This is a genomic window from Streptomyces sp. 1331.2, assembly GCF_900199205.1.
Classification (GTDB): domain Bacteria; phylum Actinomycetota; class Actinomycetes; order Streptomycetales; family Streptomycetaceae; genus Kitasatospora.
This window is the reverse complement of sequence record NZ_OBMJ01000001.1, coordinates 2,235,001-2,350,343: the sequence shown is the minus strand read 5'-3', so window position 1 is coordinate 2,350,343 and position 115,343 is coordinate 2,235,001. Positions and strand designations below refer to the sequence as shown.

The following is a 115,343-nucleotide window of genomic DNA, read 5'->3' as shown; positions in this document are numbered from 1 at the left end:
AAGGGCTCGGTGATGCGCCTCGGCGAGAAGGCCAACGAGCCCATCGAGGTGATCTCCACCGGCTCCACCGCTCTGGACGTCGCCCTCGGGGTCGGCGGCATCCCGCGGGGCCGAGTGATCGAGATCTACGGCCCCGAGTCCTCCGGCAAGACGACCCTGACCCTGCACCTGGCGGCCAACGCCCAGAAGGCCGGCGGCACGGTCGCCTTCGTCGACGCGGAGCACGCGCTCGACCCGGAGTACGCCAAGAAGCTCGGCGTGGACACCGACGCCCTGCTGGTCAGCCAGCCGGACACCGGTGAGCAGGCCCTGGAGATCACCGACATGCTGATCCGCTCCGGCGCGATCGACCTGGTGATCATCGACTCGGTCGCGGCGCTCGTCCCGCGCGCCGAGATCGAGGGCGAGATGGGCGACTCGCACGTCGGTCTGCAGGCGCGACTGATGAGCCAGGCGCTGCGCAAGATCGCCGGTGCGCTGAACCAGTCGAACACCACCGCGATCTTCATCAACCAGCTGCGCGAGAAGATCGGTGTGATGTTCGGCTCGCCGGAGACCACGACCGGTGGCCGGGCGCTGAAGTTCTACGCCTCGGTCCGGCTGGACATCCGCCGGATCGAGACCCTGAAGGACGGCACCGAGGCGGTCGGCAACCGCACCCGCGTCAAGGTGGTCAAGAACAAGGTCGCCGCGCCGTTCAAGCAGGCCGAGTTCGACATCCTCTACGGCGTGGGCATCAGCCGCGAGGGCGGCCTGATCGACATGGGCGTCGAGCACGGCTTCATCCGCAAGTCGGGCGCCTGGTACACCTACGAGGGCGACCAGCTCGGCCAGGGCAAGGAGAACGCCCGCAACTTCCTGCGGGACAACCCGCAGCTCGCCGACGAGATTGAGCGGAAGATCAAGGGCAAGCTCGGCATCGGCCCGAAGACCGAGGAGCCGGCCGAGGGCGAGCCGGCCGCCGCGGCCGCCGACGGTGCGGCGAAGCCGATCACCGCGACCGTCGCCAAGACGGCCGCGGCGAAGAAGACGGCTGCTGCCAAGGCCTGAGCCGTTGACGCAGTACGACACGGTGGGTGGCGGCCCGGCGGGCCCGGAGGACGAGGACTACGGGCCGCCGGACTGGTTCGCCGCCGTCGCGGAGGAGCCCGAGTCGGATCCGCAGCCCGACCGGCCTCCGGCCCAGGCGGTGCGCGGCGCGGCGCCCGGGCCGGCTTCGGCGGGGGAACGGCCGGCGGAGGCCTCGGTCGAGGCGCTGGGGCTGGTCTCCGCCTCCGAGCTGCCCACCGGCCGCCGTCGGCGGCGCTCGGCCGTGACGGCCGAGGAATTCGAAGCGGGCGCATCCGCCTCCGCACCGGCGTTCGCGCCGCGCCGCCGGAGTGAGGACGAGGCGGCTGGTCACGGGGGTGTGGCCGCCTCCACCCTGCGCTCCGGCGCGCGCCGGGGCCGCACCCGGCGCGGGCGCACCGCCGACGGGCCGTCCGGCGAGTCCGACGGACCCGGCGGCGGGCTGTTCGACGAGGAGCAGCCCGGCGGGGGGCCCTCCGGCGCGCGGGAGAAAGGCGGCCGCGGAGCCCGGAAGCAGGCCGAGGAGTCGGTCGATCCGGAGACCCGCGCCCGGGACGTCTGCCTGCGGCTGCTGACCGGCGCGGCCAAGACCCGCAAGCAGCTCGCCGACGCCCTGCGCAAGCGGGAGATCCCGGACGAGGTCGCCGACGAGGTGCTGACCCGGCTCGAAGAGGTCGGGCTGATCGACGACGCGGCCTTCGCCGCGGCCTGGGTGGAATCCCGGCACGCCGTCCGGGGCCTGTCCCGGCGGGCCCTGGCGCAGGAGCTGCGCACCAAGGGCGTGGCCGCCGAGCTGGTCGAGCAGGCCGTCTCCCAGGTGGACCACGACGACGAGGCGGACGCGGCCCGGGCGCTGGTGGAGCGCAAGCTGCGCTCCACCCGGGGCCTGGATCCGCAGGTCCGCACCCGGCGGCTGGTGGGGATGCTGGCCCGGCGCGGCTACTCCGAGGGGCTGGCGTTCCGGGTGGTGCGCGGTGCGTTGGAGGAAGAGGAGAGCGGGCGCTAGGCAGCCGCGGTAAGCCCAGGCCCTAGCTCGGGGAGTCCACCTGTTGTGGTGCGTGGCGGTCGGCGTGCTCGGGGGTGGGCGCCGGCTCGGGTGCGGGGTCGGGCTCGGGCTCGGATTCGTGCTCGGGGGCCGGGGCGAGCGGGGCGGGGCCGCCGCGGGCGCGGTCGGCCAGGGCGTGCAGGTCCTCGGCGACGGCGCCCTGGGTGGCCCCGACCAGGTGGCCGTCGGGGCGGATCAGCAGCACGGTGTGCGGCCCGGCGCCCGGGTACTCCTCGGTGACCAGCACCTCGGCGGGTACCGGCAGGGCGGCGGCGACCTCGGCGAGCCGTGGCATCAGGCCGGCGCCGAGCCAGTGCTCGGACGACCAGACGGCGGTGCCGGGCGCGACCAGCAGCAGCAGGAAGGTGGCGCCGAGACGGGCGTGCAGGTGGTCGGGGGAGCCGTCGGTGGCGAGCACCGGCAGGTCCGGGACGAGCACGCCGGGGGCGGTGGCGGGCAGCAGTTCGCTGAGCGAGGTGGTGCCGCGCGAGCCGCGCTGCACCGGGACGCGGCCGGGGACTCCGGAGGGCGCCGCCGGGTAGGCGGGCGCGCCGCCGAAGCGGCCGGTGCCGAGCTGGCCGTCGGCGAGCATCGGGGCGTGCTTGCGGAAGCCGCCGACCAGCAGCGAGCGCCGGGTCTGCTGCCAGCCGCGCAGCGGGCGCAGCAGTGGCATGGCCTGGTCGACGGCGCGCAGCCGGGCGCCGACCGCGCCGCGTCGCTCGGCCTCGTAGCCGTCCAGCAGCGAGCCGCCGGGCTGCGGACCGCCGGAGTGGAGGTGCCAGGCGAGGGCGAGCCGCCAGGCGAGGTTGTCGGCGTCGCGCAGCCCGTCGGCGAGGTTCTGCATGCCGAGCGCGCCGTGCAGGTGAGCCGCGTCGCCGGCCAGGAAGCAGCGGCCGACCCGGAACCGGGCGGCCAGGCGCTGCTGGGCGGTGTGGTCGGCGGCGGCGAGCAGGTCGAAGCGGGGAAGTTCGCCGCACCACCCGGTGAGGGTGGCGGTGACCCGGGTGAGCAGGGTGTCGCCGGTGACGATGCCGGGCCAGGTGGCGTGCGGGTCGACCGTCTCGGTGGGGGCGGGCCGGCCGGGGGGCAGCCGCCAGTCGAGCCGCCAGACGCCGTCCGGCAGTGGACGGGCGGAGGCTTCGCGGTCGCCGCGCCACGGGGGTTCGCGGTGCAGCCGGGCGCCGTCGAAGGGCAGGTCGACCCGGACGGTGGCGATGGCGTTTCGGTCGACCGCCGGGCGGCCGGGGAAGCGGATCTTCAGGAGCTTGCGGACGGTGGATCTCGCGCCGTCGCAGCCGACCAGGTGGCTGCCGCGCCACCAGGTGGTGGAGCCGTCCCGGGTGCCCGCGGTGCGGACGCTGACGCCGTCGCGGTCCTGTTCGAGTTCGACGACCCGGTGGAGCGGGACCAGCTTGATCAGCGGGGTGCCGGTCAGGGCGTCGCGCAGGCCGCGCTGGAGGCGGTGCTGGGGGAGGTGGAAGGTGGGCGACTCGGTGAGGTCGATCCGCAGCACCTCCTGGCGGCGCCGCCAGATGGCGAAGGAGTCCCACAGGGCGGAGTCCGAAACGGCCCGCGGGTAGCCGATCCGGGTCAGGAAGGCGGTGGCGTCGGCGCCGAGGACGAGGCTGCGCGGGCCCTCGGGGCAGAGCCCGGAGCCCTCGTCCAGGACGACGGTCGGCACCTCGTGCCGGGCCAGGGCGAGGGCCAGGGCCAGACCGACCGGTCCGGCCCCGACCACGATCACCGGGTCCATGAGGGGACCTCCGGGCACGAACCGGCCGATCGGCCGGCGTCAGTTACCGCTGCCGCATATGCCGCGTGGATGCTCCCGGGAGGTGTCACGAAGAGCAATGCAACAGTTCACCTGCGTGTCCGTCAAGCAGCAGCTGAAGTGCGCCGGTTCGCGCCGCGACGGCCGCGTGCTTCGATCCAGCGCGCGAGCGCGGTCAGCAGCAGACACATGGCGATGTAGAGCGGGCCGATCACGAGCACCACGGGGATGTAGGGGAAGCCCGCGGCGTTCAACGGCTGGCTGGCGATCTTCTTGCCCATGAACAGCAGCTCGTTGTAGGTGATGATGTAGCCGAGCGAGGTGTCCTTGAGGGTGACGACGAGCTGGCCGATCATCGTGGGCAGCATCGAGCGGACGGCCTGCGGCACCAGGATGCCGGCCATCACCTGGGTCTTGCGCATGCCGAGGGCGTACGCCGCCTCGCCCTGGCCGCGGGGCACGGCGTTGACGCCGCTGCGGATGATCTCGGCCTGGACCGCCCCGTTGTAGAGGGTGAGGCCGAGCACCAGCGCCCACATCGGCTCCTTGGCGAAGAACGCGTAGTAGAGCCCGACGATCAGGATCAGCAGCGGCATCGCCCGGAAGAACTGGGTGAAGCCCGTGCAGGCCCAGCGGACCGGCCGGTGGTCGGAGAGCTGACCGGCCGCCAGCAGGGCGCCCAGCGTCAGCGAGAACGCCGCTGCCAGGCCGAAGGCCTTCAGGGTGGCGAGCAGGCCGTCCACGATCATCTGCTGGACGTAGGTGTACTGGAACGCGTCCCACAGGTCGGCGTCGAACTGGCCGTTGTCGGCGAGCGCGGTGACGGCGTACCAGAGGAGTCCGGCGACGCCGATCAGGGAGAGGACGCCGAACAGGCGGTACCGGGTGCGGGCCTTGGGGCCGGGGGTGTCGTAGAGGACACTGGCCGTCGCAGGGCGGTTGAAAATGCTCATGCGCCCACCTCGCTGCGCTCGGCAGGGGCATTCGCCCACACGCGCCTCTTGATTGTTCGCTCGCTACGCTCGCTCATCGGGCCACCGCCAGTCGGGATTCCAGGAAGCGGAAGAACGTGGCGACCACCGCGCTGATCAGCAGGTAGGCGCAGGCCACCCAGAAGAAGATCGCGAAGATCGAGTAGCCGCGCTCGGAGAAGGTCTGCTGGGCGCTGTACAGCTCGGGGACGCTGAACGCGCCGGCGATCGCCGAGTTCCTCGGCAGGGCGATGAACACGCTGCTCATCGGGGCCAGCACGGTGCGGGCGGCCTGCGGCAGGACGACCAGGGTGAGGGTCTGGCCGAAGGTCATGCCGAGGCTGCGGGCGGCCTCCGCCTGGCCGAGCGGCACGGTGTTGATGCCGGAGCGGATCACCTCGCAGACGAACGAGGCGGTGTAGCCGCCGAGCGCCAGCACGGCGAAGGCCAGGTGGCTGAAGTGCACGCCGAGCGGCGGCAGGCCGAAGGTGACGGCGAAGAACAGCAGAGTCAGCGGGGTGTTGCGGAAGAGCGTCACCCAGCCGGTGCCGAAGGCGCGCAGGACCGGCACCGGGGAGACCCGGAAGGCCGCCAGCAGGGTGCCCAGCAGCAGGGCGAGCAGCGCGCTGAGCGCGCTCACCTCGATCGTCTGCAGGAAGCCGTCGCGGAACAACGCGAAGTTGTCGTCCTCGAACAGGAACCCCATCCGGCGGCCCTCCTCTCAATCAGGGTCGGGAATGTCGTGCGGTGGGCGGATCGGTGCCCGGGTGGATCGGTGACCGGGTGGATCGGTGACCGGGTGGATCAGTAGCGGTCGAGGGCCGGGACGTCGGGCGCCGGGGAGCCGGAGGCGCCCAGGGTCGCGTCGTAGGCCTTCTTCCAGTCGCCGTTGTCCTCGTGGGCCTTGAGGGCGTCGCTGATGGCGTTGCGCAGCACCGCGTCGTCCTTGTTGAGGCCGACGCCGTAGTTCTCCTTGGTGAAGGGCTTGCCGACGACCTTGAGCTTGCCGGCGTACTTGGAGGCGTAGCCCTTGAGGATGGCGTCGTCGGTGGTGACGGCGTCGACCTCGCCGGAGAGGAGCTTCTCGACGCAGGCCGAGTAGGTGTCGAACTGCGTGATCTTCGGGCTGTACTGCTGGACGTTCTTGATCGAGGTCGAGCCGGTGGCGGTGCAGACGTTCTTGCCGTTGACGCTCTCCGGGCCGGTGATCGTCGTGTTGTCCTGCTTCACCAGCAGGTCCTGGCCGGCGATGTAGTACGGGCCGGCGAAGGAGACGGTCTTCTTGCGCTCGTCGTTGATGCTGTAGGTGCCGACGTAGAAGTCGATCTGGCCCTTGGCGATGGCGGGCTCGCGCTGCGAGGAGACCAGGGTCTGCCACTTGATCTGCTGTGGGGTGAAGCCGAGGTCGGCGGCGATCATCTTGGCGATCTCGATGTCGAAGCCGCTGCGGTCGCCGCTGGCGACGTCCTCCCAACCGAGGTTCGGCTGGTCGGCCTTGGCGCCGATGATCAGCTGGCCGCGCTTGCGGGCCTCGGCGACGATCGGGGAGTCGACCTTGGCGTCGGTCTTGACCGTGTAGGTCGGCAGCTTCGGGGCGTCGCTCGCGCTGGCGGCGGCACCGGGCGTGCCGTCCTTGCCGCAGGCGGCGGTGGCGGTGAGCGCGACGGCACAGAGCGCGACGGCGAGGGTGCGGGAAGTCCTCATGAGGGTGTTCTCCTGGGGCTGGGCCGCGGTGTCAACCGGGCTCTGGCGTCTGGAAGTTGTGCACGGGCAGGGCCGATCGGCACCGTTGCCGGAGGCGGCCCGCGTGGTCTCGAAGCGTCAGTGGTGCAGGATCTTCGAGAGGAAGTCCTTGGCGCGGTCAGAGCGCGGCGCGGTGAAGAAGGCGTCCGGGGTGTTCTGCTCGACGATCTTCCCGTCGGCCATGAACAGCACGCGGTTGGCGGCGGAGCGGGCGAAGCCCATCTCGTGGGTGACCACGACCATGGTCATGCCGTCGGCGGCCAGTTGGCGCATGACCTCCAGCACCTCGTTGACCATCTCCGGGTCGAGTGCCGAGGTGGGCTCGTCGAAGAGCATCACCTTGGGCTTCATCGCCAGCGCCCGGGCGATCGCCACGCGCTGCTGCTGGCCGCCGGAGAGCTGGGCCGGGTACTTGTCGGCCTGCGCGCCGACGCCGACGCGCTCCAGCAGTTCGCGGGCGGTCTTCTCGGCCTCCGGGCGGGGCACCTTGCGCACCTTCACCTGGCCGATGACCACGTTCTCCAGCACGGTCTTGTGCGCGAACAGGTTGAAGCTCTGGAACACCATGCCGACCTCGGCGCGCAGCCGGGCCAGCTCCTTGCCCTCGGCGGGCAGTGGCCGGCCGTCGATGGTGATCGTGCCGGAGTCGATCGTCTCCAGCCGGTTGATCGTCCGGCAGAGCGTGGACTTGCCCGAACCGGACGGGCCGATCAGCACGACCACCTCGCCCTGGGCGATCTCCAGGTCGATGTCCTGCAGTACGTGCAGCGCGCCGTAGTGCTTGTTGACGTTGCTCAGCACGACCAGCGGGGCGGCTGCGGGGGTGGAGTCCTGGACCGGGCTCTCGGTCATCGCGCCTGCTCCCTCTGTATCGAATCGTGCCTGCCCGAGAAGTCTTCAACTCCCTTGGGAGGCAATGGTGGTGCGAATCCGGGAGCCGCGGCCGGCGGAGCCGCAGCCCCCGGTGGGCCGACCTTAGGAGCCGTGACCGCGCGCCGTCAGCCGATCTGAGCGGAACTTGAGGATCACGAAACGGCCACACGGTCCGTACGTACTGTTCGCGAGGGCGTCGGCGGGGCATGTCACAGCGGGAAGCAGCGCCGGTGCTCCCCGTCCCCCACGAGCCCGGTGCGCGGTCCAGCCTGGCGTCGGGCCGCCCGCTGGCCCATACTGCGCAAGGGTCGGGCCTGACCGATCGGTCCGCGACCACCGGTGATCACGTGGGGGAAGGAGGAGAACAGGATGCGACTGCTGCTCGTCGAGGACGACGAACGCGTGGCCGCCGCGCTCGTCGCGGTACTGGGCCGGCACGGGTTCCAGGTCCGGCACGCCCGCAGCGGGCACGAGGCACTGGACGCCCTGGTACCGGACGGCAACGAGCCGTACCGGGTGGTGCTGCTGGACCTCGGGCTGCCCGACCGTGACGGCTTCGAGGTCTGCAGCCGGATCAGGGCCGGCAGCGGGGTGCCGGTGATCATGGTCACCGCCCGCGCCGACGTCCGCTCCCGGATCCACGGCCTCAACCTGGGCGCCGACGACTACGTCACCAAGCCGTACGACATGGGCGAACTGCTCGCCCGCATCCACGCCGTCGCCCGCCGCGGCGCCGCCCCCTCCTCGGTGTCGGTGCCCGCCCCCGACACCGTCCCCCAGCAGCGCGGCCCGCTGGAGTCCCGCGGCATCCGGATCGACCGGGAGCGCCGCCGGGTCAGCGTGGACGGCCGTGACGTGCCGCTCACCCGCAAGGAGTTCGACCTGCTCGCCCTGCTCGCGCAGAGCCCGGGCGTGGTCTACCGGCGCGAGCAGATCTTCAGCGAGGTCTGGCGCAGCGGCTGGGAGGGCAACGGGCGCACCCTGGAGGTGCACATCGGCTCGCTGCGCAACAAGCTCGCGCTGCCCGGCCTGGTCGAGGCGGTGCGCGGTGTCGGCTACCGGCTGATCCCGGAGTCCCCGGCGCCCGTCGCCGCGGACCAGGCCCCGAACGCCCCCGCGGAGCACTGACCGCACGTGCGCACCCGCCTGCTCGGCATCCTGATCGCCCTCATGCTCTGCGTCCTGGCCGCCCTGGGGCTGCCGCTCGCGGCGGCGGTCGCGGCGGCCGAACAGACCAAGGTGGTCGTCGACCGGCTCGACGACGCCGCCCGCCTCGCCCAGGACCTGCCCACCTCCGGCGCCGTCGACTCGGCGCGCAAGGGCGACCCGGAGCCCGCCCCCGGCGACCTCAGCCGACAGCGCGCGATCGACGCCGAGGTCCGCCGCTACTACGACCTGTACGGCGTGCGTCTGGGCATCTTCCAGCGCGACGGCCTGCCGATCGCCGCCGCGCCCGTCGACTGGCGGGTACCGGCCGGCGGCTGGGGTGCCCAGGCCTTCCAGGAGGCGCTGGACGGGCGGCGCAGCCACAACCCGCCGCAGGTCTGGCCGTGGACCCCGGACCGGACGATCACCGTCGCCGCCCCGGTGGTGCGTGACGGTGACGTGGTCGCGGTGGTGCTCAGCGAGTCCCCGACCGGGGCGCTGCGCACCCGGGTGGTGCACAAGTGGCTGGTGCTCGGCGCGGGCGAGGCCGCCGCGATGATCGTCGCCGTGCTGCTGGCCGTCCGGCTCACCGAATGGGTGCTGCGGCCGGTGCGCACCCTGGACCGGGCCACCCACGACATCGCCACCGGCCGGATGGCCGCCAGGGTCGCCCCCGGCGGCGGCCCGCCCGAGCTCCAGCGGCTGGCACGCTCGTTCAACGAGATGGCGGACCACGTGGTGCTCGCCATGGACCAGCAGAAGGCCTTCGTCGCGGACGCCTCGCACCAGCTGCGCAACCCCCTCTCGGCGCTGCTGCTGCGGGTCGAGGTGCTCGGCCTGGAGCTGCCCGAGGGGCACGAGGAGGAGCTCAGCGGCGTCCGGGAGGAGGGCGTCCGGCTGGCCCGCGTCCTGGACGACCTCCTCGGGCTGGCCACCGCCGAGCACGCCCGCCCGGAGCCGGAGCGCACCGACCTCGCCGAACTCACCCTGGCCCGGGTGGACGCCTGGCGGCCGGTCGCCGAGCGGCGCGGGATCGCGCTGCGCTGGGACGGCCCGGCGCTGGCGATCGGCATGGCCGACCCGATCGGCTTCGGCTCCGCCCTGGACGCCGTGGTGGACAACGCGCTCAAGTTCAGCCCGGCCGGCAGCGAGGTGCGGCTGCGGGTCGCGGTGCGCCGGGACGAGGTCGCGGTGACCGTGGTCGACGCCGGGCCCGGCCTCACCGAGGACGAGCTGTCCCGGGCCGGCGACCGGTTCTGGCGCAGCCCCCGGCACCAGAACGTGGACGGCTCCGGGCTGGGCCTGTCCATCGCCCGCACCCTGCTGGCGGCCGGCGGCGGCTCGCTCGGCTTCGCGCCGGTCAAGCCGACCGGGCTCGCGGTGACGCTGACGGTGCCGCGGCCGGAGAAGTGACGGCCCGCGCTCCGGCATCGGCGGGCGATCGGCATCGGCGGGCGATCGGCGTCGGTGCCCGCGTGCGGCAGGGGCTTACGGCTTCACCGAGCGGTAGTAGCGCGCCGCGCCCGTGTGCAGCGGGAGCGGGTCGGTGTAGACGGCGGTGCGCAGGTCGACCAGCTGGGCGGCGTGCACCTGGGCGCCGATCTGGTCGCGGCTGTCGATCACCGCGCGGGTCATCCCCTCGACCAGGCCCGGGTCCGCGTCGTCCCGGGTGATCAGCAGATTGGGCACGGCCACCGTGGCGACGGCCTCCTTGGGCTCGGCGTTCGGGTAGGTGCCCTTGGGCATGGTGGCCGCCCGGTAGGCGTCGGTGCCGCCGCCCTCGGCCTTGTGCAGGGCCTCGGCGAGGTCGCTGAGCGGCACGATCCGGATCCGGACGTGGTCGGACAGGTCGGTGAGCGCGCTGGTGGGCAGCCCGCCGGACCAGAAGAAGGCGTCCAGCCTGCCCTCGCGCAGCTGGTCGGCGGCGTCGCCGACCCCGGCCGGGACCGGGACGATGTCGCGGTCCGGGTCCAGCCCGGCCGCAGCCAGCAGCCGCTTGGTCACCAGGTTCACGCCGGACTGCGGCAGGCCGACCCCGACCCGCAGGCCCTTGAGGTCGGCCGTGCGGCGCACCGGGGAGGAGACCGGGACGATCAGCTGCAGGTAGTCGTCGTACAGTCGGGCGATCGCCCGCAGCCGCTCCTTCCCGGGGCCCTGGTAGTCGGCGACCGCGTCGGCGGTGGCGATCGCGAAGGCGTCCCGGCCGGTGATCACCCGGTTGAGGTTGTCTATCGAGCCCTCGGAGCTGTCCAGGGCCAGCCGCACCCCCGGCATCGTCCCGGACACGTGCGCCTGCAGCAGCTGCCCGTACCGGTCGTAGACGCCGCGTTGCACGCCGGTGGCGAAGCGGACCTCCCCGTGCGGGTACCCGGGCGAGCGGGCCGCCGACAGCCACCAGCCGCCCAGACCGGCGACCAGCAGCACCAGCACCAGCAGCGTCCGCCACAGCGGGCTGCGGGCCGCGGTGCGGGCGGCGGCGCCGAGACGGGACGGGGTGGTGGGGGCCATGCAGGGATACTGCCAGGCGCTCCGGCCGAACGGGAGGGGACCGGGACGGGCAAAGCTCGGGGCGGAGCCGGGGGCCCTGGGCGGGGCCTCGGTCGGGGCCTCGGTCGGGACCTCGGTCGGGGCCTCGGTCGGGGCTGGGGAAGCTCCGGGAAAAGCGCTTCGCGGCTGCCCGTACCCTGGTCTGGTGAGCGGTGAGAGCGGATTGAAGAGCTACAAGGTCGTCACGCACGGCTGTCAGATGAACGTCCACGACTCCGAGCGGCTGTCCGGGCTGCTGGAGGAGGCGGGCTACGTCAAGGCCGGGCCCGAGGGCGACCCGGACCTGGTGGTGTTCAACACCTGCGCGGTGCGCGAGAACGCCGACAACAAGCTGTACGGCAACCTCGGCCAGCTAGCGCCGGTCAAGGGCCGCCACAAGGGCATGCAGATCGCCGTCGGCGGCTGCCTGGCCCAGAAGGACCGCGACACCATCGTCCAGCGTGCCCCCTGGGTCGACGTGGTGTTCGGCACGCACAACATCGGGCACCTGCCGGCGCTGCTGGAGCGGGCCGCGATCGAGCGGAAGGCCCAGGTCGAGATCCTGGAGTCGCTGGAGACCTTCCCCTCCACCCTGCCGACCCGCCGCGAGTCCGCGTACGCCGCCTGGGTCTCGATCTCGGTCGGCTGCAACAACACCTGCACCTTCTGCATCGTCCCCGCCCTGCGCGGCAAGGAGGAGGACCGCCGGCCCGGCGACGTCCTCGCCGAGATCGAGGCGCTGGTGGACGAGGGCGTCATCGAGGTGACCCTGCTCGGCCAGAACGTCAACGCCTACGGCTCCGACCTGGGCGACCGCGAGGCCTTCTCCAAGCTGCTGCGCGCCGCCGGCCAGGTCGAGGGCCTGGAGCGGATCCGCTTCACCTCGCCGCACCCACGCGACTTCACCGACGACGTGATCACCGCGATGGCCGAGACCCCCGCCGTGATGCACCAGCTGCACATGCCGCTGCAGTCCGGCTCGGACCGGGTGCTCAAGGCGATGCGCCGCTCCTACCGGCAGGAGCGTTTCCTCGGGATCATCCGCAAGGTCCGCGAGGCGATGCCGGACGCGGCGATCTCCACCGACATCATCGTGGGCTTCCCCGGCGAGACCGAGGAGGACTTCGAGGAGACGATGCACGTCGTCCGCGAGGCCCGCTTCACCAACGCCTTCACCTTCCAGTACTCCAAGCGCCCCGGCACCCCCGCCGCCGAGATGGCGGACCAGGTGCCGAAGGAGGTCGTGCAGGCCCGCTACGACCGGCTGATCGCCCTCCAGGAGGAGATCTCCTGGGAGGAGAACAAGAAGCAGGTCGGCCGCACCCTGGAGATCCTGGTCGCCGAGGGCGAGGGCAAGAAGGACGACCAGACCCGGCGCCTCTCCGGCCGCGCCCCCGACAACCGGCTGGTGCACTTCAGCAAGCCCGAGGAGCCGGTGCGCCCGGGCGACATGGTGACCGTCGAGATCACCTACGCCGCCCCGCACCACCTGCTCGCCGAGGGCCCGGTGCTCGCGGTGCGCCGCACCCGGGCCGGCGACGCCTGGGAGAAGCGCCAGGCCAAGCCCGCCGCCAAGCCGGCGGCCGGTGGCTCGACGGGCGTCATGCTCGGCCTGCCGTCCATCGGGGCCCCGGCGGCCCTGCCGCTCGCCGCGCCGGCGGGCGGGGCCTGCTGCGGGGACTGACGGCGCTGCTGAACCGCTGACGCGCTGCGTGTGACGGCGGCCCGGTGGGACTTCCCAGTCCTGCCGGGCCGCCGTTCGTGTTGGTTAGAGTGATCCACATGCTGGTAGCCGCCGCCGTGTGCCCCTGTCCGCCGCTGCTCGTCCCCGAGGTCGCCGCCGGGGCGGCCGCCGAGCTGGACGCGCTGCGCGCCGCCTGTGACGAGGCGCTGGCGGCGCTGGTCGCGGCCGGGCCGCAGCTGGTCGTGGTGGTCGGCACCGGGCCGGAGGCCGAGGTGTGGACCGAGGGCGGGGCCGGCTCCTTCCACCGCTACGGGGTGCCGCTGGTCGCCAAACTGCCCGGGGACCGGGTCGAGGGGCCGGAGCTGGCGCCCTCGCTGACCGTCGGCGCCTGGCTGCTGGAGCGCGCCGGGGTGACCCTGCCGACGCACGCCTGCGCGGTGCCCGCCGACGCCCCGGCCGACCGGATGCTCGGCCTCGGCCAGGGCCTGGCCGGCCTCGCCGACCGGGTCGCCCTGCTGGTGCTCGGCGACGGCAGCGCCTGCCGCACCGTGAAGGCGCCCGGCTACCTGGACGAGCGGGCCGAGGGCTTCGACGCCGCGCAGGCCACCGCCCTGGGCACGGCCGACCTGCCCGCCCTCGCCGCCCTGGACGCGGGCCTCGCCGCCGAGCTCAAGGCCGAGGGCCGGGCGCCCTGGCAGGTGCTGGCCGGCGCCGCGCAGGGCGCCGGTCTCACCGGGCGGCTGGGCTACCAGGACGCGCCGTACGGGGTCGGGTACTTCGTGGCGTCCTGGAGCTGACGGTCAGGACTGCGGGGCCTGGCCCCCGCCGCCGTCCGGCTTCGGCTTGTGGGCGAAGTCGTCGACCGCGCCCTTGGCCCGGTCGGTGCCGTGCTCGATCTTCTCGCTGTACTTGCCCTTGGTCGCCTTGTCGATCGCACCGCCGGCCTTGTCGACGATGTTGTCGATCTGCTCGCTGTGCTTGCCGGCGAGTTCGCTGGCCTTCTCCTTGAGCTCCTCGGCCTTGCCCTTGAGGTTGTCCATCAGACCCATGGCGGTCTCACCCTTCCCTGTCGTCCGTCGGTCCCCGTCCCCTGCACAACGTCCGCGCCCGACGAAGTGTTCGCAAAGCGGGCACCACCTGGGGAAACGGCCGGAAACGGTCCCGGGAACAGTCATATCGTCGCGCAGTGGCGGGCGAGCGGCAGCCCGGTCTCCGGTGCCGCGGGGGTTTTGCGAGACTGGAACGGTGAGCAGCCTCCGTACCCCGCGTGTCGTCTCGATCGTCGGCGCGACCGCCGCCGGCAAGTCCGACCTGGCCGTCGCCATCGCCCGCAGCCTCGACGGCGAGGTGATCAACACCGACTCGATGCAGCTGTACCGGGGCATGGACATCGGGACCGCCAAGCTCACCACGGCCGAGCGCGGCGGAGTGCCGCACCACCTGCTGGACGTGTGGGACGTCACCGAGGCCGCCAGCGTGGCCGAGTACCAGCGGCTGGCCCGGGCCGAGATCGACCGGCTGCTGGCCGCCGGGCGCACCCCCGTCCTGGTCGGCGGCTCCGGGCTGTACGTCCGGGCGGCGATCGACGAGATGGAGTTCCCCGGCACCGACCCGCAGGTGCGGGCCCGGCTGGAGGCCGAACTGGAGCAGGCCGGACCGTACGAACTGCACCGGCGGCTGGCCGCGCTGGACCCGGCGGCGGCCGAGGCGATCCTGACGAGCAACGGCCGCCGGATCGTCCGCGCGCTGGAGGTCATCGAGATCACCGGGCAGCCGTTCACCGCCAACCTGCCGAGCAACACCGCCGTGTACGAGGCCGTGCAGATCGGCGTCGCCGTGCCGCGCCCCGAGCTGGACGAGCGGATCACGCTGCGGGTCGACCGGATGTGGGAGGCCGGACTCCTCGACGAGGTGCGGGAGCTGGAGAAGGCAGGACTGCGGGAGGGCAGGACCGCCTCCCGGGCGCTCGGCTACCAGCAGGTGCTCGACCACTTCGCCGGCGAGTGCACCGAGGACGAGGCGCGGGCCGAGACCGTCCGGGCGACCAAGCGCTTCGCCCGCCGTCAGGAGTCCTGGTTCCGCCGGGACGACCGGATCCACTGGCTCTCCCGACCGGCCGGCACCGACCCCGTCGAGCTGCTGGAACGGTCCCTGGAACTGATCGACGGTCAGGGAGTTCCGGCCGCGTAGGACGGGTTCCGGCCAATTCGGCGGTGCACCTGCGCGCGCAGGCGACCGTGCAGGACGAACCGGCGGTCACGGCCCGATCACGTGATGGCCACGGATCACCCGTCGACCCCGGTCAGGCCCGGAACGCCCCTCTGGACATGCCATCATCGATGCCAGAGGGGTCGGCCGGACGGGCCGACCGCGCCCGGCCGCGAGTCCGCTCGTGTCGAACTGTCAGGGGAGGCCGCGTGTCGACGGGTACCGGCCCCGAATCCGGTCAGAGCGGGAGCGTCACCGCCCCGGCCGAGGAGTTCGACGAGTCCACGTTCGACGAGTCCACGATGGGTGACCTCCCGGTGCTGACCGGACTTGAGGCGCCGACCTCGTACGCGGTCGCGCTGCCCGCCCTGGACACCCGCACACCGCCGGGGGGTGCCGTGCACGAACGGGAGATCCGGCCGCGGCGCCGACTGCGCTGGTGGCAGACCCTGCCGATCGCCCTGCTGGGCACCCTCGGCTCACTGATGTTCGCCTTCCCGCTCGCCTTCGGCTCGGCCGGCTCGCGCGCCACCATGGTCGGCATGCTCGGGCTGCTGCTCACCGCCGCCTCCTTCGGCTGGGGCGCGATGGCCGCCCGGCACGCCGGCTACAAGTGGCCGGGGCTGCCGCGACGGGGCTCCGGGCAGCGGGCCGGCTGGAAGGCGATCGTGGTCTACACCCTGATCGCGCTGGCCGCCTGCGCGCTCGCGGTCTGGCGGGTCGCCTACCTGCGGTAGGCCCGGGCGGGCCGCCCCCGCCCCGGAGGCGAGCGGGCGAATATCAGTACCATCGGGAGGGTGAGCGCATCCTCCTTCCCGCAGGGCGGCCTTCCCTTCTTCAAGGGGCACGGCACCCAGAACGACTTCGTCATCGTCCCGGATCCGGACGGCCTGCTGGAGATCGGGCCCGAGACCGTCGCGGCGCTGTGCGACCGGCGGGCCGGGATCGGCGGGGACGGGCTGCTGCGGGTGGTGCGTTCCGCCGCCGACCCGGCCGCCGCGGGGATGGCCGACCGGGCCGAGTGGTTCATGGACTACCGCAACTCCGACGGCAGCATCGCCGAGATGTGCGGCAACGGGCTGCGGGTGTTCGCCCGCTTCCTGGTCGAGACCGGCCTGGCCAAGCCGGGGGAGCTGGCGGTCGCCACCCGTTCCGGGGTGCTCACCGCGAAGGTCGCCGAGGCTGCGGAGGACGGCACGCCCGGTGACGTCACCATCGACATGGGCCGCGCCCGGCTGCCCGGGCCGGACGGCATCGAGGTCGCGGTCGGCGAGCGGCGCTGGCCGGCCCTGAACGTCAACATGGGCAACCCGCACGCGGTGGCCTTCGTGGAGAGCCTGGACCACGCCGGCGAGCTGCGGACCGCGCCGCTCACCAGCCCCGAGGGCGTCTACCCCGAGGGCGTCAACGTCGAGTTCGTGGTGGACCGCGGACCGCGGCACGTGGCGATGCGGGTGCACGAGCGCGGCTCGGGCGAGACCCGGTCCTGCGGCACCGGCGCCTGCGCGGTCGCGGTGGCCGCGATCCGCCGGGACGGTGCCGACCCGGCCGTCACCGGCGAGGCCGTCGCGTACACCGTGGACGTGCTCGGCGGCCGACTGGTCATCACCGAGCACCCGGACGGCCGGGTGGAGATGACCGGCCCGGCGGTGATCGTGGCCGAGGGGCGGCTGGACGAGCGCTGGTGGGCGTCGCTGAGCCGGAGCTGACGGCCCGGTTTGCCCACTTCGTACCGCGACGAATCCCCCCGATCGGGTGATACCGGTCGCGGACGGGAATCACGGCGTCGCGGAACGTGCTCTGCTCGGTAGCATGGACCACCGGGTCGATCACCCCATGGGGAGGGGCAGCGCCCGGCGACCGTTGCCGGAGGTGCGCCGATGACCATCGAAGCCGGACAGCCCCTGGGCCTGGGGCAGCCGACGACCGTACGGCAGGCCGGGGCCAGGAGGCCCCTCGGAGAGCTCGGCCGGGCCGCCCTCGGCCGGGCCGGGCGGGCCGCGTTACTGGCCACCGGCCGGCCGCCCGTGCCGGACGCGCTGGAACCGCTCGTCCGGGTCCACCGCCTGCACCACCCGCAGGCCGACCTCGGCCTGCTCGCCCGGGCGTACCGGCTCGCCGAGGCCAGCCACCGCGGCCAGAAGCGCAAGAGCGGCGAGCCGTACATCACCCACCCGCTCGCCGTCACCATGATCCTGGCCCAACTCGGCGCCGGGACCACCACCTTGGTCGCCTCGCTGCTCCACGACACGGTGGAGGACACCGAGTTGACGCTGGACCAGGTGGGTGCCGGCTTCGGGCCCGAAGTCGCCTACCTGGTCGACGGGGTGACGAAGCTGGAGAAGGTCGACTTCGGCGCCGCCGCCGAGGCCGAGACCTTCCGCAAGATGCTGGTCGCCACCGGGGACGACGTCCGGGTGATGGTGATCAAGCTGGCCGACCGGCTGCACAACATGCGCACCATCCGGCACATGAAGCCGGCCAGCCGGGTGCGGATCGCCAAGGTCACCCGGGACGTGCTGATCCCGCTGGCCGAACGGCTCGGCATCCAGGTGCTCAAGGCGGAGCTGGAGGACATCGTCTTCGCCACCCTGCACCCCGAGGAGTACGCCCGCACCCGGGCCCTGATGGCCGGTCACGAGGCGGAGCCGGACGCCGTGCTGGAGCCCTTCGCCCGGCAGCTGGCCAAGCAGCTGGCCGAGGCCGGGGTGGCGGCCGAGGTGACCGTCCGCCCCCGGCACTGCGTCTCGCTGCACCGGGTGCTGCTCAAGCGCTCCGGCGGGACGGGGCCGGACGGCCGGCCGAGCGGGCCGCGGCCGGCCGACTTCGGGCGGCTGCTGGTGGTGGTCGAGGAGAACGCCGACTGCTACGCCGTGCTCGGCGAGCTGCACACCTGCTGGACGCCGCTGCCCGGGGAGTTCAAGGACTTCGTCGCCGCGCCCAAGTTCAACCTGTACCAGTCGCTGCACACCGCCGTGGCGCTGAGCGGCGGCGCGGTGGTCGAGGTGCTGGTCCGCACCCGGCGGATGCACGAGGTCGCGGAGACCGGGGTGGTCGCGCTGGGCGACCCGTCCCCGGCCGGCACCGCCCAGGACACCGACGAGCTGGACCGCACCGACCCTGCCCGGCCGGGCTGGCTCAGCCGGCTGCTGGAGTGGCAGCAGGAGACGCCCGACCCGGACGCCTTCTGGTCCGCGCTCACCGCCGACCTGGCCGGCGACCGCGAGATCACCGTCGTGACGGAGAGCGGCGAAACGCTTCAGCTGAGGGCCGGCGCGACCTGCGTCGACGCGGCCTACCTGCTCGGCGAGGAGACCGGCCACCGATGTATCGGCGTCCGGGTCAACGGGCGGCTCAGCGCGCTCTCCACCGTGCTGGAGGACGGCGACCAGATCGCGGTGCTCACCGAGACCCTTCCGGCCGGCGGCGGGCAGCCCTCCGGCCCCGCCCCCGAGTGGCTGGCCCACGCCCGTACCCCCGCCGCCCGGCTGGCCATCGAACGCTGGCTGGCCGACCCACCGGCCCGGCTGCCGGCGGTCCGGACCGGCCCGGCGGCCACTCCGCCCGGCCAGCCCGGCCAGCCCGGTCAGCCCGCCCGGACCGGTCGGCCGTCCGGGCCCGGACGGCGGGCCGCCGAGAAGCGGGCCACCCCGGTCACGGTGGCCGGCCGGCCCGGGGCGGCCGTACGGCTGGCGCGCTGCTGCACGCCGGTGCCGCCGGACGCGGTGGCGGGCTACCCGATCCGCGGCGGCGCGGTGGCCGTGCACCGCACCGGCTGCCCGGCGGGGGAGCGGATGCGGGCGGACGGCCGGGACGCGCTGGAGGTCCACTGGCAGCCGCAGGACGCCCCGGCGGACGGGCACCGGGCCACCCTGCGGGCGGAGGCGCTGAACCGGCCCCGGCTGCTCGCCGACCTCACCGCGGCGATCTCCGCCGAGGGCGTCGGCATCGTCTCGGCCGAGGTCGAGCCGCCGCAGGAGTCCAGGGTCCGGCACACCTACACCGTGGAGCTGCCCGAGCCGGGCGCGCTGCCCGGGCTGATGCGGGCGATGCTGCGGGTCTCCGGGGTGTACGACGTGAGCCGGCCGCACGCCCCGGAGGTCGGCTAGGTTCCGGCTCGGTTCCGGCCTGGTTCCGGGCGGGCTGACGTGGGCGGTCGTCCGCCGGGACGGGGGCGGCCGTCCGTCGGGACGTGGGCGGCCGGTAAATGGGGATGACCGGCCCGGGCCGGGCGTGCGACCATCATGGGGAATTCACGGCCGGTCCGCGGCGTTATCGGGGCACAGGAGCCCGGTGGCGCTTGAGGACCCGAGGGGTAGCTCACCCCGCCCGGACGATAGCCGGGTCGGCAGCTGGGCAGACTCCTTACGGGACCGCTCCGACGGTCCCCGAAGGCCACCCGTACCAGCGAGCCAAAGGACAGAATGACCTCCACGTTCGACACCCGCGACCACGCCGACGCCACGCGCCGCCTCGACGGTCTGCGGGCGGAAGCCCTCATGGACGAGGACCTCGCGGCCATCGACGAGGACCTCGACCACCATTACGACGGCGACCAGTACGACCGCAGCGAGCGAGCCGCCCTGCGCCGTGTCGTCGGCCTCTCCACCGAGCTCCAGGACGTCACCGAGGTCGAGTACCGCCAGCTCCGCCTGGAGCGCGTGGTTCTCGTCGGCGTCTGGACGGACGGCACGCTGGAGGAGGCGGAGAACTCGATGGCGGAGCTCGCCGCGCTCGCCGAGACGGCCGGCTCCGAGGTGCTGGACGGCGTCATCCAGCGCCGTGACAAGCCCGACGCGGCCACCTACATCGGCTCCGGCAAGGCGAAGGAGCTGCGCGACATCGTCGCCGCCAGCGGCGCCGACACCGTGGTCTGCGACGGTGAGCTCACCCCCGGCCAGCTGATCCAGCTGGAGGACGTGGTCAAGGTCAAGGTCGTCGACCGGACGGCCCTGATCCTGGACATCTTCGCCCAGCACGCCAAGTCCCGTGAGGGCAAGGCGCAGGTCTCGCTCGCCCAGATGCAGTACATGCTGCCGCGGCTGCGCGGCTGGGGTCAGTCGCTCTCCCGGCAGATGGGTGGTGGTGGCTCCGGCTCGTCCGGCGGCGGCATGGCCACCCGTGGTCCCGGTGAGACCAAGATCGAGACCGACCGGCGCCGGATCCGCGAGAAGATGGCGAAGCTCCGCAAGGAGATCGCCGACATGAAGAAGGGCCGCGACACCAAGCGCCAGGAGCGCAAGCGCCACCAGGTGCCGTCCGTGGCCATCGCCGGATACACCAACGCCGGCAAGTCCTCCCTGCTCAACCGGCTCACCGGCGCGGGCGTACTGGTGGAGAACGCGCTGTTCGCCACCCTGGACCCGACCGTGCGCCGGGCCCAGACCCCGAGCGGGCGGGTCTACACCCTGGCCGACACGGTCGGATTCGTCCGGCACCTGCCGCACCACCTGGTCGAGGCCTTCCGCTCGACCATGGAGGAGGTCGCCGACGCGGACCTCATCCTGCACGTGGTGGACGGCTCGCACCCCGAGCCGGAGACGCAGCTGGCCGCCGTCCGCGAGGTCATCGTCTCGGTCGACGCGCAGAACGTGCCGGAGATCGTGGTGATCAACAAGGCGGACGCCGCCGACCCGCACGTGCTGCAGCGCCTGCTGCGTCGCGAGCCGCACGCCATCGTGGTGTCGGCCCGCAGCGGCGCGGGCATCGAGGAGCTGCTGCAGCTCATCGACGACGAGCTGCCGCGTCCGGCGGTCGAGGTGCGGGCACTGGTGCCCTACACCCAGGGCGGGCTGGTCTCCCGGGTGCACGCGGAGGGCGAGCTGCTCTCCGCCGAGCACACCGGCGAGGGCACGCTGCTGCACGCCAAGGTGCCGGCCGAGTTGGCGGCGGAGCTGGAGTACTTCGCGGTGGCCCTGCAGGGCTGATCGAGAATCGACGCCGAAGGCGTGGGAAGGGCCCCCGGGAACAGTCCCGGGGGCCCTTCCTGCATGGGGGAGCTCCTGCGTAGGGGGAGCGTTGGGGAAGCTACCTGACGTTCTTGGCGAAGTAGTCGAAGGCCTGCTTCGCCTGGTCCTGCAGGGCCGGTCCGGCCTGGTAGCCGGCCGGGTTGCGGTTGCCGACCGCGCCGACGCTGATCAGGTTGGGCTTGCCGTCCTTGGTGATGAACCAGCCGCCGCCGCTGGAGCCCGCCGTCATCGAGCAGCCGATCACGTACAGCGGCGGGCGGGTCCGGTCGAAGGAGAGCCGGGCGGGTGCGACGGGCGAGTCGCAGTGGTCCAGCTCCATGCCGTCGAAGGGCCGCTCGGCCGGGTAGCCGTAGGCGGCGGCCGAGGTGATCTGGTCGCGCGGGGCGTTGAACCAGATCGGGACGGCGCCGCTGACCGTCTCCTCCAGGGACCTGCCGGAGTCGTCCTCGCCGCGCACCCGGAGGATCCCGTAGTCGAACTGGTTGTGGGCCCCGACGCCGCTCTCCTGCAGCCAGGTCGGCGACACCAGCGCGCGCACCGCCGTCCACCGGCCGTACGGGGCGGCCTGCCGGTCGGCGTACGGCTTGCCGTGGGCGGCCTGGCCGTCCCGGTTGAAGGCGGGCACGAAGACCAGGTTCTTCAGCCAGCCGCCGCCCTTGCCGTCGTGCAGGCAGTGCGCGGCGGTGTAGACGAGGTTGCTGCGGCCGGGGTTGGCCGGGTCGGAGACCACGGTGGCGGAGCAGGCCGCGTCGCCCTGCGGGGTGGTCATGAAGAGCCGGCCGACCACGGCGGCGGGCAGGCCGTACGGGTGCGGCTGCGGCTGGGCCGGGACGGCGGTGGGCGCCGGGTCCCGTTCGACGCCGGGGGCCGCCGGGCCGGTCAGGGAGTACTCCGGGGTGGGCCGCGGCTTGGCGGCGTCCATCCGGGCGGCCGACCAGGCGCCCGGGGCCGCGTCCTCGGCGAACCCGCTGTCGGCGACGTACTTCGTCCAGTCCTCCAGCTTCCAGCCCGTCAGGTCGCCCAGGCTGGTGGGCGCGGACTTGGGCAGGGCGGGGGGCGGGGCGGCCGGCCTGGCGGGGCCGTCCGGGCCGCAGGCGGTCGCGGCGAGGGCGAGCGCGGCGAGCAGTGCGGCGCCGGCCGTGCCGGTCCGGCGTCCCCGGCTGGTGGTTCTGGGCATGCTGCATCGTCCCCCGCGCTGTGCTGGTGTTCCCGTACCGCCGCCCCCCGTGGCGGCTACTGCTTCCTGGAGATCCAGTCCAGGGCCTGCCTGGCGACCGTCTCCAGGTACGGGCCGCTCAGCGAGGTGTGCTCCTGGGTGCCGATCGAGGTGTTGCTGACCAGGGCCGTCCTGCCGTCCGGCATGGTGGCGAACCAGCCGCCGCCGCTGGAGCCCTGGGTCATGTCGCAGCCGATGGTGAGCATCGAGGGGCGCTTGGCGTCGAAGGAGAGCCGGGTCGGCTTGCCGCCGTCGCACCGGTACAGCTCCTGGCCGTCGAAGGGCTTGAGCAGCGGGTAGCCGGTGGCCCACACGCCGAGCTTGTCGCGGGGGGCGTCGAACCACACCGGGACGGCCGAACCGACCGTCTCCTCAAGGGACTTGCCGGTGTCGTTCTGGTTGTGCACGCGCATGACCGCGAAGTCGTACTGGTTGGCGGCGTCGCCGGAGCTGCCGCCCTCGACCGTCCACTGCGGGGAGGTGGCGACCTGGTCGGCCCACCAGGTGCCGAACGGGGCCAGTTCGGACAGCGGGGCCCGCTTGCCGCCGCTGGACGCGCCCGAGTTGTTGTACGCGGGCACGAAGACCAGGTCCTTGTAGTAGCTGCCGCCCTTGCCCGGATGCACGCAGTGGCCCGCCGTCCACACCAGGTTGCTCTTGCCCGGGTGCTGCGGGTCGGTGATCACCGTCGCCGAGCAGTTGCCGCGGCCGCCCTGGGCGGAGAAGAACACCTTGCCGGAGGGCTGCTTGGTGTACGGACGCGGTACCGCCACGGCCTTGACCGCCGGCGGCTCCGGATCGGTCACGCCGTCGTCGGTGGCGGGTTTGGGGGTCGTGGGGGCGGGCTTGGCGGCGGGCGGAGCCGGTTCGGCGGGCTTGGAGTCGCCCATCTTGTCCGGATCCCAGAAGTCCTTCACCACCGGGTTGTTGAAGACGTGCTTGGACGCCCACGTGTCCCAGTCCTCGAACTTCCACTTCTTCAGGTCGTCCCAGCTCCTCGGCAGGCCCTCCAGCAGGCCGGTCGGCAGACCGGACGGGAGGGTGATCCCGCCGATCACGCCGCTTCCGCCGCTTCCGTCGGAACCGCTCGAACCGCCGCTCGCCGCGGCCGAGTCGGGCGGCGGCGCGGCGGTGCCCGCGCCGCTGCCCGCCGGGCCGTCAGGTCCGCAGGCGCTCACGGCGAACAGGGCTCCCGCGACCGCGGCGGCGGCCAGTGCTGACCGGTGGATCGTTGACATCTGTGCGCGTCCCCCTGTGCTCGGTCGGTTCGGTGCTCGGTCCGCCTGTGGTGCGGTGGTGCGGTGGGCCTGTGGTGCGGTGGGCCACCGTCCTGGAGTCTTCCATCGCCGACGAGGACGGCCGTGCCCACCCCCCGGGTTGCGGCCCGGACCGGAGGTCACCGATCCGCGACGCGGGCCCGGTTGATCCGTTGGTGCAGCAGGGTCCCGACCTCCGGTGGTGGACAATCTCCGATCTTCACCCGGACGAGTGAGCCGTCCTTGTGATCACCCGTCATGGATAGGTAACCCTTACCTGACGCGACGGTGCGAGCGCCCGCCGGTTCCCTTCTCCGCCCGCGCGTCGGCACCCCCACGCGCCCCAAGGAGCAGCCTTGAGCACCGCCCTCACCGGAGCCCCGCCGGAACCGCCGCTGGCCGCGCCGCGGTCGACCGTCGAGCCCGACCCGCTGCTGCACGCCGACCCCGCGGTCGCCGCCGAACAGGCCGCACTGGAAGCCCTGTTGCGCTGCTGGACCCGGGAGACCGGCGCCCGCCCCGGCCCCGACGGCCGACTCCGGATCGCCGTCCTCGGCGGCGCCGCCCTTCTCACCGCCCCGGTCCGCTACTGGTCCCCGGGCGGCTGGCACCGCTTCGGGCGCGCCACCCTCGCGGCGGGGAGCGCTCCGGTGGAGGCCTCGGCCGGCACCCCGGTGGACGCCGTCACCGCCGCCGCGCTGCTCGCCGCCGCGGCCGCCGAGCGGCCCGATCCCGGGCAGGTCGCCGACCTCGCCGGCCGGGTCGCCGACTCGGTCGTCCGCACCGCCGAGATCCTGGCCCACCGCCGCACCGCCCCCGCCCCCGGCGGACCGGAGCGCTCGCACTTCCTCGCCGCCGAACAGTCCCTGCTGCTCGGCCACCCGCTGCACCCCACCCCGAAGAGCCGCGACGGCCTCGGCCCGGCCCAGAGCGCCGCCTACTCGCCCGAACTGCACGGCTCCTTCCAGCTCCACTGGTACGCCGTGGACCGCGACCTGCTCGCCGCGGGCTCCGCCGTCGCCGAGAGCGCCGACCAGCTCACCGCCGGCCTGCTCGGCAGCCGCACCGCACTGCCGCCCGGCACCGCCGCCCTGCCGCTGCACCCCTGGCAGGCCCGCGAACTCGCCCACCGGCCGGCCGTCGCCGCACTGCTCGCCGAGGGGCTGCTGCACGACCTCGGCCCGGCCGGGGAGCCGTGGTACCCCACCTCCTCGGTGCGCACCGTCTACCGGCCCGGCACCCCGTGGATGCTCAAGCTCTCGCTCGGCCTGCGGATCACCAACTCCCGCCGGGAGAACCTGCGCAAGGAGCTCCACCGCGGCCTGGAGATGCACCGGCTGCTGGAGAGCGGGCTGGCCGCCGAGTGGCGGGCCGCCCACCCGGGCTTCGACATCGTCCGCGACCCGGCCTGGATCGGCGTCGACCACCCCGCGCTCGGCGACCCGGGCGGCCTGGACACCGTGCTGCGCGCCCAGCCCTTCGCCCCCGCCGAGCGCGTGCTCTGCGTCGCCGGGCTGGTCGCCGAACAGCCGCTCGGCACCGGCGACACCGTGCCCTCCCGGCTCGGCGACACCCTGCGGGCGCTCGCCGCCCGCTGCGGCCGCCCGCTGCCGACCGTGGCCGCCGAATGGTTCCTGCGCTACCTGGACACCGTCGTGCTGCCCGTCCTCTGGCTGGACGGCCGGGCCGGCATCGCCCTCGAAGCCCACCAGCAGAACAGCCTGGTCCTGCTGGACGCCGACGGCTGGCCGACCGGCGGGCGCTACCGCGACAACCAGGGCTACTACTACCGGGACAGCGCCGCCGAACGGCTCACCGCCCGGCTGCCCGGGCTCGGCACCGACAGCGACACCTTCCTCCCCGACCCGGTGATCGACCACCACTTCGCCTACTACCTCGGCATCAACCACGTCCTCGGCTTGATCGGAGCCCTCGGCTCCCAGCAACTGGCCGACGAGACGGTGCTGTTGGCCGCGCTGCGCCGGTTCCTGGCCGGTCCCGCGGCCGCCACCGGCTCGGCGCTGCCCGCACTGCTGCTGGACGCGCCCACGCTGCCCTGCAAGGCCAACCTGCTCACCCGGATCAACGGCCTGGACGAGCTGGTCGGCCCGGTCGCCACCCAGTCCGTGTACGTGGACATCCCCAACCCGGTGGCGGGCCCCTGATGTTCGACGACCTGCCCGGGTGGGGCGCGATCCCCACCCCGGCCGGCGAGTTCCGGCTCGGGCCCGTCCGGCTGCCCGCCGACCTGGACCTGCTCGCCGGGTGGATGAACGACCCCGAGGTCGACGCCTTCTGGGAACTCGCCGGACCACCGGAACGCACCGCCCGGCACGTCCGGGCCCAGCTGGACGGCGACGGCCGCAGCCTCCCCTGCCTCGGCCTGCTCGACGGCGAGCCGATGAGCTACTGGGAGGTCTACCGCGCCGACCTCGACCCGCTCGCCGCCCACTACCCGGCCCGGCCGTACGACACCGGCCTGCACCTGCTGCTCGGCCCCGCCGCCAGCCGCGGCCGGGGGCTGGGCGCCGTCCTGCTGGGCGTCCTCGCGGAGCGGATCCTGCGCCGCCGCCCGCACTGCGAACGGGTCGTCGCCGAACCGGACGTCCGCAACCGGCGCTCGGTCCGGGCCTTCGAACGGGCCGGGTTCCGGACGGCCGCCGAACTCGACCTGCCCGGCAAGCGCGCCGCCCTCATGGTGCGAACCCGGGCCGCCCGGCCCTGACCCGCCCGGCCCCGGCCTTCGGCCGGCAGACCCCGCCCGGCCCCGATCCCGCCTAGGACACCCCGTGGACACCGCAGCCTCCCAGCCGCCGTACGACCTGCTCGGCGTCGGCATCGGCCCGTTCAACCTCTCGCTCGCCGCGCTCGCCCAGCCCGTCCCCGGCCTGCGCACGCTCTTCTGCGACCAGCGCCCGGAGTTCCGCTGGCACCCCGGAATGCTGGTGGACGGGGCCCGGATGCAGGTGCCCTTCCTCGCCGACCTGGTCTCCCTGGTGGACCCGACCAACCCGTGGTCCTTCCTCAACTACCTGCGAGAGCAGGACCGGCTCTTCCCCTTCTACTTCGCCGAGCGCTTCCAACTGCCCCGCCGCGAGTACGACCACTACTGCCGCTGGGCCGCCGAGCGGCTGCCCAACTGCCGCTTCGGCACCGAGGTCACCGCCCTGCACTGGGCCGGCACCTCGGGGGAGGGCCCGTGGTACCGGGTGGAGCTGACCGACACCGCCACCGGGCAGCGGTCCACCGTACGGGCCCGCAACCTCGCCCTCGGGGTCGGCACCCGGCCGGTGCGCCCCGAGGCCTTCGCCGCCCTGGCTGGCCACCCCCGCGCCTTCCACTCCGCCGACTACCTGGACCGCCGCGCCGACCTGGCCGGCGCCCGGGACATCACCGTGGTCGGCAGCGGGCAGTCCGGCGCCGAGGTCTTCCTCGACCTGCTCCGCCGCCACCAGGACGACGGCGTCCGGCTGCGCTGGCTCACCCGCACCCGGGCACTCGCGCCCATGGAGTACTCCAAGCTCGGCCTGGAGCACTTCACCCCCGACTACACCCGCTACTTCCACGGCCTGCCGGCGCCCGTCCGGGACACCCTGGTCGACGCCCAGTGGCAGCTGCACAAGGCCGCCAGCGCCGAAACCCTCGCCGAGATCCACGACCACCTCTACGAGCGCACCATCGGCCGCCCGATCGACACCGCCCCGGTGGAGATCACCCCCGGCACCGGCGTCACCGACGCCCGCCCCGGCCCCTGCGGCGGCCTGGAACTGCGCTGCCGGCACACCGACTCCGGCGCCGAGCACGTGCTGCGCACCGACGCCGTGGTGCTCGCCACCGGCTACCGGGCCGCCCGCCCGGCCGCGCTCGAACCGCTCGCCCCCCTGATCGACTGGGACGAGACCGGGCGCTACCGGGTCGACCTCGACCACCGGGTCGCCACCCGGCCCGAGCTCACCGGTGGCCTCTACGTCCAGAACGCCGAACTGCACACCCACGGCGTCGGCACGCCCGACCTCGGGCTCGGCGCGCACCGGGCCGCCGTGATCCTCAACGCCGTCACCGGCCGGACCGTCCACCGGCTGCCCACCCGCACCGCCTGGACCGGCTTCGCGCCGCCCGCCCCCGCGCCCGCCCCTGCCCCTGCACCCGCCTCCGGACCCGCAGCCGTACCCGCACCCCTCGAACAGACCCCCGTCTTCCCCCGCCCCCAGGAGCTGACCCGTGCCGCAACAGCCGGCCGCTGAACCGCCGCTCTACCTGCCCCCACACCTCACCGCCGGGCACTGGCAGCGGGCCGGCCGCGCCCTGCTGGCCAAGATGCTCGGCGAGTTCGCCTACGAGGAGCTGCTCACGCCGCTGCCCGGGGCCCTCGACGGCGAGTACCTGCTGAAGCTGCCCGGCGTGGAGTACCGTTTCACCGCCCGGCGCGGCGCCTACGACGGCTGGCAGGTCGACCCGGACTCCGTCCGGTGCTCCGAGCCCGACGGGCTGGACCCGCTGCGCTTCCTCCCGTACGCCCGGGAGACCCTGGGGATGCCCGGCGACACCACCGGCCACCTGATCCGCGAACTCTCCGCCACCCTGACCGCCGACGCCCGCCAGCTCGCCACCGCGCTCACCGCCGCCGAACTCGCCGACCTCGACCACCCCGCCCTGGAGGGCCGACAGACCGGCCACCCCTGGATCGTCCCCAACAAGGGCCGGATCGGCTTCTCCGCCGTCGACGCCGCCCGCTGGGCCCCCGAGGCCCGCAGCCCGCGCCCACTGCCCTGGATCGCCGTCCACCGCCGGCTCGCCGAGTACCGCGGCGTACCCGGCCTGGAACGGCCCGAGCAGCTCTACGCCCGCGAACTCGACGACGTGGATGCGCTGCGCGCCGCGCTCGGCCCGGACGCCGACGACTACCTGCTGCTGCCCGTCCACCCCTGGCAGTGGGACGAGACGATCCTGCCGCTGTTCGCGCCCTGGATCGCGTCCGGGGAAATCGTCCCGCTGCCCTCGGACGGCGACCCACGACTGCCCCAGCAGTCCATCCGCTCCTTCTTCAACACCGCCCGCCCCGAGCGCTGCACCGTCAAGCTGCCGCTGTCGATCCTCAACACCCTGGTCTGGCGCGGCCTGCCCACCGAACGCACCCTCGCCGCGCCCGCCGTCACCGCCTGGCTGCACGGGCTGTACGAGGCCGACCCGTTCCTGCGCGACGAGTGCCGGGTCATCCTGCTCGGCGAGATCGCCTCCGTCACCGTCGACCACCCGCTGTACCGGGAGCTGCCCGAGGCGCCCTACCAGTACAAGGAGCTGCTCGGCGCGATCTGGCGCGAACCGCTCGGCCCCCGCCTGGACCCGGGCGAACGCGCCCGCACCCTGGCCGCCCTGCTGCAGACCGGCTCCGACGGGCGGGCGCTCGCCGCCGAGCTGATCACCCGCTCCGGCCGTACCCCCGCCGAGTGGACCGCCCGGCTGTTCGCCGCGATGCTGCCGCCGCTGCTGCACTTCCTCTACCGGTACGGCCTGGTCTTCTCCCCGCACGGCGAGAACGCCATCGTCGTCTTCGACGAGCGGGACACCCCGGCCCGGCTCGCGGTCAAGGACTTCGTGGACGACGTCAACCTCAGCTCGGCCGACCTGCCCGAGCTGCGCGACCTGCCCGCCGAGGTCGCCGACGTCCTGCTGCGGGAGCACCCGCAGGGGCTCTGCCAGTTCATCCACTCCGGGCTGTTCATCGGTGTCTTCCGCTACCTCGCCCCGCTGCTGGAGGCGCAGACCGGGCTGCCCGAGGCCGAGTTCTGGGCGCTGCTGCGCGCCGAGATCCTCCGCCACCAGGACCGCTTCCCCGAGCTGCGCGAGCGCTTCGAGCTGTTCGACCTGTTCCGGCCCCGGATCGACCGGCTCTGCCTCAACCGCAACCGGCTGCTCCTCGACGGCTACCAGGACCGCCCGTTCCGCCCGCACGCCGCGCGGTACGGGACGGTGCCGAACGCGCTGGTGGCCGTGGACGTACGGTTGCCCGCGCAACGGGACCGGATTGTCACCCCCGCCCCGTAGGGTGGGAGGGTCATGACGAACGACTCCGAATCCCACGACTCCGAATCCCAGCGGGCGGCGGACCTCGGCGACGAGGCCGAGGAAGCAGTGCCCGTCCCGCGCTCGCGGATCCCCGAACTGCTGCACGCCGCGGTGGCGGCCGTCGGCGGCGTCGAGCGCCCCGGACAGGTCCGGATGGCCGAGGCCGTCGCCGACGCCGTCGACCACGGCGAGCACCTGCTCGTCCAGGCCGGCACCGGCACCGGGAAGTCCCTGGCCTACCTGGTGCCCGCGCTCGCCCACGGCGACCGCGTGGTCGTCGCGACCGCCACCCTGGCGCTCCAACGCCAGCTGGTGGAACGGGACTTGCCGCGCACCGTCGACGCGCTGCACCCGGTGCTGCGCCGCCGCCCGCTGTACGCGATGCTCAAGGGCCGCTCCAACTACCTGTGCCTGCACCGGGCCAACGAGGGCACCCCGAGCGACGAGGGCGAGGGCCTGTTCGACCCGGTGGACGCCCTCGGCGGGCCCACCGGCAAGCTCGGGCAGGACGTGCTGCGGCTGCGCGACTGGGCCGACGAGACCGAGACCGGGGACCGGGACGACATGAGCCCCGGCGTCTCCGACAAGGCCTGGGCGCAGCTCTCGGTCACCTCCAAGGAGTGCCTGGGCGCCACCCGCTGCCCGTACGGGCAGGAGTGCTTCGCCGAGAAGGCGCGGGAGCGGGCCAAGCTCGCGGACGTCGTGGTCACCAACCACGCGATGCTCGCCATCGACGCGATCGAGGGCGCGCCGGTGCTGCCCGAGCACGGGCTGCTGATCGTGGACGAGGCGCACGAGCTGGTCAACCGGGTCACCGGCGCGGCCACCGCCGAGCTGACCGTCGGCGCGGTCAACCGGGCGGTGAAGCGGGCCGCCCGGCTCGCCAACGAGAAGGCCGTCGACGCCCTGCAGGCCGCCGCCGAGAACTACCACGGCCTGATGGAGACCGCCCAGCCCGGCCGGGTCGAGGAACTGCCGGAGTACCTGGCGTACGCGGTCACCGCGATCCGGGACGCCGCCCGCCAGGTGATCACCTCGCTGGGGGAGACCAGGGACAAGGGGCTCAGCGACGAGGACGCCGTCCGCAAGCAGGCGATGGCCTCGGCCGAGACGCTGCACGAGACCGCCGACCGGCTGCTGGAGGGCTCCGAGTACGACGTGGTCTGGATCGAGCGCAGCGACCGCTACGGGCTGGGCACCGCCTCGCTGCGGGTCGCCCCGCTGAGCGTGTCCGGGCTGCTGCGCGAGGGGCTGTACAAGGAGCGCTCGGTCGTCCTCACCTCCGCCACCCTCAAGCTCGGCGGGGACTTCAACGGCGTCGCCGCCTCGGTCGGCCTGCCCGCCGAGACGCGGCTGCCGGACGTCCGCACGGCCGGGGACAATCCGGAGCAGGGCCCGGCGTTCGGCGAGGACGCGGTGCCGCACTGGCGCGGCATCGACGTCGGCTCGCCGTTCAAGTACCCCAAGCAGGGCATCCTGTACGTCGCCAAGCACCTGGCCGATCCCGGGCGCGACCCCGAACGGCCGGACATGCTCGACGAGTTGGCCGAGCTGATCGGCGCGGCCGGCGGGCGGACGCTGGGCCTGTTCTCCTCGATGCGCGGCGCCCAGGCAGCCGCCGAGGCGATGCGCGAGCGGCTGGACCACCGGATCCTGCTCCAGGGGGAGGACACCCTGGGCGAGTTGATCCGCGAGTTCGCCTCGGACGCGAGCACCTGCCTGTTCGGCACGCTCTCGCTCTGGCAGGGCGTGGACGTGCCGGGCTCGGCCTGTCAGCTGGTCGTGATGGACCGGATCCCGTTCCCGCGGCCGGACGACCCGCTGATGAGCGCCCGCCAGCGGGACGTCGAACAGCGCGGGGGGAACGGCTTCATGGCGGTCGCGGCCACGCACGCGGCGCTGCTGATGGCGCAGGGCGCGGGCCGGCTGGTCCGCGCGGCGGAGGACCGGGGTGTGGTGGCGGTGCTGGACCCACGGGTGGAGACCAAGCGGTACGGGGGCTTCTTCCGGTCCTCGATGCCCGGGTTCTGGTACACCACGGACCGCAACCAGGTGCGGCGCTCGCTGGCGGCGATCGACGCCTCGGCGGCGCCGGTGCGGCCGGTGGTGAAGCGGGGCTGAGCGGGCCTCGGCAGGTCCTCGGAACGCCGGAGGGGCTCCCCGCACGCTGCGGTGGAGCCCCTTCCCGGTGTCTGATGGTGGTGGTGCGGGCGCGCCCGAGGGGACGCGCAGCCCGCTCAGAGGCGGCGCAGGACCGCGACGACCTTGCCCAGGATGGTCGCGTTGTCGCCGTTGATCGGCTCGTACGCCGGGTTGTGCGGCATCAGCCAGATCCGGCCGTCCTCGCGCTTGAGCCGCTTGACGGTGGCCTCGCCGTCGATCATGGCGGCCACGATGTCGCCGTTCTCGGCGACCGGCTGGCGGCGGACGGTGACCCAGTCGCCGTCGCAGATGGCGGCCTCGATCATCGAGTCGCCGCGCACGGTGAGCGCGAACAGCTCGCCCTCGCCGACCAGTTGGCGGGGCAGCGGGAAGACGTCCTCGACCGTCTGCTCGGCCAGGATCGGCCCGCCGGCGGCGATCCGGCCCACCAGCGGCACGTAGGAGGTGGAGGGGCGGCCGGCCGTCTCGGCGGTGTTCGGACGGGCCACCTCGACGCCGCGGACCTCGTAGGCGCGCGGCCGGTGCGGGTCGCGGCGCAGGAAGCCCTTGCGCTCCAGGGCCATCAGCTGGTGGGCGACCGAGGAGGTGCTGGAGAGGCCGACGGCCTGGCCGATCTCGCGCATGGACGGCGGGTAGCCCCGGCGCTGGACGGAGTCCCGGATGACCTCGATCACCCGGCGCTGGCGCTCGGTGAGCCCGGCCTCGTCGGTGCGGATGCCGGGGGGGCGCCCGGGCATGGCCCGGGCGGGGGAGGCATGGGCGTCATCAACCATGGCGGAGGAGTGTTCGACCGGCTGGTCGGGCACCCGGTTCGCGCCGGAAAGGGCCGTACCGGGGAGACGGTGGTCTTCGCTGCGGTCCATGCTGATGTCCACACCCTGCTGATTGTTGGTGCGCTGCCCGAGCTTGAACTGGGCGTGTTCCTGCACCGGGATGGTGTTGCTTTCGATCGTGTTCACGGCGGCCCCTCTCGACGGCTGTCCTCTCCCTTTTCCAGCCCAACGCACCTCCTATCGAAAGGTTGCGCCAAACACACGTTCGAGTGAATTATTCGGGAGTTGGCTGACTCGATCAAGGCTTTGTTGTACATCGAGTAAATGTTCGACTCGAACGCGACTCCGGCAGTCTAATCGGCGCCGACACGCCAGGGTGCCGCTTCCCCCAGAGACCTAGATGTAGTGGCTAGAGTCCTCTCCGTGCCCAGTACTAGTGGTCGCCTCGCATGATCAGCTTGCCGAGGCCGGGGGCACATCGCATAGACTCGACTGGTCCGCACGTTCTGCCAGGGAGGGATCCCGAGGTGCACTGCCCCTTCTGCCGGCACTCCGACAGCCGCGTTGTCGACAGCCGGACCACCGAGGACGGCAGCTGCATCCGCCGTCGTCGGCAGTGCCCGGACTGCGGTCGCCGCTTCACCACGGTGGAGACGGCGGCGCTGATGGTCATCAAGCGCAGCGGCGTCACCGAGCCGTTCTCCCGGCAGAAGGTCATCACCGGCGTCCGCAAGGCCTGCCAGGGCCGCCCGGTCACCGAGGACGCGCTGGCCCAGCTCGGCCAGCGGGTCGAGGAGTGCGTGCGCGCCAGCGGCAACGCCGAGCTGACCACCCACGACGTCGGGCTGGCCATACTCGGCCCGCTCAAGGAACTCGACGTGGTCGCCTACCTGCGCTTCGCCAGCGTGTACCAGGCCTACGACGGACTGGAAGACTTCGAGGCCGCCATCGCGCAACTGCGCGCCGAGCAGCCTCTCACCCCGGAGACGGACGACGCCTGCGTCTCCGTCGCCGCCGCCGCGCCCTAGGAGGCGCCGGCACCAGGCCCCAGGCGGGCCCAGCCGCACCACGACGGCCCCGCGGGGCCCCCGCGCGCCCGGAAACGGGGCGCAGAACACTACAAACCGTGCGAGAACAGGCAGGGTCTCCGCCTGCCCGCACACCGGAAGAACGAACCAGCAGTGCCCGGACTTTTCAGGGCACTCCGGGCGTTTGCCCAGGAGGAGGAGCGAGAAGTGACAGACACCACGAGCGGTTCCGCACGCGGGTCGAAGTCCGAGAAGGCGGCCAAGGGCGCCAAGGCCCCCAAGGGCGGTCTCCGGATGGAGCGCATCCACACCACTCCTGGCGTGCACCCGTACGACGCGGTCCGCTGGGAGCGGCGCGACGTCGTCATGACCAACTGGCGCGACGGCTCGATCAACTTCGAGCAGCGCGGCGTCGAGTTCCCGGACTTCTGGTCGGTCAACGCCGTCAACATCGTCACGTCCAAGTACTTCCGCGGCGCGGTCGGCAGCCCGCAGCGCGAGTGGAGCCTCAAGCAGATCATCGACCGCGTGGTGCTCACCTACCGCGCCGCCGGCGAGAAGCACGGCTACTTCGCCTCCAAGGACGACGCCGAGATCTTCGAGCACGAGCTGACCCACGCCCTCCTCCACCAGGTGTTCAGCTTCAACTCGCCGGTCTGGTTCAACGTCGGCACCAAGCAGCCCCAGCAGGTCAGCGCCTGCTTCATCCTGTCCGTCGACGACTCCATGGAGTCGATCCTCGACTGGTACAAGGAAGAGGGCATGATCTTCAAGGGCGGCTCCGGCGCCGGCCTCAACCTCTCCCGCATCCGCTCCTCCAAGGAACTGCTCTCCTCCGGCGGCAACGCCTCCGGCCCGGTCTCCTTCATGCGCGGCGCCGACGCCTCGGCCGGCACCATCAAGTCCGGTGGCGCCACCCGCCGCGCGGCCAAGATGGTCGTGCTCGACGTCGACCACCCGGACGTCGAGGCCTTCATCGAGACCAAGGTGAAGGAGGAGGAGAAGATCCGCGCCCTGCGCGACGCCGGCTTCGACATGGACCTCGGCGGGGACGACATCACCTCCGTCCAGTACCAGAACGCCAACAACTCGGTCCGCGTCTCCGACGAATTCATGACCGCCGTCGAGAACGGCACCGAATTCGGCCTGCGCGCCCGGATGACCGGCGAGGTCATCGAGACCGTCGACGCCAAGAAGCTGTTCCGCAAGATGGCCGAGGCCGCCTGGGCCTGCGCCGACCCCGGAATCCAGTACGACTCCACCATCAACCACTGGCACACCTGCCCGGAGTCCGGCCGCATCAACGCGTCCAACCCCTGCTCCGAGTACATGCACCTGGACAACTCCAGCTGCAACCTCGCCTCGCTCAACCTGATGAAGTTCCTGCGCGACGACGACAGCTTCGACGCCGAGCGCTTCGCCAAGGTCGTCGAGCTGGTCATCACCGCGATGGACATCTCCATCTGCTTCGCCGACTTCCCGACCGAGAAGATCGGCGAGACCACCCGCGCCTACCGCCAGCTCGGCATCGGCTACGCCAACCTCGGCGCCCTGCTGATGGCCACCGGCCACGCCTACGACAGCGAGGGCGGCCGCGCCCTGGCCGGCGCCATCACCTCGCTGATGACCGGCACCGCCTACCGCCGCGGCGCCGAACTCGCCGGTGTCGTCGGCCCGTACGACGGCTACGCCCGCAACGCGACCGCCCACCAGCAGGTCATGAAGCAGCACGCGGACGCCTCGCTCGACGCCGTCTCGGTGGACGAACTGGACGCCCCGGTCTGGCTGGCCGCCAACCGGACCTGGCAGGACGTGGTGCGCCTCGGTGCGCAGAACGGCTTCCGCAACGCCCAGGCCTCGGTGCTCGCCCCGACCGGCACCATCGGCCTGATGATGGACTGCGACACCACCGGCGTCGAGCCCGACCTGGCCCTGGTCAAGTTCAAGAAGCTCGTCGGCGGCGGCTCGATGCAGATCGTCAACGGCACCGTCCCGCGGGCGCTCAAGCGCCTCGGCTACCAGGACGAGCAGATCGAGGCGATCGTCGCCCACATCGCCGAGCACGGCAACGTCGTCGACGCGCCGGGCCTGAAGGCCGAGCACTACGAGGTGTTCGACTGCGCGATGGGCGAGCGCGTCATTTCGGCCATGGGCCACGTGCGGATGATGGCCGCGATCCAGCCGTGGATCTCCGGCGCCATCTCCAAGACGGTGAACATGCCCGAGAGTGCCACGGTCGAGGAGATCGAGGAGATCTACTTCGAGGCGTGGAAGATGGGCGTCAAGGCGCTCGCGATCTACCGCGACAACTGCAAGGTCGGCCAGCCGCTCTCGGCGAAGAAGAAGGACTCCGAGGACAAGGCCGAGACGGCGCAGGCTCCTGCCGCGGTCGAGAAGGTGGTCGAGTACCGCCCCGTCCGCAATCGCCTCCCCAAGGGCCGCCCGGGCATCACCACCTCCTTCACGGTCGGTGGCGCCGAGGGCTACATGACCGCCAACTCCTACCCGGACGACGGCCTCGGCGAGGTCTTCCTCAAGATGTCCAAGCAGGGCTCGACCCTCGCGGGCATGATGGACGCCTTCTCCATCGCCGTCTCGGTCGGCCTGCAGTACGGCGTCCCGCTGGAGACGTACGTCTCGAAGTTCACCAACATGCGCTTCGAGCCGGCCGGCCTGACCGACGACCCGGACGTGCGGATGGCCCAGTCGATCGTCGACTACATCTTCCGCCGCCTGGCGCTGGACTTCCTGCCCTTCGAGACCCGCTCGGCGCTCGGCATCCACTCCGTCGAGGAGCGCCAGCGCCACCTGGAGACCGGCTCCTACGAGCCGCTGGACGCCGACGAGCTCGACACCGAGTCGCTCGCCCAGTCCGCCCCGGTGGCGCCGGTGACCCCGGTGGTCGCCGCCACCCCGGCCCCGGCCGTCGAGGCGCCCAAGGCGGCCCCGAAGCAGGCCCACAACTCCACGGAGCTGATGGAGATCCAGCTCGGCCTCAACGCCGACGCGCCGCTCTGCTTCTCCTGCGGCACCAAGATGCGCCGCGCCGGCAGCTGCTACCTCTGCGAGGGCTGCGGCTCCACCAGCGGCTGCAGCTGACCAGCCCGGTGTTCACCCCCTGAGGTGAACTCCTGAAGCGGGGCGAGGACTTCACGGTCCTCGCCCCGCTTTCGGCGTTCCCGGGGGCTGCCGATGTCACGGATCGGGGCGGTGGTCGGTCCGTAGGGAGGACAAGGCAGTCGACGAGAGGAGTGGTGTGGTGGACGGGACGGTGCTGGTGACCGGGGCGACGGGGACCTTGGGACGGGAGGTGGTGCGGCTGCTGGTGGCGCGCGGGGTGGCGGTGCGGGCCCTGAGCCGGCGGGCGCGGGGCGGGGGCGACGGGGTCGAGTGGGTGGTCGGGGACCTGGTGAGCGGGGCCGGGATCGCGGAGGCGATGGCCGGGGTCGAGGTGGTGGTGGACTGCGCGACCACGCAGCGGAAGGCGGACGTGGCGGCGGTCCGGACGCTGGTGGCGCGGGCTCGCGGGGCGGGCGTGCGGCACCTGGTGTACGTGTCGATCGTGGGGATCGACCGGGTGCCGCTCGCGTACTACCGGACGAAGCTGGCCTGTGAGCGGGTGGTGCGGGAGTCGGGGCTGGGGTGGACGGTGCTGCGGGCCACGCAGTTCCACGACCTGCTGCTGAGGTTCTTCGACGCCTCGGTGAAGCTGCCGGTGTTCCCGGTGGTCGGCGGGGCGCGGTTCCAGCCGGTGGACGTCCGGGAGGTGGCAGTGGCGGTGGCGGATCTGGCGGGGGAGGAGCCCACCGGGTTCGCGCCCGAGGTGGGCGGGCCGCAGGTGCGGTCGTACCGGGAGCTGGCCGAGGCGTACCTGCGGGCGGCGGGCAGGCGGCGGGTGCTGCTGCCGGTGCGGGTGCCGGGGGCCGTGGGGCGGGGGCTGCGCGCCGGCGGGAACCTGACGCCGGAGCGGGCGGTGGGGCGGGGGACCTTCGAGGAGGCGCTGGAACGGCGGTTCGGCGGCCGCTGACCCCCGAGATTGTCAACCGGGGTTGACACCCGCGCGAGTGTCAACCAGGGGGTGCGGGTGGTCGCCGATCACGGGCTGGACCCGAAGGCCGTCCGGGCGGCGGTCGAGCGGAAGCTGGGCTGAGCCCGACTGTGAACCGGGCCACTCGGTCGTGCGGCGGTTGCGTCACCGATCGGTGGACGGGACGTGCATGAATCGGTGCACGGGACGCGGAGGAATCGGCGTACGGGACGTGGATGAAGGAGACTGCCCGTCAACTGGCCACTTGAGGCCAATGTCTGAATCGATATGATCGGCGCATAAGCGTGAACCGATCAGCCGCCCGGAGACGTTTTCGCAACGTCACCGGGCGGTCTCGTATCTGCGCCCGACCAGCTGTCGGCGGTCGCGACCGTCGTCGACCCGCCGCCCGTGCCGCCGCCCGCCGACGTTGCCGAGGACCGCACCGATGAGAGAAGCCCCCAGCCCCGACGGCCGGCCGCGCCGACGGCCCGAGCCGCGCACCGTCGCCCTGACGGCGGCCGCCGTCCTGCTGGCGCTGGCCGCCGCACCCGTCGGCGTCAGCCGGGCCCTGGGCGCGCACCAGCCGCTGACTGCCCTCGCGGTGGGCGCCGTGACGGTGCTATGGCTGATCGCCGTCGGCCTGGCGGCGCTCGGCGCCGAGCGCTCCCGCGCACTGGCCGAGGACCTGGCCGCGCAGCACCAGGAGACGATGACCGCGCTGGTTGCCGTCGGCTCCGCCCGGCAGGCCGAGGCGGCGGCCAGGGAGCTGGTCGGCGCCGCGCAGACCGAGCGGGACGCCGCCCGTGCGGAGCGGGCCCGCACGGAGGCGGAGGTCGCGGCCATGCACACCGAGCTGGCCCGGCTGCGGGCCCAGTGGGACGCCGAGCGGGCCGAGGCGGAGGCGGGCCGGGCGCAGGCCGAGGCCGAGCGGGCCGAGCTGGACGGGATCGCCGAGGGCGTCCTGCCCGAGGTGGTGAAGAAGCTGCGGGGCGGCGCGGCCGTGGACAGTGCGCTGGCCGCCTACCGCAAGCACCCCCAGTACGCGCTGCTGCGCGCCGTCGGCGAGGAGATCGGCCGGGGCGAGCGGCTGCGGGCCGCCGCGCTCGCCGTCTGCGCGACCGCCGCCGGGCGCGTGCAGGCGCTGGCCACGAGCATGCACGCCGAGCTGCGCGAGATGCAGCACCGGCATGACGAGGAGGTCCTGGGCGACCTGCTGCGCCTGGACCACTCGACCGCCCAGGCGGGCCGGATGGCCGACAGCATCGCGGTGCTCACCGGCGCCCGTTCGGGCCGCCGCTGGGCCAAGCCGATCGCGGTGGAGTCGGTGCTGCGCGGCGCGCTCGGCCGGATCGGCGCCTACCAGCGGGTGCGGCTGCACAACGCCAGCACGGCCGCGGTGGCCGGGTTCGCGGCCGAGGGCATCATGCACGCACTGGCCGAGCTGCTGGACAACGCCACCAACTTCTCCGCCCCACCGGCCGAGGTGCACGTCTACGTCGAGGAGGTGCCGGCCGGGCTGGCGGTCACCGTCGAGGACAGCGGCCTGGGCCTGGGCGAGAGCTGGCTGCGCCGGGCCGAACGGGCCGTCTCCGCCGAGCCGCTGGACCTCACCACGCTCTCCGCCGGCACCCGGCTGGGCCTCGCGGTGGTCGGCGTGCTGGCCCGCAAGCACGGGCTGCAGATCTCCTTCCGGCCGTCGGCGCGCGGCGGTACGGGGGTGGTGATGCTGATCCCGCAGCAGCTGGTCTCGCACCCGGCTCCGGAGACCGCTCCGGCGCCCGTCTCGACCCAGGCGCCGGCCGCGGAGTCCGCGCGCCCCGCGCTGACTTCCGCCTTGGCACCCGCGCTGAGCTCCGCACGCCCGGCGCCCGCACGTTCGGCGCGCGCTCCCCTGCCGCCGGCGCCCCAGGCACCCGCCGTGCCGGCCGTTACCGGGGCACCCGCTGCGCCCGCCGTCACGGCGGCACCTGCCGTCCCAGCCCAGCTGCCGCCCGCACCCGCCCAGCTGCCGCCCGCGCCCGCCCGGATGACCGACAGCGGCCTGCCGCAGCGCCGTCGCGGGCAGACGCTGGCCGTCACCGCCCCGGCGGCGGCCCCGGCAGCGAAGCCCGTACGCAGCGACGCGGTGAGCGCGGCCGCCCGGTTCGGCGCGTTCCGCCGGGCCGCCGCCCGCCCCCCGGAGGCCGAGCAGCACGCCGCCGGGGCGCCGACCACGGACACCGACACCACGCCCGACGCTTCCCCCGTCACCGAGAAGGACTCCCCATGAGCAGCGCCACCGACCGCGACCTCGACTGGCTGTTGGAAAACCTGCTGGCGGCAACCCCCGGCACCCGGCACGCCCTGGTTCTCTCTGCCGACGGCCTCAAGCTCTGCCACACCGCCGGGCTGGGCACCGACCAGGCCGACCAGCTGGCCGCGATCGCCTCCGGTCTGCAGAGCCTGGCCCACGGCGCCTCGATCGAGTTCGGCGACGGCAGCGGCGGCGTCCGCCAGTCGATGACCGAGTTCCACGGCGGCATCCTGTGCATCGTGGCGGCCGGCGAGGGTGCCCACCTGGCGGTGGTCACGGACGACGACGCGGACGTGGGCGTGGTCGGCCACAACATGCACGGCCTGATCGAGCAGATCGGCGTCCACCTCAGCGCGCCGGCCCGGGGCGGGGAGGGCGAAGCCGAGGGGGCCGCCACACGAGAGAGCGCCGGGATATGACCGCGGGGCCGGTGCTGCCGGGCCGCGACGACGACCCGGACCGCCTCTACACCATCACCAAGGGCCGCAGCCGGTCCCCGGAGAACGCCTTCGACCTGGTCACCCTGATCGTCGCCGAACGGCAGCCGGCACCCGGGATGCAGTCGGAGCACGTCCGGATCCTGCGGCTGTGCGAGGCCCCGACCGCGGTGGTGGAGGTGGCGGCGGAGCTGGCGCTGCCCGTCTCGGTGGTGAAGATCCTGCTCGGTGACCTGCTGGAGTCCGGGGCGGTCACCGCCCGCCACCCCCGGTTCGCGCCGAACAAGGCCCGGCTGCCCGACCTCGACACGCTGAAGCAGGTGCTGCATGGCCTCCAACGGCTCTGACGTCCGGCCCGCCGCCGAGCGCACCCCGCTACGGGCGACCGCCGACAACGCGCTGAAGATCGTCGTGGTCGGCGGCTTCGGCGTGGGCAAGACCACCCTGGTCGGCTCGGTCAGCGAGATCCGCCCGCTGAACACCGAGGAGGTGATGACCCGGGCGGGGGAGGGCATCGACCCGGCCGGCACCTGGGGCAAGCGCTCCACCACGGTCGCCTTCGACTTCGGCCGGATCACCCTCTCCGAGCGCCAGGTGCTGTACCTGTTCGGTGCGCCCGGGCAGGAACGTTTCTGGTTCCTCTGGGACCGCCTGTTCAGCGGCGCCCTGGGCGCGGTCGTCCTGGTGGACACCCGGCGGCTGGAGGAGTCCTGGTACGCGATCGACCGGCTGGAGCACCACGGCACCCCGTTCATCGTGGCCCGCAACAACTTCGGCGAGCCGACGCACACCCTGGAGCAGGTACGCGAGGCGCTGGACCTGCCGGACTCGGTGCCGCTGGTGGACTGCGACGCGCGCGACCGCGAGTCCGGCAAGCGGGTGCTGATCGACCTGGTCCACCACCTGACCGAGCTCGCCGAGGCCGAACTGGCCGCCGCCGAATCGGCGATGGAACCGGCCGCCCCCGCACCGGCGATGGAACCGGTCGCCGCGGCACCGTCCACGGAGACGGCCGCCGCCGCACCGTCCATGTACGAGGAGAGCACGCCGTGACCGAGTCCGAGTCCGCGTACGAGGAGAGCACCCCGTGACCGAGCCCGCCGCCACCCCGCCCCCGGGCTGCCCGGCGCATGCCGGCGCCACGCCGCTGTACGGGCCGCGCTTCCAGACCGACCCGGCCCAGCTCTACCGCGAGCTGCGGGCCGCGCACGGACCGGTCGCCCCGGTCGAGCTGGCCGGCGGCGTGCCCGCCTGGCTGGTCATCGGCTACCGCGAACTGCAGCAGGTGACCGGTCAGCCGCAGCTGTTCGGCCGCGATTCCAGCCGCTGGCACGCCTGGGAGACGCTGCCCGCCGACTGGCCGCTGAAGCCGATGATGGCGCCCGTCCCCTCGATCCTCTACGCCGAGGGCGAGGAGCACGTCCGGCGCTCCCGCGCGGTCACCGACGCGCTGGCCGGGATCGACCCGTACGAGCTGCGCAAGCACGCGGAGGAGATCGCCGACGGGCTGATCGACGAGTTCGCCGGGCGCGGCGAGGCCGACCTGGTCGCCGAGTACGCGCACCGGATGCCGCTGCTGGTGCTGTGCCGGGTGCTCGGCCTGGACGAGGAGCAGGCGCCGCAGCTGATCACGGCGCTGCTGGCCATGCTGGACGGCGGCCCGGACGCGCCGGCCGGCGCCCAGCGGCTGCTGGAGCTGATGCTCGCGCTGGTGGAGGAGAAGGCCGAGTACCCGGGGGCCGACGTGGCCTCGCGGATGCTGGCGCACGAGGCCGGGCTGACCCACGACGAGGTGATGCGCGACCTGCGGGTGCTGCTGATCGCCGGCCACCAGCCGTCCTCGTACTGGATCTCCAACGCGCTGCGGCTGATGCTCACCGACGAGCGGTTCGCCGCCTCGCTGGCGGGCGGTCGGCGCAGCATCAGCCAGGCGCTGAACGAGGCGCTCTGGGAGGACACCCCGACGCAGATCTTCGCCGGGCGCTGGGCGGTCCGGGACACCCAGCTGGGCGGTCAGCGGATCGGTGCGGGCGACATGGTGCTGCTGGGCTTCGCCGGGGCCAACGCGGACCCGTCGGTGCGCCAGCCCGACGGCCGTCCGGCCGAGGGCAACCGGGCGCACATGAGCTACTCGTACGGCGAGCACGGCTGCCCGTTCCCGGCCCAGGAGGCGGCCGAGGTGATCGCCACCACGGCGATCGAGGTGCTGCTGGACCGGCTGCCGGACCTGCGGCTGGCGGTGGCCGAGCACGCGCTGGTGTGGCGGCCGTCGGCCTGGGTGCGGGGGCTGGTGGCGCTGCCGGTCTCGTTCACCCCGGGCCACCCGGTCTGATCCGTCGCCGTCCTCCGACCCGCGTCGCGCTACAGATCCGCGTCGCGCTACAGATCCGCGTCGATATCCGTCGTCCGAAAGAGAGTTGTCGATGACCGCTGCCCCGGCCCCGATCGTCCTCGACCCGCTGGCCCGCGACAACGCGGCCGAGGGTGCCCTGCTGCGGGCCGCCGGCCCGGTGGTGCCGATCGAGCTGCCCGGTGGTGTGGCCGCCTGGGCGGTGACCCGGCACGGGGCCGCGCGCGAGCTGCTGACGGACGCCCGGCTGGTGAAGGACGCCGCGCACTGGGGGGCGTACCAGCGCGGTGAGGTGCCGAAGACCTGGCCGCTGATCGGCCTGGCGGTGCCGGGACCGAGCATGGTGACCACGGACGGTGCCGAGCACCGTCGGCTGCGGGCGCTGGTCGCGCAGGCCTTCACCCCGCGCCGGGTGGAGCTGATGCGTCCGCGGGTCGAGGAGATCACCCACGCGCTGCTGGACGCCCTGGCGGCGGGGGAGCCGGTGGTCGACCTGAAGACGGCCTTCGCCTTCCCGCTGCCGATGACGGTGATCTGCTCGCTGCTGGGCGTTCCGGAGTCGGACCACGCCGTTCTGCGCGACCTGTACGAGCGGTTCTTCGGCGTCAAGCCGGACCCGGCGGGCATCCAGGCGACCATCGCCGGGCTGAACGCCTTCGTCAACGAGCTGGTGGCGCAGCGCCGTTCGGCCCCCGGTGAGGACCTGGCGAGCGCGCTGCTGGCGGCCGACACCGAGGGCGGGGCGCTGACCGACGCGGAGGCCGCGGCCACCCTGCGGGTGATCATCGCGGCGGGTCACGAGACCACGGTGAACCTGATCGGCAACGCGGTGCGGGCGCTGCTGGCGCACCCGGACCAGCTGGAGCTGGTGCGTTCGGGGAAGGTGTCCTGGGAGGCGGTGGTTGAGGAGTCGCTCCGCTGGACGCCGCCGACCAGCAACTTCCTGTTCCGCTTCACGGCCGAGCCGATCCCGGTCGGCGACGTGGTGATCCCGGCGGGTGAGCCGGTGCTGGTCTCGTACAACGCGATCGGCCGGGATCCGCTGCAGCACGGGGTGACGGCGGAGCTGTTCGACGTCACCCGGGATCCGAGCCGCCACCTGTCCTTCGGGCACGGCCCGCACGTCTGCCCGGGTTCGCCGCTGGCCCGGCTGGAGGCGGGGGTCGCGCTGCCGGCGTTGTTCGCGCGGTTCCCGGAGCTGTCGCTCGCGGTGCCGGACGCCGAGCTGCGGTCGAGCGGGTCGCTGGTGGTGAACAGTCTGCTGGAGCTGCCGATCCGGCTGTTCTGACGGTTACCGACCCGGTGCCAGGGGGAGGCCCTGTTCGGATATTCCGGGCGGGGCCTTCGACTTGTGGTGGCGGCGATCCGGGAATCGCCTGGTGGTGGGTCACGGTCGGGACACCGACCGGTGAAAGTCGAACGCGGACCTTGGCGGAGGAGGGCTGCTGCGTTAACGTCTTGGATCAGTCCGGCCGTCCTCCGTCCGTGCCCCTGTGGGCCCATCTCCGGTACAGCGCAATGTCGTTCAGCCACCGTCGGCAGCCACGCCCTGGCGAGGAGAACCGCATTGACCCCCAATCCGACCGCGCCGCAATCGACTTCCCGTACCTTCCGCCGTCGTGCGGTCGCCGTGCCCGCCCTGCTGGCGGCGCTGGCGCTGACCGCGGCCTGCTCCAACAGCTCCGGCGGTTCGGGGGGCGGCGGAGGCGGCGCGGCTCAGTCGCTGTCCGGCGACTGCGCCAAGTACCAGCCGTACGCCGGGCATTCGGGCACGACGGTGACGATGTTCGCGTCCATCCTGAGCCCGGAGTCTGACAACCTGGAGAAGTCCTGGGCCGAGTTCGCCAAGTGCACCGGGATCAAGATCAGTTACGAGGGTTCGAACGACTTCGAGTCCCAGCTGCCGGTCCGGGTGACCGGCGGCAACGCGCCGGACTTCGCGATCATCCCGCAGCCGGGCCTGCTGGCGCAGATGGTGAAGAGCGGCAAGGTGGCGAAGCCGCCCGCCCAGACCGTCGCCAACCAGGACAAGTGGAGCCCGGTCTGGAAGACCTACGGCTCGGTCAACGGAACCTTCTACGCGGCGCCGATGAGCGCCAACATGAAGTCGCTGGTCTGGTACTCGCCGAAGGCCTTCAAGGCGGCCGGCTACGAGGTGCCGAAGACCTGGGCGGACCTGATGGCGCTCAGCGACCGGATCGCCAAGGCGGGCGGCCCCAAGCCGTGGTGCGGCGGCATCGCCTCCGGTACGGCCACCGGCTGGCCGGCCACCGACTGGCTGGAGGAGGTCGTGCTGGGCTCGTACGGCGGTGAGGTGTACGACCAGTGGGTCGGCCACCAGGTGAAGTTCTCCGACCCCAAGATCACCACGGCGATGAAGACCGTCGCCGACTGGATGCAGAACCCGGCCTGGACGAACGCGGGCTTCGGCGACGTGAAGTCGATCGCCACCACCACCTTCCAGGACGCGGGCACGCCGATCCTGGGCGGCAAGTGCCTGATGCTGCAGCAGGCCTCCTTCTACGAGGCGCAGTGGCCCAAGGGCACCAAGGTCGGTCCGGACGGGGACGTGTTCGCCTTCCACCTGCCGGCGGTGAACCCGTCGGTCGCCAACCCGGTCGAGGGCGGCGGCGAGTTCCTGGCCGCCTTCTCCGACCGGCCCGAGGTGCAGGCGGTGCAGAACTACCTGTCCAGCTCGGACTGGGCGAGCAGCCGGGTGAAGACCGCGAGCGGCTGGGTCTCGGCCAACCAGGGCGTGGACAAGAGCCTGTACACCGACCCGATCGACAAGCTGTCGGCCGAGGCGCTGACCGACCCGGCGGCCACCTTCCGCTTCGACGGCTCCGACCTGATGCCGGCCGCGATCGGCGCCGGGCAGGAGTGGAAGTCGCTGACCGCCTGGTTCGCCGAAGGGCAGTCGATCCAGAAGACCGCCGCCGACATCGACGCCGCCTGGCCGCAGTAGGCGTCGGCGGTCGGCGGTCGTAGCTTCTGACGCCGGCCGCTGGGTGCCGGCTGCCGGTCGCCGGTCGCCGACTGCTGGTCGTCTGTTGCCGCTGGCTGCTGGTCGTCGGTCGCCGGCCGCCGGTCGCCGTCCGCCGGTCGCCGTCCGCCGGGCCGGCGAGTCACCGGGACCACCTGTCGAGGGCGGTGCGGGGCCACCCACCCGCACCGCCCGCCCCCTTCCCACCGCACCCGAAGGGACGTACAGCCATGTCCGTACCCGGATCCCCGTCCTCCTCCGCCGTCCTGGCCACCGCGAGACTGGCGGCCGGCACCTGGGGTGATGCCGCCGTCAAGTTCGGCAACACCTTCGGCGCCGTCGCCGGTTTCCTCGGCATCCTGCTGGTGGTCTTCCTGGTCGCCGGCCGGGCGCGGGGCCGGCTGGCCCGCCCGCTGGCGGTCGCGGTGTTCCTCGGCCCGGCGGTGCTGCTGCTGGCCGTCGGCCTGGTGGTGCCGCTGGTCCGCACGGTCTACCTGAGCCTGCAGAACGACGACGGCAGCCGGTTCGTCGGCGGCGAGAACTTCGGCTGGGCGCTCACCACCGACTCGGTGCAGAAGGTGCTGCTGAACACCCTGCTGTGGCTGGTGGTCGCGCCGCTGGTGGCGACCGGGCTGGGCCTGGTGCTCGCGCTGCTGGTGGACCGGATGCGCGGGCAGGCGGTCTACAAGTCGCTGATCTTCATGCCGATGGCGATCTCGCTGGTCGGCGCCTCGATCATCTTCAAGTTCGTCTACGAGTCGCGCGGGCCGGGGCAGCCGCAGATCGGCCTGCTCAGCCAGCTCGCCGTCGCGGTGGGCTGGGACGACCCGCCGAACTGGATGCTCTCGCAGCCGCTGAACACCTTCCTGCTGATGGCGGTGCTGGTCTGGGTGCAGACCGGCTTCGCGATGGTGGTGCTGTCGGCGGCGATCAAGGCGATCCCGAACGAGGTCGTGGAGGCGGCCCGGCTGGACGGCGCGAGCGGGGTGCGGCTGTTCTGGTACGTCACCGTGCCGATGATCCGCACCACGGTGATGGTGGTGCTGACCACCGTCATGATCATCACGCTCAAGGCCTTCGACATCGTCCGCACCATGACCGGCGGCAACTTCGGCACCCAGGTGCTGGCCAACGAGATGTACTCGCAGTCCTTCGTGCAGTTCAACGCCGGGCGGGGCAGCGCCCTCGCGGTGATCCTCTTCCTCGCGGTGCTGCCGCTGGTGGCCTACAACATCGTCCAGCTGCGGAAGGAGCGTGAGGTGCGGTGACCTCGCTGCGCAAGGAGCGCGACCCGAAGGCCCGTGTCCCGAAGGCCCGTGTCCGGAAGGGGGCCGGTCCGAAGGCGTCCGTCCCGAAGGCCCGTGTCCCGGAGGCGTCCGTCGGGGTGGCCGGGGCCCCCGGTCCGGTCCGCAGGGCCTTCGGCAGCCCGCTGGCCTCGGTGTTCGTGATCGCGATGACGGTGCTCTGGACGATCCCGACGCTGGGCCTGCTGGTGACCTCGCTGCGGCCCAAGCAGGACGTGACGGCCAGCGGCTGGTGGAACGCCTTCCTCCACCCGGACTTCGGCCTCGGCAACTACCACTCGGTGCTGTTCGAGGGAGGCGCCGGCGTCTCCACCGGACTGATGCCGTTCCTGGTCAACTCGCTGGCGATCAGCATCCCGGCGACCGTCTTCCCGCTGGTGCTCGCCGCGATGGCGGCCTACGCGCTGGCCTGGGTGCGGTTCCGGGGGAGCGACGCGGTGTTCTTCACCGTGTTCGCGCTGCAGGTGGTCCCGCTGCAGATGGCGCTGATCCCGCTGCTGCGGCTGTTCGCCTCCGGCGCGCACCTGGGCTCGCTGACGCTGGTCCCGGCGGTGGACCTGAAGGGCAGCTACGCGCCGGTCTGGCTGGCGCACACCATGTTCGCGATGCCGCTGGCGGTGTTCCTGCTGCACAACTTCATCGCCCAGCTGCCGCGGGACCTGATGGAGGCGGCGGTGGTGGACGGCGCCTCGCACTTCAAGATCTTCCGCTCGATCGTGCTGCCGTTGAGCGCCCCGGCGCTGGCCTCGTTCGCGATCTTCCAGTTCCTGTGGGTCTGGAACGACCTGCTGGTGGCGCTGACCTTCGCCGGCGGCACACCGGAGGTGGCGCCGATGACGGTACGGCTGGCGCAGCTGTCCGGCTCGCTCGGGGGGCGCTGGGAGCTGCTGACGGCCGGGGCGTTCCTGTCGATCGTCGTGCCGCTGATCGTCTTCTTCAGCCTGCAGCGGTACTTCGTGCGGGGGCTGCTGGCCGGGTCGGTGAAGGGGTAGCGGGCCGGGGTGTCCGGATTCCATTCTGAACGCGTTCAGAACCAACTTTTGAACCTGTTCAGAATGGTCTACAGTCGGCTGCGGCGGCGCCGAGCGCGCCCGTCGGCGGACCGCCGTGAGGGCGGTCCCCGCATACCCGCCGACCACTGAGGGGGACTCATGTCCGGCCTGTCCACGCCCGCCTCGGCCGATCCGCCCCCCGCGCCGGAGCGCCCGTCGTACGGACCGCCCGGACCGTACGGGCCGTACGGGCCGTACGGGTCCTCCGGGCCGTACGGGCCGTACGCCCCCTACCGGGCGCCCGGCGGGCCCGTCCCCCCGAACCCCGTCACCGCCTGGCTGCGCCTCAGCGCCCCCGACCGCCGGGGCGGTGCCACTCCCCGGGTCGTCCTGCTCGCCCTGCTCACCGGCCTGCTGACGGCCTGGCTGCTGTACGACGGACTCGGCGCCAACCTGCTGATCTGCGGCACCGCCACCGCCGTCGGGGCCGGCTGCGCCGCCCGGGCGGCGGGCCGGAGGATCCGGCCCTGGACGGTCGTCTGGAGCGTGCTCGCCCTCGTCCTGCTCGCCGTCCCGGTCCGGTGGGAAGCTGGCTGGCCCACCCTGCTCGCCGTCCTGGGGGCGCTCGGGCTGGCCTCACTGGCCCTGCACGGCGGCCGCCGCTGGCCCGGCGTCCTGCTCGCGCTGCCCGGTCTGCCCGAGCAGCTGCTGCCGGCCGTGCGGTGGGCCTGGACCGGCATGGCAGGGCGCTCGCTGCCCGGCCGCGGCCGGATCGTCCCGGTGCTCAAGGCGCTCGCGGTCGCCGTCGCCCTGCTGACCGTCTTCGGCCTGCTGTTCGCCAGCGCCGACGCCGCCATGGCGGACCTGCTGGGCGGGCTCAGCCCGGACCTCGACCTCGACCAGCTCCCGACGCGCGGGCTGCTGTTCGTGCTGGGGACGCTCACCGCGCTGGGCTTCGCACGGATCGCGGCCGGCCCGCGCCGCTGGGACCGGACGGTGATCCGGCCGGGCCGGGAGCGCCGGCGGCTGGAGTGGGCGTTGCCGCTGGTCGCGCTCAACCTGATGTTCGGCGTCTTCGTGGCGCTCCAGGCCGTCGTCGTGCTCGGCGGCGCGGACGCCGTGCTGAGCAACACCGGGATGAGCCGCTCCGCCTACGCCCGGCAAGGCTTCTGGCAGTTGAGCGTGATCACCGTGCTCACCCTGGTCGTGGTGGCGGTCGCCAAGCGCTGGGCGCCGCGCACCACCGCCGCCGACCACCGGGTGGCGCGGATCCTGCTCGGACTGCTCTGCGTGCTCGCGCTGGCCGTGGTCGCCTCGGCACTCGGCCGGATGTGGTTCTACGTGGACGCCTCCGGGCTCACCCGGCTGCGGCTGTGGGTGCTCGTGGTCGAGGTGTGGCTCGGCGTCGTCTTCCTGCTGCTGATCACCGCCGGGCTGACCCGCCGCACCGGCTGGCTGCCGCGCGTCGTCGTCCTCAGCGGGATGCTCACCGTAGCGGTGTACGGACTGATGGGGCCGGACACGATCGTCGCCGAGCAGAACGTCAGCCGGTACGAGCAGGCCCTGCGGACCGACCCGCACGGCGCGGCGATCGACCTGCGCAACGTCCGCGACCTCTCGGCGGACGCGGTGCCCGCCCTGGACCGGCTGCCCGAACCGCAGCGCAGCTGCGCCCTGGAGCTGATCGACCAGGACCTGGGCGCGGAGGCGAACCCCTGGTACGCGACGGGCGCCTCGGTCGCCCGGGCCCGGAGGATCCTGGCGGAGCGGCCGCCGGTCGACTCGCCGGTGTTCGGCCGCCGGCCCTGCGACCGGGCGGGGCTGGGGTACGAGGGCTGGTAGCCGGGCGTGCCGGAAGGCGGCAGGGCTGGAAGGCGGCAGGGCTGGAAGGCGGCAGGGCTGGAAGGCGGGCGTGCCGGAAGGTGGCAGGGCTGGAAGGCGAAAGGGCCGGCCGGGAGCGTGCTGCTCCCGGCCGGCCCTGGGCGTTGTGGCGTTGGACAGGCCTCGGCCGTTCCGGTGTCGGGTCGTTCCGGCGCCCGGACGTTCCGGTGTCAGTGCATCGCGACGGCGGAGGAGTCGCCGCTCGGCAGGTCGCTGGCCTTGGCCTTGATCACGAAGACCGCGATCAGCAGGGCGACCGCCGCGAGCGCGGCGCCCACGATGAAGCCGTGCGAAATGCCCTGGGTGAGGACGGAGTTGGCGGCGTCCGTCCCCGGCGGGAACTCGTGGTGCTGCTGGAGGTAGGCCAGCTGGTCCGGGGTCGCGCTCTTCATGAACCCGGGCAGCTGCGCGGTGGCCTCGGCCGTGGCGTAGTGCGCGAAGACCGTGGTCAGGATCGAGAGGCCGAGCGAACCGCCGATCTGCTGCATCGAGTTGAGCAGGCCCGAGGCGGCGCCGGTCTCCTCGCCCGGGACGCCGGCGACGGCGAGCAGCATCACCGGGACGAAGATCAGGCCCATGCCGAAGCCGAACACCACCGTGGGGCCGAGCACCCCGTCCAGGTAGCCGCTGTCCCCGCTCATCTGGGTCAGCCAGGTGAGGCCCGCGGTGACCAGCAGCGCGCCGCCCGCCATGAACGGCTTCGGGCCGTACTTGGCCTGGAGGTTGGAGGCGATCTGCGCGGCGATGATGATCGAGACGCTGATCGGCAGGAACGACACGCCGGCCTTCAGCGGGCTGTAGCCGAGCGGGCCCTGCACGAACAGCACCACGTAGAAGAAGATGCCGAACATGGCCGCGGCCAGGCAGAGCATCATCACCAGGCCACCGGTGCGGTTGCGGTTGGCGAACAGGTGCAGCGGGGTGATCGGCTGGTCGGTGCGGTTCTCGATCACGAAGAACGCGGCGAGCAGGATCGCGCCGGCCGCGAAGGAGCCGAGCGTGATGCTGTCCGACCAGCCGTCCGAGGCGGCCCGGATGAACCCGTAGACCAGGCCGACCAGGCCGAGGGTCGAGGCGAGTGCGCCGGGCAGGTCGAAGCGGCCCGGGTGGCGCTCGGACTCCGCGATGTAACGCGGCGCGGCGACGGCGATCAGGATCGCGATCGGCACGTTGACGAAGAACACCCAGCGCCAGTCCAGGTACTCGGTGAGCAGACCGCCGGCCAGCAGGCCGATCGCGGCACCCGATCCGGCCACCGCCGAGAAGACGCCGAACGCCTTGTTGCGTTCCGGCCCCTCCTCGAAGTTGGTGGCGATCAGGGCGAAGGCCGTCGGGGAGCAGATCGCGCCACCGATGCCCTGGAGCGCGCGGGCGGCCAGGAGCAGGCTGCTGTCCTGCGCGAAGCCGCCGAGCAGCGAGGCCAGGCCGAACAGCAGGGTGCCGAAGATGAACACCCGGCGGCGGCCGAGGATGTCGCCCGCGCGGCCGCCGAGCAGCAGGAGCCCGCCGAAGGTCAGCGTGTAGGCGTTGATGACCCACGACAGGTCGGTGGTCGAGAAGTTCAGGGCGTCCTTGATGTGCGGTAACGCGATGTTCACGATCGTCGCGTCGAGGACCACCATGAGCTGGGTGGCCGCGATGACGGCCAGGGTGATGCCCTTGCCCCGACCCTTTCCGGCCTGCGGTGGTGCGTTCTTGCTGAGCGTGTCGGAGATAGCCACGAATGTGCCCCCTGCTGGCCATGTGCTCGGTGCTGTGGACCCGGCGGACCGCCGGTGTCCGGATGTGGCGCTGCGCGGCCTTGCGCAGGCCGGGAAGGAACGGGATCGTTCACTAATCGGGACGATATCCTGGTCGTGATTGTGAACGCAAGCGTTCCTTAAGGGTGGTGGTGATGGAGCGGTTGGTACGGCGCCTGGTGGCGGACCGGACCGGTCGGTCGTCCGGGCGGACGGCCGGACCGGCGGCGGACGCGACGCCCCCGCCCGGGAGTTCACCGGACACCTTGCGGGCCCCGGACACCTTGCAGGCCTCGGACGCCGTGCGGATTCCGGGTGCCCCGCGGCCTTCGGGCGCCTCGCATGCCACGGGCGTCGAATCGGTCGCGGGGGCGGCCCTCTGCCCGGTGCGGGCCGCCCACCAGGCCCTGGCGCGACCCGGACGGCGCCGTGGCAAGGAACTGGAGAACGCGATCTTCGAGGCCGCGCTCGACCAGCTCACCTCCGGCGGATACGCGCGGCTGACCATGGAAGGCGTCGCCGGCGCGGCGCGGACCGGGAAGGCCGCGCTCTACCGGCGCTGGGCGTCCAAGGACGAACTCGTCATCGACGCCCTGGACGCCACTCTTCCACGCCCTTACGACACCCCGGACCTCGGGTCCGCCCGCGACGAACTCCTGCAGCTCATCGAGGCGTTCGTGGCCGCACTGGCCTCCCGGGCAGGCGCCGCGATCCACGCGCTGATGGCCGAGATCGACCAGGAGCGGGCCGAGGTCTTCAAGTGCTTCATCAACGACCGGGTCATCGATCCGACCACGGCGACCATCCTGGAGATCCTCCGCCACGGAGCCGAACGCGGCGACGTCCGGCCCGGCGCGGCCACCCCGCTGGTGGCCGACGTCATCCCGGCGATGCTGCTCTACCAGGCCAAGATCCGCGGATTCCAGGACCTGGGACCGGACTTCGCCACCCGGCTGGTGGGCGAGGTCCTGTGGCCGATGATCCGGGCTTAGGCTGGAGGCTGCCCCAGCTGAACGGAATCCGCCATGCCCATCGTCCCGCCGACGCACTCCGTCGAACGCTCGCTCCGCCGGGCCGGCGCCAGGACCGTCGTCGGCCTGGACGAGGTCGGGCGCGGCGCCTGGGCCGGGCCGGTCACCGTCGGTGCGGCCGTCACCGGTCTGCGCAAGGCGCCGGAGGGGCTGACCGACTCCAAGCTGCTGACCGAACTGCGCCGCCGCGCACTCGCCCCGGTCCTCGCCGACTGGGTCACCGCGTACGCCATCGGACAGGCCTCGCCGCAGGAGTGCGACGAACTCGGCATGACGGCGGCGCTGCGGCTGGCCGCTGGCCGCGCGCTGGAGGCGCTGCCGGTCGAGCCCGACGCGGTGATCCTGGACGGCAAGCACGACTACCTCGGCGGCCCCTGGCGGGTGCGCACGGTGATCAAGGGCGACCAGTCCTGCATCTGCGTCTCCGCAGCCTCGGTTCTCGCCAAGGTCCACCGCGACGGCCTGATGGCCGAACTGGGCGAGGGGTGCCCGGAGTACGGCTTCGCCGACAACGCCGGCTATCCGTCCCCGGTGCACCGCGCAGCGCTGGAGGAGCACGGCCCGACCGGACACCACCGGCTCTCCTGGGCGTACATGGACGCCCTGCCGAAGTGGCGCCACCTCAAGCGCGTTCGGGAGCTCGTGGGCGAGGGCCGGGAGTCCGCCGACGAACAGTTGACGCTCGGTTTCTGACGGTCCGTCTGGAATTGCCGGGGCGGGGGCGGCAGGTGTCCGGTGCTCAATGGGTGGGGCGCCCGTGCGCGTCCGACCGGCATTTGATAGATATCCGGGTATGCCTGTCTTCCCCGAGGAGCCGGAGATTCACGAGAGCCTCCCGGGCCCCGGCGTTCCCTTCCCCCGCGAGTCGGACGCACAAGCCCTCCACGTGCCCGCCACCGGCGGCGCACCCGCCAGCGCACCCACCACCACCGTCGCCGCCCCGGCTCCGGTGCCCGGCCCCCGCCCGGCGCCCCCGAGCCCGGCCCCTCCGCACGCCGCCCGTCCCGGTCCGCCGCCGCGGATCCCCAAGCCCGGCCCGGCGGTTCGCCGCCCGGCCCCCGCCGCACCGCAGGTGGAGGTCCAGCGGATCGCCGCCACCCCGGCCCAGGCGGTCGGGCGCGCCGACGACGCCGTCGACCTGCTGCTCGACTCCGGCCGCGACCCGGGCCAGATCCTGGTGCTGACGGTCGGCGGGGCGCACCCCTGGCAGCAGCACGAGCTGTCCTTCGGTGAGGAGCGCTACTGGGCGCAACTCGCCGAGGGCGGGGACGTGTTCTACGCCGACGCCGCGCTGACCCGCCCGGTCCGGCGCGAGGTGGTCGTCCTGGTGGTCAACGGCGGACCGGCCGCCCGGGCCGCCGAGGCCTACACCAAGGCGCTCGGCCACGCGACCGCGCTGCTGGTGGTCTGCGGTGACGCAGGCCCGGCGGCCACGGGGGCGGCCGGCGCCGCGCCCGGACGCCCGGTCAGGGCCTGACCGGGCCCGACCACACCCGTCCCGCTCCGGGCCCGGCGCCGTACGGTGCCGGGCCCGCAGTCCGTCCTCCGGCGGGGCCGGCGCCCGGCGTCGGTCCACGGCGTGGCGCGCCCGGCTTCAGCCCGTGCCGGTGCGGCGGGCCTGCTCGGCTGCGGCGACCCGCCCCGGGATCCACGGCGGCTCGGACTGCGGCGAGCGCGGTGCGCCCTCGCCGGGCGGCGGCTGCTCGACCACCTGCCGGCGGGCGCGCTGGCCGCGCGGGGCGTCGAGCACCGAGCGCGGCGGCAGCTCCGTCACGGTGTGCACCGGCCCGTCCGCCCACGAACCCGCATGCGGATTGCGCCCGTTCCGTCCGTCCCCGAGGACCTGCCAGCCCGCCGGGGTGAGCCCGATGTACGCGCCGCAGCGCATCCCGTGCAGCACGGCCGCGTCCCGCAGTGCCCACATCCAGGCGCCGTCCTGCTCCGTCCACCCGGGTGCGCCGTCGCGGCAGCGCAGCAGGACGGCGGTGCGGCTCGGCTCGGGCAGCCGCAGGTCGTGCGGGATGATCCGGCGCAGGTGTGCCAGCAGGGCGTTCCGGTGCTGCCAGCCGTCGGTGTCGTGCGGCCAGGGGGCGAAGGAGGCCGAGGCGGCCAGGCGGTGGAGCGTGTCCAGGACGGCGACCACGACCGTGCCCGGCTGGGGCAGGTGGCGTTGGTGCAGTTCCGGGACGAACTCGCGGGGGTCGCGCAGCAACGGGATCCCCGAGGCGGTCCAGGTCTCCAGGTCCAGTACCCGTCTGGGCGTGGAACCTCCGGAGAGGGGATGCTGACCTCGGTCGATACCGTTGATCACGATCCTCCTTCCTGGCCCGTGGGCAGGCGGGTGCCGGGGTACGCCGAAGGGCGGGTCCGGTGGACCGGGTTTCGGGTACTCCCCAATTCTCGGGGCATCGAGGGCGAGGCGGCAACGATGAAATGATGAACGCCATCCGAAAGCCCATGTTCTGCCGGATATGTTCCACCCTGATCCACCTCCCGTCCGGATGTCGCCGGGCCTTGGTCCACGACGCCCGAAGGACGAGGTGACCGTCGTCGGCGTGGTGACCACCGCTTTCTTCGACCGGTTGACCGGTGTGATCGAAATCGCTCGGCTCGATCCTTTCTGTTAGGCCATTCGAGTGAGGGCCGTCGTTCCGCCGACGGCCCTGCGCCGCCACGTCATCACCCCTGCACGGCCAGCACCAGGGGCAGCACCGCGCTCGCTCCGGCCCGGCGCAGCAGTCGGGCGGCCACGGTGACCGTCCAGCCCGAGTCGACGAGGTCGTCCACCAGCAGTACCGGCCCGCCGGCCGCCGCCACTGCCTGCTCCACCTCCGGCGGCAGGACCAGGGCCCCGGCCAGCGAGTGCAGCCGTTGGGCGCTGTTGCTGCGGGCCCCGTGCGGCGGCACCCCGCCGGCGTACTCGATCCGGCCGAGCAGCGGCAGCCGCCCGACCTCGGCGATCCGCGCGCCGAGGCTGCCGACCAGCTGGGGCCGCCGCGAGGAGGCCATGGTCACCACGCCGACCGGCCGCTCCAGCCGGCTGCCCTCCGCCGTCGCGGGCCCGGCCCAGCCGCCCGGCCCGCGGGCCCAGTCGGCGAGCACCGCCACCAGGGCGTCCACCGCCTCGCCGGGCACGGGGACGTCCGGCGCCTGCTCGGCGAGCAGGCTGCGCAGCCGGTTGCCCCAGCCGATGTCGGACAGTCGGCCGAGTGCGCGGCCGGTCTCGGCCTGCTCGCCGGCCGGGATGCGGCCCTTGAGCGGCACCCCGAGCGCGTCCATCCCGGTCGGCCAGAGCCGGCGCGGCTCGAAGCTCACGCCCGGGCGGCCGAGCGCGGCCCGCGCCGCCGCCAGCGTCTCGGCGGTGACCTCCGGGGTGTGCAGCGGGCCCGCGCAGTTGTCGCACCGCCCGCACGGCGCGGCCTGCTCGTCGTCCAGCTGCCGGCGCAGGAACTCCATCCGGCAGGTGGTGGCCGCCGCATAGTCGCGCATCGCGCGCTGCTCCGCCTCCCGGGAGGCGGCGACCTTGGCGTAGCGGGCGGTGTCGTACTCCCAGCTCTGCCCGGTGGCCGTCCAGCCACCCTTGACCCGGCGGACGGCGCCGTCCACGTCGAGCACCTTGAGCATGGTCTCCAGCCGGGCCCGGCGCAGGTCCACCCGGGGCTCCAGGGCGGCGGTGGAGAGCGGCCGGCCGGCCTCGGCCAGGGCATCGATGGTGCGGCGCACCTGCTCCTCGGGCGGGAAGGCCAGCGAGGCGAAGTAGCGCCAGATCGCCTCGTCCTCGCGCCCGGGCAGCAGCAGCACCTCGGCCCGGTCCACGCCGCGCCCGGCCCGGCCGACCTGCTGGTAGTAGGCGATCGGCGAGCTGGGCGAGCCGAGGTGCACCACGAAGCCGAGGTCGGGCTTGTCGAAGCCCATGCCGAGCGCGGAGGTGGCGACCAGCGCCTTGACCCGGTTGGCGAGCAGGTCGGCCTCGGCGGTGCGGCGCTCGGCGTCCTCGGTGCGGCCGGAGTAGGAGGCCACCGGGAAGCCGCGCTCGCGCAGGAAGGCCGTCACCTCCTCGGCCGCGGCCACCGTCAGGGTGTAGACGATGCCGGAGCCGGGGAGCCGGTCGAGGTGGTCGGCCAGCCAGGCGAGCCGGTGCGCCGGGTCGGGCAGGGCAAGCACGCCCAGGGTGAGGCTCTCCCGGTCGAGCGGCCCGCGCAGCACCAGGGCGTGCTCGTCGGCGGTGCCGGTGCCGAGCTGCTCGGCGACGTCCGCGGTGACCCGGGCGTTGGCGGTGGCGGTGGTGGCCAGCACCGGGACGCCGGGCGGCAGCTCGGCGAGCATGGTGCGCAGCCGGCGGTAGTCGGGGCGGAAGTCGTGCCCCCAGTCCGAGATGCAGTGCGCCTCGTCGACCACCAGCAGGCCGGTGGAGGCGGCGAGCTTGGGCAGCACCTGGTCGCGGAAGTCGGGGTTGTTCAACCGCTCGGGGCTGACCAGCAGGACGTCGACCTTCCCGGCGGCGACCTCGGCCTGGACCTCGTCCCACTCGTCGGTGTTGGCCGAGTTGATGGTGCGGGCGTGGATGCCGGCCCGGGCCGCCGACTCCACCTGGTTGCGCATCAGGGCGAGCAGCGGCGAGACGATCACCGTCGGCCCGGCGCCGCGGGCCCGGAGCAGGGCGGTGGCGATGAAGTAGACGGCGGACTTCCCCCAGCCGGTGCGCTGGACGACCAGGGCGCGGCGGTGGTCGACCACGAGGGCCTCGATGGCCGTCCACTGGTCCTCGCGCAGGGCGGCGCCGGGGCCGGCGAGCTCGCGCAGGACGGCCTCGGCCCGCGCCCGGACCTCGGCGCGGTCGGGGGTGGCGGTGGTGTGGGTGTCGGGCTGCTGCATGGCGTCCATGTAACCCCGTGCCGCCGACAAGCGACGAATGCCGGGGAGGCGGAGGTGGGGAAGACGAGGCGTATTTCATCCGCTGGTCCGCTGAACGGCAGTCAAAATCCACTCGGTGGAGGGCGTGTCGCTTGCTCCGAATGAGCGAAGGGAAATTCGGCGCCGGAGTTATCCACAGAAAAAAGTCGGTTTCGGCGCCGTTCGCGGATTGCGTCCACTCTTGCGGCCATGAACGCGATGAACAACGAACACGTCATTCTGTCCCTCGGTCCGGCCTCCGAGCACCGGCCGGTCGTCATGCGCGGTCCGGCCGACATGGCCGAGCTGCTGCCCTACCTCCTGGGGTTCTACCCCGACGACAGCATCGTCGCGGTCGGCCTCCAGGGCCCCGAGCTGCACCAGGGCGGGCTGGTCCGGGCGGACCTCCCGGCCTCCCCCGAGCAGTGGCCGGCCGCAGCGGAGGAGACGGCCGCCCTGCTGGTCGCCCTCTCCGAACGGCACGGCTCCCGGCCGCTCCAGGTGCTGCTCTACCTCTGTCAGGATCCCGGCACGGCGCACGCCCCGCCGGTGGTGGACGGCCTGCGGCCGCTGGCGGACGGCCTCCGGGCGGCCTTCGGCCGCCGGGGAGTGGCGGTCAAGGAGTCGCTGTGCGTCTCGGACGGCCGCTGGTGGTCCTTCCTGTGCCGCGGCGACGGCTGCTGCGACCCGGCGGGCAACCCGGTGCGGTGCGGTCCCGGTCCGGGCCCGGCGGCCACCGCTGCGACGGTCGCCGGCCTGGTGCCGCGCGGCAGCCGGAAGGCGATCGTCGGCGGGCTGGTCCCGATCGGCCCGCCGCAGGACGCCCCGCAGCGCGCGGCGCTCCTCCGGGCCGAGGCGGCCGCAGGCGCCCTCTCCCGGGAGCAGGGCATCGCCCTGCTCGACCAGGCCGTGGCCGAGTTCGCGGCCGGCGCCCGGGAGCTCGACCCGGACCGGACGGCCCGGCTGCTGTTCGCCCTGCGGGACCGGATCGTCCGGGACCGCGGCGTCGAGTACGTCCGCCCCGCCGAGCTGGCTCCCGCCGAGCGGCTCTGGCGCTTCCTCGCCCGGCACGCCGTACCGCCGCACGAGGCCTGCGCGGTGGCCCCGCTCACCCTGCTGGCCTGGGCCTCCTGGGTCGCCGGGGACACGGCGACGGCCCGCGTGGTGCTCGGCCACGCGCTGCGGCTCTCCCCGGACTACCTGCTGGCCGAGCTGCTGTACGAGTCGCTGAACGACGGCATGACGCCCGGGGCGCTGCTGGCCGCCGTCGAGGCCCAGCGGCGGCGGCGCGAGGAGCCCGCGCCCGCGTCGGCCCCGGCCGACGAACCGCCGCCGCCCGGCGGCGGCGCGGATCCGGGGCCCGCCGCCCCGACGGCGGGGGCGGCCGAGACGGCCGAGGTGGCGGATGAGCGGTCCCGCGGGGGCACCGGTGGGCGGCGGCGCCGCCGGGGTGGTCGGCGGAAGGGCACGCCCACGGCACCCGCACCAGTGCCGGTACCCGAGGAGCCCGGCCCGGGTGGCCTCCGGCGCCCTGGCGGGTCGGCGCCGGACGGGAGCGGCCCCGGCGCGGTCGCCCTGCTGCCCGCACCGGGCTGGGCCACGGCACCCGGGTGCTCCCGAGCAGCCGGGGAGCGGTCCGCCCGGAGCCGGCGGCGCGGCCGCGCGGCGGCGTGCGCGCCCGCCGTCCGCGCCGGGGGCGGCCTCCACCGGTGCCGGGGCGTCCGGCGGGAGGCGAGAGGAGGCCGCCGTGCGCAGTGACACCGTGCGCCCAGGACGGCTCGGCGCCGCGCCGGGCCGCCGGGAGCTACGCCTCGCCGTGCGCCATCTTGATCAGGCGGTCCAGCACCTTGCCGCCGCTCACCCGCAGGCCGTCGTGCTCCCACTCGTTGGTGATCCAGGTCCGCAGGCCGCGCACCGCGCGGGCGGTCTCCAGCGAGTCGGCGGTGTCCACGTACATGTCGTCGTGGTACACCGCCGCCACGACCGGCACGCTGTTGGCGGCCAGCCGCGCGCGGTCGTACAGGTCGGGCCAGTCGGTGCGGGCGGCGAGCAGGTTCGCGGTCTCCTTCAGCGGGCGCAGCGCCGGGTCGGTGTCGAACATCCAGGGGTAGATCATCTCCCCGGTGAAGAGCACCGGGGCGTCGGCCTCCAGCGCGGCCCGGGCGTCGAACTGCGGGAACTCCTTGCGGATCCGTTCGGCGGACCAGGCGGTGCCGCCCTGGTCCACCGAGCGCTGCCCGTAGATCGACTCGTGCAGCACCGCGTACAGCGGCCCGCCCGCGAAGGAGAGCTGGGCCTGGGCGCCCGCCAGGAAGGTGTCGGAGAGCTCGGGCCCGGCCGCGCCCTCCACCCAGGCCTCCTCCAGCAGGTAGTGCAGGGTGCCCGAGCCGCTGCCGCCGCCGAGCAGCAGCCCGAGGGCCTGGAAGGCCTCGACGGTGAGCAGCCCGCCGTCCGGCAGCGTCGCGGGGGAGTCCGCCAGGTGGGCGGCGATCCGGCGCACCGCCTCGACGTCCTGCGGGAACCGCGCGTAGTGGTCCTCGTTCTTGTGGACCACGCGCGGGTACGCGGCGCGGTACACGTCGTCGGCGGAGCTGCCGAGGCCGGCCAGACCGCCGGTGATGAAGGCCTCGGTCAGGCCTTCGGGAGCGATGGAGAGGTAGGTGAGGGTGCAGAAGCCGCCGAAGCTCTGGCCGAGCACGCTCCAGCGCCGGTCGGCGCCGAGCAGCCGGGTGCGGATCAGCTCCGCGTCCCGGACGATCGAGTCCGCGCGGAAGTGGGCCAGGTAGTCCGCCTGCTGCTGCGGGCCGCCGCGCCGGGCGAGGGTCTGCCGGGTGGCCGGGGTGGACCGTCCGGTGCCGCGCTGGTCGAGCAGGAGCACCCGGTAGTCGTCCAGGGCGCGCTCCAGCCAGGCGTCCCGGCCGAGCGGACGGGCGGCCTTGCCGCCGGGCCCGCCCTGGAGGAAGACCAGCCAGGGCAGGTCGTCGCGCTCGCGGCCGGCGGCCACCACCTCGCGGGCGTACACCTCGATCTGCTCGCCCTGCGGGGCGGCGTGGTCGAGCGGGACCTGGAAGACGTGGTCGGTCGTGACAATCCCGGGCAGCCGGCTGACGGTGGACATGCAACTCCTCGGTCTCTGCTGGTCACAGCGGTGGCGTCGCGGTTCACGGGGTCACCGGGTGCGGAGGCCGCGACCCCCGCACCGTATCCTGGCCGCGATCGAGCGCCGGTTCGACCGCCCCCGCCCACCCGACCGGGCGGCCGACACCGGTGGAAACGGACCGGAGCCCCGCAGGTGACGGCCCGCGAGCCCGGGGCCGGGCCCTGCGTCGCAGACGGCGAAGGGCCCGCGGCCGAGGCCCCGGTGACGTCCCGACGGAAGCGGCACGACCGCCCGGCGGGTCGGGGCCGACCGACGGCGCTCGCGGCGGGGCGTGACCTGGCACCGGTGCGCGGCGTTCACCCCGGGGGCCCCGCGCGTCGGCGGAGTCCGCCTGGCGGTGCGGAGCAGGCCGCCCCGGGCGCCGACAGCCGCCGATGGCCAGGCGCGACGTCGGCACCGGCAGCGGCTGCCCGAGGGCCGGCCCGGCCTGCGGGCGGGGCCATGAGGGGCGGGGCGTCACCGGCAGGCCGGGAGACCGGACCTGACGGCGTGCCGGGCATGGTGGCGGCCCGGCGGCAAGGCGCGGTGCGCCGGTACCGGTCCGGTACCGAGCACCGCATGGCACGACCCGGCACCGGGTACGGCCAGACACGGCACACCCGCCGACGGGGAACCCCGCCGGCCCGGCACCATCAGCACGCGATCGAGCATGCTCGCGGCCCACCGGCCTGACCCGGCCACCGGACCGCCGAGGGGAGGAGAGTCCGGTGACCGCCATGAGGCCACCACAGGCCATGCCGGCCGAGAGCGTGGTGGGCGCGCCGCGACCGGTCGGCCGGCCCGACCAGGCTCCGGCCCCGTGGCTCGCGGGCGCACCCGCCGGCCCGGGCCGCCCCATGGCCCCGCCGCGCCCGCAGCCCCCCGCCGTCCACCAGGCGGTGATCTGCGTCAACGCCCCGGCGATGGCCGCCTCCGGCCCCGACGGCCAGCTGCGCGGCCACGGCCTGCACGGCTTCTACCGCAACGGCGTGCGGGCCCTCGCCCGGATGGAGCTGCGGCTGGGCGGCATGGAACCGCTGCCGCTCCAGGGCACCCTCACCAGCACCGCCCAGGCCCGGTTCCTGGGAGCCGTACGCCTCCCCGGAGACCCTGACCCGGACCCGGCGCTCACCGTCGAGCGGCTGCGCCACGCGGACGGCGTGGAGACCGTCGTCGTGCGCAACACCGGTCCGCGCCCCGCCCGGCTGCCGCTGGAGATCGCCCTCGGCACCGACCTCGGCCCGGTCGCCGAGATCGCCGCCGGGCACCGCCCGCCCGACCTGCCGGGCCAGGTGCAGTCCGCCGGGCTGCGCTGGACGGGCCCGGTGCACAGCGCGGTGGTCAGCGCCAAGCCCTCCCCGCACGCCGTCCTGGCCGGTGCGGGGGTGCTCCGCTGGGACCTGGAGGTCCAGCCCGGTGCCCGCTGGTCGGTCGAGCTGCGCACCGAGCTGGAAAGCGTCGCCACCGGCCCCCGTCCACCGGGCGGGCGAGGCACCGGAGTCCCGCTGCCCTGGTCCGAGCCGGAGGTCCGCAGCGACGACTCCAGGGCGGCCCCGCTGGTCTCCCGGTCCCTGGACGCCCTCGGCGGGCTGCTGTTCGCCGACCCGGACCGCCCCACCGACCTCTACCCGGCCTCCGGCGCGCCCTGGCGCTTCGGCCTCGCCCCGGCCGACGCGCTCTGGGCCGCCCGGCTGACCCTGCCGCTGGGCACCCGGTTGGCCGCCGGCACCCTCCGGGCACTGGCCCGCCGTCAGCAGCCGGCCGCCCCCGGCCGCACCGAGGGCCTGCTGCCCGGCGCCCTGCGGCACGGCGGTCCGGAGCTGCCGCCCACCTGCACCGCCACCGAGGCCACCCTGCTGTTCGTCACGGTGCTGACCGAGGCCTGGCGCTGGGGCCTGCCCCGGGCGGAGGTCGCCGAGCTGCTCCCGGCCGCCGAGCGGGCCCTGGCCGCCCTGCGCGAGGGCCTGGTCGACGGCTTCGTCACCGACCTGAGCCGCCCGGTCGAGGAGCGCTTTGCTCACCCCGTCGCCGCCCGCGCCGAGGTCCAGGCGCAGGCCCACCGCGCCGCGCTGCACGGCGCCGAGCTGCTGGAGGCCTTCGGCCGTCCGGGCGCCGAGGACTGGCGCAGCTGGGCCGCCGGGCTGCGCGGGCGCTTCCGCGAGCGGTTCTGGATCGACGACCTCTCCGGCGGCCGCCCCGCCGCCGGGCTCGCCCCGGGCGGCCAACCGCTGCCCGCCCTCAGCTCCTCCCTGGTGCACCTGCTGGACACCGGGCTCGCGGCCGACGGCGGCCGGCACGAGAGCCTGCTGGACCGCGAGCAGACCCGGCTGTTCGCCCAGCGCCTGGTCGCGCCGGAGCTGGACAGCGGCTGGGGCCTGCGGACCTTGAGCGCCAAATCCCCCCGCTTCAACCCGCTGGGCCACCGCGGCGGCGCGGTGCGGGTCCACGAGACCGCGCTGGCGGTGGCCGGTCTCGCCGAGGCCGGCCACGAGAACGAGGCGGGGACGCTGCTGGAGGGCCTGCTCGCCGCAGCCGCCCACTTCGACGGCCGGTTGCCGGAGATGTACGCGGGGGAGCAGCGCGCCCCCGGCTGTCCGCCGGTGCCACACCCGGCCGCCTGCCGCCCGGCGGCGGTCTCCGCGGCCGGTGCCGCGCACGCGGTGTTCGCCCTCGCCGGGGCCCGACCCGACGTCCCGGGCGGGCGGGTCCTGGTCCGTCCGGCCAGCACCGCGCCGCTCGGCGAGCTGGAGCTGACCGGACTGCGGGTGGCGGGCGAGCCCTTCTCGGTCCGGGTCAGCCGGATCGGGGTGGCGATGGTCGAGGAGGCGCCGGCGGACCTGCAGCTCGTCGCCCGCTGACCGCCCGCCACGCGCCGACGCGGCCGTGCCCGCGGGCCCCGGCCGCCCGTGCGCAAACCGTGCGGGGCGGGCCGGCGACCGGCCCCGCCCGGTCCACGGGCAGGCCTGCGCGCAGGCCTGTGCTTATCGTCAGAGAGACGACTATGATCGTCGCCATGTCGCGTTACGATCCGTCGGCCTTCCCCCCCTTCGCTGTCACGGTTGACCTGGTGGTGCTGACGGTGCGCGACCACTCGCTCTGCGCCCTGCTGGTCAGACGCGGCGAGCCGCCCTTCCAGGGGTACTGGGCCCTGCCCGGCGGCTTCGTCCGCCCGGACGAGGGCCTGGCCGAGGCAGCCTCCCGGGAGCTGGCCGAGGAGACCGGCCTGCGCGCGTACTCGGCCCCCGGCCACGACGCGGTCGGCCCCGGCGCCGCCGGTGCCCACCTGGAGCAGCTCGCCACCTACGGCCACCCGCAGCGCGACCCCCGGATGCGCGTGGTGAGCGTCGCCTACCTGGTGCTCGCCCCCGACCTGCCGACGCCCCGGGCCGGCGGCGACGCCAGCAGTGCCCGCTGGGCCCCGGTCGGCGAGCTCCTCGGGGACAACCCGGTCGACGGCGTCCCGCTCGCCTTCGACCACGGGCTGATCCTCGCCGACGGGGTGGAACGCGCCCGTTCCAAGATCGAGTACTCCTCCCTCGCCACCGCCTTCTGCCCGACCGAGTTCACCGTCGGCGAGCTGCGCCGGGTGTACGAGGCGGTCTGGGGGTGGCGCTGGACCCGCGGAACTTCCACCGCAAGGTCACCGGCACCCCCGGCTTCCTGCTGCCCTCCGGCGGCACGACGACGCGGCAGGGCGGCCGCCCGGCCCAGCTGTTCACGGCCGGCGGCGCGACCGTCCTCAATCCGCCCATGCTCCGCCCGGAGTCCTGAGCTGAGCCACGCAGGTGACGGCCCACGAGCCCGGAACGAGCCGGAGCGCGTCGGAGCGCGCCGCCCCGGGCCGCCGAATGGCCCGGCCTGGCTGCGGCCGCAGGGGCACCGGCGCAGAGTGTCGGTGACGCACCGGCCGCCGGGCCGAAGGCCCTGCCCGACCTCAGGAGCCCCGTGATGGTCATCAACGACGACTGCGCGAACCAGCGATCCGTCATCACACGGCTGGCAACCGACTACCGGAGCCTCGACGCGACCACCACCGCCACGGAGCACGAGCTGGCCGCCCTGCAGGACCGGAAGGGCTCGCCCGAGGCACTCGCCTCCGTGCAGGAGCGGCTGGCCACCGAACGCGAGCAGCTGGGCCTGCTCGCCGTCGAGGGTCAGGCCGCCGTCGACGAGTTCCGGGCCGTCTGCGGGGGCGAACAGCTCCCGCCGCTGCCCTGGCCGGCCGGTTAGGAGCGGCGCCAGTGGCGGCGGGCGGACGCGGCCGTCGGTGGTTCCCGTCCGCGGTCGCGCCTCGTTCGGGTCCGTGAATCGCAGGATCGGATTGTCCCCTGATCGGGTGAGGCGGGCGCGCGGTGGGCCCGTGCCGTTCCCGTAATGCCCGGAATAGCCGTCGCCGCCCCCTAATGTGCTGGCGCGGAGCCGTGCGGACACACGCCGTCGGCCCCTCCGGGGGCGCTCCGCGTCGAGCAGGTCGGCCGAGGGCATGGGAGCAGCCAGCGATGATCCAGATCACCGGACTGACCAGAGTCCACCGCAAGGGCGCCCCGCCCGCCGTGCTGGATCTGACCTTCGACGCCAGGCCCGGCATGGTGACCGCGCTGCTCGGCGCCGAGGGCGCGGGCAAGTCCACCGCGCTGCGGCTCATGCTCGAACTCGAACGCGGCCAGGGCGTCACCCTCTTCGACGGCCGCCGTTACCGCCGGCTCCGCCGCCCCGAGCGCGAGGTCGGCGTGCTGCTGCCCGGCCCGGGCGAGGGCGTGGCCGCGGTCGCCGGGCACCCGGGCCGCAGGGCACACAGCCACCTGCGGATGCTGGCCGCGGCCGTCGGCGTCCCGGCCCGGCGGGCCGACGAGCTGCTGGAGCAGACCCGGCTGGCCGCCGTCGCCGGGCAGCGGCTGCGCACCTTCTCGCCCGGCATGCACCGCCGCCTGGCCCTGGCGGCCGCCCTGCTCGGCGACCCCGGCACCCTGCTGCTGGACGGGCCGACCGACGGGCTGTCGCCGCGGAACATCGAGTGGTTCCACTCCTTCCTGCGCTCCTTCGCCGTCGCCGGCGGAACGGTGCTGGTGACCACCCGGACCCCGCAGGAGGCCTCGCAGCTCGCGGACCGGGTCGTCACCCTGGACCGCGGCCACCTGGTGGCCGACCAGCCGGTGGCGGAGTTCCGCCGGACCAGGCTCAGCCCCGAAGTGGCCGTCCGGGGGCCGCAGATGGCGCGGCTGGCGGACCTGCTGGTCAGTCAGGGCGCCGAGGTCCGGCGGGACGGTAGCGTCGGCCTCGCCGTGGCCGGCATCGACCGCACCGAGATCGGCGAACTCGCCTACCGCCACGGGATCCTGCTGCACGAGCTGGCCGACCGGGTGGTCGAGCAGCCGGCGCCCAGGGTCGTCCTGCCGGCCGCCTCGGGCCGGTCCGGCAACCTCCGGGTCCGCCCGGCATCCGAGGCCGAGCCCTCCGTCGAGCCGGACTCCGAGCCCGGCCCCGAGCCCGGCCCCGAGCCCGCTGCCGAGGCCGTCCCCGTCCCGGTCCGCATCGCGGCGCCCGCCACCGAACGCGTCCCCGAACCGGCCCCGGCGCCCGCCCCCGAGCCCGGCGCCCCGACCGCCCACGAGCCCGGACCCGACGCAGAGGCCGCCACCACGCCGCAGCGCCGGGTGCCCCGGGCCCAGGGCGACGCCTCCCTGCCCACCCGTGCGCTGCCGGTCGCCGTGGTCGCCGCCGCCCTCCCAGCCCTCGGCGCTTCCGCCCCCCGGCCCGCCGAGACCGGCGAGCGCATCGAGCCGGCCCCGACCGTCGCCGTCGACCGGCTCTTCCGGGACGACCCGCTCCCGGCCGAGGACTCCGGCCGGGTCAGGATCCCGGGCCGCCACGAGAGTCGCGAGCTGCTCGCCGACGACACCGTCCGGCTCCGCCGCCTCGGCTCGGGCGCGACCGCAGTCCCGGCCCCCGCCACCACCGACGACCACCGGAGCGAGTGAACCGTGCGTGCCCTGGCCTACGAGCTGCGCCGACTGCGCGGCCTGCGTTCCACCTGGCTGCTGATCGCCGCCGTGCTGCTCGGCGACGCCGTCGTGGCCGCCGTCCTGGCGAGCCAGGCCCCGGACGGCCCGCTGGCCGCCCACGCCGGGGTGCGGCTGCTGACCGCCGCCGTCCCGCTGATCCCGCTGCCGTTCGCGGCCCTCGGAGCGGGCGTGCTGGGCGCGCTCTCCTACGGCCACGAGGTGCGCCACCCGGGTCTGCCGGCCTCGCTGGTGTCGTACCCGCGCCGGGTGCGGCTGCTGCTGGCCAAGCTGCTGGTGGTCGGTCCGGTGGCGGCGGGGCTGGCGCTGGCCACCCTGCTGCTGGACACGGTGGCCGTGCACCTGGCACTGCCGGGCGGGGTGACGGTGGCGGCCTGGGCGGAGCCCGCCGCGCTGTCGGCCCGGGTATCCGAGGCGCTGACCGGCGCCGGCCTGTCCGGGCTGTCCGACCTGCCGGGCGTCCTCGCCCCGCTGGCACTGCCGGCCGGCCACGGGGTGCCGGCCGCACTGCTGGCGTTCGTCCTGCTGACCGTCGTGGCCGCATGGACCGGGGTGCTGACCGCCTCGCTGACCCGCAGCGCCGCCGCCGGGGTGCTGCTGCTGTGCGCGCTGCCGCCGCTGCTGGAGTCCGGCGTGGCCCTGCTGCTGCGCCGCACCGGCAGGCCGTGGCCGGCCCGCGCGGCCGAGCTGCTGCCGTTCCAGTCCGGCATCGAGTGGGCGTACGGCTGGGTGTACGGCGGGCCGCACGGGACGGCGGCCGGGAGTGCTGCGCTGACGGATCCGGCGCTGCTCGTGGCGGTCGCGGCCCCTGCGGCCGTCCTGCTGCTCGCCGCGCTGCTCGTCCAGGCCTGGCGCCGTGCGCTGTAGGGCCCGCAGCCCGCTCGTCCCGAAGTACCAAGATCGACCAGCAGTGACCGCAATGCGCGGTTCTTCCTGATAAGAAGTCAATTATCCAGTCACGGTCGATCACCCTTTCGTGTGCTTTTCACGAGAATTCTCAAGCCACGCCTGCGGATCGCCGACAAAGGAGGCGTGAGTACCCTTGCGCACCCCACCATGACCCCCGCCCGTTCCGCCGAAGGGCCCATCCACGGCTCCGGCGACCTGGACCGCTTCTCGTACGCCGACCGGCCGACCCCGCCGGCGCCCCGCTGGGAGGGCGCCGAGTCCGACATCGCCCGGGTCGGCCGCAAGACCACCAGCAGCCGCGGCCGCGGTCTGCACGGCCAGCTGGTCCAGCAGCTCGGCCAGATGATCGTCTCCGGCGACCTCGGCGCCGACCGCCCGCTGGTGCCGGAGGAGATCGGCCAGCGGTTCGAGGTCTCCCGGACCGTCGTCCGCGAGTCGCTGCGCGTGCTGGAGGCCAAGGGCCTGGTCAGCGCCCGGCCGAACGTCGGCACCCGGGTCCGCCCGGTCAGCGACTGGAACCTGCTGGACCCCGACATCATCGAGTGGCGCGCCTTCGGGCCGCAGCGGGACGAGCAGCGCCGGGAGCTGTTCGAGCTCCGCTGGGCGATCGACCCGCTGGCCGCCCGGCTCGCCGCCGGCCACGGCCGGGAGGACATCCAGCAGCGGCTGGTCGAGCTGGTCGAGATCATGGGCCACGCCGCTGCCCAGGCCGACCTGTCCACCTACACCCGGGCCGACGCCGAGCTGCACGGCCTGGTCCTGCAGCTGGCGGGCAACCGGATGCTGGAGCACCTGTCCGGGATCGTCGCCTGCGCACTGCAGGTCTCCGGCGGCCCGGCGATCTCCTGCGAGCGCCCCGCGGAGGCCTCGGTCAGCCTGCACGCCCGGCTGGTGGATGCGCTGGGCAGCGGCGACGGCACCGCGGGCGAGGCCGCGATGCGGGCGCTGCTCACCGTCCACCCCGAGATCGAGCCGTCCGTCCCCGCGCCCCGCGAGCACTGAGCGGGCTGTTCCGAAGAGCGGACGCGCCGGATCCGGCGGCCCGCTCCGCCAGGCCCTCCGGCGCACCGTGCGGCGCAGCCGGGGGGCCTCCGCACGCCTGCGGTGGGTCTCCGGTCCGTCGGATGGCCGGTCCGACCGGCCGAGCCGCGGCTCCTCCCGCACCGGTCCAAACGGGACATGACAAAACGCTTCGGCACGAGTGCGCGATGATGGAAGCCGGCCTCGTGGCCGCGGCCGCCGAGTGGTGTGACCCGCGACACGAAGGCCATGCGTAACACTTGACGAGTAGCAGCGATGTCTCCTGAGCGGGAGCAGCTCCGGAATACTCCAACATGTCAGAATGCTGTGTTGGTCCGCGGCGCTGCTGCCGTCCTGCAAACCCAGTCCTCAAGCCCGAGTCGGTCGGAATCGACACCGCGCGCCTGACGCGCGATCTCCTTCCCCGCCCGCTCGGGCGGCCGGTACGGGTTCGAGTCCACTCATCGTCCGAGAGGTTGTTCGTGTCGGCCAGCACATCCCGTTCGCTTCCCCCCGAGATCGCCGAGTCCGCGGCTCTGCTGGCGCTCATCGAGCGGGGCAAGGCCCAGGGGCAGATCGCCGGTGACGACGTGCGCCAGGCGTTCGAGGCGGACCAGATCCCGGTCACCAAGTGGAAGAACGTCATGCGCAGCCTCAACCAGGTGCTGATTGAGGAGGGGGTGGACCTCATGGTCAGCGCGGCCGAACCGGCCGGCGCCAAGCGCAAGAGCGTTGCTGCCAAGAGCCCCACCAAGCGCACCGCCACCAAGGCTGTCACCACCCGGACCCCGGCCGCCCCGTCGGCCCCGACCAAGCCGCCCGTGCGGATCGCCCCCGGCGCTCCCGTCGCGGCTCCGGCCGTCGCGGCCGCCGCCGCGGCCCCGGCCCCCACCGTCTCCGCCGACATCACCGTGGAGACCACCGGCATCGCCGCCGAGATCAAGGCGGTTCCGGCGAAGAAGGCCGCCCCGGCGAAGAAGGCCGCGGCCAAGAAGACCGCCGCGCCGGCCAAGAAGACCGCCGCCAAGAAGACCACCACCGCCAAGGCCGCCAAGGGCGGCGAGGAGGAGCTGCTCGGCGAGGAGGAGCTGCTCGAAGAGGTGGCGCTGCCGGGCGACAAGGCCGAGGCCGAGGGTCCGGAGGAGGAGTCGGAGGGCTTCGTCCTCTCCGACGACGACGAGGACGACGCGCCGGCCCAGCAGGTCGCCGTCGCCGGTGCCACCGCCGACCCGGTCAAGGACTACCTCAAGCAGATCGGCAAGGTCCCGCTGCTCAACGCCGAGCAGGAGGTCGAGCTCGCCAAGCGCATCGAGGCCGGCCTGTTCGCCGAGGACAAGCTCTCGGCCGCCGACAAGCTCGCTCCCAAGCTCAAGCGCGAGCTGGAGATCATCGCCGAGGACGGCCGCCGGGCCAAGAACCACCTGCTGGAGGCCAACCTCCGCCTGGTGGTCTCGCTGGCCAAGCGCTACACCGGCCGCGGCATGCTCTTCCTGGACCTGATCCAGGAGGGCAACCTCGGTCTGATCCGTGCGGTCGAGAAGTTCGACTACACCAAGGGCTACAAGTTCTCCACCTACGCCACCTGGTGGATCCGCCAGGCGATCACCCGCGCCATGGCCGACCAGGCCCGCACCATCCGCATTCCGGTGCACATGGTCGAGGTCATCAACAAGCTGGCCCGCGTCCAGCGCCAGATGCTCCAGGACCTGGGCCGCGAGCCCACCCCGGAGGAGCTGGCCAAGGAACTCGACATGACCCCCGAGAAGGTCATCGAGGTCCAGAAGTACGGCCGCGAGCCGATCTCGCTGCACACCCCGCTGGGCGAGGACGGCGACAGCGAGTTCGGTGACCTGATCGAGGACTCCGAGGCGGTCGTCCCGGCCGACGCGGTCTCCTTCACCCTGCTCCAGGAGCAGCTGCACTCGGTGCTGGACACCCTGTCCGAGCGCGAGGCCGGCGTGGTCTCGATGCGCTTCGGCCTGACCGACGGCCAGCCGAAGACGCTCGACGAGATCGGCAAGGTGTACGGGGTCACCCGTGAGCGCATCCGCCAGATCGAGTCGAAGACCATGTCGAAGCTGCGTCACCCGTCGCGTTCCCAGGTGCTGCGCGACTACCTGGACTGATCGACGACAGTGGTCCCGGTGAGGGCCCGGAGCCGTACGGCTCCGGGCCCTCACCGCTGTCCGGGGCCGGGTGCGTCAGCGTCCGGGTGGTGGTTGTCGCTCGTCCGGGTGGCGGCGCGGCGGGAAGTGGTCGCGCAGCGAAGTTGATCACCTACGCTGTGCCGGTTGCCTGCTGCCGAGCCTTCTGGAGTCACGGTGCCGACCGAGCCGGACCGCACTGACCTGCCGACCGCCGCCCCGTCCCGGACGGGCCGCGGGCGCCGCCGCGCCGCCGCGCTGGCACTGCTCGCCACCGTCCCCGTGCCGCTGGTCACCCTCGGGGCGGCGACCCCGGCCGAGGCGCAGCGCCGGGTGGTCGGCGGCGCGGCCGCGAGCACGGCCGACCACCCGTGGATCGTGGCGCTGGCCAGCCGACAGCAGTTCGGCAGCGGGCGCTCCGGCCAGTTCTGCGGGGGCGCGCTGGTCGGCCCGACCAAGGTGGTGACGGCCGCGCACTGCTTCTACGACGAGGCCAAGGGCCGGGTGGAGCGGCCGGGCCTCAAGGTGATCGTGGGCCGGGACGACATGCGCGGCGCGGCCGGCCGCGAGGTGATGGTGAAGTCGGTCTGGATCCACCCCGACTACTCCTTCGCCGCCAACATGAACGACGTGGCGGTGCTCACCCTCGCCGACTCCCAGGGCGCCCGGCCGGTGGTCGAGCTGGTCGGCCAGGGCGAGACCGAGCCGTACGCGGCCGGGACCAGGGCGCAGGTGTACGGCTGGGGGGACACCAGCGGACGGGGGGACTACTCGCCCACGCTGCGCGGGGTGGACGTGCCGATCGTCCCGGACCAGACCTGTGGGCACGCCTACCCGGGCGGGCCGGACGGCAAGTTCGACGCGCGCGGCATGGTGTGCGCGGGCGAGGAGAAGGGCGGCAAGGACGCCTGCCAGGGCGACAGCGGCGGCCCGCTGATCGTCGGCGGCCGGCTGGTCGGTCTGGTGTCCTGGGGGACGGGCTGCGCCGAGGCGCTCCACCCGGGGGTCTACACGCGGGTGTCCTCGGTCGCGGACGCGGTGCGCTCGGTGCTGTGATTGTCGCTACCGGTGCACGCGCGGTCACGTTCTGACGTTCGGTCGGGCCGGGGCCGTGACTGCCGGGCCGCGCGGAAGCGAATGCGGGAGAACGGTCCGGGGAACAGCAGAGCCGGGCGACCGGCCCTCAGGGGGTCGGTCGCCCGGCTCACCGGTCGCGCTCGGTGCGCGGCCGGACACAGCTCGACGCTGGCTGCTGTTGGCGGCGCCCGGGATCAGCGCTCGTCGTCGGTGGCCGTCGCGGTGGTGCTGGTGGTGAGACGGCCGCTCTCGTCCTGTATCTCCACGGCGATCTTCTTGAGCTCGGGCTCGAACTTCCGGCCGTGGTGGGCGCAGAAGAGCAGCTCTCCGCCGCTGGCGAGTACGACGCGCAGGTAGGCCTGGGCGCCGCAGCGGTCGCAGCGGTCAGCCGCGGTGAGCGGGCTCGCAGGGGTCAGAACAGTAGTCACGTCGCCTCTTCTCTAGCTCGACGAGCTGTCGTACCAGGGTCAACATCCAACCAGGCCGAAAACGTTCCCGCTCGTGGCTTTTCTTCTCTGAGGATTCTGCTGTGTTGATGAGGACGTGCCCCGGGCCGCGGTGGTTCATGCGTGCCGAAATCCCGGGATCCGCCCGTCGCTCGAACGCCCGATCGGGATCGGGTTCGAGGTCCGCGTAGCATAATCCTCTGCCGGGTTGGAGCATAAGCCCCGCCCCGGGCCCCGGTAGCCTGCATCACGGCAGTTCCGGGGCCTGTGCCGGGCCCCACGATCCGCCAGGACCGGTGCTACCGGGAGGAGATGGCGCCCCCGGGGACCGCACCCGGGTGCGGTGCTTGTTCGCGCAGCGCGTACAAGCTGCGCGGGGCCGGTCCGTCGTGCTGCGCACCCCGCGGAGCGGTGCGGGCACGCAGGGCGACGGATGTCGGTGCGGTGTGCTGCACTGGCGTTTGGTCCGGATCCGTCCGGATGTGACCGATGAGACAGAACTTCACCGAGGAGAGTGCCGCGTGAGTGCCGAAACGACCGTGCCGTCCGCGCTGCTGGCCGGCGACGACGGTTCCAACTACACCGCGCGGCACCTGCTCGTCCTGGAGGGCCTGGAGGCCGTCCGCAAGCGCCCCGGCATGTACATCGGCTCGACCGACAGTCGCGGCCTGATGCACTGCCTCTGGGAGATCATCGACAACTCGGTCGACGAGGCGCTGGGCGGCTACTGCGACCGGATCGAGGTCGTGCTGCACCCGGACTCCTCGGTCGAGGTCCGCGACAACGGCCGCGGCATCCCCGTCGACGTCGAGCCCAAGACCGGGCTGTCCGGCGTCGAGGTCGTGATGACCAAGCTGCACGCCGGCGGAAAGTTCGGCGGCGGGTCCTACGCGGCCTCCGGCGGTCTGCACGGCGTCGGGGCCTCGGTCGTCAACGCGCTCTCCGCCCGGCTGGACGTCGAGGTGGACCGCTCCGGCCACACCCACGCGATCAGCTTCCGCCGCGGCACCCCCGGCATCTTCACCGAGGCCAGCCCGGACGCGCCCTTCGAGCCGGCCAACGGCCTGACCAAGGCGCGCAAGGTCCCGAAGACCCGCACCGGCACCCGGATCCGCTACTGGGCCGACCGGCAGATCTTCCTCAAGGACGCCAAGCTCTCCCTGGAACACCTGCACAGCCGCGCCCGGCAGACCGCCTTCCTGGTGCCCGGCCTGACCATCGTCGTGCGTGACGAACGGCTCACCGAGAGCGAGCAGATCGACGAGTCGGTCTTCCGCTACGACGGCGGCATCGCCGAGTTCTGCGAGTTCCTGGCTCCCGACAAGCCGGTCTGCGACGTGCTGCGGCTGCGCGGCGAGGGCACCTTCAAGGAGACCGTGCCGGTCCTGGACGAGCTCGGGCACATGACCCCGACCGAGGTCACCCGCCACCTCGGCGTGGACATCGCGCTGCGCTGGGGCGCCGGCTACGACACCACGCTGCGCTCCTTCGTCAACATCATCGCCACCCCCAAGGGCGGCACCCACGTCACCGGCTTCGAGCGCTCGCTGGCCAAGACCGTCAACGAGGCGCTGCGCGCAGGCAAGCTGCTGCGCGTCGCCGAGGACGACATCACCAAGGACGACGCCACCGAGGGCCTGACCGCGGTGGTCACCGTCCGGCTCGCCGAGCCGCAGTTCGAGGGCCAGACCAAGGAGGTGCTCGGCACCTCGGCGGCCAACCGGATCGTCGCCGCCGTCGTCGCCAAGGAGCTCAAGGCCTTCCTCACCTCGGCCAAGAAGGACGAGAAGCTCCAGGCCCGGGCCGTGCTGGAGAAGGTCGTCGCGGCCGCCCGCACCCGGGTCGCCGCCCGGCAGCACAAGGAGGCCCAGCGCCGCAAGACCGCGCTGGAGACCAGCTCGCTGCCCGCCAAGCTGGCCGACTGCCGCAGCGACGACGTCGACCGCAGCGAACTGTTCATCGTCGAGGGCGACTCCGCGCTCGGCACCGCCAAGCTCGCCCGCAACTCCGAGTTCCAGGCACTGCTGCCGATCCGCGGCAAGATCCTCAACGTGCAGAAGGCCTCGGTGAGCGACATGCTCAAGAACGCCGAGTGCGCCGCGATCATCCAGGTGATAGGGGCCGGTTCGGGCCGCACCTTCGACATCGACCAGGCCCGCTACGGCCGGGTCATCTTCATGGCCGACGCCGATGTCGACGGCTCGCACATCCGCACCCTGCTGCTCACCCTCTTCCACCGCTACATGCGGCCGATGGTCGAGCAGGGCCGGGTGTTCGCCGCCGTGCCGCCGCTGCACCGGATCGAGCTCACCGCCCCCAAGCGCGGCCAGGAGAAGTACCACTACACCTACTCCGACGCCGAACTGCGCTCCACCCTGCTGGAGTTCCAGCGCAAGGGGCAGCGCTGGAAGGAGCCGGTGCAGCGCTACAAGGGCCTCGGCGAGATGGACGCCGACCAGCTGGCCGAGACCACCATGGATCCGCGCCACCGCACGCTGCGCCGGATCAACCTGGGCGACCTGGAGCAGGCCGAGAAGATCTTCGACCTGCTGATGGGCAACGACGTGGCCCCGCGCAAGGAGTTCATCGTCGACTCGGCGGCGACCCTGGACCGCTCGCGCATCGACGCCTGACGCGCCCAGCGCCCGAGGGACGCGCCCAGCGCCAGACGCGCCTCCCGCATGACGCGCCCGGAACGTCAGGGCCCTCCACCCGTGGGTGGAGGGCCCTCACGCTGCCGGTTCCACCCGTGGTCCACCCCGGCTCCGATCAGCGGGAACCGCCGGATCCCTAGCGTCGGAGAGGTCAGCAACAAGCCCCTCTCCTCGGGACGGAGCAACTCCCATGGGTGCCGTAGCCAACCTCCTCGTGATCGTCGCGGTGGTGGTCCTGGTGGTCCAGCGCCAGATGCGCGTCCAGCGCCTGGACACCGAGCGCCGCTTCTGGCTGCTGCCGCTGGTCCTGGGCGCGCTCGCGCTGCGCGACCCGCAGATCATCGACCACCGGCACACCGTGCTGTCGGTCGCCCTGCTCGCCGTCGGACTGGTCACCGTGCTCGCGATGGGAACGGTCTGGGGTTGGACCGTCCGGCTCTGGCGGGACGCCGACGGCAGCATCCTCGCCAAGGGCACCAAGGCCACCATGGCCGCCTGGGGCGGGATGATCGCCATCCGGATCGGCCTGTACGCGCTGGGCTCGGCCCTGGGCGTCCACCAGGCGGGCAGCTCGCTGATGCTCGGCATGGCGGTCCTGCTGCTGGTCCGCTCGCTCGTGGTGAACTGGAGGGCCCGGACGCTGGAGCCCGCGCAGGCGACCGCCGTACTGCACTGATCCGCCGCCGTGAGCACCGAGGAGGCACCCGTGGCCGGGTGGTACTGGACCCGCTGGCCGTCCCGGGAGGGGCTGGAGCGTGACGCCGAGAGCCGGCCCCGGCGGGTCCTCACCGTGTCCGGCCGGATCGTCCTGCTGGCCGTCGTCGGCTGGGGGACCTTCTCCGACGGGAAGTACACCGGCTGGTCGGCGGCGGCCGCCGCGGCCGGACTGGCCGCGGCCGCCGCACTCTGCGCGGCCTACCTGTGGGCCGGCCGGGAGCAGCGCCCGGTGCTCTCGTACCTGCTGGTCGCCGCGCTGGTCGGCGGCGCCTGGCTGGCGAACTGGGGAAAGGCCTACACGCTCGCCGACTTCCTCTGGATCGGGCTGGCCGTGACGGCCCTGGTCCGGCTGCCGCCCGCGCCCGCGCTGCTCGCCGCGGCGGCCGCGCTGGGCTCGTACACGGCGGCCTCCCCGACCAGCTGGCTGAGCATCGGCGCCACCGTCGGCGGGGTCACGCTGCTCGGCTACCTGTTGCGGTTGGACGTCGAGGCGCGCGGCACCGCGCGCCGACTGCTGGAACAGGAGCGCGCCGCCCGGGCCGCCGAGGCGGAGAGCGCGGCGCTCGCCGAACGGGCCAGGATCGCCCGGGAGATCCACGACGTGCTGGCCCACAGCCTCTCCGCGCAGCTCGTCCACCTGGAGGCGGCCCGGCTGATGCTGGAGGGCGACACGGACCGGGAGCGGATCCGCGAACGGGTCGTCGCCGCCCGGCGGATGGCGCAGGACGGGCTGGCCGAGACCCGGCAGGCGCTGTCCGCGCTGCGCGGCGAGTTCACCACGGTCGGGGACTTCCTGGTCGAGCTGACCGGCCGGGAGCGGGCCGTCCTCACGGTGACCGGCACGCCCCGGCCGCTGACCGCCGAGCCCGGCCTCGCGGTGCGGCGCACCGCGCAGGAGGCGCTGACCAATGTGCGCAAGCACGCGCCCGGCGCCCGCTGCTCCGTCGAACTGCGCTACCTGGAGCGGGTGGTGGAGCTAGAGGTGCGCAACTCGCGCCCGTCGCGCGGCCAGGCGGCAGGCGAGCCGGCGCCGGGGGAGCTGGCGGCCAGCGGCAGCGGGTACGGTCTGCTGGGGATGCGCGAGCGCGCGGAACTGCTCGGCGGCACGCTGCTGGCGGGCCCGGAGGACGGAGGGTGGCGCGTGCTGCTGCGGGTGCCGGCATGACGGATGCGGTCACCAGGGTGCTGGTGGCGGACGACCAGACGGTGGTGCGCGAGGGCATCGTGATGCTGCTGGGGCTGCTGCCCGGCATCGAGGTGGTCGGCGCGGCGGGGGACGGGGAGGAGGCCGTCGCCCTGGTGGAGCGTCATCACCCGGACGTGGTGCTGATGGACCTGCGGATGCCGCGCTGCGACGGCGTCGAGGCCACCCGGCGGATCCGGGCGGCGCACCCGGAGACCGAGGTCGTCGTGCTCACCACCTACGCCGACGACGACTCGCTGTTCCCGGCGCTGCAGGCCGGAGCGCGCGGCTACCTCACCAAGGATGCCGGGGCCGAGGAGATCGCCAGGGCCATCGCGGACGTGCGCGCGGGCGCGGCCGGGCTCTCCCCGCAGGTCCAACTCCGTTTGCTGGAAAGGCTGTCGGAGCAGCCGGGCCGGGCCGAGTCGACGGCCGGGCAGCCCGCCGCCCGGCCGGGGGAGCTGCCCGACGGGCTGACCGCCCGGGAGGCGGAGGTGCTCGCGCTGATCGCCGAGGGGCTGTCCAACGCCGAGATCGCCCAACGGCTGTTCGTCAGCCAGGCGACCGTGAAGACCCACATCAACAATCTGTTCGCCAAGACCGCGGTGCGGGACCGGGCGCAGGCGGTCGCATACGCCTTCCGGCACGGAATCACCGGTACGCAGCAGTAGTCGGATGGGCGTCCGTCAGATGATCGACCACCTCATCGAGTGAAGGTATCTGCGATGGTCGGGGACGGTGTCCGGTGGCCTCCATGATGGTTCGGGTCAGAACGCCCGGCCCGGCCCAGGAGCAGCAGTGCCACAGCAGCAGACCAGCAGTCCCGGACAGGGGCAGCGATTCGACTGGTGGGCCGCTCCGGCCGCCGCCACTGCGTCCGAGCCGGCTGCCGCGCCCCGTCGAACGGCGGTGCCGGTCCAGCCGGTGCCCACCCGTACGGCCGCCGCCCAGCCGATCACCGTCTCCGAGCCGGCGCCCGCACCGGCCGCCGCGGTGCCGCCCGCACCCGGGGCGGGGCCCGCGCCGGTCGCCCCGCCGGTCGCCGCGCCCGTCGTGCCGCAGCAGCCGTCGGCACCGGCGACCGTCGACAGCACCGAGGTGTACCGGGCCGTCCAGGCGAGCGCGGCCTTCCAGGCCATCCGCCACAGCTACCGCTCGTTCGCCTTCCCGGTCGCCGGCCTCTTCCTCGGCTGGTACCTGCTGTACGTGGCCGCCCAGGCCGCCGCCCCCGGGCTGATGCGCACCCCGGTCGCCGGGCCGCTCAACGTGGCCTGGCTGCTCGGCCTCTCGCAGTTCGTCACCACCTTCCTGCTCACCTGGCTCTACGCCCGCAACGCCCGGACCAAGCGCGACCGCGCCGCCCTGGGCCTGCGCTGGGACACCCAGGACCAGCTGCGATGACGACCACGATGACGACCGCCACCCCGCCCCCCGTCGCCCCCGCCGGCGACCACCACTCGCTCGCGATCGTGCTGTTCGCCGTCATCGTCCTGGTCACCCTGGGCGTCACCCTCTGGGTCGGCCGCCAGGGCAACGCCGCCGAGGACTTCTACGCCGGCGGCCGCGACTTCACCCCGCTGCAGAACGGCTTCGCGCTCTCCGGCGACTACCTCTCCGCCGCCTCCTTCCTCGGCGTCGCCGGGCTGATCGCCCTGTACGGCTACGACGGCGTGCTCTACAGCATCGGCTTCCTGGTCGCCTGGCTGGTGGTGCTGATGCTGGTCGCCGAACTCGTCCGCAACGCCGGCCGGTACACCCTCGCCGACGTGCTCGCGCTGCGGCTGCGCCGCCGCAAGGTGCGGGCCGCAGCCGGCGGCGCCAGCGTCGTCGTCACCCTGCTCTACCTGGTCGCCCAGATGGTCGGCGCCGGCTCGCTGGTCGCCCTGCTGCTCGGCACGAACAGCCCGCACGCCCGCACCTGGACGATCATCGCGGTCGGCGCCCTGATGATCGTCTACGTGACGATCGGCGGGATGCGGGCCACCACCTGGATCCAGATCATCAAGGCCGTCCTGCTGGTCACCGGCTCGGTGCTGCTGACCGTACTGCTGCTGGTCCACTTCCACGGCGACCTCGGCGAGCTGATGCGCCAGGCCGCGCAGCACAGCGGCGCCGGGCACCGCTACCTCGAACCCGGGCTCAAGTACGGCGCCGGTTTCACCAGTCGGCTGGACTTCTTCAGCCTCGGCCTCGCCCTGGTGCTCGGCACCGCCGGCCTGCCGCACATCCTGTCCCGCTTCTACACCGTGCCCACCGCGCGGGCCGCCCGCCGCTCCACGATGTGGGCGATCGGCCTGGTCGGCGGCTTCTACCTGATGGCCATCGCCCTCGGCCTCGGCGCCACCGCGCTGGTCGGCTCGGCCGAGGTGCGGCACGCCAACCCGGCCGGGAACACCGCCGTCCCGCTGCTCGCCCTGGTGCTCGGCGGCGGCAACGGCAGCACCGGCGGAGTGGTGCTGTTCGCGCTGATCTCGGCGATCGCCTTCGCCACCATCCTCGCCGTGGTCGCCGGGCTCACCCTGGCCTCCTCGGCGGCCTTCGCCCACGACATCTGGGCCGGCGCCTGGCGCAACCGGCCGCGGCGGGAGCGGACACCGTCATGGCGCGGCCGGCTGCGCCGCCGACCGACCGAGGCGCTGCCGGCCGCCCGCTCGGCGGACGAACCCGGGCTCGGGAGCAGCGAGCAGCAGGAGGTCGTCGTGGCCCGGATCGCCGCCGTCGGGATCGGCGCGGCCGCGATCGTGATCAGCCTCTACGCCCAGCAGCTGAACGTGGCCTTCCTGGTCGGCCTGGCCTTCGCCGTCGCCGCTTCCGCCAACCTGCCCGTCCTGCTCTACACCCTGTTCTGGTCGCGGTTCACCGCCCGCGGCGCGGTCTGGTCGGTGTACGGCGGGCTGGTCCCGGCGATGGTGCTGGTGCTGTTCTCGCCGGTGGTCTCCGGCTCCAAGGTGGCGCTCTTCCCCGGCGTCGACTTCCACTGGTTCCCGCTGGAGAACCCCGGCATCATCTCCATCCCGCTCGGCTTCCTGGCGGGCTGGATCGGGACGATCACCTCGCCCGAGCCCGCCGACGCGGACCGCTTCGCCGAGCTGGAGGTGCGTGCCCTCACCGGTGCGGGCGCGGCCTGAGCCGTCGCGTTCCGGGGAACCCCGGCGGTCCTGGGGCCGCCGGGGTTCCCCCGCGTTCGCAGCCGGGGTGCCCGGGTGTCAGAGCCGGGCCGCCAGCCCGTAGCGGTGCTCGGGCCGGCCGGTGTCCCCGTAGCGCAGGGTCAGCCGCAGCCGGCTGTCGCGCTCCAGCTGCTTGAGGTAGCGCTGCGCCGTGGAGCGGCTCAGCCCGGTGGCATCGGCGACCTCCTGTGCGGACAGCGGCCGGCCGGCCCGTCGCAGGACGCCCATCACCAGGTCGGTGGTCGGCGCCGAGTGGCCCTTGGGCAGGGCCCCGGCCGGGGCGCCGGCGCTGCGCAGGGTGGCGAAGAGCCGGTCCACCTCGTCCTGGCCGGCCTCCCGGGCGGGGGCGGCCAGTGCGTGCCGCAGCTGCGCGTACGCCACCAGCTTCTCCCGCAGCCCGGCGAAGGTGAACGGCTTGACCAGGTACTGCAGCGCGCCGTGCTGCATGGCGGCGTGCACCGTCGACACGTCCCGGGCGGCCGTCACCATCATCACGTCGCAGGCCACCTGGCGGTCCCGGAGCCGGCGCACCAGGGCCAGGCCGGTCTCGTCCGGCAGGTGGTGGTCGAGCAGCAGCAGGTCCACCGGGCGGCGCTCCAGCGAGGCCAGTGCCTCCCCGGCCGAGTGCGCGGTGCCGGTGACCCGGAAGCCGGGCACCTTGGCCACGTAGGCGGCGTGCACGTCCGCGACCCGGAAGTCGTCGTCCACCACGAGTACGTCGATCATCACGCCTCCACGAGCCGGTCGGTGAGCAGGGCCTCGGGCAGCTCGACCGTGAACCGGGCGCCGCCGAGCGGTCCGGTGTCGAGCACGATCCGGCCGCCGGTCCGCTCGACCAGGCGCCGCACCATCGCCAGCCCGAGCCCGCGCGGACGGTGCGCGGGCGCCTCCTTGCTGGTCCACCCCTCCTCGAAGACCTGCTCGCGCAGCACCTCCGGTACGCCAGGGCCGCTGTCCGCGACCTGCAGCAGCAGGGTCGAGCCGGACGCCGCCAGGCTCACCTCCACCCGGCCGCTCCCACCCGGCACCACCGCGTCCACCGCGTTGTCGATCAGATTGCCGAGCACCGTCACCAGTGCCCGCGGTTCCACCACCGCGTCCGGCAGGTGCGCCGCCGGGGCCAGCGCCAGCCGGACCCCGCGCTCGCCCGCCACCGCCGTCTTGCCCGCCAACAGCGCCGCGACGTGCGGATCCTGCACCTGCTCGGCGATCCGCGCGGCGACCACGGCGTGCGAGCCGGACTGCTCCGAGATGAACGCCACCGCCTGCTCGTGGCGGCCCAGCTCCAGCAGGCCCAGCAGGGTGTGCATCCGGTTGGCGTGCTCGTGGTCCTGGGCCCGCAGCGCCTCGGTCAGGCTGCGGGTGGTGTCCAGCTCGCGGACCAGCGACTCCAGCTCGGTGCGGTCGCGCAACGTCACCACCGCGCCGCCCTCGGGTCCGTCCGAGGCCGTGGCCATCCGGTTCACCACCAGCACCCGGTCGTCCCGGACGGCCGGCAGGTCGGTGCCGGTGATCCGGCCGGTCAGGACGTCGGCCAGCCGGCCCGGCGGCAGCACCGCGCCGATCGGGCGGCCGGTGCAGTCCTCGGGCAGGCCGAGCAGCCGCAGCGCCTCGTCGTTGGCCAGCCGGATCCGGCCGTGCTCGTCCAGCGCCACCATGCCCTCGCGGATTCCGTGCAGCATCGCCTCCCGCTCCACCAGCAGCGCGGAGATGTCGGCCAGCGCGATGTTGTGGGTGCGGCGCTTGAGCCGGCGGGCCAGGGCGAGGGTGGCGACCGTACCGGCGGCCAGGCCGGCGCCGGCGCACAGCAGGATCCCGGTGAGCATCTTGAGCAGCCGGCGGCGGATCGAGTCGTCGCTGATGCCCACCGACACCTCGCCGACGATCCGGCCGTCCGCCATCCGCAGCGGCACCTTGCCGCGCGCGGTGCGGCCCAGGGTGCCCTGCTGGATCGCGGTGACGCTGCGGCCGGCCAGGGCCGGCTCGGGGTCGGTGCTGACCCGGTGGCCGATCCGGCCCGGGTCGGTGTGCGAGAGCCGGATCCCGTCCACGTCGGTGACCACGACGAAGCTTGCGCCGGTGGCCACGCGGATCTGCTCGGCGTTGCGCTGCGCGGTCACCGTGTCGCGGGAGGCGGCGGCCCGGGCGATGGTCTCGTCGGTCGCGGTGGCCTGGGCGATCGACAGCGCCCGCTGCATCGCGTCGTGGTCCAGTTCGCTGCTGACCGGGGCCAGGAACAGCCCGGCGGTCACGGCGGTGACACCGACGGTGACGACGGTCTGGCTCAGCAGCAGCTGGGCGAAGACCCGGCGGGGCCAGTGGGGGAGCTTCAACCGGGCCTCCTCTCGGCGGCTGCGGGCGGTTCCGTACGGGGGGTGTTCTCGGGCGGGGGCGTTCTCGGGTGGGGGTCGGGACACCCTACGTTTCCGGCGTGTTTCTGTCAGCCGCGTCCCCGCAGTTGTAGCGCAAGCAAAACGAGCAGAACACCCCTCAAAGCGGAGAAGTCGCACTACGCGGAGAAGGCTCCCGCCGGAGCCGGGCCCGCTCCTACCTTTCCGGGGCAAGCACAGACCCGGGAGGATGAATGAGCAAGTCCCCGGCGATCGAGTTGACCGGCGCGACCAAACGGTTCCGCACCCCCTCGGGGGCCCTGCACACCGCCGTCCGTGATCTCGATCTGACCGTCGCCCAAGGCGAGTTCGTCGCCGTCGTCGGCCCCACCGGCTGCGGCAAGTCCACCACGCTGACCCTGGTCAGCGGCCTGGAGGAGCCCACCGAGGGCGAGGTCCGGGTGTACGGGGAGTCCGTCCGCGGGATCAACCCCCAGGTCGGGTTCGTCTTCCAGCAGGACGCCGTCTTCCCCTGGCGCACCGTCCTGTCCAACGTCATGGCCGGCCCCCGCTTCCGCGGCGTGCCCGCCGCCGAGGCCAAGGAGCGGGCCCGGGACTGGCTCGGCCGGGTCGGCCTCGGCGCCTTCGAGGACCGCTACCCGCACCAGCTGTCCGGCGGCATGCGCAAGCGCGTGGCGCTCGCCCAGACCTTCGTCAACGACCCGGCGATCCTGCTGATGGACGAACCGTTCTCGGCGCTGGACGTGCAGACCCGCGCCCTCATGTCGGACCAGCTGCTGGAGCTGTGGGCCGGGACGGGCTCCTCGGTCGTCTTCGTCACCCACGACCTGGACGAGGCCATCGCGCTCGCCGACCGGGTCGTCGTCATGACGGCAGGACCGGCCACCGTCAAGGAGATCTTCACCGTCGACCTGCCGCGGCCGCGCACCGTGGAGGCCGTCCGGCTGGAACCGAGGTTCGTCGAGCTGTACCGCGAGATCTGGGCCTCGCTCGGCGAAGAGGTGCGCATCACCCGGGAGAGAGGAGCGGGTCGTGCCGCTTGAGACCGCGTCCGAGACCGCGTCGGCCGTCACCGGGCAGCCCCCGGCCGTCACCACGAGAACCGAGGCCCGCGAACGGGCCGCCCGCAACCGGAAGTTGGGTGTGTACGCGGCCCGGGTCGCGGTCCTGGCCGCCTTCCTCGGGCTCTGGGAGATCTGCGCCCGGACGGACGTCATCGACCCGTTCAACTTCTCGCAGCCGTCGAGGATCTGGGACCAGATCTGGCAGTGGATCACCCACGGCACCGCCCAGGGCTCGCTCGGCGAGCAGATCGGCTACACCCTCTACGAGGCCCTCACCGGCTGGGTGATCGGCGTCGTCGGCGGTGTGCTGCTGGGCATCGCGCTCGGCCGGATCCGCTTCCTGGCCGAGGTGTTCGGACCGTACATCAAGGTGCTCAACGCCATCCCGCGCATCGTGCTGGCGCCGATCTTCCTGATCTGGTTCGGCCTCGGCCCGGCCTCCAAGGTGGCCTCCGCCGTGGTGCTGGTGTTCTTCCCGGTGTTCTTCAACGCCTTCCAGGGCGCCCGCGAGGTGGACCGCAACCTCGTCGCCAACGCCCGCATCCTGGGCGCCGACAACCGCAAGGTCACCCTCCAGGTGGTCATCCCCGCCGCCACCACCTGGATCTTCACCAGCCTGCACGTCAGCTTCGGCTTCGCGCTGATCGGCGCCATCGTCGGCGAGTACATCGGCGCCACCAAGGGCCTCGGCCTGCTCGTCGCGGCCGCCCAGGGCACCTTCAACGCGGCCGGCGTGTACGCCGCCATGACCATCCTCGCCGTCGTCGCACTGTTCACCGAGGGGCTGCTGACCTTCGCCGAGAAGAAGCTCTTCCGCTGGAAGCCCGCCGACGCGGGCGACGGCCGCTGACCCACCCCTGCCGGTAAGAAGAGAGAGGCACCCCCACCCATGCGCCCCCACTCGACTGGCAGAGTTGCTGCCACCGCCCTCGCCGCCGCCCTGCTCCTCCCGCTCTCCGCCTGCGCCAACGACGCCGCCACCGCCGGCCACGGCGCGGTCGCCGCCCCGGCCGGGCAGCAGGTCGACGGGCCCAAGGTCAAGATCATGGTCGGTGGCCTGGACAAGGTCATCTACCTGCCCGCGATGCTCACCCAGCGGCTCGGCTTCTTCGCCGAAGCCGGCGTCAACGTCGAGCTGATGACCGAGCCCGCCGGCGTCAACGCCACCACCGCGCTGCTCGCCGGGGACGTCCAGGGCGCGGTCGGCTTCTACGACCACACCATCGACCTGCAGGCCAAGGGCAAGAACGTCGAGTCCGTGGTGCAGTTCTCGCAGGCCCCGGGCGAGGTCGAGATCGTCTCCGCCAAGCAGGCCGACGCCATCAGGTCCGGCGCCGACTTCAAGGGCCGGAAGCTCGGCGTCACCAGCATCGGCTCCTCCACCGACTTCCTCACCAAGTACCTCGCGGTCAAGAACGGCACCGCCGTCAGCGAGTTCAGCCCGATCGCGGTCGGCGCCGGCCAGACCTTCATCGCCGCGCTCCAACAGGGCAGCATCGACGCCGGGATGACCACCGACCCGACCGTCGCCAACGTCCTCGACAAGGGCCTCGGCAAGATCCTCTACGACATGCGCACCCCCGAGGGCTCGCGCCAGGCCCTCGGCGGGCTGTACCCGTCGTCGTCGCTGTACATGAACATCGACTGGGTGGAGAAGAACAAGGACACCACCCAGAAGCTCGCCAACGCCTTCGTGAAGACCCTCAAGTGGATGTCCACCCACACCCCCGAGGAGATCGCCGCGAAGATGCCCGCCGACTACGCGCAGGGCGGGGCCGACCAGTACGCGGCGGCCATCAAGGCGACGCTGCCGATGTTCACCACGGACGGCGTGATGCCGGCCGACGGCCCGAAGACGGTGCTCGCGGTGCTCGCGGCGTTCCACCCGGACGTCAAGGGCAAGGAGGGGTCGATCGACCTGTCGAAGACCTACACCACGGAGTTCGTCGGCAAGGCCGCCACCGGCTGAGCACAGGCTGAGCACCGTCCGAGCCGTCGGCTGACCATCAGTCGATCCCCGGGCCGCCGACTCCCCGGCCGCCGCGGTCCCGCGCCCACCCCCACGGGCGCGGGCCCGCTGCGTTCAGACCCCTCGTACGGACAGCACGTCCATCCGCGACGGCGTCCCCGCCGCCTTGCCGCAGCTCTCCGGACGCGGCGGCTCGCTCACCGACTCGATCACGTCCACCTCCCAGGCCCGGCCGTCCCGGTGCAGCACCCCCACCAGCCAACGGCCCTCGCCGTCCGGCCGCTGGGTGAGCGTCAGCGCGTCCACGCTGGTCTCCCCGGTCGCCAGCCGCACCGCGTGCTCGGCCGCCTGCCCCGGACGGTCCCAGCCCGAGCAGCCCCGCGACCACTCCGGCACCATGTGCCCGGCCGCCGTCGCCGCCAGCACCTCCTTGGCCGTCTCCGCCGTCAGCCGCCCGTACGCGTAGCCGTACGGCAGCACCAGCATCGTGGGGGAGAAGCGGTGCCCGCCCAGGTGGGTCACCTCCCACACCTCGCTGTGCCCGGCCGCCGCCAGCTCCGCCGCGAGGGGGCGGCCCAGCAGCGCGCAGCAGCGGTCCCGCCGCCCGTTGGTGCACACCAGTGCCAGCGGGCCGCCGACGTGCTCCGCGCCGAAACCGGTGTGGTCACCGGCGCCCAGCGCCGCGAAGTCCAGCCCCAGCAGCTCCGCAGGGTCGGCCACCACGGCCCGGCGCACCCAGTCGCGGCCCGGCACCGTGTGCGCCACGACCACCTCGTGCCGCGCCGTCGGCAGGCAGTCCGCGTGCCGTCCGGGGCGCCGGATCAGCGCCACCCGTACGCCCGTGCCCGCTGCGGCCGCCTCCAGCGCCCGCCCGACGGCCGGATCCAGGTGGCTCTCACCCAGGGCCTTCGCGCCCCACGGCCCGGCCTGTTCCACCAGCAGCCAGGTGGTGGCCACCGCCGCCGTCGCTGCCAACGGCTCCGAAAGTTCACGCGACACGGTCGCACAGGTGCTCACTCGGGCAAGGCTACCCTCACCAAAAACCCGGAGGGGGTGCCCCGACGGACACCCCCTCCGGGCAGCGCACCGCTACGCCGGGCCGGCGACCACCGCCACGGGCTTGGTGACCGGGGTGCCCGAGCCGTCGCGACGCGGGTCGCGCTCCGGGAGCTCCACCGGGGAGCCCTTGGCGTCGGCGGCCCGGGCCGGGGCGGCACCCGCCCAGGCGAACGCCAAACCGTCCTCGCCGCGCAGGAAGCGCTGGCAGCGCACACCGCCGGTGGCGCGGCCCTTGCGCGGGTACTGCTCGAACGGGGTGACCTTCCAGCTCGTCTGCTCGCCGCCGGCCAGCGTGCCCGAGGCCGTGGCCACCGAGACGACCACGGCGTCCGCCGCCGGATCCACCGCGGTGAAGGACAGCACCCGCGCGCCGTCCGACAGCTTCACACCCGCCATGCCACCCGCCGGGCGGCCCTGCGGACGCACCTGGCCCGCCGGGTAGCGCAGCAGCTGCGCGTCCGAGGTGATGAAGACCAAGTCCTCCTCGCCGGTACGCAGTTCGACCGCGCCCACCAGCTCGTCACCGTCCTTGAGGGCGATCACCTCGAACTCGTCCTTGTTCGCCGGCCACTCCGGCACCACCCGCTTCACCACACCCTGCACGGTGCCCAGCGCCAGCCCCGGCGAGGACTCGTCCAGCGTGGTCAGCGCCAGCACCCGCTCCCCGGCCTCCAGCCGCAGGAACTCGCCCACCGCGGCCCCGCCCGCCAGGTTCGGCGACGGCGTCGGCGGCATCGCCGGCAGGTCGATCACCGGCAGCCGCAGCACCCGGCCCGCGGACGTCACCACGCCGATGTCCGCCCGCGCCGTCGCGTGCACCGCCGACACGATCACGTCGTGCTTCGACCGCTTCTCCGACAGCTCGAACGGCTCGCCGTCCGCCGTCCGCGCCAGCAGCCCCGTCGAGGACAGCAGCACCCGGCACGGGTCGTCCGCCACCTCCAGCGGCACCGCCAGCGACGCCGACGGCGCAGCTCCCGCCTCCAGCAGGACCGTCCGCCGCTCCGTCCCGAACTGCTTGGCCACCGCGCCCAGTTCGGACGAGACCACACTGCGCAGCCGGGCGTCCGACTCCAGGATCTCGGTCAGCTCGGTGATCTCCGAGTTGAGCTTCTCCTGCTCCTGCTCCAACTCCACCCGGTCGAACCTGGTCAGCCGCCGCAGCGGGGTGTCCAGGATGTACGCGGTCTGCGTCTCCGACAGCGAGAAGCGCTCCATCAGGCGCTCCTTCGCCTGCTGCGCGTTGTCACTCGACCGGATGATCGAGATGACCTCGTCGATGTCGACCAGCGCCACCAGCAGGCCCTCGACCAGGTGCAGCCGCTCCTGGCGCTTGCGGCGACGGAAGTCGCTGCGCCGGCGCACCACGGTGAAGCGGTGGTCGACGTAGACCTCCAGCAGCTCCTTCAGGCCCAGCGTCAGCGGTTGCCCGTCCACCAGCGCCACGTTGTTGATGCCGAAGGTCTCCTCCATCGGCGTCAACTTGTAGAGCTGCTCCAGCAGCGCCTCCGGCACGAAGCCGTTCTTGACCTCGATCACCAGCCGCAGCCCGTGCTCGCGGTCGGTCAGGTCCTTGACGTCCGCGATGCCCTGCAGCTTCTTCGCGTTGACCAGGTCCTTGATCTTCGAGATGACCTTCTCCGGGCCGACGTTGAACGGCAGCTCGGTGACCACGATGCCCTTGCGGCGGGCCGTCACCGCCTCCACCGTCGTCGTCGCCCGGATCCTGAACGTCCCGCGGCCCGACTCGTACGCGTCCCGGATCCCCGACAGGCCCACGATCCGCCCGCCGGTCGGCAGGTCCGGACCGGGCACGAACCGCATCAGCGTGTCCAGGTCCGCGTTCGGGTGCTTGATCAGGTGCCGGGCTGCCGCCACCACCTCGGACAGGTTGTGCGGCGGCATGTTCGTCGCCATGCCCACCGCGATGCCCGTCGCGCCGTTCACCAGCAGGTTCGGGAACGCGGCCGGCAGCGCCAGCGGCTCCTGCTCGCTGCCGTCGTAGTTCGGGCCGAAGTCGACGGTGTCCTCGTGGATCGACTCCACCATCGCCATCGAGGCCGCCGTCAGCCGCGACTCGGTGTAACGCATCGCCGCCGGCGGGTCGTCGTTGCCCAGCGAACCGAAGTTGCCGTGCCCGTCGATCAGCGGCAGCCGCATCGAGAACGGCTGCGCCATGCGCACCACCGAGTCGTAGATCGACTGGTCGCCGTGCGGGTGCAGCCGGCCCATCACCTCGCCCACCACGCGGGCGCACTTCACGTGCGCGCGGTCCGGGCGGAGGCCCATCTCGTTGGCCTGGTACAGGATCCGGCGGTGCACCGGCTTCAGGCCGTCCCGCGCGTCCGGCAGGGCACGCGAGTAGATCACCGAGTAGGCGTACTCCAGGAAGGAGCCCTGCATCTCGTCCACGACGTCGACGTCGAGGATCCGCTCCTCGAAGTCTCCGGGCGGCGGGGTCTGCGAACTGCGGCGGGCCATCGCGGCGGGGCTCCCTTACGTGTCGCTGGCTGTGTGTCGGGCCGTGTCGGTCGGTCGTCGGCCGATCGTCGAACGGCCACTGCCGTCCTGCGCCGCACCCGTCAACCGGACGCGGCCGACAGGGCACGGCGCCCCCATTGTGGACCCTCGCGCCGACACTGCCGGTCAGCGGCCCTCTTCCGCCCCTGGCGAACGACCCCGTCCGCGCGGACACGAACACGCTCCCCATACGTTGCACCACAATGGGGGACGCCACACGAACCCCCGACATCGACGACGGGAAGGACCCGAGCGCATGGCCAACCCGGCCCCCGCCTCCAGCCGAGGCATCGCCATCACCGAGCACCGCCTGGCCAACGGCCTGCGCGTCGTCCTCTCCGAGGACCACCTCACCCCGGTCGCCGCCGTCTGCCTCTGGTACGACGTGGGCTCCCGCCACGAGGTCAAGGGCCGCACCGGCCTCGCCCACCTCTTCGAGCACCTGATGTTCCAGGGCTCCGCCAACGTCTCCAACAACGGGCACTTCGAACTGGTCCAGGGCGCCGGCGGCTCGCTCAACGGCACCACCAGCTTCGAGCGCACCAACTACTTCGAGACCATGCCCGCTCACCAACTGGAGCTCGCCCTCTGGCTGGAGGCCGACCGGATGGGCTCGCTGCTCGCCGCGCTCGACGAGACCTCCATGGAGAACCAGCGCGACGTCGTCAAGAACGAGCGCCGCCAGCGCTACGACAACGTCCCGTACGGCACGGCCTTCGAGAAGCTCACCGCGCTGTCCTTCCCCGACGGCCACCCGTACCACCACACGCCGATCGGCTCCATGGCCGACCTCGACGCGGCCACCCTGGAGGACGCCCGCGCGTTCTTCCGCACGTACTACGCGCCCAACAACGCCGTCCTGTCCGTCGTGGGCGACATCGACCCCGAGCAGACCATCGCCTGGGTCGAGAAGTACTTCGGCTCCATCCCCGCCCACGACGGCAAGCAGCCCCCGCGCTCCGGCGAACTGCCCGACACCATCGGCCGCGAGATCCGCGAGGAGATCCACGAGGACGTCCCGTCCCGCGCCCTGATGGCCGCCTACCGCCTCCCGCACGACGGCACCCGCGAGGCCGACGCCGCGGACCTCGCCCTCACCATCCTCGGCAGCGGTGAGTCCAGCCGGCTCTACAACCGGCTGGTCCGCCGCGACCGCACCGCCGTCGCCGCCGGCTTCGGCCTGCTGCGCCTGGCCGGCGCCCCCAGCCTCGGCTGGCTCGACGTCAAGACCTCCGGCGACGCCACCCTCGCCCAGATCGAGGCCGCCGTCGACGAGGAACTCGCCCGCTTCGCCGCCGAAGGCCCCACGCCCGAGGAACTCGAACGCGCCCAGGCCCAGATCGAGCGCGAGTGGCTCGACCGGCTCACCACCGTCGCCGGCCGCGCCGACGAACTCTGCCGCTACGCCGTCCTGTTCGGCGACCCCAAGCTGCTCAACGACGCCCTCCCCAAGGTCCTCGACGTCACCGCCGAGGAGGTCCAGGCCGTCGCCAAGGCCCGGCTCCACCCCGACAACCGCGCCGTCCTCGTCTACGAGCCGACCGCCGACGCCGCTTCCGACGCCGCTTCCGAAGAGGAGGGTGCCGCCGTATGAGCACCGACTACGTCCCCGCCATGACCTTCCACCCCCAGCCGCAGCCGGGCACCCCCAGCCCCTGGGCCTTCCCCGCCCCCGAGCGCGCCGCCCTCGGCAACGGCATCACCGTCCTGCACTGCCACCGGCCCGGCCAGCAGCTCGTCGCCGTCGAGGTCCTCCTCGACGCCCCGCTCGCCGCCGAGCCCGAGGGCCTGGACGGCGTCGCCGCGATCCTCGCCCGCGCACTCAACGAGGGCACCGACACCCTCAGCGCGGAGGAGTTCGCCGGCGAGCTGGAGCGCGCCGGCGCCACCCTGGACGCCCACGCCGACCACCCGTGCATCCGGGTCTCCCTGGAGGTCCCGGCCTCCCGACTCCAGCGCGGCCTCTCCCTGCTCGCCGACGCCCTGCGCGCCCCCGCGCTCCCCGAGGCCGAGATCGAGCGCCTGGTCGCCAACCGCCTGGACGAGATCGTCCACGAGCAGGCCAACCCCGCCCGGCGCGCCGCCAAGGCCCTCTACGCCGAGCTCTTCGACGCCGCCGACCGGCTCTCCCGGCCCCGCGCCGGCACCGCCGACACCGTCAAGTCGATCGACCGCACCGCCGTCAAGGCCTTCTACGACGCCCACGTGCACCCCGCGACCAGCACCGTCGTGGTCGTCGGCGACCTCACCGGCGTCGACCTGCCCGCCCTCCTGGAGAGCACCCTCGGCACCTGGAGCGGCCCGGCCGCCGAGCCCTCCCGGCACGCCCCGGTCGCCGGCGACGACCACGGCCGGGTCGTCATCGTTGACCGCCCCGGCTCCGTCCAGACCCAGCTGCTCATCGGCCGGATCGGCCCCGACCGCCACGACCCGGTCTGGGCCGCCCAGACCCTCGGCACCTACTGCCTGGGCGGCACCCTCACCTCCCGCCTGGACCGCGTCCTGCGCGAGGAGAAGGGCTACACCTACGGCGTCCGCTCCTTCGCCCAGCCGCTGCGCTCCGCCGCCGACGGCAGCGGCCGCTCGCTGCTCGCCATCAGCGGTTCCGTGGACACCGCCTCCACCGCGCCGGCACTCGCCGACACCTGGACCATCCTGCGCACCCTCGCCGCCGAGGGCCTCACCGACGCGGAGCGCGACGAGGCCGTGCAGTTCCTGGTCGGCGTCGCCCCGCTGAAGTACGAGACCGCGGGCTCGGTCGCCGGCACCCTGGCCGACCAGGTCGAGCAGTACCTGGCGGACGACTACCAGGCCGAGGTCTACCGGCAGCTCGCCGAACTGCCCACCGCGGCTGCCACCGAGGCCGTCGTGGCGGCCTTCCCGCCGGACCGCCTGGTCACCGTCCTGGTCGGCGACGCCGCCGCGATCGCCGACGACGTGCGGGCGCTCGGCATCGGCGAGGTCACCGTCGTCAGCTGACGTCCGGCTGCCGTTGTCGTCCGGCCCGGTGGAGCACCCGCTCCGCCGGGCCGGACGCGTTTTAAATCCATTGCGGGCCCGGCCGGTTCCGTGGATAGATGTTCCCCGACGCACACCACGTGCGAACTGCGACGAACGGGAAAGGAGGCGGTCACCATGCGGGTCGAGCGAACGATACGACGACGCTCCCCAAGGCCGTATCTCCCCTGCGTCGCGTCGGCTGCCTGAGCGCGCCCACCCCTGAACTTCCCCGAGCCGCACCGGGATTCTCTTACGCGCGGCATTCCTTCCGCTGAACTCACCGACCCCTGGAGGTCGTTCACCCATGACGTACACCGAAGTCCCCGGCGTCCGGGTCCCGATCCGGATGTGGACCGACCCGGCGACGGTCGAGGGCGCGGCGATGCAGCAGCTGCGCAACATCAGCTCGCTGCCCTGGCTGCGCGGCCTCGCCGTGATGCCCGACGTCCACCTGGGCAAGGGCGCGACGGTCGGCTCCGTCATCGCGATGAAGGACGCCGTCTGCCCGGCGGCGGTCGGCGTCGACATCGGCTGCGGGATGAGCGCGGTGAAGACCTCGCTCACCGCCGACGACCTCCCGGACGACCTGTCCGGCCTGCGCAACAAGATCGAGCAGACCATCCCGGTCGGCCGCGGCCTGCACACCGACCCGGTCGATCCGAGCAAGCTGCCCGGCTTCCGCGCGGCGGGCTGGGACGACTTCTGGCAGCGCTTCGACGGCATCGCGGAGGACGTCAAGTGGCGCCGCGAGCGGGCGATGCAGCAGATGGCCACGCTCGGCGGAGGAAATCATTTCATCGAGCTGTGCGTCGATACGACCGGCGCGGTGTGGCTGATGCTGCACTCCGGGTCCCGCAACATCGGCAAGGAGCTGGCCGAGCACCACATGGGCGTGGCCCGGTCGTTGTCGCACAACCAGGGCCTGATCGACCAGGACCTCGCGGTCTTCCTGGCGAAGACCCCGGAGATGGCCGCCTACCGCCAGGACCTCTTCTGGGCGCAGGAGTACGCCAAGCACAACCGCGCGGTCATGATGGCGCTCTTCCAGGACGTCGTCCGGAACGAGTTCACCAAGGCGGAGGTCACCTTCGACGAGGTGATCAGCTGCCACCACAACTACGTGGCGGAGGAGCGGTACGAGGGCGTCGACCTGCTGGTGACGCGCAAGGGCGCGATCCGGGCCGGCTCCGGCGACCTCGGGATCATCCCCGGCTCCATGGGGACGGGCTCCTACATCGTCCGCGGCCTGGGCAACGAGGCGGCGTTCAACTCCGCCTCGCACGGCGCCGGCCGCAAGATGAGCCGCAACGCCGCGAAGAAGCGGTTCACCACGCGGGACCTCGCCGAGCAGACGGCGGGCGTGGAGTGCCGCAAGGACAGCGGCGTGGTGGACGAGATCCCGGGCGCCTACAAGAACATCGAGAAGGTCATCGAGCAGCAGAAGGACCTCGTCGAGGTGGTCGCGCACCTCAAGCAGGTCGTCTGCGTCAAGGGCTGACCACAGCAGATCGGGGTGCCACCGGAATCCGGTGGCACCCCGATCAGGCGCTTCGTGAGCCTTGCGTGGTCTCAGGCCGCGGCGGGGAGCTCGTCGAGGCCTTCGGAGACGAGCTTGGCGAGGCGGTCGAGGGCCTGGTCGGCGTCGGGGGCGTCGGAGGCGAGGATGACCTCGTCGCCGCCCTGGGCGCCCAGGGCGAGGAGGCCGAGCATGGAGGCGGCGTTGACCGGGTTGCCGCCCGGCTTGGCGATGGTGATCGGCACGCCGGTGGCCGTGACGGCCCGGACGAAGACGGAGGCGGGACGGGCGTGCAGGCCCTCGGCCCAACCGATGGTGACGCGGCGCTCGGCCATGAGACGTGCCTTTCCGGTGAAGCTGGTCACGGCCGTGCTCGGGGAGCGGGGGAAACGACCGTGTTGTCTAGACCAGTGTTGCACGCAGACAGCCCCCGCGAGCCGCCGCGTTCAGGACTTGTGATTGTTTCTTTTCGGGGCATAAACCCCGGCCGCCGGCCCCGTCCAGCCTGCCGCGGGCACAGGTCAGGCGCCATTCGGCCCACCGCCGGATAACCTGACGAACGTGGACGACTCCGCGGCAGCGACCCCCGAGCAGCAACCGGACTATCCGCAGCACTGGGAAGCGGACATCCTGCTGCGCGACGGCGGTACGGCCCGGATCCGGCCGATCACGCCCGCCGACGCCGGGCGCCTCGTGGAGTTCTACGAGCAGGTCTCGGACCAGTCCAAGTACTTCCGCTTCTTCGCCCCCTACCCGCGGCTCTCCGACAAGGACGTCCGCCGCTTCACCCACCACGACTTCGTGAACCGGGTCGGCCTGGCGGTGGTCGTCCGGGACCGCTTCATCGCCACCGTCCGGTACGACCGGATCGACGCCGAGGGCCGCCCCTCCGACACCGGGACGGACGCCGAGGTGGCCTTCCTGGTGCAGGACGCCCACCAGGGCCGCGGCGTGGCCTCCGCCCTGCTGGAGCACATCGCCGCGGTGGCGCAGGAGCGCGGCATCCGCCGCTTCCAGGCGGAGGTGCTGCCGGAGAACCGGAAGATGGTGAAGGTCTTCACCGACGCCGGCTACACCCAGCACCGCAGCTTCGCCGACGGCGTGGTGCACCTGGAGTTCGACCTCGAACAGACCGAGCGCTCGCTGGCCGTGATGCGCGCCCGCGAGCACCGCGCCGAGGCCCGCTCGGTCCAGCGGCTGCTCACCCCGCGCTCGGTCGCGGTGCTCGGGGTCTCCCGCAACCCGCAGACCGTCGGCCGGGCGATCCTGCGCGACCTGCTGGGCAGCGCCCCGGCCGAGCGCCCCGTCCACGCGGTGAACCGCAACGCCCCGCCCGGCACCGAGCTGGACGGCGTCCCGGTGCACCGTTCGATTCTGGACATTCCCGGGCCGGTGGACCTCGCGGTGATCGCCGTCCCCGAGAGCGCCGTCCCGGCCGCCGTCGCCGAGTGCGGCGCCCACGGCGTGCGGGGCTTGGTGGTGGTCACCGCCGGCTACGCGGAGACCGGGCCGGAGGGCCGGGACCGCCAGCGCGCGCTGGTCCGCCAGGCCCGCGCGGCGGGGATGCGGGTGATCGGCCCGAACGCCTTCGGCCTGATCAACACCGACCCCGAGTACCCGCTGAACGCCTCGCTCGCCCCGCGCCTGCCCGGCCGCGGCGCCTTCGGGATCTTCTGCCAGTCCGGCGCGATCGGGGTGGCCCTGCTGGAGGCCGCCCACCGGCGCGGCCTCGGCGTCTCCTCCTTCGCCTCGGTGGGCAACCGCTCCGACGTCTCCGGCAACGACTTCCTGCAGTACTGGGCGGAGGACGAGGCCACCGGGGTGGTGCTGCTCTACCTGGAGTCCTTCGGAAACCCGCGCAAGTTCACCCGGATCGCCCGCCGCCTGGCCGCCGTCAAGCCGATCGTGGTGGTCAAGGGCGCCCGCCACACCGGCAGCCTGCCGCCCGGACACGCCGTCCCGGCCACCGCCACCGGCCTGCGCGACGCCACGGTGGACGCGCTGTTCGAGCAGGCGGGCGTGATCAGGGTCGCGACGATCACCGAGCTGTACGACACCGGCGAGCTGCTGGCCCTGCAGCCGCTGCCGCCGGGGGACCGGGTCGCGGTGGTCGGCAACTCGGACTCGCTGGGCCTGCTCACCTACGACGCCCTGCTGAGCGCGGGCCTGCGGCCGCGCACGCCCGTCGACCTGACCACCGCCGCGACCGGCGAGAACTTCCGGATCGCACTCGACGTCGCCCTGGCCGACCCGGCCGTGGACGCGGTGATCGCCGTCGCCATCCCGCCGATCGGCACCTCCGCGCACGCCTTCATGGGCGGCCGGCTGACCGGTGAGGACGACCCCGCGATGGGCTCGGACGACCCGGAGATCGCCGCCGCCCTGCTCGAAGCCGGCGAGCGCGCCAAGGAGTTGGGCAAACCGCTGGTGCTCGCCCACCTGGCGCTGACCGACCTGCCCACCCGGCTGCGCCCCGGCGGCATCCCGGCGTACCCGGCGCCCGAGCGGGCCGTGCACGCCCTCGCCCACGCCGTGCACTACGCGCAGTGGCGCCGCCGGACGGCCGAGGCGGAGGAGACGGCGCGCGTCCCGGAGCTGGACCGGATCGACGAGCCCGGCGCCCGCACCCTGGTGGCGGCGGCGCTGAGCACCCGGACCGCTACAGCCGCGCGCACCCAGCCCGGCGGCGCCCGGATCACCCTGTCCGACGCCGAGGCCCGCGAGCTGCTGGCCCGCTACGGCGTGGACGTCTCGCCGACGCTGCCGGCCCCGGACGAGGCGACGGCCGTCGCCGCGGCGGCCTCGCTCGGTTACCCGGTGGCCCTGAAGGCGACCGCCCCGCACCTGCGCCACCGCCCCGACCTGGGCAGCGTCCGGCTGGACCTGACCGGCGAGGAGGGCCTGCGCCGCGCCCACCGCGAGCTGGACGCCCTGCTCGGCGGCGCCGCACAGGCCGAGCTGGTGGTGCAGCGGCTGGCGCCGCGCGGCGTGGACACCGTGATCGGCGCCACGGTGGACCCGGCGGTCGGCGCGATCCTGTCCTTCGGCCTGGCCGGCGCGCCGGCCGAACTGCTGGGCGACACGGCGCACCGCCTGGTGCCGGCCACCGACCAGGACGTGGCCGGGCTGATCCGGGAGGTACGGGCGGCGCCGCTGCTGTTCGGCTGGCGCGGCGCCGAGGCGGTGGACACCGGCGCACTGGAGGAGCTGCTGCTCAGGGTGTCGCAGTTGGTGGACGACGTCCCGGAGATCGCCTCGGTGGACCTCGAACCCGTGGTCGTGGCCCCGCACGGGCTGGCGATCCTGGGGGCGCGGGTGCGGGTCGCGCCACTGCCCGTCCGCAGCGATCTGGGCCCGCGCGCCATGAGCACGCTGTAACCTTCCTTGGTTGCGCCCTGCCCGGGCGCTGTTGTCCGAAGCTTGGCGCCGCGCCGCCCGCTTCGTCGGCGGACCATGCCAGGATGGAGATATGGCGAAGACCGGTACCACCACCACTCAGGACCTGCGCTCGGCGATCGAGCGCAGCGGCTACTACCCGGCCCTGGTGTCCGAGGCGGTCGAGTCCGCGGTGGGCCCGGAGCCGATCAGCTCCTACCTGGTGCACCAGGAGACGACCTTCGACGCCAACGAGGTCCGCCGGCACGTGACCGTGCTGGTGCTGACCCCGACCCGGTTCGTGGTGAGCCACACCGACGAGCAGTCGGGCGCCGAGGGCAGCCCGGCGGTGCCGTACGCGACGACCTCGACGGAGAGCGTCCGGCTGGACCGGATCGGCTCGGTCGTGGTGAGCCGGATGGTGGCGAACCCGGAGACGTACACGCCCGGGACGCTGCCGCGCGAGGTGGTGCTGACGATCGGCTGGGGCGCGGTACAGCGCCTGGACCTGGAGCCGGCCGGCTGCTCGGACCCGAACTGCGAGGCGGATCACGGCTACACCGGCTCGGCGACGGCCGACGACCTCTCGCTGCGGGTGAGTGAGGCCGGTGACGGCCCGGAGACGGTGGCCCAGGCGCTGGTGTTCGCCCGGGCGCTGTCCGACGCGACGATCGACAACGGCCCTCGGGTCTGATCGCCGCCACCGAACGCTACGAATCCGGTTCCATGTCCTTCGCACCTGCCGACGGCTACGACGCCTTCGAGATCCTTGACCCGGCCACGGCCCCCGCACCCCCGTACGGAAGCGGCTCGCTGTGCGACCTGCTGCCCTCGGTGGCGGCGGGCCTCGGCGTCCCCGGGTTCACCGCGACGCTGCCGATCGCCCCGGCGGACCGGGTGGTGGTGTTCCTGGTCGACGGCCTCGGCTGGGAGCTGCTGCTGCGTCACCCCGAGTACGCGCCGTTCCTGTCCTCGCTGGCCGGGAGTTCGCTGGGCGGCAGCGGCCGTCCGCTGACCGCGGGCTTCCCGTCCACCACGGCGACCTCGCTGGCCTCGGTCGGCACCGGGACGCCGCCGGGCCTGCACGGGCTGGCCGGGTACACGGTGGCGGTGCCGGGGGCGGGCTACCTGATGAACCAGCTGCGCTGGCAGCCGCCGACCGAGCCGCACGCCTGGCAGCCGTACCCGACGGTCTTCGAGCGGACGCACCAGGCCGGGGTGGCGACCGCGCAGGTCTCCTCCCCGCTGTTCGCCCAGACCCCGCTGACCAGGGTGGCGCTGTCCGGCGGCACCTTCCTCGGCCGCACCACCGGCGAGGAACGGATGGACCTGGCGGCCTCCTGGCTGGCCGAGCACGACCGGGCGCTGGTGTACACGTACGTCAGCGAGCTGGACGGCGCGGGCCACCGCTTCGGGGTGGACTCCGACGAGTGGCGGATGACGCTGGACGCGGTGGACCGGCTGGCCCGCCGGCTGGCCGAGCAGCTGCCGCCGCGCTCGGCGATGTACGTGACGGCCGACCACGGCATGATCGACATCGCGCCGGAGGACCGGATCGACTTCGACGAGGACTGGGAGCTGGGCGCCGGCGTGGCCCTGCTGGGCGGCGAGGGCCGGGCCCGGCACGTGTACGCGGTGCCGGGGGCCGCCGCCGACGTGCACGCGGTCTGGAGCGAGGTGCTGGGCGACCGGATGTGGGTCGCGAGCAGGGACCAGGCGATCGCGGCGGGCTGGTTCGGCCCGGCCGTGGACGAGCGGGTGTACGGCCGGATCGGCGACGTGGTGGCCGCGGCGCGCGACGACATCGCGATCGTCGCCTCCCGCAACGAGCCCGGCGAGTCCGCGATGATCGGGCTGCACGGCTCGATGACCCCGGTCGAGCAGTTCGTGCCGCTGCTCGAAGTGCGCGGCTGAGCCGTGCCCTTGACTTCTCTGTGCCCGAACTCCCCTGATGTGAAAGGCCCTTGCTCCACCCATGGCTGAACTGGTGTTCTTCTCGGGCACGATGGACTGCGGCAAGTCGACGCTGGCGCTGCAGATGGACCACAACCACTCCGCGCGCGGCCGGCAGGGCGTGATCCTCACCCGCAACGACCGGGCGGGCGCCGCGACCGTCTCCAGCCGGCTGGGCCTGCGGACCGAGGCGGTCGAGGTGACGGACGACTTCGACTTCCACGCCCACGTGGTGCACCGGCTCTCGGCGGGCGGCCGGGTGGACTACCTGATCTGCGACGAGGCGCAGTTCTTCTCCGCCGAGCAGGTCGACCAGCTGGCCCGGGTGGTGGACGAGCTGGACATCGACGTCTACACCTTCGGCATCACCACGGACTTCCGCACCCGGCTGTTCCCGGGCTCGCAGCGGCTGATCGAGCTGGCCGACCGGGTGGAGGTGCTGCAGGTCGAGGCGCTGTGCTGGTGCGGCGCGCGGGCGACCCACAACGCGCGGACGGTCGGCGGGGTGATGGTGGTCGAGGGCGCCCAGGTGGTGATCGGCGACATCTCGGTGAGCGACGACGAGGTCGGCTACGAGGTGCTGTGCCGCCGCCACCACCGCCGCCGGCTGACCGCCGCGACGGCCCGTGCCTCGGTGCTCTCCCCGGACGTGCTGCCCTTCGAGGAGCAGCAGGCTTAGGGCGTGTCCTGCGGATCCTTGCCGGGTCCGCGACGGGATCCGCCCTAACCCCTCACTTCCAGCACCGAGAAGTGCCCGCGCTGCGGGTCGGCCAGCCGGACGGCGCGGCCGTGGGCGGTGTCGTGCGGCTCGACCAGGATCCGGCCGCCGAGTTCGACCGCGTGACGTGCGGTCAGGTCGACGTCGCGGACGGCGAAGTGGGTGCGCCAGCGCGGCGGGTGGCCGCGCAGGTCGGCGCGGTGCCGGATGCCGGCGACCGGTCGGCCGTGCACGAGCAGTGAGCTCTCGTCCTCGCCGGGCCGGACGGGACGGTCGAGCACGGTGGCGTAGAAGACGGCGGCGCCCTCGGTGTCGGGGGTGAGCAGTTCGACCCAGGCCGGGCCGCCGGGTTCGTCGCCGGCCTCCCGGCCGAGGTGCTCCTCGCCCTGCCAGAGGCCGAAGACGGCGCCGGAGACGTCGGAGGCGATCGCCATCCGCCCGGCGCGCTCGGCCTGCACCGGCCCGACGGCGACGGTGCCTCCGCATTCCCGGACCAGCTGGGCGGTGCGGTCGGCGTCGTCCACGGCGAAGTAGGTGGTCCACTGCACCGGGAAGCCGGTGGCGGTGGAGACGCCGAGGCCGGCGACCGGTTGCCCGTCGAGCTCGGCCCGGACGTAGTCGCCGAGTTGGCCGGGGCCGGGGGCGTACGTCCAGCCGAGCAGTTCGCCGTAGAAGGCGCGGGCACCGGGCAGGTCGTCGGTCAGCAGGCTGACCCAGCAGGGCGTGCCCTGGGCCAGTCGGAGTTCCACCGCGGTCAATGCGGGCCTCCTCGTGGGTGGTTGGCGCACGGGGATCCTCGGGCGCGAGGGTGATGCTTCCACCCTGGCGGTCGCCCAACCCTCGGGCCGCGCGGAAAGTCCGGCAAAGTCCGCACAAAGAGCGGCGCGTCGGCCGCGCTGCGCGACAATGGCCGCCATGACGACCTACAACGACGGTTCCCCGCTGATCTCCGTGGCCGAGCTGCGGGCGGCGCTCGCCTCCGCGCGTCCGCCGGTGCTGTTGGACGTGCGCTACCAGCTGGTCGGTGCGGCGCCGGGCGGCCCGACCGCGGCCGAGGAGTACCGGGCCGGGCACCTGCCGGGCGCGCACTTCGTCGAGTTGGACCGGGACCTCGCGGCCCCGCCCGGTGCGCCCGGCCGGGGCGGCCGTCACCCGCTGCCGGACCCGGAGGAGTTCGGTGCGGCGATGCGCGGCTTCGGGGTGGACGCGCAGCGGCCGGTCGTGGTGTACGACGGCGCGGCCTCGATGGCGGCGGCCCGGGCGTGGTGGCTGCTGCGCTGGGCCGGGCACCGGGACGTCCGGGTGCTGGACGGCGGCTTCGCGGCCTGGCAGGCGGCGGGGCTGCCGGTGACGGCCGAGCTGCCCAAGGCCGGGGAGGGCGACTTCAAGCCGGTGCCGGGGCAGCTGCCGACGGTGGACGCGGACGGTGCGGCGCTCTGGGCGCGCGAGGGCCTGCTACTGGACGCCCGGTCGGGGGAGCGCTACCGGGGTGAGACGGAGCCGGTGGACCCGCGGGCCGGGCACGTTCCGGGCGCGGTCTCCGCGCCGACGACCGGGAACGTGGGTGCGGACGGGCGCTTCCTGCCGGCGGCCGAGCTGGCCGAGCGGTTCCGGGCGCTCGGCGCGGGGGAGCGGGAGACCGCGGTGTACTGCGGTTCGGGCGTGACGGCGGCGCACCAGATCCTGGCGCTGGAGGTGGCCGGCCTGTCGGCCACGCTGTACCCGGGCTCGTGGAGCGAGTGGTCGAGCGACGAGAGCCGCCCGGTGGCGGTCACCGAGCAGCCGGGCTGAGCACGAACAGTCCGAGCGCAACCGGGCTGATCCCGGGAACGCCGAAGGGGCGGGAGGCCCGGCCCCCCGCCCCTTCGGCAGCCCTGCTACTCCTGCTTCTTGCGCCGGCTGCCGAAGACGATCTCGTCCCAGCTGGGCACGGTGGCCCGGCGCCCGGGCCGGACGCCGTCGGCCTCGGCCTGCCGGTCGGTGGTGCCGACCAGGCGCTCGCGGTGCGGGGCGACGGCGCGCGGCATCAGGATGTCGGCGTAGGCCGAGCCCGCGCCGACCGCCGGGGCGGCGGCCGCAGCCGGCTCCTCGTTCTCCTCGGCGACGTCGGCGGGCACCGGCTCGATGGCGGTGGGGCCGCCGACGGCGAGGTCGCCGCGGAAGGCGGGGACCACGTCGAGCAGGCTGGTCAGCGAGTCCCGGGCCTCGGCGGTGGCCTCCCGCGACTCCCGGACCTCACGGGCCGACATGATGCGGTCGGCGGAGGGCCGGTCGATCATCGGGCGGGGCGGCCGGTCCTGGGGGAGCCGGGCGATCCGCGGGATGAACGGGAAGACCGACTCCTCCTCGCGCTCGACGTTCTCGCCGATCAGCGCACGGGCCTCGTCGTCGTTGGGCTGGACCAGGCGCCGGGGCGGGTCGTACGTCCAGGAGGCGCTGCGGCCTTCGCCGTCGGCCCGGTAGGAGAGGATGACCTCCCAGGTGCCGTCGTCGCGGCGCCAGGAGTCCCAGCGCTCGGTGTCCTTCTCGGCGCCGCGCAGCGCGAGGCGTTCGGCGACGGCCTCGCCGAGCTGCGGGCCGGAGGACTCGCCGTTGCGGCGGATGGCGGTCTTGCGGGCGCGCTCGGCCATGAAGGCGCGTTCGGCGAGGACCGGGCCCTCGAAGCGGCGGACGCGGTCGACGGAGATCCCGGCGGCCTGGGCGACCTCCTCGGCGGAGGCACCGGCTCGTATCCGCGCCTGGATGTCCCGGGGGCGGAGGTGGCTCTCGACCTCGATCTCGATCTGGCCGAGGCGCGGCCGGTCGCCGCGGATGGCGGCGCGCAGCCGCTCGTCGATGGGGAGGGTGTACTCCGTGCTGTCGGCGGCCTTGAGCACCAGCCGTGTGCCGTCGTTGCTGACGGCCACAACCCGCAGTTCGGGCACGGTTACCTCCCGGGTGGTGCCTGCCGACGTCACCTGCGTCGCTGCTCCCGTACTGAGTGTGGCCTGCCCGCTCGCGACTGGCCACAACCTTGCTGAGTTCCCCGGCGTGTCGGGCTCACGCCCGGGCATGCCGCTGTGGCACGGTTGCCTTTTTGCCACGCCATCGGTCGACGTCGCGTCTGGGTGTCCCGGCCGTCCTCGCACGCGGAGTGTTCGCGACGGTCCGGGACGGGCGTCGCCGTGCGTGCCCGGTCCGTGGCTCCCCGTCAAGCTGCCGGTTCAGGCGCAGTCGACAAGTCGACCCAAGGCTCGGGCTTTACGAACAGTACTCCATTCGTGGCATCCGGAGGGGCGGCTCGCCGCTCAAGTCTCCCGCGATTCACGGGAATCTCAAGAGCGCGCGCCCCTGATGGCGGACCACCACCGGATGAACGGTGATCATCTTCACACAATCCGGGAGTGCAGAACCGCATTTTCGCCCCTTGTGTCCTTCTTTGGGCAAGATGGAGTGGCTTGTTCGAAGAACAGTCGTACGGACCGAGGGATGCGATGTCGGAGCGGGGCCCCGCCGAGGAGGGCGGCAAGGAGGAGCGCAAGCGGATCGATCTGAGCGTGGCTCAGGTCGTGGCGAGCGCGCTGGCTGCCGTGGTGGGCGCGCTGTTGGCGTCCGAACTGGGCGTCTACGGAACGATCATGGGCGCCGCGGTGGTGAGCGTCGGGGCCACTACCGGTGGCGCGGTGTTCCAGCACGTCTTCCGGCGGACCGGCGAACAGCTGCGCGAGGCGGTGGACCGGGGGCCGAGCCAGGCCGTCAACACGCTGCGCCAGGTGCCGGTGGCGAGCGGGGAGCCGGCGCCGTCCCCGGTGCTCACCGCGGAGTGGAACGAGCCGCAGGTGGTGCGGGCGCGCCGGCGGTGGACCTGGAAGAGCTACGCGGTGGTGTCCGGGCTGGTCTTCGTGCTGGCGATGACGCCGATCGTGGCCTTCGAACTGGCCACCGGGCAGCCGGTGTCGGCAACGGTCAAGGGCGAGTCCGGCAACGGCACCTCCTTCGGCGGCTCGGTGGCGCCCACGTCCTCCCGGCCGCAGGACGCCCCGGCGGAGCGGCCGGCCCCGGGCAGCCCCCGCGGGTCGGACGCCACGCCGTCCGGCGGTGCCTCGGCCCCGGCGACGACGCGGCCGAGCGGGGAGCCGAGTGCCACCCCGAGCACCGGCGCGGGCACGAGTACGGGTACGGGCTCGCCCTCGGCGGGTCCGAGCGCGAGCCCGTCGGGCGGCTCCTCCCCGTCGGCGGGCGGCGGGAAGCCCACCGGCGGGGCGACGCCGCAGCCGTCCGTACCGGCGAACGAGCCGACGCGGGCGACGCAGGCCCCGCCGCCCGCCGCCGAAACCCCGGCGAACTAGGCGCCCAGCACCCGGCGCAGGTAGTCGTTGCCGAAGACGCGCTGCGGGTCGACCTCGTCGCGCAGCGCGGTGAAGTCGCCGAAGTGCGGGTAGACGCCGGCCAGGTACCCGGCGTCGCGGGTGTGCAGCTTGCCCCAGTGCGGGCGGCCCTGATGGGCGGTCATCAGCTGTTCGACGCCGGTGAAGTAGCCCTGGTCGGCGGTGCCCCGGTAGAGGTGGACGGCGATGTAGGCGCTGTCCCGGCCGGAGGCGGTGGAGAGCCAGAGGTCGTCGGCGGGGGCGAAGCGCACCTCGACCGGGAAGCTGACCTTCCAGTCGGAGCGTTCGATCAGGGCCTTCAGCTCGCGCAGCACCTCGCCGACGGCCGCGCGCGGCACCGCGTACTCCATCTCCACGAAGCGGACCTTGCGCGGGCTGGTGAACACCTTGTACGCGGTGTCGGTGTAGCTGCGGTCGGACCAGGCGCGGCTGGCCAGTGCGGCGATCGAGGGGATGGAGCCGGGGAAGCGCCGGCCGACCCGGCAGGCGCCCTCCCAGACGGTGTTGGAGAGGAAGTCGTCCTCCAGCCACTCCTTGAACCGGGGCAGCGGGGCGGCCGGGCCCTGGCTGCGGTTGTTGCGCTTGGTGGAGCAGCGGTCGGTGTGCGGGAACCAGTAGAACTCGAAGTGCTCGTTGACGGCGGTGAGGTCGTCGAGCCGTTCCAGCACCTCGTCGAAGGCCATCGGCTGCTCGTGGGCGGTGAGCAGGAAGGCCGGTTCGACGCCGAAGGTGAGTGCGGTGATCACGCCGAGGGCGCCGAGGCCGAGCCGGGCGCCCTGGAAGAGCCGGGGGTTCTCGGTGGGGGAGCAGTGCCGGACGGTGCCGTCGGCGAGGACGATCTCCAGGGCGCGGATCTGGGCGGCGAGCGAGCCGGAGTCGCGGCCGGTGCCGTGGGTGCCGGTGCTGGTGGCGCCGGCGACGGTCTGGACCTCGATGTCGCCCATGTTGGTGAGGGAGAGGCCCTCGGCGGCGAGGATCCGGTTGAGCCGGTGCAGCGGGAGCCCGGACTCGACGGTGATGGTGCCGGCCTCGCGGTCGATCCCGCGGACGGCGGTGAGGGCGTGCGGGCGGATCTGGACGCCGTCGCCGGCGGAGGCGATCGCGGTGAAGGAGTGGCCGGATCCGACGGCCTTGACGGTGCGGCCCTGTTCGGCGGCGCGCAGGATCTCCTTGGCCAGTTCCTCCGCGGTGCCGGGAGCGGCGGCCCGGGCCGGCCGGGCGCTCTGGTTGCCGGCCCAGTTGGTCCACCGGGTGCGGGTCGCGGTACTGGCCTGGGGCATTGCGGTGCCTCCTGCTCCGTGGCCGAACGGGTCGGCGCAGTCCGGGGCGGGCGCCCCTACCCGCAGGTAGGCCCCGCGGGTAGGGCGAGAGATTAGTCAGTTCACCGGTCGGCGTCTACGGTCCGATCGGCTGCCTCGGCGGGCTCGTTCGCGGCGTCCGCGGCGTGCAGGCGGCCGAGCCCGGTCAGCGCGACGACCACCCCGAGGGCGCCGGCCGTCAGCGGGACCCAGTAGCCGGCCGAGGCGCCGGAGGCGTCGACCACCCAGCCGCCGATCGAGGAGCCGAAGGCCACGCCGAGGGCGAGCCCGGTGGTGGTCCAGGCCATGCCCTCGGTGAGCTTCGCGGCCGGGACGAGCCGTTCGACCAGGGCCATCGCGGAGATCAGGGTGGGGGAGATGGCGACGCCGGCGACCAGCAGGGCGGCGCCGGCCGCGACCAGCCCGCCGACGCCGTGCACGGTGGAGGCGACGAGCAGGATGGGGATCATGCTGAGCGCCATCATCACCACGCCGACGAAGAAACGGGTGGACAGCGGGCTCCTGGGCTTGAGCGCTCCGTAGACGACGCCGGCCAGGCCGGAGCCGACCGCCCAGACGGCCAGGACGACGCTGGAGAGCCCCTTGTGCCCCTGGGCGTCGGCGAAGGCCACGGTGACGATCTCGACCGAGCCGAAGATCGCGCCGGTGGCGACGAAGGTGAGCACCAGCACGACCAGGCCGCCGTTGAGGATGGCGCTGCCGCCGCTGTGGGCCGAGGCCGGGTGGACCGGCGGCTCGGTGCGGCGCTGGGCGGTGAACAGGGCGATGCCGACGGCGAGCGCGAGGATGGCCACCAGGACGCCGGACTCGGGGAAGACGTTGGTGGCCAGGCCGATGGCGAGGATCGGGCCGACGATGAAGCAGACCTCGTCGACGACGGCCTCGAAGGAGTACGCGGTGTGCAGCTTGGCGGGTTCGTCGCGGTAGAGGTGGGCCCAGCGGGCGCGGACCATGGCGCCGGCGCTGGGCATGACGCCGAGGCCGATGGCGAAGAGGAAGAGGGTCCAGGACGGCGCGTGGAAGTGCGCGCAGAGCAGCAGCCCGGTCGCGGCGGCGAGGGTGAGCGCGGTGGCCGGGAGGGCGATGCGGCGCTGCCCGTGGCGGTCGACCAGCCAGGAGACCGCCGGGCCGAGCGCCGCGGCGGCGACCGCCATCGTTGCCGAGACGGCGCCGGCCAGCCCGTACGACCCCGTCAGTTGGGAGAGCATCGTCACGATGCCGATGCCGGCCATGGAGATCGGGAGGCGGGCTATGAACCCGGCGGAGGAGAAGGCCAGGGTGCCGGGGGCGGCGAATATCCGGCGGTAGCTGGACAGCACGGGGGGTCTCCGTGAGGGTAAGGAACAAGGCTGGTCAACACAGCTTACGTACGTTGGCAAACGGTATTTTCCGGGCACCTGCGCGGCCCCGCCGACGGCGTCCGGCCCCTCAGTGGCAGGATCGGTGCCATGTCCGACGCGCGCAAACCCTCCCCCTCCGGCGCCGCCCCGTACGACGCCCTCCTGCTCCTGTCCTTCGGTGGGCCCGAGGGCCCCGAGGACGTCGTGCCGTTCCTGGAGAACGTCACCCGCGGCCGCGGGATCCCCAAGGAGCGGCTGAAGGAGGTGGGCAAGCACTACTTCCTGTTCGGTGGGGTCAGCCCGATCAACGAGCAGAACCGCGAGCTGCTGGCCGCGCTGCGCAAGGACTTCGCCGACCACGGGCTGGACCTGCCGGTGTACTGGGGCAACCGGAACTGGGCGCCCTACCTGGTCGACGCCCTGCGGGAGGTGGCCGCCGACGGCCACCGCCGGATCGCCGTGCTCGCCACCAGCGCCTACGCCGGCTACTCGGGCTGCCGCCAGTACCGGGAGAACCTGGCCGATGCGCTGGCCGCCCTCGCCGAGGAGGGCGTGCCCGCCCTGCGGGTCGACAAGCTGCGGCACTTCCACAACCACCCCGGCTTCGTCGAGCCGATGATCGACGCCACCGAGGCCGCGCTGGCCGAACTGCCCGAGGCCGTGCGGGCCGGCGCCCGGCTGGCCTTCACCACCCACTCCATCCCGGAGGCCGCGGCCGAGACCTCCGGCGCCCCGGACGACCCGGCCCGCGGCAGGCCGGGCGGCGCCTACGTCGCCCAGCACCTGGACGTGGCCCGGCTGATCGCCGCCGCCCTCGCCGAGCGCACCGGCGTCGCCGACCGGCCCTGGGAGCTGGTGTTCCAGAGCCGCAGCGGCGCCCCGCACATCCCGTGGCTGGAACCGGACATCTGCGACCACCTGGAGGCCCAGCACGCCGACGGCGCGCCCGCCGTGGTGATGGTCCCGATCGGCTTCGTCTCCGATCACATGGAGGTCAAGTACGACCTCGACACCGAGGCCGTCGCCAAGGCCGCCGAGCTCGGACTGCCGGTGGCCCGCGCCGCCACCGTCGGCGCCGACCCCCGGTTCGCCGCCGCCGTGCGCGAGCTGGTGCTGGAGCGGGCCGCCACCGAGCGCGGCGAGGGCGTGACGCGCTGCGCCCTGGGCACGCTCGGCCCGAGCCACGACGTGTGCGCGGTGGCCTGCTGCCCCAACCCGCGCGCCCCGCGCCCGGCCGTCGCCGAGCGCTGACCCCTTCACGAGCGCTGACCCCTTCCGGAGGAGAGACCCGTGCCCACCCCTGCCCTGCCCGACGACCGGCTCCTCGACGACCTGCTGGACGTCGCCCTGGACGCGGCCCGGCAGGCCGGCGCGCTGCTGCGCGACGGCCGCCCCGCCGACCTCGGTGTGGCCGGCACCAAGAGCAGCCCGGTCGACGTGGTCACCGAGATGGACCTCGCCTCCGAGAAGCTCGTCCTGGAGCTGATCACCGACCGCCGCCCGACCGACGGCTACCTCGGCGAGGAGGGCGCCGAACGGCCCGGCAGCAGCGGGGTGCGCTGGGTCGTGGACCCGCTCGACGGCACGGTCAACTACCTGTACGGGCTGCCCTCCTGGGCGGTCAGCGTGGCCGCCGAGCTGGACGGCCGGGCGGTCGTCGGCGTGGTCTACGCCCCGGCGCGCGAGGAGCTGTTCCACGCGGTCCTGGGGCGCGGCGCCCGGCTGAACGGCCGGCCGCTCTCCGTCCGCCCGGCTCCGCCGTGGGGCCAGGCGCTGATCGCCACCGGCTTCAACTACGTCCAGCCGGTACGGGTGCGCCAGGCCGAGGTGCTGCTGGCCCTGATGCCCGAGGTGCGGGACATCCGCCGCGGCGGGGCGGCCGCGGTGGACCTGTGCGACGTCGCCGCCGGGCGGCTGGACGGTTACTTCGAGCGCGGCCTCGCTCCCTGGGACCGGGCGGCCGGCTGCCTGATCGCGGCCGAGGCCGGCGCCCTGGTCGGCGGCCGTCCCGGGCACGGCCCGGACCGCGAGCTCACCGTGGCCGCCGCTCCGGGCGTGTACGAGCCGCTGCAGGAGCGCCTGGCCGCCCTGCGGGCCTGGGCGGACTGACCGGTTCCGGGCGGGCGGGGCCGGGCGGGCCGTTCCGGGTGGGCCAGCTCGCCCTCGCCGGCCCGGCCCGCCCGGAACTGCTCCGGACATGCGAAGAGCCCTGGCATACGGGGGATGCCAGGGCCTGGGATTTCGCACGGCCCCCGCAGGGCCGCTGGTGCCGGAGTCCCGGCGACGGGTCGGTGGTGCCGAGAACGGGTCAGGCAGCGGTGCGGTGGCGCTCCAGCACCGTGTCGACGCCGTGCTCGGCGGCGAGTCGGCGGAGGTCGTCCAGCTCGGACTGCTCCACCTCGGCGAGGAACTCGTCCCCGGCCTCGATCGCGCGGTGCAGGTCCTGCTCGGCGTTGGCTATGCGCTGCAGGATTCCGGCCTTGAAGGCGTCCATACGGGCCCCCTTACTGTGTCGGACGTGCACGGTCGTGCGCTCTCCGCCCCGAGGAGGTACCAGCCGGTGAAAGCGCCCCGGCCGGCAGGTGGTTGCTCTCCGGTCGGGCGCGGAGACGGCCCTTCGGCCGCTCCCGGTGATGTCCCAGCCCCAGGGCCGGCGCGGATGAACGCACGGCGGGTGGGTGCGATCGGCCGAGGGCCAGATCGCGGGTGTGTGCAGCTGTCCTCCCCCCGGAGGTGGGCGGGAAACCTCCCGCCGAAAGAAAGTTGCCCGTGTCACAGTCCAAGCGGAGTGGTACCGACACGAACGGTCACCGTCGCGGGGCCCGGGCCCTTGCCCGGGGGGCAGCTTATCGCTGCTTTACCGCGGGACCAGGCAGGATGGAGGCACCGTCGGAGCCGTGCGTCCGCTTCCGGGGCCGGCCTGGAGAAGGGACAACGACCGTGCGGGTTCTCGTCGTCGAGGACGAGCAGCTGCTTGCCGAGGCCGTCGCGACCGGCCTGCGCCGCGAGGCGATGGCCGTCGACGTGGTGTACGACGGGGAGGCCGCGCTCCAGCGCATCGCGGTCAACGACTACGACGTGGTGGTCCTGGACCGCGACCTCCCGCTGGTCCACGGCGACGACGTCTGCCGCAAGGTGGTCGAGCAGGGCCTGGCGACCCGGGTGATCATGCTGACCGCCTCCGGCGACATCAGCGACCGGGTCGAGGGCCTGGAGATCGGCGCGGACGACTACCTTCCGAAGCCGTTCGCCTTCAGCGAACTCGTCGCCCGGGTAAGGGCGCTGGGCCGCCGTGCGACCGTCCCGCTGCCCCCGGTGCTGGAACGCGCCGGCATCTCGCTCGACCCCGGTCGGCGCGAGGTGATCCGCGACGGACGCACCGTCCAGCTCGCCCCCAAGGAGTTCGCCGTTCTGGAGGTGCTGATGCGGGCCGGCGGCGCCGTCGTCTCCGCCGAACAGCTCCTGGAGAAGGCCTGGGACGAGCACACCGACCCCTTCACCAACGTCGTGCGCGTCACCGTGATGACGCTGCGCCGCAAGCTCGGCGACCCGCCGGTGATCGTCACCGTGCCGGGCTCCGGCTACCGCATCTGACCACCGGAATCCACCACGGATTCCCCATCCGAAGAGGGGCCCGCCCCCCAGGGATTCCCCCACCCCGCGCCCGCCCCGGCGGACGCCCCGAGAGGACGATCATGACCACCCCGCCCCCGGCCGGCGGGCCCTCCGGCGCGCCCGCCGGCGGCCCGCGCGCCGTACCGCCCAAGCCCGTCCACCCCCCGCTCGCCCCCCGGAACGGACGGTACGTCCCCGGCGACGGCGTACTCGCCTGGCTGCCCTTCCGCCCCACCATCCGGATGCGGCTCACCCTGCTCTACGGCGGGATGTTCCTGATGGCCGGCGTGGTGCTGCTGCTGCTGATGTACGTGTTCTTCCAGGACGCCGTCTCCTACCTGCAGCCGCGCAAGTTCAACTTCAACGGCAACTTCGTCCAGGTCAGCGGCCCCAACGGGACCAGCACCGCGATGGACAGCTCGCAGTTCAACGACCTGCAGGCCGCCGACTACCTCTCGCGCTCCGACTCCGCGCTCAACACCCTGCTGCGCAAGTCGCTCACCATGCTGGTCTGCCTCGCCGTGATCGCCTTCGCGGCCGGCTACGCGATGGCGGGCCGGGTGCTGCGCCCGCTCGGCCGGATCACCCGCACCGCCCGCGACGTGGCCTCCTCCGACCTGCACCGGCGGATCGAGCTGGACGGGCCGGACGACGAGCTCAAGGAGCTCGCCGACACCTTCGACGACATGCTGGACCGGCTGGACCGCTCCTTCGACTCCCAGCGCCGCTTCGTCGCCAACGCCTCGCACGAGCTGCGCACCCCGCTGGCGATCAACCGCACCCTGCTGGAGGTCCAGCTCTCCGATCCGGCCGCCTCGACCGACCTCCAGCAGCTGGGAAAGACCCTGCTGGCCACCAACGAGCGCAGCGAGCAGCTGGTCGAGGGCCTGCTGCTGCTCGCCCGCAGCGAGAACGAGCTGACCGACCGGCGTCCGGTCGAACTGTCCGAGGTGGCCACCCGGGCCCTGGAGCAGACCCGGGCCGAGGCGGAGAAGCGCGAGGTCGAGCTGCGCTCGAAGCTCGATCCGGCGGTGGTCGCGGGCAACGGCGTGCTGCTGGAGCGGCTGGCGCTCAACCTGCTGCAGAACGCCGTCCGGTACAACACCGCCGGCGGCTGGGTCGAGCTGGCCACCGCCGCGGTGCCGGGCGGCGGCGAGCTGGTGGTCTCCAACACCGGGCCGGTGGTGCCCGGCTACGAGCTGGAGCACATCTTCGAGCCGTTCCGCCGGATCAAGGGCGCCGATCGCACCCGCAGCGACAAGGGGGTCGGCCTCGGCCTGTCGATCGTCCGCTCGGTGGTGCGCGCCCACGGCGGCACCATCGAGGCCACCCCGCGCGCCGGTGGGGGGCTCACCATGCGGGTCCGCATCCCCTCGCCGTAGCGGCCCCTCCAGCCCTCGGCGCGGGGGCCTCCCCGGCCCCGCCGCGGGGGGCTGACCTGCCCTCGCCGCAGGGCTGACCGCCCCGTTCCGTAAACGACCGTTCACAGCCGCCCCCGTCAGGCCTGTCAAGACGACATAAGGCCTGGCGGGGGCGGCTTGTCTTTTCCGGTCCGGGCAACTTACGGTGTCGTAACCTACGCAACCGTAAGTGAGTCCGTCGGCGCGCCCGCCGACGGGGTCCGTACGGCGTGTGCCCGCCCAACGCGCCCGTCCCTGCGCGTGCCGTCCCCGGGAGCAAGACCGTGACCATCGCCCCTGTGCAGAGCAGCACCTCGCTCGGATCGAGCGGCTGGACCGACGCGCGGCTCATCCTGGCCCTCGAAGAGGTCGTGGAGAAGGAGCTCAACCGCCACCTGGGCGTGGCCAAGGAGTGGATGCCGCACGAGTTCGTCCCGTGGAGCCAGGGCCGCGACTTCGACGGCGTCCTGGGCGGCGAGGCCTGGTCGCTGGAGCAGTCCCAGGTGACCGCGCTGGGCCGGGTGTCGCTGGTGGTGAACCTGCTGACCGAGGACAACCTCCCCAGCTACCACCACGAGATCGCGAGCATGTTCGGCCGCGAGGGCGCCTGGGGCACCTGGGTGCACCGCTGGACGGCCGAGGAGGGCCGCCACGGCATAGCCATCCGCGACTACCTGCTCGCCACCCGGGCCGTCGACCCGGTGGAGCTGGAGCGGGCCCGGATGAGCCACATGTCGGAGGGCTTCGAATCCGACAACGCGCACAGCATGCTGCACTCGGTCGCGTACGTGTCCTTCCAGGAGCTCGCCACCCGCATCGCGCACCGCAACACCGGCAAGTACGCCGGCGACCCGCTCTGCGAGCAGCTGCTGACGAAGATCGCCAACGACGAGAACCTGCACATGGTCTTCTACCGGAACCTGCTGAAGGCCGCCCTGGAGATCGCCCCCGACCAGGCCATGCGCGCCATCGCCGACGTGGTCACCGCCTTCCGCATGCCCGGCCACGGCATTCCCGGCTTCGAGCGCGCCGCCGCGCAGATCGCCATCGGCGGGGTGTACAACCTCCGCATCCACCACGACGACGTGCTGCAGCCGGTGCTGCGCAACCTCAAGGTGATGGAGATCGGCGGCCTCGGGCCGGAGGGGGTGCTGGCGCAGAACGAGCTGGGCGTCTTCCTGGACGGCCTGGACGCGCAGGCCCGGAAGTTCGACGAGCGCCAGGCCGCCCTGCTGGCCCGCCGGGAGGCCCGGCGCAACGCCGGCTAGGACGCTTCGGCGGGTCTCCGGCAGGTCTCCGACAGGTCTCCGACGGGTCTCCGGCAGGTCTCCGGCGGGCGGTCGGAGTGGGTGGATTTTCCGTGGTTTGCCCCGGAAGATTCCGAACGTGACCAAGCTCACACCGTGTCGCTCCACGATTTCGGTCAACCTCGGAGAGTGATCATCTGTTCGGAGGCCTCGCTCGCGCTCCGTGACCGGATTTTGCCCCCGAGCGGATCGGTCGGATCGGTCGGCAGCCCTGATGGGTAAGGGATTCGGTGGGTGCCCGCACCATCGGTGCTCACTGTGCGTGGTCGGTTTTTCGGGCTTGAGGAGGGTATGTGATGGCCCAGCGTGAGGGCTTCGGCAGCCCCGGGGATCACCCCGATGGACCCCCGGCTGAGTGTCGATTGAGTAACAGGGCTTGAAGTAAGGCAAAATCTCCGCCTCGGGTCGGGCACAAGACCGACCCCCCATGCGTTACGTGCGCTGGAGATACCGCACACACCGCACAAACCCGGAGGGGGAGAGCGAAAAATGGCAACCGACTACGACACCCCACGCAAGACCGACGACGAGCTCAACGAGGACAGCATCGAGGAGCTCAAGGCCCGTCGGAACGACAAGGGCGGCGGCTCCGTCGACGTCGACGAGTTCGACGCCGCCGAGGGCATGGAGCTGCCCGGCGCCGACCTCTCGAACGAGGAGCTCGCCGTTCGGGTGCTGCCGAAGCAGGCCGACGAGTTCACCTGCATGAGCTGCTTCCTGGTCCACCACCGCAGCCAGCTGTACAGCGAGAAGAACGGCAACCCGATCTGCCGGGACTGCGGCGCCTGAGCACCGCGGCGGACGAGGCCCGGTGCCCGCGGCTCCCGCGGGACCGGCACACCGCTCCTTCCGGCCCCGGGCAGCGGGGCCGGACGGCAGTTCCGGGAGCCGTCCACCAGGACGGGCCCGGTAGGACGGAGTCGGCCGACTCGTCGGCCAGGACAAAGTCATAGGGACGGTCCCGCAGCAGCGGAACCGTCCCTCTCCGTTTTCCCGGGCCTGCCGGGTTCTCGGTCCTTCGGGGCCCTGCCGGGCTCCCTGGTCCTTCGGGCCCGGCCCGTCCTCAGGTGCGGGCGCCGCGCCGGGCGTCCTCCAGCGCCTCCGCCAGCTTCATCGGCGAGCGGGTCGACAGGTAGAGGTACGGCGTCGGGTCGGCCGGGTCGGTCACCTCGACCCGAAGCGCCGTCGGGACATAGCTGCGCAGCAGCATGAAGGCGCGCGGATCGGCCTTCGGGCCGCGCCAGGCCGCCGCCTCGGCGGGGCTCAGCGCGTGCGCGGAACCGAGCGCGTCCACCGGGATCCGGGCCGGCCCGGCCACCAGCGAGCCCTGGACCACGCGGATCCGGGCCGAGCCGTAGCTGCTGATCGCGACCGCGCCGGCGGCGATGCCGACCACCAGCCCGACCAGCGCGGCCGGGCCGCTGACCCGGATCAGGACCAGCGCGAGCGTGAGACCCACCGCGACCGGGAGCAGCCACCAGGAGCGCGGCACCGTGAGGCGTTCGTCGTACATGCCCCCCATTGTGGGCGCCCTGACGCCCGCCGGCGGACGCCACCCCCACCGGGGGCCTTCCTACCCCTCGGTAGGGTTGGGGCCCGTGACCGGTACGACTGCCCCCAGCACCCCCACCGACCGGCCGGCGCCCACGATGCCGCCGACCCCGACGGCCCCGCCCCCGGACGCCGTCATGCCGCCCCGCGCCCCCGAGGCGCCGGCCCCCGGCACCCGGCTCGGTTCCCACTACGAGCACTGCTTCGGCTGCGGCCCGCAGCACCCCGGCGGCCTGCAGATCGACGCGATCGCCGGCGAAGGGCTCGATGTCACGGCCGAGTTCACCGTCCGGGACGTCCACCAGGGCGGCCCCGGCCTGGCCCACGGCGGCCTGCTGACGACGGCGATGGACGAGACCCTGGGAACCCTCAACTGGCTGCTGCACGCCCCCGCCGTGACGGGCCGGCTGGAGACCGACTTCCTCTGCCCGGTGCCCGTCGACTCGGTGCTGCACCTGCGCGCCTGGGTCACCGGCGTGCACGGCCGCAAGATCTACAGCGCCGCCGAGGCGCGGATCGGCGGCCCGGACGGGCCGCTCGCCGTGCGGGCGCAGGCCCTCTTCATCCAGGTGAAGCTGGAACACTTCACCACGCACGGTCGTCCCGAGGACATCGAGAAGGTCCTCGACGACCCGGATCTGATGAAGCGCGCACGAGCCTTTGAGGTGAACCCCTAGTGAGCGAGACCCCCCGCCCGCAGCTGGACGTCCTGATCAAGCGCATCGACCCCGAGCTGCCGCTGCCCGCCTACGCGCAGCCCGGGGACGCCGGCGCCGACCTGCGCACCACCGTCGACGCCGACCTGGCCCCCGGTGAGCGGGCGGTGCTCCCCACCGGCGTCGCCATCGCGCTCCCGGACGGCTACGCGGCCTTCGTCCACGCGCGCTCCGGGCTCGCAGCTCGTTGCGGAGTTGCTCTCGTGAACGCCCCGGGGACGGTCGATGCCGGGTACCGTGGAGAGATCAAGGTGATCGTCGTCAATCTGGACCCGCGCGAGGGGGTCA

At 73.5% G+C, this 115,343-nt stretch carries 90 protein-coding genes and 3 pseudogenes (2 of these 93 only partly in view); 67 read left to right on the top strand and 26 right to left on the bottom strand.

The features are described 5' to 3' along the window. Together recA and recX are read left to right on the top strand one after the other, a co-directional pair. Positions 1-1,050, top strand: the 3' portion of a protein-coding gene (gene recA, locus CRP52_RS09860) for a recombinase RecA (RefSeq protein ID WP_097236050.1). 66 nt of this gene lie to the left of the window's left edge; the window shows 1,050 of its 1,116 coding nt (coding positions 67-1,116); the start codon falls outside the window, past its left edge; its stop codon occupies positions 1,048-1,050. Positions 1,051-1,423: 373 nt separating this feature from the next. Next, positions 1,424-2,074 (top strand): recombination regulator RecX, encoded by a 651-nt coding sequence (recX, locus tag CRP52_RS09855; RefSeq protein ID WP_373560552.1) that lies wholly within the window; start codon positions 1,424-1,426, stop codon positions 2,072-2,074. A gap of 22 nt (positions 2,075-2,096) precedes the next feature. Here recX and CRP52_RS40410 read toward each other — a convergent pair whose 3' ends face one another. The 5 genes from CRP52_RS40410 to CRP52_RS09830 all read right to left on the bottom strand — a co-directional run bounded on the left by CRP52_RS40410 (position 2,097) and on the right by CRP52_RS09830 (position 7,450). Beyond that, entirely contained in the window at positions 2,097-3,866 is a 1,770-nt protein-coding gene (locus tag CRP52_RS40410) for an FAD-dependent monooxygenase (protein ID WP_097236049.1), read from the bottom strand. 122 nt (positions 3,867-3,988) lie between these two features. Continuing rightward, positions 3,989-4,837 (bottom strand): amino acid ABC transporter permease, encoded by an 849-nt coding sequence (locus tag CRP52_RS09845; protein WP_097236048.1) that lies wholly within the window; start codon positions 4,835-4,837, stop codon positions 3,989-3,991. A 73-nt stretch (positions 4,838-4,910) separates the two neighbouring features. Then, on the bottom strand, positions 4,911-5,561 hold the full coding sequence (locus CRP52_RS09840) for an amino acid ABC transporter permease (RefSeq protein WP_097236047.1): 651 nt from the start codon (positions 5,559-5,561) through the stop codon (positions 4,911-4,913). Positions 5,562-5,659: 98 nt separating this feature from the next. Beyond that, a complete protein-coding gene (locus CRP52_RS09835) occupies positions 5,660-6,559 on the bottom strand; it encodes a glutamate ABC transporter substrate-binding protein (RefSeq protein WP_097236046.1) in 900 nt (299 codons plus the stop codon). Positions 6,560-6,676: 117 nt separating this feature from the next. Further along, positions 6,677-7,450 carry an amino acid ABC transporter ATP-binding protein gene (locus CRP52_RS09830; protein WP_097236045.1) on the bottom strand — a complete coding sequence of 258 codons (774 nt, stop codon included), beginning with the start codon at positions 7,448-7,450 and terminating at the stop codon, positions 6,677-6,679. A 390-nt stretch (positions 7,451-7,840) separates the two neighbouring features. Here CRP52_RS09830 and CRP52_RS09825 point away from each other — a divergent pair, with 390 nt between their 5' ends. Together CRP52_RS09825 and CRP52_RS09820 are read left to right on the top strand one after the other, a co-directional pair. Continuing rightward, complete coding sequence (locus tag CRP52_RS09825) at positions 7,841-8,599, top strand: response regulator transcription factor (protein WP_097236044.1); 759 nt, start codon at positions 7,841-7,843, stop codon at positions 8,597-8,599. Positions 8,600-8,605: 6 nt separating this feature from the next. Further along, positions 8,606-10,030, top strand: a complete 1,425-nt coding sequence (locus CRP52_RS09820; protein ID WP_097236043.1) for a sensor histidine kinase — start codon at positions 8,606-8,608, stop codon at positions 10,028-10,030. Between the two features lie 75 nt (positions 10,031-10,105). Here the strand turns inward: CRP52_RS09820 and CRP52_RS09815 are convergent, their stop codons facing one another. Next, entirely contained in the window at positions 10,106-11,125 is a 1,020-nt protein-coding gene (locus CRP52_RS09815; protein ID WP_097236042.1) for a TAXI family TRAP transporter solute-binding subunit, read from the bottom strand. 184 nt (positions 11,126-11,309) lie between these two features. Here CRP52_RS09815 and miaB point away from each other — a divergent pair, with 184 nt between their 5' ends. Both miaB and CRP52_RS09805 read left to right on the top strand, forming a co-directional pair. Continuing rightward, positions 11,310-12,827: a tRNA (N6-isopentenyl adenosine(37)-C2)-methylthiotransferase MiaB gene (gene miaB, locus CRP52_RS09810; protein ID WP_257032393.1), complete on the top strand. Its 1,518-nt coding sequence runs from the start codon at positions 11,310-11,312 to the stop codon at positions 12,825-12,827. A 98-nt stretch (positions 12,828-12,925) separates the two neighbouring features. Next, entirely contained in the window at positions 12,926-13,624 is a 699-nt protein-coding gene (locus tag CRP52_RS09805; RefSeq protein ID WP_097236040.1) for a class III extradiol dioxygenase subunit B-like domain-containing protein, read from the top strand. 3 nt (positions 13,625-13,627) lie between these two features. Here CRP52_RS09805 and CRP52_RS09800 read toward each other — a convergent pair whose 3' ends face one another. Beyond that, entirely contained in the window at positions 13,628-13,876 is a 249-nt protein-coding gene (locus CRP52_RS09800) for an antitoxin (RefSeq protein ID WP_097236039.1), read from the bottom strand. 196 nt (positions 13,877-14,072) lie between these two features. Between CRP52_RS09800 and miaA the strand changes: the two genes are divergently transcribed. The 5 genes from miaA (at position 14,073) to hflX (ending at position 20,962) form a co-directional block, all read left to right on the top strand. Next, on the top strand, positions 14,073-15,017 hold the full coding sequence (miaA, locus tag CRP52_RS09795) for a tRNA (adenosine(37)-N6)-dimethylallyltransferase MiaA (RefSeq protein WP_097236038.1): 945 nt from the start codon (positions 14,073-14,075) through the stop codon (positions 15,015-15,017). A gap of 227 nt (positions 15,018-15,244) precedes the next feature. Then, positions 15,245-15,772 (top strand): hypothetical protein, encoded by a 528-nt coding sequence (locus CRP52_RS09790; RefSeq protein WP_179852743.1) that lies wholly within the window; start codon positions 15,245-15,247, stop codon positions 15,770-15,772. A 60-nt stretch (positions 15,773-15,832) separates the two neighbouring features. Next, entirely contained in the window at positions 15,833-16,744 is a 912-nt protein-coding gene (gene dapF / locus CRP52_RS09785; protein ID WP_097236037.1) for a diaminopimelate epimerase, read from the top strand. Between the two features lie 171 nt (positions 16,745-16,915). Then, positions 16,916-19,144, top strand: a complete 2,229-nt coding sequence (locus CRP52_RS09780; protein WP_097236036.1) for a RelA/SpoT family protein — start codon at positions 16,916-16,918, stop codon at positions 19,142-19,144. Between the two features lie 315 nt (positions 19,145-19,459). Next, positions 19,460-20,962: a GTPase HflX gene (gene hflX / locus CRP52_RS09775; RefSeq protein WP_097236035.1), complete on the top strand. Its 1,503-nt coding sequence runs from the start codon at positions 19,460-19,462 to the stop codon at positions 20,960-20,962. Positions 20,963-21,062: 100 nt separating this feature from the next. Here hflX and CRP52_RS09770 read toward each other — a convergent pair whose 3' ends face one another. Continuing rightward, on the bottom strand, positions 21,063-22,181 hold the full coding sequence (locus CRP52_RS09770; RefSeq protein ID WP_097236034.1) for a trypsin-like serine peptidase: 1,119 nt from the start codon (positions 22,179-22,181) through the stop codon (positions 21,063-21,065). A gap of 56 nt (positions 22,182-22,237) precedes the next feature. Then, positions 22,238-23,458 (bottom strand): trypsin-like serine peptidase, encoded by a 1,221-nt coding sequence (locus CRP52_RS09765; RefSeq protein ID WP_097236033.1) that lies wholly within the window; start codon positions 23,456-23,458, stop codon positions 22,238-22,240. A 668-nt stretch (positions 23,459-24,126) separates the two neighbouring features. On the opposite strand from CRP52_RS09765, the pseudogene CRP52_RS40785 reads away from it, so the two are divergent. From CRP52_RS40785 to CRP52_RS09735, 5 genes and pseudogenes are all read left to right on the top strand, one after another. Further along, positions 24,127-24,939 (top strand): annotated as a pseudogene (locus CRP52_RS40785) (IucA/IucC family protein); the annotation flags it as partial. Positions 24,940-25,103: 164 nt separating this feature from the next. Continuing rightward, a pseudogene (locus CRP52_RS40780) lies at positions 25,104-26,201 on the top strand (GNAT family N-acetyltransferase); the annotation flags it as partial. A gap of 64 nt (positions 26,202-26,265) precedes the next feature. Next, entirely contained in the window at positions 26,266-27,720 is a 1,455-nt protein-coding gene (locus CRP52_RS09745; RefSeq protein WP_097236030.1) for a lysine N(6)-hydroxylase/L-ornithine N(5)-oxygenase family protein, read from the top strand. Continuing rightward, positions 27,698-29,521: an IucA/IucC family protein gene (locus CRP52_RS09740; protein ID WP_257032392.1), complete on the top strand. Its 1,824-nt coding sequence runs from the start codon at positions 27,698-27,700 to the stop codon at positions 29,519-29,521. The genes CRP52_RS09745 and CRP52_RS09740 overlap by 23 nt, the downstream gene beginning before the upstream one ends. Before the next feature lie 12 nt (positions 29,522-29,533). Then, complete coding sequence (locus tag CRP52_RS09735; protein ID WP_097236029.1) at positions 29,534-31,663, top strand: ATP-dependent DNA helicase; 2,130 nt, start codon at positions 29,534-29,536, stop codon at positions 31,661-31,663. 116 nt (positions 31,664-31,779) lie between these two features. Here the strand turns inward: CRP52_RS09735 and lexA are convergent, their stop codons facing one another. Continuing rightward, positions 31,780-32,478 carry a transcriptional repressor LexA gene (gene lexA, locus CRP52_RS09730; protein ID WP_257033036.1) on the bottom strand — a complete coding sequence of 233 codons (699 nt, stop codon included), beginning with the start codon at positions 32,476-32,478 and terminating at the stop codon, positions 31,780-31,782. Positions 32,479-33,005: 527 nt separating this feature from the next. Between lexA and nrdR the strand changes: the two genes are divergently transcribed. The 13 genes from nrdR (at position 33,006) to CRP52_RS09660 (ending at position 49,737) form a co-directional block, all read left to right on the top strand. Continuing rightward, positions 33,006-33,506, top strand: a complete 501-nt coding sequence (nrdR, locus tag CRP52_RS09725) for a transcriptional regulator NrdR (protein ID WP_097236028.1) — start codon at positions 33,006-33,008, stop codon at positions 33,504-33,506. Between the two features lie 207 nt (positions 33,507-33,713). Continuing rightward, a complete protein-coding gene (locus CRP52_RS09720; RefSeq protein ID WP_097236027.1) occupies positions 33,714-36,605 on the top strand; it encodes a vitamin B12-dependent ribonucleotide reductase in 2,892 nt (963 codons plus the stop codon). Positions 36,606-36,765: 160 nt separating this feature from the next. Further along, entirely contained in the window at positions 36,766-37,533 is a 768-nt protein-coding gene (locus CRP52_RS09715; RefSeq protein WP_097236026.1) for an SDR family oxidoreductase, read from the top strand. Positions 37,534-37,981: 448 nt separating this feature from the next. Then, a complete protein-coding gene (locus CRP52_RS09710; protein WP_257032391.1) occupies positions 37,982-39,805 on the top strand; it encodes a sensor histidine kinase in 1,824 nt (607 codons plus the stop codon). Next, positions 39,802-40,248 carry a roadblock/LC7 domain-containing protein gene (locus CRP52_RS09705; protein WP_097236025.1) on the top strand — a complete coding sequence of 149 codons (447 nt, stop codon included), beginning with the start codon at positions 39,802-39,804 and terminating at the stop codon, positions 40,246-40,248. Before CRP52_RS09710 ends, CRP52_RS09705 begins: the two co-directional genes overlap by 4 nt. Then, positions 40,245-40,613: a DUF742 domain-containing protein gene (locus CRP52_RS09700; protein WP_097236024.1), complete on the top strand. Its 369-nt coding sequence runs from the start codon at positions 40,245-40,247 to the stop codon at positions 40,611-40,613. Before CRP52_RS09705 ends, CRP52_RS09700 begins: the two co-directional genes overlap by 4 nt. Beyond that, a complete protein-coding gene (locus CRP52_RS09695; RefSeq protein WP_097236023.1) occupies positions 40,594-41,319 on the top strand; it encodes a GTP-binding protein in 726 nt (241 codons plus the stop codon). The genes CRP52_RS09700 and CRP52_RS09695 overlap by 20 nt, the downstream gene beginning before the upstream one ends. Before the next feature lie 34 nt (positions 41,320-41,353). Then, positions 41,354-42,598, top strand: a complete 1,245-nt coding sequence (locus CRP52_RS09690; protein ID WP_097236022.1) for a cytochrome P450 — start codon at positions 41,354-41,356, stop codon at positions 42,596-42,598. Between the two features lie 91 nt (positions 42,599-42,689). Further along, positions 42,690-43,904, top strand: coding sequence for a cytochrome P450 family protein (locus CRP52_RS09685; RefSeq protein ID WP_097236021.1), 1,215 nt, complete (start codon positions 42,690-42,692; stop codon positions 43,902-43,904). Between the two features lie 279 nt (positions 43,905-44,183). Beyond that, on the top strand, positions 44,184-45,581 hold the full coding sequence (locus tag CRP52_RS09680; protein ID WP_097236020.1) for an ABC transporter substrate-binding protein: 1,398 nt from the start codon (positions 44,184-44,186) through the stop codon (positions 45,579-45,581). 248 nt (positions 45,582-45,829) lie between these two features. After that, positions 45,830-46,867, top strand: a complete 1,038-nt coding sequence (locus CRP52_RS09670; RefSeq protein ID WP_097236019.1) for a carbohydrate ABC transporter permease — start codon at positions 45,830-45,832, stop codon at positions 46,865-46,867. Next, positions 46,864-47,895 carry a carbohydrate ABC transporter permease gene (locus tag CRP52_RS09665; RefSeq protein WP_257032390.1) on the top strand — a complete coding sequence of 344 codons (1,032 nt, stop codon included), beginning with the start codon at positions 46,864-46,866 and terminating at the stop codon, positions 47,893-47,895. The genes CRP52_RS09670 and CRP52_RS09665 overlap by 4 nt, the downstream gene beginning before the upstream one ends. Before the next feature lie 159 nt (positions 47,896-48,054). Beyond that, a complete protein-coding gene (locus tag CRP52_RS09660; RefSeq protein ID WP_257032389.1) occupies positions 48,055-49,737 on the top strand; it encodes a DUF4153 domain-containing protein in 1,683 nt (560 codons plus the stop codon). Positions 49,738-49,946: 209 nt separating this feature from the next. Here CRP52_RS09660 and CRP52_RS09655 read toward each other — a convergent pair whose 3' ends face one another. After that, positions 49,947-51,497, bottom strand: a complete 1,551-nt coding sequence (locus CRP52_RS09655) for an MFS transporter (protein WP_373560473.1) — start codon at positions 51,495-51,497, stop codon at positions 49,947-49,949. 404 nt (positions 51,498-51,901) lie between these two features. On the opposite strand from CRP52_RS09655, the gene CRP52_RS09650 reads away from it, so the two are divergent. The 3 genes from CRP52_RS09650 to CRP52_RS09640 all read left to right on the top strand — a co-directional run bounded on the left by CRP52_RS09650 (position 51,902) and on the right by CRP52_RS09640 (position 54,023). Beyond that, on the top strand, positions 51,902-52,507 hold the full coding sequence (locus CRP52_RS09650; RefSeq protein WP_179852742.1) for a TetR/AcrR family transcriptional regulator: 606 nt from the start codon (positions 51,902-51,904) through the stop codon (positions 52,505-52,507). Positions 52,508-52,540: 33 nt separating this feature from the next. Continuing rightward, positions 52,541-53,239: a ribonuclease HII gene (locus tag CRP52_RS09645; protein WP_097236017.1), complete on the top strand. Its 699-nt coding sequence runs from the start codon at positions 52,541-52,543 to the stop codon at positions 53,237-53,239. Positions 53,240-53,339: 100 nt separating this feature from the next. Continuing rightward, positions 53,340-54,023, top strand: coding sequence for a hypothetical protein (locus CRP52_RS09640; protein WP_097236016.1), 684 nt, complete (start codon positions 53,340-53,342; stop codon positions 54,021-54,023). 117 nt (positions 54,024-54,140) lie between these two features. On the opposite strand, the gene CRP52_RS09635 is transcribed toward CRP52_RS09640, so the two are convergent. Then, complete coding sequence (locus CRP52_RS09635; protein WP_373560551.1) at positions 54,141-54,794, bottom strand: hypothetical protein; 654 nt, start codon at positions 54,792-54,794, stop codon at positions 54,141-54,143. Positions 54,795-55,225: 431 nt separating this feature from the next. Next, entirely contained in the window at positions 55,226-57,421 is a 2,196-nt protein-coding gene (locus tag CRP52_RS09630) for a RecQ family ATP-dependent DNA helicase (protein ID WP_097236015.1), read from the bottom strand. 228 nt (positions 57,422-57,649) lie between these two features. On the opposite strand from CRP52_RS09630, the gene CRP52_RS09625 reads away from it, so the two are divergent. Beyond that, complete coding sequence (locus CRP52_RS09625; RefSeq protein ID WP_097236014.1) at positions 57,650-59,197, top strand: DUF4192 domain-containing protein; 1,548 nt, start codon at positions 57,650-57,652, stop codon at positions 59,195-59,197. 46 nt (positions 59,198-59,243) lie between these two features. On the opposite strand, the gene CRP52_RS09620 is transcribed toward CRP52_RS09625, so the two are convergent. After that, complete coding sequence (locus CRP52_RS09620) at positions 59,244-60,557, bottom strand: alpha/beta fold hydrolase (RefSeq protein ID WP_097236013.1); 1,314 nt, start codon at positions 60,555-60,557, stop codon at positions 59,244-59,246. A gap of 758 nt (positions 60,558-61,315) precedes the next feature. Here CRP52_RS09620 and CRP52_RS09615 point away from each other — a divergent pair. The 8 genes and pseudogenes from CRP52_RS09615 (at position 61,316) to CRP52_RS09580 (ending at position 71,727) form a co-directional block, all read left to right on the top strand. After that, positions 61,316-63,436, top strand: a complete 2,121-nt coding sequence (locus tag CRP52_RS09615) for an amylo-alpha-1,6-glucosidase (RefSeq protein ID WP_257033034.1) — start codon at positions 61,316-61,318, stop codon at positions 63,434-63,436. 155 nt (positions 63,437-63,591) lie between these two features. Beyond that, a pseudogene (locus tag CRP52_RS09610) lies at positions 63,592-64,349 on the top strand (NUDIX hydrolase). Between the two features lie 177 nt (positions 64,350-64,526). After that, a complete protein-coding gene (locus CRP52_RS09605) occupies positions 64,527-64,808 on the top strand; it encodes a hypothetical protein (RefSeq protein ID WP_097236012.1) in 282 nt (93 codons plus the stop codon). Positions 64,809-65,077: 269 nt separating this feature from the next. Beyond that, a complete protein-coding gene (locus tag CRP52_RS40405; protein WP_179852741.1) occupies positions 65,078-66,556 on the top strand; it encodes an ATP-binding cassette domain-containing protein in 1,479 nt (492 codons plus the stop codon). Positions 66,557-66,559: 3 nt separating this feature from the next. Beyond that, complete coding sequence (locus CRP52_RS09595) at positions 66,560-67,465, top strand: hypothetical protein (protein WP_097236010.1); 906 nt, start codon at positions 66,560-66,562, stop codon at positions 67,463-67,465. A gap of 111 nt (positions 67,466-67,576) precedes the next feature. Next, entirely contained in the window at positions 67,577-68,509 is a 933-nt protein-coding gene (locus tag CRP52_RS09590) for a FadR/GntR family transcriptional regulator (protein ID WP_097236009.1), read from the top strand. Positions 68,510-69,003: 494 nt separating this feature from the next. Further along, on the top strand, positions 69,004-70,653 hold the full coding sequence (locus tag CRP52_RS09585) for an RNA polymerase sigma factor (protein WP_097236008.1): 1,650 nt from the start codon (positions 69,004-69,006) through the stop codon (positions 70,651-70,653). Positions 70,654-70,935: 282 nt separating this feature from the next. Beyond that, a complete protein-coding gene (locus CRP52_RS09580) occupies positions 70,936-71,727 on the top strand; it encodes a S1 family peptidase (protein WP_373560550.1) in 792 nt (263 codons plus the stop codon). Positions 71,728-71,942: 215 nt separating this feature from the next. Here the strand turns inward: CRP52_RS09580 and CRP52_RS09575 are convergent, their stop codons facing one another. Then, complete coding sequence (locus CRP52_RS09575; RefSeq protein WP_097236007.1) at positions 71,943-72,176, bottom strand: DUF7455 domain-containing protein; 234 nt, start codon at positions 72,174-72,176, stop codon at positions 71,943-71,945. A 539-nt stretch (positions 72,177-72,715) separates the two neighbouring features. Between CRP52_RS09575 and CRP52_RS09570 the strand changes: the two genes are divergently transcribed. The 6 genes from CRP52_RS09570 (at position 72,716) to CRP52_RS09545 (ending at position 79,876) form a co-directional block, all read left to right on the top strand. Further along, positions 72,716-74,827 (top strand): DNA gyrase/topoisomerase IV subunit B, encoded by a 2,112-nt coding sequence (locus tag CRP52_RS09570; RefSeq protein WP_097236006.1) that lies wholly within the window; start codon positions 72,716-72,718, stop codon positions 74,825-74,827. Positions 74,828-75,038: 211 nt separating this feature from the next. Further along, a complete protein-coding gene (locus CRP52_RS09565) occupies positions 75,039-75,524 on the top strand; it encodes a CcdC protein domain-containing protein (protein ID WP_097236005.1) in 486 nt (161 codons plus the stop codon). 9 nt (positions 75,525-75,533) lie between these two features. Continuing rightward, a complete protein-coding gene (locus CRP52_RS09560; protein WP_257032386.1) occupies positions 75,534-76,730 on the top strand; it encodes a sensor histidine kinase in 1,197 nt (398 codons plus the stop codon). Then, positions 76,727-77,419 (top strand): response regulator transcription factor, encoded by a 693-nt coding sequence (locus CRP52_RS09555; RefSeq protein WP_097236003.1) that lies wholly within the window; start codon positions 76,727-76,729, stop codon positions 77,417-77,419. The genes CRP52_RS09560 and CRP52_RS09555 overlap by 4 nt, the downstream gene beginning before the upstream one ends. A gap of 127 nt (positions 77,420-77,546) precedes the next feature. After that, on the top strand, positions 77,547-78,149 hold the full coding sequence (locus tag CRP52_RS09550; protein ID WP_257032385.1) for a DUF485 domain-containing protein: 603 nt from the start codon (positions 77,547-77,549) through the stop codon (positions 78,147-78,149). Further along, positions 78,146-79,876, top strand: a complete 1,731-nt coding sequence (locus tag CRP52_RS09545) for a solute symporter family protein (RefSeq protein WP_257032384.1) — start codon at positions 78,146-78,148, stop codon at positions 79,874-79,876. Before CRP52_RS09550 ends, CRP52_RS09545 begins: the two co-directional genes overlap by 4 nt. A 78-nt stretch (positions 79,877-79,954) precedes the next feature. On the opposite strand, the gene CRP52_RS09540 is transcribed toward CRP52_RS09545, so the two are convergent. Then, positions 79,955-80,641 carry a response regulator gene (locus CRP52_RS09540; protein WP_097236001.1) on the bottom strand — a complete coding sequence of 229 codons (687 nt, stop codon included), beginning with the start codon at positions 80,639-80,641 and terminating at the stop codon, positions 79,955-79,957. After that, entirely contained in the window at positions 80,641-82,248 is a 1,608-nt protein-coding gene (locus tag CRP52_RS09535) for a sensor histidine kinase (protein ID WP_097236000.1), read from the bottom strand. The genes CRP52_RS09540 and CRP52_RS09535 overlap by 1 nt, the downstream gene beginning before the upstream one ends. Before the next feature lie 251 nt (positions 82,249-82,499). Here CRP52_RS09535 and CRP52_RS09530 point away from each other — a divergent pair, with 251 nt between their 5' ends. From CRP52_RS09530 to CRP52_RS09520, 3 genes are read left to right on the top strand one after another with little or no spacing between them, the layout of a single operon-like run. After that, the gene (locus tag CRP52_RS09530; protein WP_097235999.1) at positions 82,500-83,309 is read left to right on the top strand and encodes an ABC transporter ATP-binding protein; all 810 of its coding nucleotides are present in this window, start codon (positions 82,500-82,502) and stop codon (positions 83,307-83,309) included. Next, positions 83,299-84,180 (top strand): ABC transporter permease, encoded by an 882-nt coding sequence (locus tag CRP52_RS09525; protein ID WP_097235998.1) that lies wholly within the window; start codon positions 83,299-83,301, stop codon positions 84,178-84,180. Before CRP52_RS09530 ends, CRP52_RS09525 begins: the two co-directional genes overlap by 11 nt. A gap of 39 nt (positions 84,181-84,219) precedes the next feature. Further along, positions 84,220-85,299: an ABC transporter substrate-binding protein gene (locus tag CRP52_RS09520; protein ID WP_097235997.1), complete on the top strand. Its 1,080-nt coding sequence runs from the start codon at positions 84,220-84,222 to the stop codon at positions 85,297-85,299. Positions 85,300-85,413: 114 nt separating this feature from the next. Here CRP52_RS09520 and CRP52_RS09515 read toward each other — a convergent pair whose 3' ends face one another. Both CRP52_RS09515 and CRP52_RS09510 read right to left on the bottom strand, forming a co-directional pair. Next, the gene (locus CRP52_RS09515; RefSeq protein ID WP_097235996.1) at positions 85,414-86,316 is read right to left on the bottom strand and encodes a sucrase ferredoxin; all 903 of its coding nucleotides are present in this window, start codon (positions 86,314-86,316) and stop codon (positions 85,414-85,416) included. 72 nt (positions 86,317-86,388) lie between these two features. Beyond that, positions 86,389-88,839, bottom strand: a complete 2,451-nt coding sequence (locus CRP52_RS09510) for a DNA gyrase/topoisomerase IV subunit A (protein WP_097235995.1) — start codon at positions 88,837-88,839, stop codon at positions 86,389-86,391. A gap of 295 nt (positions 88,840-89,134) precedes the next feature. Between CRP52_RS09510 and CRP52_RS09505 the strand changes: the two genes are divergently transcribed. The 3 genes from CRP52_RS09505 (at position 89,135) to CRP52_RS09495 (ending at position 93,376) form a co-directional block, all read left to right on the top strand. Continuing rightward, on the top strand, positions 89,135-90,472 hold the full coding sequence (locus CRP52_RS09505) for a M16 family metallopeptidase (protein WP_097235994.1): 1,338 nt from the start codon (positions 89,135-89,137) through the stop codon (positions 90,470-90,472). 20 nt (positions 90,473-90,492) lie between these two features. Further along, complete coding sequence (locus CRP52_RS09500) at positions 90,493-91,857, top strand: M16 family metallopeptidase (RefSeq protein ID WP_097239964.1); 1,365 nt, start codon at positions 90,493-90,495, stop codon at positions 91,855-91,857. A gap of 325 nt (positions 91,858-92,182) precedes the next feature. Beyond that, positions 92,183-93,376 carry an RtcB family protein gene (locus tag CRP52_RS09495; RefSeq protein ID WP_097235993.1) on the top strand — a complete coding sequence of 398 codons (1,194 nt, stop codon included), beginning with the start codon at positions 92,183-92,185 and terminating at the stop codon, positions 93,374-93,376. A gap of 71 nt (positions 93,377-93,447) precedes the next feature. Here CRP52_RS09495 and CRP52_RS09490 read toward each other — a convergent pair whose 3' ends face one another. After that, entirely contained in the window at positions 93,448-93,729 is a 282-nt protein-coding gene (locus CRP52_RS09490; protein ID WP_097235992.1) for an HPr family phosphocarrier protein, read from the bottom strand. 226 nt (positions 93,730-93,955) lie between these two features. Between CRP52_RS09490 and CRP52_RS09485 the strand changes: the two genes are divergently transcribed. The 4 genes from CRP52_RS09485 to CRP52_RS09470 all read left to right on the top strand — a co-directional run bounded on the left by CRP52_RS09485 (position 93,956) and on the right by CRP52_RS09470 (position 99,401). Beyond that, positions 93,956-96,772: a bifunctional acetate--CoA ligase family protein/GNAT family N-acetyltransferase gene (locus tag CRP52_RS09485; RefSeq protein WP_097235991.1), complete on the top strand. Its 2,817-nt coding sequence runs from the start codon at positions 93,956-93,958 to the stop codon at positions 96,770-96,772. A 91-nt stretch (positions 96,773-96,863) separates the two neighbouring features. Beyond that, the gene (locus CRP52_RS09480; RefSeq protein WP_097235990.1) at positions 96,864-97,463 is read left to right on the top strand and encodes a DUF5998 family protein; all 600 of its coding nucleotides are present in this window, start codon (positions 96,864-96,866) and stop codon (positions 97,461-97,463) included. Between the two features lie 32 nt (positions 97,464-97,495). Beyond that, on the top strand, positions 97,496-98,683 hold the full coding sequence (locus CRP52_RS09475) for an alkaline phosphatase family protein (protein WP_097235989.1): 1,188 nt from the start codon (positions 97,496-97,498) through the stop codon (positions 98,681-98,683). A 61-nt stretch (positions 98,684-98,744) separates the two neighbouring features. Next, complete coding sequence (locus tag CRP52_RS09470) at positions 98,745-99,401, top strand: thymidine kinase (RefSeq protein ID WP_097235988.1); 657 nt, start codon at positions 98,745-98,747, stop codon at positions 99,399-99,401. Positions 99,402-99,445: 44 nt separating this feature from the next. Here CRP52_RS09470 and CRP52_RS09465 read toward each other — a convergent pair whose 3' ends face one another. After that, a complete protein-coding gene (locus tag CRP52_RS09465; protein ID WP_306458912.1) occupies positions 99,446-100,189 on the bottom strand; it encodes a VOC family protein in 744 nt (247 codons plus the stop codon). Positions 100,190-100,355: 166 nt separating this feature from the next. On the opposite strand from CRP52_RS09465, the gene CRP52_RS09460 reads away from it, so the two are divergent. Continuing rightward, a complete protein-coding gene (locus tag CRP52_RS09460) occupies positions 100,356-101,231 on the top strand; it encodes a sulfurtransferase (RefSeq protein WP_097239963.1) in 876 nt (291 codons plus the stop codon). Positions 101,232-101,317: 86 nt separating this feature from the next. Here the strand turns inward: CRP52_RS09460 and sepH are convergent, their stop codons facing one another. Next, positions 101,318-102,397, bottom strand: a complete 1,080-nt coding sequence (gene sepH, locus CRP52_RS09455; protein ID WP_097235986.1) for a septation protein SepH — start codon at positions 102,395-102,397, stop codon at positions 101,318-101,320. 516 nt (positions 102,398-102,913) lie between these two features. Here sepH and CRP52_RS09450 point away from each other — a divergent pair. Further along, entirely contained in the window at positions 102,914-103,768 is an 855-nt protein-coding gene (locus CRP52_RS09450; RefSeq protein WP_097235985.1) for a hypothetical protein, read from the top strand. Here the strand turns inward: CRP52_RS09450 and CRP52_RS09445 are convergent. Next, positions 103,765-105,087, bottom strand: coding sequence for a D-arabinono-1,4-lactone oxidase (locus CRP52_RS09445; protein WP_097235984.1), 1,323 nt, complete (start codon positions 105,085-105,087; stop codon positions 103,765-103,767). The genes CRP52_RS09450 and CRP52_RS09445 overlap by 4 nt on opposite strands. Before the next feature lie 101 nt (positions 105,088-105,188). Further along, positions 105,189-106,445, bottom strand: a complete 1,257-nt coding sequence (locus tag CRP52_RS09440) for an MFS transporter (RefSeq protein ID WP_097235983.1) — start codon at positions 106,443-106,445, stop codon at positions 105,189-105,191. Positions 106,446-106,574: 129 nt separating this feature from the next. Between CRP52_RS09440 and CRP52_RS09435 the strand changes: the two genes are divergently transcribed. Next, positions 106,575-107,717 carry a ferrochelatase gene (locus CRP52_RS09435; protein ID WP_097235982.1) on the top strand — a complete coding sequence of 381 codons (1,143 nt, stop codon included), beginning with the start codon at positions 106,575-106,577 and terminating at the stop codon, positions 107,715-107,717. A 39-nt stretch (positions 107,718-107,756) separates the two neighbouring features. Then, complete coding sequence (locus CRP52_RS09430) at positions 107,757-108,575, top strand: inositol monophosphatase family protein (RefSeq protein ID WP_257032383.1); 819 nt, start codon at positions 107,757-107,759, stop codon at positions 108,573-108,575. Positions 108,576-108,774: 199 nt separating this feature from the next. Here CRP52_RS09430 and CRP52_RS09425 read toward each other — a convergent pair whose 3' ends face one another. After that, entirely contained in the window at positions 108,775-108,960 is a 186-nt protein-coding gene (locus CRP52_RS09425; RefSeq protein WP_030057688.1) for a hypothetical protein, read from the bottom strand. 446 nt (positions 108,961-109,406) lie between these two features. Here CRP52_RS09425 and CRP52_RS09420 point away from each other — a divergent pair, with 446 nt between their 5' ends. From CRP52_RS09420 to CRP52_RS09405, 4 genes are all read left to right on the top strand, one after another. Then, the gene (locus CRP52_RS09420; protein WP_097235981.1) at positions 109,407-110,060 is read left to right on the top strand and encodes a response regulator transcription factor; all 654 of its coding nucleotides are present in this window, start codon (positions 109,407-109,409) and stop codon (positions 110,058-110,060) included. Between the two features lie 101 nt (positions 110,061-110,161). Beyond that, positions 110,162-111,463, top strand: coding sequence for a sensor histidine kinase (locus tag CRP52_RS09415; RefSeq protein WP_097235980.1), 1,302 nt, complete (start codon positions 110,162-110,164; stop codon positions 111,461-111,463). 302 nt (positions 111,464-111,765) lie between these two features. Further along, positions 111,766-112,749: an acyl-ACP desaturase gene (locus tag CRP52_RS09410; protein WP_097235979.1), complete on the top strand. Its 984-nt coding sequence runs from the start codon at positions 111,766-111,768 to the stop codon at positions 112,747-112,749. Between the two features lie 528 nt (positions 112,750-113,277). Beyond that, a complete protein-coding gene (locus tag CRP52_RS09405) occupies positions 113,278-113,577 on the top strand; it encodes a DUF4193 domain-containing protein (protein ID WP_030057692.1) in 300 nt (99 codons plus the stop codon). A gap of 274 nt (positions 113,578-113,851) precedes the next feature. Here the strand turns inward: CRP52_RS09405 and CRP52_RS09400 are convergent, their stop codons facing one another. After that, complete coding sequence (locus CRP52_RS09400) at positions 113,852-114,301, bottom strand: DUF3093 domain-containing protein (RefSeq protein WP_373560472.1); 450 nt, start codon at positions 114,299-114,301, stop codon at positions 113,852-113,854. Between the two features lie 136 nt (positions 114,302-114,437). Between CRP52_RS09400 and CRP52_RS09395 the strand changes: the two genes are divergently transcribed. Together CRP52_RS09395 and dut are read left to right on the top strand one after the other, a co-directional pair. Then, positions 114,438-115,016: a PaaI family thioesterase gene (locus CRP52_RS09395; protein WP_097239961.1), complete on the top strand. Its 579-nt coding sequence runs from the start codon at positions 114,438-114,440 to the stop codon at positions 115,014-115,016. Next, positions 115,016-115,343, top strand: the 5' portion of a protein-coding gene (gene dut, locus CRP52_RS09390; protein WP_179852738.1) for a dUTP diphosphatase. The gene runs 140 nt beyond the window's last position; the window shows 328 of its 468 coding nt (coding positions 1-328); it begins with the start codon at positions 115,016-115,018; its stop codon lies beyond the right edge, outside the window. The genes CRP52_RS09395 and dut overlap by 1 nt, the downstream gene beginning before the upstream one ends.

Excerpts from the sequence above, each read along its gene's own strand:
- CRP52_RS09710 (WP_257032391.1), top strand. The coding sequence starts at position 37,982 with ATGAGAGAAGCCCCCAGCCCCGACGGCCGGCCGCGCCGACGGCCCGAG.
- CRP52_RS40405 (WP_179852741.1), top strand. The coding sequence starts at position 65,078 with ATGATCCAGATCACCGGACTGACCAGAGTCCACCGCAAGGGCGCCCCG.
- CRP52_RS09835 (WP_097236046.1), bottom strand. The coding sequence starts at position 6,559 with ATGAGGACTTCCCGCACCCTCGCCGTCGCGCTCTGTGCCGTCGCGCTC.
- CRP52_RS09460 (WP_097239963.1), top strand. The coding sequence starts at position 100,356 with ATGACGACCTACAACGACGGTTCCCCGCTGATCTCCGTGGCCGAGCTG.
- CRP52_RS09830 (WP_097236045.1), bottom strand. The coding sequence starts at position 7,450 with ATGACCGAGAGCCCGGTCCAGGACTCCACCCCCGCAGCCGCCCCGCTG.
- CRP52_RS09800 (WP_097236039.1), bottom strand. The coding sequence starts at position 13,876 with ATGGGTCTGATGGACAACCTCAAGGGCAAGGCCGAGGAGCTCAAGGAG.
- CRP52_RS09540 (WP_097236001.1), bottom strand. The coding sequence starts at position 80,641 with ATGATCGACGTACTCGTGGTGGACGACGACTTCCGGGTCGCGGACGTG.
- CRP52_RS09510 (WP_097235995.1), bottom strand. The coding sequence starts at position 88,839 with ATGGCCCGCCGCAGTTCGCAGACCCCGCCGCCCGGAGACTTCGAGGAG.
- CRP52_RS09395 (WP_097239961.1), top strand. The coding sequence starts at position 114,438 with ATGCCGCCGACCCCGACGGCCCCGCCCCCGGACGCCGTCATGCCGCCC.
- lexA (WP_257033036.1), bottom strand. The coding sequence starts at position 32,478 with ATGGTTGATGACGCCCATGCCTCCCCCGCCCGGGCCATGCCCGGGCGC.
- hflX (WP_097236035.1), top strand. The coding sequence starts at position 19,460 with ATGACCTCCACGTTCGACACCCGCGACCACGCCGACGCCACGCGCCGC.
- CRP52_RS09545 (WP_257032384.1), top strand. The coding sequence starts at position 78,146 with ATGACGACCACGATGACGACCGCCACCCCGCCCCCCGTCGCCCCCGCC.
- CRP52_RS09400 (WP_373560472.1), bottom strand. The coding sequence starts at position 114,301 with ATGTACGACGAACGCCTCACGGTGCCGCGCTCCTGGTGGCTGCTCCCG.
- CRP52_RS09695 (WP_097236023.1), top strand. The coding sequence starts at position 40,594 with ATGGCCTCCAACGGCTCTGACGTCCGGCCCGCCGCCGAGCGCACCCCG.
- CRP52_RS09565 (WP_097236005.1), top strand. The coding sequence starts at position 75,039 with ATGGGTGCCGTAGCCAACCTCCTCGTGATCGTCGCGGTGGTGGTCCTG.
- CRP52_RS09415 (WP_097235980.1), top strand. The coding sequence starts at position 110,162 with ATGACCACCCCGCCCCCGGCCGGCGGGCCCTCCGGCGCGCCCGCCGGC.
- CRP52_RS09845 (WP_097236048.1), bottom strand. The coding sequence starts at position 4,837 with ATGAGCATTTTCAACCGCCCTGCGACGGCCAGTGTCCTCTACGACACC.
- CRP52_RS09705 (WP_097236025.1), top strand. The coding sequence starts at position 39,802 with ATGAGCAGCGCCACCGACCGCGACCTCGACTGGCTGTTGGAAAACCTG.
- CRP52_RS09640 (WP_097236016.1), top strand. The coding sequence starts at position 53,340 with ATGCCTGTCTTCCCCGAGGAGCCGGAGATTCACGAGAGCCTCCCGGGC.
- CRP52_RS09475 (WP_097235989.1), top strand. The coding sequence starts at position 97,496 with ATGTCCTTCGCACCTGCCGACGGCTACGACGCCTTCGAGATCCTTGAC.
- CRP52_RS09815 (WP_097236042.1), bottom strand. The coding sequence starts at position 11,125 with ATGGCCCCCACCACCCCGTCCCGTCTCGGCGCCGCCGCCCGCACCGCG.
- CRP52_RS09620 (WP_097236013.1), bottom strand. The coding sequence starts at position 60,557 with ATGTCCACCGTCAGCCGGCTGCCCGGGATTGTCACGACCGACCACGTC.
- CRP52_RS09805 (WP_097236040.1), top strand. The coding sequence starts at position 12,926 with ATGCTGGTAGCCGCCGCCGTGTGCCCCTGTCCGCCGCTGCTCGTCCCC.
- CRP52_RS09605 (WP_097236012.1), top strand. The coding sequence starts at position 64,527 with ATGGTCATCAACGACGACTGCGCGAACCAGCGATCCGTCATCACACGG.
- CRP52_RS09435 (WP_097235982.1), top strand. The coding sequence starts at position 106,575 with ATGTCCGACGCGCGCAAACCCTCCCCCTCCGGCGCCGCCCCGTACGAC.
- CRP52_RS09405 (WP_030057692.1), top strand. The coding sequence starts at position 113,278 with ATGGCAACCGACTACGACACCCCACGCAAGACCGACGACGAGCTCAAC.
- CRP52_RS09625 (WP_097236014.1), top strand. The coding sequence starts at position 57,650 with ATGAACGCGATGAACAACGAACACGTCATTCTGTCCCTCGGTCCGGCC.
- CRP52_RS09840 (WP_097236047.1), bottom strand. The coding sequence starts at position 5,561 with ATGGGGTTCCTGTTCGAGGACGACAACTTCGCGTTGTTCCGCGACGGC.
- CRP52_RS09555 (WP_097236003.1), top strand. The coding sequence starts at position 76,727 with ATGACGGATGCGGTCACCAGGGTGCTGGTGGCGGACGACCAGACGGTG.
- CRP52_RS09615 (WP_257033034.1), top strand. The coding sequence starts at position 61,316 with ATGAGGCCACCACAGGCCATGCCGGCCGAGAGCGTGGTGGGCGCGCCG.
- CRP52_RS09470 (WP_097235988.1), top strand. The coding sequence starts at position 98,745 with ATGGCTGAACTGGTGTTCTTCTCGGGCACGATGGACTGCGGCAAGTCG.
- CRP52_RS09490 (WP_097235992.1), bottom strand. The coding sequence starts at position 93,729 with ATGGCCGAGCGCCGCGTCACCATCGGTTGGGCCGAGGGCCTGCACGCC.
- CRP52_RS09825 (WP_097236044.1), top strand. The coding sequence starts at position 7,841 with ATGCGACTGCTGCTCGTCGAGGACGACGAACGCGTGGCCGCCGCGCTC.
- CRP52_RS09630 (WP_097236015.1), bottom strand. The coding sequence starts at position 57,421 with ATGCAGCAGCCCGACACCCACACCACCGCCACCCCCGACCGCGCCGAG.
- CRP52_RS09530 (WP_097235999.1), top strand. The coding sequence starts at position 82,500 with ATGAGCAAGTCCCCGGCGATCGAGTTGACCGGCGCGACCAAACGGTTC.
- CRP52_RS09700 (WP_097236024.1), top strand. The coding sequence starts at position 40,245 with ATGACCGCGGGGCCGGTGCTGCCGGGCCGCGACGACGACCCGGACCGC.
- CRP52_RS09520 (WP_097235997.1), top strand. The coding sequence starts at position 84,220 with ATGCGCCCCCACTCGACTGGCAGAGTTGCTGCCACCGCCCTCGCCGCC.
- CRP52_RS40410 (WP_097236049.1), bottom strand. The coding sequence starts at position 3,866 with ATGGACCCGGTGATCGTGGTCGGGGCCGGACCGGTCGGTCTGGCCCTG.
- CRP52_RS09765 (WP_097236033.1), bottom strand. The coding sequence starts at position 23,458 with ATGTCAACGATCCACCGGTCAGCACTGGCCGCCGCCGCGGTCGCGGGA.
- CRP52_RS09735 (WP_097236029.1), top strand. The coding sequence starts at position 29,534 with ATGACGAACGACTCCGAATCCCACGACTCCGAATCCCAGCGGGCGGCG.
- CRP52_RS09425 (WP_030057688.1), bottom strand. The coding sequence starts at position 108,960 with ATGGACGCCTTCAAGGCCGGAATCCTGCAGCGCATAGCCAACGCCGAG.
- CRP52_RS09480 (WP_097235990.1), top strand. The coding sequence starts at position 96,864 with ATGGCGAAGACCGGTACCACCACCACTCAGGACCTGCGCTCGGCGATC.
- CRP52_RS09445 (WP_097235984.1), bottom strand. The coding sequence starts at position 105,087 with ATGCCCCAGGCCAGTACCGCGACCCGCACCCGGTGGACCAACTGGGCC.
- CRP52_RS09670 (WP_097236019.1), top strand. The coding sequence starts at position 45,830 with ATGTCCGTACCCGGATCCCCGTCCTCCTCCGCCGTCCTGGCCACCGCG.
- CRP52_RS09685 (WP_097236021.1), top strand. The coding sequence starts at position 42,690 with ATGACCGCTGCCCCGGCCCCGATCGTCCTCGACCCGCTGGCCCGCGAC.
- CRP52_RS09450 (WP_097235985.1), top strand. The coding sequence starts at position 102,914 with ATGTCGGAGCGGGGCCCCGCCGAGGAGGGCGGCAAGGAGGAGCGCAAG.
- CRP52_RS09495 (WP_097235993.1), top strand. The coding sequence starts at position 92,183 with ATGACGTACACCGAAGTCCCCGGCGTCCGGGTCCCGATCCGGATGTGG.
- CRP52_RS09505 (WP_097235994.1), top strand. The coding sequence starts at position 89,135 with ATGGCCAACCCGGCCCCCGCCTCCAGCCGAGGCATCGCCATCACCGAG.
- CRP52_RS09500 (WP_097239964.1), top strand. The coding sequence starts at position 90,493 with ATGACCTTCCACCCCCAGCCGCAGCCGGGCACCCCCAGCCCCTGGGCC.
- CRP52_RS09645 (WP_097236017.1), top strand. The coding sequence starts at position 52,541 with ATGCCCATCGTCCCGCCGACGCACTCCGTCGAACGCTCGCTCCGCCGG.
- CRP52_RS09770 (WP_097236034.1), bottom strand. The coding sequence starts at position 22,181 with ATGCCCAGAACCACCAGCCGGGGACGCCGGACCGGCACGGCCGGCGCC.
- CRP52_RS09660 (WP_257032389.1), top strand. The coding sequence starts at position 48,055 with ATGTCCGGCCTGTCCACGCCCGCCTCGGCCGATCCGCCCCCCGCGCCG.
- CRP52_RS09780 (WP_097236036.1), top strand. The coding sequence starts at position 16,916 with ATGACCATCGAAGCCGGACAGCCCCTGGGCCTGGGGCAGCCGACGACC.